Annotated in this window: 76 protein-coding genes (2 of these 76 cut by a window edge); 18 read left to right on the top strand and 58 right to left on the bottom strand. The window is 36.9% G+C overall.

Annotated features, from left to right (window positions below; genetic code table 11):
- From IEV85_RS10325 to IEV85_RS10360, 8 genes are all read right to left on the bottom strand, one after another.
- On the bottom strand, positions 1–118 hold the beginning of the coding sequence (locus IEV85_RS10325) for a DUF6603 domain-containing protein (RefSeq protein ID WP_188462977.1). The gene continues 4,973 nt to the left of window position 1, outside the view; only the first 118 of its 5,091 coding nucleotides appear in the window; the start codon lies at positions 116–118; its stop codon lies beyond the left edge, outside the window.
- Positions 119–128: 10 nt separating this feature from the next.
- Positions 129–3,098, bottom strand: coding sequence for a hypothetical protein (locus tag IEV85_RS10330; RefSeq protein ID WP_188462979.1), 2,970 nt, complete (start codon positions 3,096–3,098; stop codon positions 129–131).
- Positions 3,099–3,102: 4 nt separating this feature from the next.
- Positions 3,103–4,953: a phage tail protein gene (locus IEV85_RS10335; protein WP_188462981.1), complete on the bottom strand. Its 1,851-nt coding sequence runs from the start codon at positions 4,951–4,953 to the stop codon at positions 3,103–3,105.
- A 28-nt stretch (positions 4,954–4,981) separates the two neighbouring features.
- On the bottom strand, positions 4,982–8,839 hold the full coding sequence (locus IEV85_RS10340) for a hypothetical protein (RefSeq protein WP_188462983.1): 3,858 nt from the start codon (positions 8,837–8,839) through the stop codon (positions 4,982–4,984).
- A gap of 76 nt (positions 8,840–8,915) precedes the next feature.
- Positions 8,916–10,424: a PorP/SprF family type IX secretion system membrane protein gene (locus IEV85_RS10345; protein WP_347295352.1), complete on the bottom strand. Its 1,509-nt coding sequence runs from the start codon at positions 10,422–10,424 to the stop codon at positions 8,916–8,918.
- Positions 10,425–10,454: 30 nt separating this feature from the next.
- Complete coding sequence (locus IEV85_RS10350; protein WP_188462987.1) at positions 10,455–14,621, bottom strand: Ig-like domain-containing protein; 4,167 nt, start codon at positions 14,619–14,621, stop codon at positions 10,455–10,457.
- Between the two features lie 224 nt (positions 14,622–14,845).
- Complete coding sequence (locus IEV85_RS10355) at positions 14,846–15,598, bottom strand: LytR/AlgR family response regulator transcription factor (RefSeq protein WP_188462989.1); 753 nt, start codon at positions 15,596–15,598, stop codon at positions 14,846–14,848.
- Positions 15,599–15,613: 15 nt separating this feature from the next.
- Positions 15,614–17,632 carry a tetratricopeptide repeat-containing sensor histidine kinase gene (locus IEV85_RS10360; RefSeq protein ID WP_188462991.1) on the bottom strand — a complete coding sequence of 673 codons (2,019 nt, stop codon included), beginning with the start codon at positions 17,630–17,632 and terminating at the stop codon, positions 15,614–15,616.
- 367 nt (positions 17,633–17,999) lie between these two features.
- Between IEV85_RS10360 and IEV85_RS10365 the strand changes: the two genes are divergently transcribed.
- The gene (locus IEV85_RS10365; RefSeq protein WP_188462994.1) at positions 18,000–18,698 is read left to right on the top strand and encodes an energy transducer TonB; all 699 of its coding nucleotides are present in this window, start codon (positions 18,000–18,002) and stop codon (positions 18,696–18,698) included.
- 138 nt (positions 18,699–18,836) lie between these two features.
- On the opposite strand, the gene IEV85_RS10370 is transcribed toward IEV85_RS10365, so the two are convergent.
- Complete coding sequence (locus IEV85_RS10370) at positions 18,837–19,145, bottom strand: LuxR C-terminal-related transcriptional regulator (RefSeq protein ID WP_188462996.1); 309 nt, start codon at positions 19,143–19,145, stop codon at positions 18,837–18,839.
- Positions 19,146–19,404: 259 nt separating this feature from the next.
- Between IEV85_RS10370 and IEV85_RS10375 the strand changes: the two genes are divergently transcribed.
- Entirely contained in the window at positions 19,405–21,375 is a 1,971-nt protein-coding gene (locus IEV85_RS10375) for a DUF3352 domain-containing protein (RefSeq protein ID WP_188462998.1), read from the top strand.
- A 36-nt stretch (positions 21,376–21,411) separates the two neighbouring features.
- Entirely contained in the window at positions 21,412–21,906 is a 495-nt protein-coding gene (locus tag IEV85_RS10380) for a peptide-methionine (S)-S-oxide reductase (RefSeq protein WP_188463000.1), read from the top strand.
- A 1,126-nt stretch (positions 21,907–23,032) separates the two neighbouring features.
- Here IEV85_RS10380 and IEV85_RS10385 read toward each other — a convergent pair.
- Complete coding sequence (locus tag IEV85_RS10385) at positions 23,033–24,040, bottom strand: transglutaminase domain-containing protein (protein WP_188463002.1); 1,008 nt, start codon at positions 24,038–24,040, stop codon at positions 23,033–23,035.
- Between the two features lie 17 nt (positions 24,041–24,057).
- Positions 24,058–24,789 (bottom strand): carboxypeptidase-like regulatory domain-containing protein, encoded by a 732-nt coding sequence (locus IEV85_RS10390; RefSeq protein WP_188463004.1) that lies wholly within the window; start codon positions 24,787–24,789, stop codon positions 24,058–24,060.
- A 201-nt stretch (positions 24,790–24,990) separates the two neighbouring features.
- On the opposite strand from IEV85_RS10390, the gene IEV85_RS10395 reads away from it, so the two are divergent.
- The gene (locus IEV85_RS10395) at positions 24,991–25,776 is read left to right on the top strand and encodes a glucosaminidase domain-containing protein (RefSeq protein WP_188463006.1); all 786 of its coding nucleotides are present in this window, start codon (positions 24,991–24,993) and stop codon (positions 25,774–25,776) included.
- Positions 25,733–26,854, top strand: a complete 1,122-nt coding sequence (locus tag IEV85_RS10400; protein WP_188463008.1) for a polysaccharide deacetylase family protein — start codon at positions 25,733–25,735, stop codon at positions 26,852–26,854. Before IEV85_RS10395 ends, IEV85_RS10400 begins: the two co-directional genes overlap by 44 nt.
- Before the next feature lie 19 nt (positions 26,855–26,873).
- Here the strand turns inward: IEV85_RS10400 and IEV85_RS10405 are convergent, their stop codons facing one another.
- The gene (locus IEV85_RS10405) at positions 26,874–27,629 is read right to left on the bottom strand and encodes a LytR/AlgR family response regulator transcription factor (RefSeq protein ID WP_188463011.1); all 756 of its coding nucleotides are present in this window, start codon (positions 27,627–27,629) and stop codon (positions 26,874–26,876) included.
- Complete coding sequence (locus IEV85_RS10410) at positions 27,629–28,654, bottom strand: histidine kinase (protein ID WP_188463013.1); 1,026 nt, start codon at positions 28,652–28,654, stop codon at positions 27,629–27,631. Before IEV85_RS10410 ends, IEV85_RS10405 begins: the two co-directional genes overlap by 1 nt.
- 202 nt (positions 28,655–28,856) lie before the next feature.
- On the opposite strand from IEV85_RS10410, the gene IEV85_RS10415 reads away from it, so the two are divergent.
- Entirely contained in the window at positions 28,857–29,756 is a 900-nt protein-coding gene (locus IEV85_RS10415; protein WP_188463014.1) for a DUF6268 family outer membrane beta-barrel protein, read from the top strand.
- Between the two features lie 729 nt (positions 29,757–30,485).
- Here IEV85_RS10415 and IEV85_RS10420 read toward each other — a convergent pair.
- Complete coding sequence (locus tag IEV85_RS10420; protein WP_188463015.1) at positions 30,486–31,136, bottom strand: hypothetical protein; 651 nt, start codon at positions 31,134–31,136, stop codon at positions 30,486–30,488.
- Between the two features lie 122 nt (positions 31,137–31,258).
- On the opposite strand from IEV85_RS10420, the gene IEV85_RS10425 reads away from it, so the two are divergent.
- Entirely contained in the window at positions 31,259–32,995 is a 1,737-nt protein-coding gene (locus IEV85_RS10425) for an alkaline phosphatase D family protein (RefSeq protein WP_188463017.1), read from the top strand.
- A gap of 54 nt (positions 32,996–33,049) precedes the next feature.
- On the opposite strand, the gene IEV85_RS10430 is transcribed toward IEV85_RS10425, so the two are convergent.
- The 7 genes from IEV85_RS10430 to IEV85_RS10460 all read right to left on the bottom strand — a co-directional run bounded on the left by IEV85_RS10430 (position 33,050) and on the right by IEV85_RS10460 (position 43,369).
- On the bottom strand, positions 33,050–35,080 hold the full coding sequence (locus IEV85_RS10430; protein WP_188463019.1) for an HYR domain-containing protein: 2,031 nt from the start codon (positions 35,078–35,080) through the stop codon (positions 33,050–33,052).
- Positions 35,081–35,407: 327 nt separating this feature from the next.
- A complete protein-coding gene (locus IEV85_RS10435; protein WP_229712559.1) occupies positions 35,408–37,507 on the bottom strand; it encodes a sensor histidine kinase in 2,100 nt (699 codons plus the stop codon).
- A complete protein-coding gene (locus tag IEV85_RS10440) occupies positions 37,504–39,147 on the bottom strand; it encodes a tetratricopeptide repeat protein (RefSeq protein ID WP_188463023.1) in 1,644 nt (547 codons plus the stop codon). Before IEV85_RS10440 ends, IEV85_RS10435 begins: the two co-directional genes overlap by 4 nt.
- Positions 39,144–40,079, bottom strand: a complete 936-nt coding sequence (locus IEV85_RS10445; RefSeq protein WP_188463025.1) for a PorP/SprF family type IX secretion system membrane protein — start codon at positions 40,077–40,079, stop codon at positions 39,144–39,146. Before IEV85_RS10445 ends, IEV85_RS10440 begins: the two co-directional genes overlap by 4 nt.
- 1 nt (position 40,080) lies before the next feature.
- Positions 40,081–42,300: an HYR domain-containing protein gene (locus IEV85_RS10450; protein WP_188463027.1), complete on the bottom strand. Its 2,220-nt coding sequence runs from the start codon at positions 42,298–42,300 to the stop codon at positions 40,081–40,083.
- A 266-nt stretch (positions 42,301–42,566) separates the two neighbouring features.
- Positions 42,567–43,016: a KTSC domain-containing protein gene (locus tag IEV85_RS10455; RefSeq protein WP_188463029.1), complete on the bottom strand. Its 450-nt coding sequence runs from the start codon at positions 43,014–43,016 to the stop codon at positions 42,567–42,569.
- A gap of 158 nt (positions 43,017–43,174) precedes the next feature.
- Positions 43,175–43,369 carry a hypothetical protein gene (locus IEV85_RS10460; protein ID WP_188463032.1) on the bottom strand — a complete coding sequence of 65 codons (195 nt, stop codon included), beginning with the start codon at positions 43,367–43,369 and terminating at the stop codon, positions 43,175–43,177.
- Positions 43,370–43,762: 393 nt separating this feature from the next.
- Between IEV85_RS10460 and IEV85_RS10465 the strand changes: the two genes are divergently transcribed.
- Complete coding sequence (locus tag IEV85_RS10465) at positions 43,763–45,406, top strand: ABC-F family ATP-binding cassette domain-containing protein (protein WP_188463034.1); 1,644 nt, start codon at positions 43,763–43,765, stop codon at positions 45,404–45,406.
- A 53-nt stretch (positions 45,407–45,459) separates the two neighbouring features.
- On the opposite strand, the gene IEV85_RS10470 is transcribed toward IEV85_RS10465, so the two are convergent.
- From IEV85_RS10470 to IEV85_RS10485, 4 genes are all read right to left on the bottom strand, one after another.
- Entirely contained in the window at positions 45,460–46,086 is a 627-nt protein-coding gene (locus IEV85_RS10470; RefSeq protein WP_188463036.1) for a response regulator transcription factor, read from the bottom strand.
- A 366-nt stretch (positions 46,087–46,452) separates the two neighbouring features.
- On the bottom strand, positions 46,453–48,873 hold the full coding sequence (locus IEV85_RS10475; protein ID WP_188463038.1) for a TonB-dependent receptor: 2,421 nt from the start codon (positions 48,871–48,873) through the stop codon (positions 46,453–46,455).
- A gap of 92 nt (positions 48,874–48,965) precedes the next feature.
- Positions 48,966–50,222, bottom strand: coding sequence for a sensor histidine kinase (locus IEV85_RS10480; RefSeq protein ID WP_188463040.1), 1,257 nt, complete (start codon positions 50,220–50,222; stop codon positions 48,966–48,968).
- A complete protein-coding gene (locus tag IEV85_RS10485) occupies positions 50,222–50,902 on the bottom strand; it encodes a response regulator transcription factor (RefSeq protein WP_188463042.1) in 681 nt (226 codons plus the stop codon). Before IEV85_RS10485 ends, IEV85_RS10480 begins: the two co-directional genes overlap by 1 nt.
- 229 nt (positions 50,903–51,131) lie before the next feature.
- Between IEV85_RS10485 and IEV85_RS10490 the strand changes: the two genes are divergently transcribed.
- On the top strand, positions 51,132–55,523 hold the full coding sequence (locus tag IEV85_RS10490; RefSeq protein WP_188463044.1) for a PAS domain-containing protein: 4,392 nt from the start codon (positions 51,132–51,134) through the stop codon (positions 55,521–55,523).
- Positions 55,524–55,532: 9 nt separating this feature from the next.
- Here the strand turns inward: IEV85_RS10490 and IEV85_RS10495 are convergent, their stop codons facing one another.
- Complete coding sequence (locus IEV85_RS10495; RefSeq protein ID WP_188463047.1) at positions 55,533–56,822, bottom strand: sensor histidine kinase; 1,290 nt, start codon at positions 56,820–56,822, stop codon at positions 55,533–55,535.
- 251 nt (positions 56,823–57,073) lie between these two features.
- On the opposite strand from IEV85_RS10495, the gene IEV85_RS10500 reads away from it, so the two are divergent.
- Positions 57,074–59,542, top strand: coding sequence for a zinc-dependent metalloprotease (locus IEV85_RS10500; protein ID WP_188463049.1), 2,469 nt, complete (start codon positions 57,074–57,076; stop codon positions 59,540–59,542).
- A gap of 176 nt (positions 59,543–59,718) precedes the next feature.
- On the top strand, positions 59,719–60,351 hold the full coding sequence (gene trpF, locus IEV85_RS10505) for a phosphoribosylanthranilate isomerase (RefSeq protein ID WP_188463051.1): 633 nt from the start codon (positions 59,719–59,721) through the stop codon (positions 60,349–60,351).
- A 22-nt stretch (positions 60,352–60,373) separates the two neighbouring features.
- Here the strand turns inward: trpF and IEV85_RS10510 are convergent, their stop codons facing one another.
- From IEV85_RS10510 to IEV85_RS10535, 6 genes are all read right to left on the bottom strand, one after another.
- A complete protein-coding gene (locus IEV85_RS10510; RefSeq protein WP_188463053.1) occupies positions 60,374–62,860 on the bottom strand; it encodes a DUF5686 family protein in 2,487 nt (828 codons plus the stop codon).
- Between the two features lie 12 nt (positions 62,861–62,872).
- Entirely contained in the window at positions 62,873–63,496 is a 624-nt protein-coding gene (locus IEV85_RS10515) for a SanA/YdcF family protein (protein ID WP_188463055.1), read from the bottom strand.
- A complete protein-coding gene (locus IEV85_RS10520; RefSeq protein ID WP_188463056.1) occupies positions 63,489–64,196 on the bottom strand; it encodes a TrmH family RNA methyltransferase in 708 nt (235 codons plus the stop codon). The genes IEV85_RS10515 and IEV85_RS10520 overlap by 8 nt, the downstream gene beginning before the upstream one ends.
- On the bottom strand, positions 64,196–66,802 hold the full coding sequence (locus IEV85_RS10525) for a DNA gyrase/topoisomerase IV subunit A (RefSeq protein WP_188463061.1): 2,607 nt from the start codon (positions 66,800–66,802) through the stop codon (positions 64,196–64,198). The genes IEV85_RS10520 and IEV85_RS10525 overlap by 1 nt, the downstream gene beginning before the upstream one ends.
- Before the next feature lie 66 nt (positions 66,803–66,868).
- On the bottom strand, positions 66,869–68,725 hold the full coding sequence (locus IEV85_RS10530; RefSeq protein WP_188463064.1) for a DNA topoisomerase IV subunit B: 1,857 nt from the start codon (positions 68,723–68,725) through the stop codon (positions 66,869–66,871).
- Between the two features lie 237 nt (positions 68,726–68,962).
- The gene (locus IEV85_RS10535) at positions 68,963–69,424 is read right to left on the bottom strand and encodes a hypothetical protein (RefSeq protein ID WP_188463065.1); all 462 of its coding nucleotides are present in this window, start codon (positions 69,422–69,424) and stop codon (positions 68,963–68,965) included.
- A 128-nt stretch (positions 69,425–69,552) separates the two neighbouring features.
- Between IEV85_RS10535 and IEV85_RS10540 the strand changes: the two genes are divergently transcribed.
- Genes IEV85_RS10540 through IEV85_RS10550 form a run of 3 tightly spaced genes read left to right on the top strand, consistent with a single transcriptional unit; the run spans position 69,553 to position 73,513 of the window.
- Positions 69,553–70,803: a sterol desaturase family protein gene (locus IEV85_RS10540; protein ID WP_188463066.1), complete on the top strand. Its 1,251-nt coding sequence runs from the start codon at positions 69,553–69,555 to the stop codon at positions 70,801–70,803.
- Positions 70,800–71,171 carry a hypothetical protein gene (locus tag IEV85_RS10545; RefSeq protein ID WP_188463067.1) on the top strand — a complete coding sequence of 124 codons (372 nt, stop codon included), beginning with the start codon at positions 70,800–70,802 and terminating at the stop codon, positions 71,169–71,171. Before IEV85_RS10540 ends, IEV85_RS10545 begins: the two co-directional genes overlap by 4 nt.
- 26 nt (positions 71,172–71,197) lie before the next feature.
- Positions 71,198–73,513 (top strand): PAS domain-containing protein, encoded by a 2,316-nt coding sequence (locus tag IEV85_RS10550; protein WP_188463068.1) that lies wholly within the window; start codon positions 71,198–71,200, stop codon positions 73,511–73,513.
- A 68-nt stretch (positions 73,514–73,581) separates the two neighbouring features.
- Here IEV85_RS10550 and alr read toward each other — a convergent pair whose 3' ends face one another.
- The 4 genes from alr to IEV85_RS10570 all read right to left on the bottom strand — a co-directional run bounded on the left by alr (position 73,582) and on the right by IEV85_RS10570 (position 80,643).
- Positions 73,582–74,739: an alanine racemase gene (alr, locus tag IEV85_RS10555; protein ID WP_188463069.1), complete on the bottom strand. Its 1,158-nt coding sequence runs from the start codon at positions 74,737–74,739 to the stop codon at positions 73,582–73,584.
- Positions 74,733–76,727, bottom strand: coding sequence for a hypothetical protein (locus IEV85_RS10560; RefSeq protein WP_188463071.1), 1,995 nt, complete (start codon positions 76,725–76,727; stop codon positions 74,733–74,735). Before IEV85_RS10560 ends, alr begins: the two co-directional genes overlap by 7 nt.
- Before the next feature lie 136 nt (positions 76,728–76,863).
- Complete coding sequence (locus IEV85_RS10565) at positions 76,864–78,084, bottom strand: ATP-grasp domain-containing protein (protein ID WP_188463074.1); 1,221 nt, start codon at positions 78,082–78,084, stop codon at positions 76,864–76,866.
- 249 nt (positions 78,085–78,333) lie between these two features.
- A complete protein-coding gene (locus IEV85_RS10570; protein ID WP_188463076.1) occupies positions 78,334–80,643 on the bottom strand; it encodes a transglycosylase domain-containing protein in 2,310 nt (769 codons plus the stop codon).
- Positions 80,644–80,841: 198 nt separating this feature from the next.
- Here IEV85_RS10570 and IEV85_RS10575 point away from each other — a divergent pair, with 198 nt between their 5' ends.
- The 3 genes from IEV85_RS10575 (at position 80,842) to msrB (ending at position 83,028) form a co-directional block, all read left to right on the top strand.
- Complete coding sequence (locus IEV85_RS10575) at positions 80,842–81,747, top strand: substrate-binding domain-containing protein (RefSeq protein ID WP_188463078.1); 906 nt, start codon at positions 80,842–80,844, stop codon at positions 81,745–81,747.
- Between the two features lie 64 nt (positions 81,748–81,811).
- Positions 81,812–82,420, top strand: a complete 609-nt coding sequence (locus IEV85_RS10580; protein ID WP_188463080.1) for a flavin reductase family protein — start codon at positions 81,812–81,814, stop codon at positions 82,418–82,420.
- A gap of 98 nt (positions 82,421–82,518) precedes the next feature.
- Entirely contained in the window at positions 82,519–83,028 is a 510-nt protein-coding gene (msrB, locus tag IEV85_RS10585) for a peptide-methionine (R)-S-oxide reductase MsrB (RefSeq protein WP_188463082.1), read from the top strand.
- 5 nt (positions 83,029–83,033) lie between these two features.
- Here msrB and IEV85_RS10590 read toward each other — a convergent pair whose 3' ends face one another.
- Positions 83,034–83,597, bottom strand: a complete 564-nt coding sequence (locus tag IEV85_RS10590; RefSeq protein WP_188463084.1) for a 1-acyl-sn-glycerol-3-phosphate acyltransferase — start codon at positions 83,595–83,597, stop codon at positions 83,034–83,036.
- 436 nt (positions 83,598–84,033) lie between these two features.
- Here IEV85_RS10590 and IEV85_RS10595 point away from each other — a divergent pair, with 436 nt between their 5' ends.
- A complete protein-coding gene (locus tag IEV85_RS10595) occupies positions 84,034–85,431 on the top strand; it encodes an alpha-amylase (protein WP_188463086.1) in 1,398 nt (465 codons plus the stop codon).
- A gap of 631 nt (positions 85,432–86,062) precedes the next feature.
- On the opposite strand, the gene IEV85_RS10600 is transcribed toward IEV85_RS10595, so the two are convergent.
- From IEV85_RS10600 to IEV85_RS10700, 21 genes are all read right to left on the bottom strand, one after another.
- The gene (locus tag IEV85_RS10600; RefSeq protein ID WP_229712560.1) at positions 86,063–86,359 is read right to left on the bottom strand and encodes a type II toxin-antitoxin system RelE/ParE family toxin; all 297 of its coding nucleotides are present in this window, start codon (positions 86,357–86,359) and stop codon (positions 86,063–86,065) included.
- Positions 86,359–86,592: a hypothetical protein gene (locus tag IEV85_RS10605; RefSeq protein WP_188463091.1), complete on the bottom strand. Its 234-nt coding sequence runs from the start codon at positions 86,590–86,592 to the stop codon at positions 86,359–86,361. The genes IEV85_RS10600 and IEV85_RS10605 overlap by 1 nt, the downstream gene beginning before the upstream one ends.
- A 67-nt stretch (positions 86,593–86,659) precedes the next feature.
- Positions 86,660–86,839: an integrase gene (locus IEV85_RS10610; protein ID WP_188463093.1), complete on the bottom strand. Its 180-nt coding sequence runs from the start codon at positions 86,837–86,839 to the stop codon at positions 86,660–86,662.
- Between the two features lie 722 nt (positions 86,840–87,561).
- Entirely contained in the window at positions 87,562–88,089 is a 528-nt protein-coding gene (locus tag IEV85_RS10615) for a DUF6843 domain-containing protein (protein ID WP_188463095.1), read from the bottom strand.
- A 5-nt stretch (positions 88,090–88,094) separates the two neighbouring features.
- Entirely contained in the window at positions 88,095–89,651 is a 1,557-nt protein-coding gene (locus IEV85_RS10620; protein ID WP_188463096.1) for an RHS repeat-associated core domain-containing protein, read from the bottom strand.
- Entirely contained in the window at positions 89,648–90,010 is a 363-nt protein-coding gene (locus IEV85_RS10625) for a hypothetical protein (protein ID WP_188463098.1), read from the bottom strand. Before IEV85_RS10625 ends, IEV85_RS10620 begins: the two co-directional genes overlap by 4 nt.
- Before the next feature lie 105 nt (positions 90,011–90,115).
- Positions 90,116–90,511, bottom strand: a complete 396-nt coding sequence (locus IEV85_RS10630) for a hypothetical protein (protein ID WP_188463100.1) — start codon at positions 90,509–90,511, stop codon at positions 90,116–90,118.
- Positions 90,511–92,253, bottom strand: coding sequence for an RHS repeat-associated core domain-containing protein (locus IEV85_RS10635; protein ID WP_188463102.1), 1,743 nt, complete (start codon positions 92,251–92,253; stop codon positions 90,511–90,513). The genes IEV85_RS10630 and IEV85_RS10635 overlap by 1 nt, the downstream gene beginning before the upstream one ends.
- A gap of 456 nt (positions 92,254–92,709) precedes the next feature.
- Positions 92,710–93,042 carry a hypothetical protein gene (locus tag IEV85_RS10640; RefSeq protein ID WP_188463104.1) on the bottom strand — a complete coding sequence of 111 codons (333 nt, stop codon included), beginning with the start codon at positions 93,040–93,042 and terminating at the stop codon, positions 92,710–92,712.
- A 788-nt stretch (positions 93,043–93,830) separates the two neighbouring features.
- Positions 93,831–94,133 carry a type II toxin-antitoxin system RelE/ParE family toxin gene (locus IEV85_RS10645; protein WP_188463106.1) on the bottom strand — a complete coding sequence of 101 codons (303 nt, stop codon included), beginning with the start codon at positions 94,131–94,133 and terminating at the stop codon, positions 93,831–93,833.
- Positions 94,123–94,386, bottom strand: a complete 264-nt coding sequence (locus tag IEV85_RS10650) for an addiction module protein (RefSeq protein ID WP_229712561.1) — start codon at positions 94,384–94,386, stop codon at positions 94,123–94,125. Before IEV85_RS10650 ends, IEV85_RS10645 begins: the two co-directional genes overlap by 11 nt.
- Before the next feature lie 982 nt (positions 94,387–95,368).
- The gene (locus IEV85_RS10655; protein ID WP_188463107.1) at positions 95,369–95,941 is read right to left on the bottom strand and encodes a toxin-antitoxin system YwqK family antitoxin; all 573 of its coding nucleotides are present in this window, start codon (positions 95,939–95,941) and stop codon (positions 95,369–95,371) included.
- A gap of 10 nt (positions 95,942–95,951) precedes the next feature.
- Complete coding sequence (locus IEV85_RS24870; protein ID WP_229712562.1) at positions 95,952–101,831, bottom strand: DUF6443 domain-containing protein; 5,880 nt, start codon at positions 101,829–101,831, stop codon at positions 95,952–95,954.
- A complete protein-coding gene (locus IEV85_RS10665) occupies positions 101,828–105,337 on the bottom strand; it encodes a hypothetical protein (protein ID WP_188463109.1) in 3,510 nt (1,169 codons plus the stop codon). Before IEV85_RS10665 ends, IEV85_RS24870 begins: the two co-directional genes overlap by 4 nt.
- A 6-nt stretch (positions 105,338–105,343) precedes the next feature.
- Positions 105,344–106,591: a hypothetical protein gene (locus IEV85_RS10670; RefSeq protein ID WP_188463111.1), complete on the bottom strand. Its 1,248-nt coding sequence runs from the start codon at positions 106,589–106,591 to the stop codon at positions 105,344–105,346.
- Between the two features lie 371 nt (positions 106,592–106,962).
- Entirely contained in the window at positions 106,963–108,426 is a 1,464-nt protein-coding gene (locus IEV85_RS10675; RefSeq protein ID WP_188463113.1) for a sugar porter family MFS transporter, read from the bottom strand.
- Positions 108,427–108,494: 68 nt separating this feature from the next.
- A complete protein-coding gene (locus IEV85_RS10680; protein WP_188463115.1) occupies positions 108,495–109,319 on the bottom strand; it encodes a glycoside hydrolase family 16 protein in 825 nt (274 codons plus the stop codon).
- A complete protein-coding gene (gene bglX, locus IEV85_RS10685; protein WP_229712563.1) occupies positions 109,316–111,595 on the bottom strand; it encodes a beta-glucosidase BglX in 2,280 nt (759 codons plus the stop codon). The genes IEV85_RS10680 and bglX overlap by 4 nt, the downstream gene beginning before the upstream one ends.
- A gap of 22 nt (positions 111,596–111,617) precedes the next feature.
- Positions 111,618–112,724: a family 16 glycosylhydrolase gene (locus IEV85_RS10690; protein WP_188463117.1), complete on the bottom strand. Its 1,107-nt coding sequence runs from the start codon at positions 112,722–112,724 to the stop codon at positions 111,618–111,620.
- 1 nt (position 112,725) lies between these two features.
- Positions 112,726–114,834 (bottom strand): PKD domain-containing protein, encoded by a 2,109-nt coding sequence (locus tag IEV85_RS25155; RefSeq protein WP_345259585.1) that lies wholly within the window; start codon positions 114,832–114,834, stop codon positions 112,726–112,728.
- 12 nt (positions 114,835–114,846) lie between these two features.
- Positions 114,847–115,343, bottom strand: the final stretch of a protein-coding gene (locus tag IEV85_RS10700) for a RagB/SusD family nutrient uptake outer membrane protein (protein ID WP_188463119.1). 994 nt of this gene lie beyond the right edge of the window; 497 of the gene's 1,491 nt are visible here — the last part of the coding sequence; its start codon lies off the right edge, out of view; its stop codon occupies positions 114,847–114,849.

The raw sequence follows: 115,343 nt of genomic DNA on the forward strand, positions 1-115,343 counted from the left end.
GAGAGGTTTGGAGGGCATGTCCTAATTCAAGGGCATGTAAAGTACCTAATACAGCTCCAGAAAGTGCTTTTACGTTATTAATTTCAGAGAGCGAATCCCAGAGTTTTTTAGTTCCCATATCCATTTGTTTAGTCAATGTCCATCCCATCAGTCTCGCGGGCCCTCAACTTTTCTGTAAACCAGAGGTCAAAAGCTTCCTGGCCAAGCAGCACAAAGCGAACAGTATTTTGAATGATCAAAAATTGATTGCGGTCAAAAAATTCACTTTGTCCCTCGAAAGTGTAATCAAAGATTTTAACTGTTTTTTTATCAGAGCCTTTATGAATTTTGTAGCGGATGAAGGCTGAGATTGGTATAGGGGTTTCTAATAAAGGAACTTTCGAATCTCCCTGAGAACTATCAGTATTTATTGAAGTGTCTGAAGAATCATCGCTCTCTTCATCCATTGTAACATCATCAGCTGTTGTTGAATTACCTTCAATTTTTCTTTTTTTAGCAATTCTCGCTGCATCTCCGGGAGCCAAAGATGTTGCTTTTCGCTTTCGAGTCTCTGTTTCTATATTTTTTTCGAACAAATAAGCCGTTGATCGCAGTTCATATCTATTAGCTTGCGAGTGAGGATCGTTTTTTTTGATTACATAAGATTGTGCAGACTCTATAGCCAGTTGCTCGGTATTGCAATGCTTACTACCGCTTACAAAATTTTCATGTTCAGATGGACCATTAAAAGCATTGGCTTGTAAATGACACCATTCCTGACGACTTGGTAATTTTAATCCTTCTTCGTTTTCCTCAACTTGATTATATTTTATGCTATCCCATATTTCTCTGGCCTGAGTTTCTTCAAGAAAGAAATTATTTGTAAAGTCTGTGGCGCTACCTGTAAAATCTGCTGGTATAAGATTTTTAAATGCTCCTTTCAAGTACCTTTTCATGACCGAGTTGGCCGAGTCTCGGAGATCTTGATTTGGTTTTATAAGATCACGTTCATTTTTATATCGTTGAGATCGAAAAATTTTATTAGATCTCTTGTCGTGCTTGAAAAGTTTTTGATGCAGCCATTTAAAATTTTCTTCAATTTGAAATGATGCAGGATAGGCTGGCGTTAGGGGAGCATTTTTTTCACAAGCTTTTACAATCGTATTTGTCGTTTTATCAATCAGCCGATAATAACGGAAATTAAAAATATCCATAATTGGCTTAACTTCAGCAATCATTGATTTCTGCACACCCAATGTACTCGAATCAATAAAACCTGGAAGATTGATTTGTACGTATTCCTTTTCTTTATGAGTTATAAAATGATATTTTATGAAGGATAGTGCCGTATCATTTGAAGGCACTATATCTTTAGGGGGAATATAGTTATCAGGGTTTAAACCAATAAACCGACCCAAGTATTGGCCCAAAAGATCATTATCATACCGATCCGTTAAATACTCAGAGAAATTACCACCACAAGACCAAAGGTAATCTTCATCAGTTACGCTATCGGCACGCCCTATCCCAGAGAATCCACCACCAGCTGGAATGGTAAACACACCTAATTTAAACCTATCTGTTAATGAATTTGATTCGTATTTTTCATTTATAGTGTATATAAATTTCCACTTTCTGTTAAAAGAAAAAAATCCCATGAATGAAAAAGACCAGTCATTTTCTTGTGATATGAAATTAAATATCGCTTTTCGATCTATTCTTTTACTAACTGGCTTCCATTTTCCTCTATTTGATGACCATATAAAAGTTGTTATTTCGTCTGCTTTTGAAAAGATATTGGATTTATAAAATATATTTTCTCCCTCATATTTTTTCCAGAAGATTGATGAGTTATCGACACTTTCCAAGTAAATTTTCCCACTTATTTCTACTTTTCCATTTCTAATATTGGGCTTTTTTGTTCCTGATTTAATTAGATATTCTTTACCATTGTCTAAAAATGGGTAAAACTCTCTAAATATAAATTCATTTCCTTTTATAGTTAAAACAGGCCTATTACCTGTGCTAATCATATTATTTGCATATTCATCTTTTAATCCAACTTCCACAGGGTAATGAAATTTTAAGGTAAGACGAGGTCCTGGAAATTCATCTTTAGTTAATAAAAGTATATTGTCGAATAACTCCACCGTTTTTTCTTGTAATTGAATCATTATTGTGTTGAAGACTTCTTCTCTTATAATAGAAGTTTTCATCTTTAAACTGAGGCTTAGATAATGGTGTCCCTTACTGTTTAGTATTTTTCTATACCAACCTCTAAATACCAAGCGAAGTGAATCTCCTAGATCTTCTATATTAGATGAGAAATCCAGATAAGTGGCTAGTAGGAGTCGACTTTTTTCAAGGTTAAGTTGATCAATATTATTCAGAAAATAATTTTCGATTATTAACCCTGTCTCAGCTTTTTCCTTAAGTACTATGTTTTCAAAATACTCTATTAAACCTGCTACTTTTATTCTATCCAATAGTGTTTCTCCTGGACGCATTACACTTAATCTTTCTGCTTTTTCAAACAATATTTTAAGTAACGCCTTTCGAGAATGTTCTTCTGCTTTTCCTAAAGTAGGTACCCAACTAATTTCACCTGAACCTCCAATATACATCAGTAGTTCTTCTAACCAATTTTCATTATTAGATTGAGCTTCAGGCAGTTTTGGAGCTTCATTTAATTCTATTCCCAGAGTTTTACAAAACTCATTTTCTATTTCCGTTTTTTTTAATTTAACTTGCTCAGTAAAATATTTTAATTCTTTGTCCCTAACAGGTATATCAATCTGATTATCAGTATTTTTTAAATTAAATTTTTCTAATAGTCTTATTATCCTATTAATAAGTTCATTTTTTAATGCATCATCAAAAAGAACTGGTTTTACTCTAATTTCTGTAACAGATTGTCTCGTAAGGATATTTTCAAAACTAATTTCTCTTACTAATCGAGCATACTCTATAAGTTGCTCTTCTTTTAAAAACCGGAAACAATTGGCAAACACCTCTACATGGTTTGTGCTTTCACCAATATTCTCCCACAAAGCCTGAGCATGCTCCGTATAAGGTGATTTATCAATTAAACTGAAATCAAATACTTCTTTTAGTTTCATCTCCTTACAATTTCATGATAAAAGCCAGTGTGTAATAGGCTGGGCGGTTGTCAAAAGAACTCACCTCTATTTTTTTATTGTTAGCATCCAGGCGTCCAGCTATGTTTTCTGTGTGATAGGTACGAGTATGATATAGTTCTTTTCTTTCTGGTTTTATGGGTTGTAGCACCCACTCCGTTACCTTCGCAAATGTATCTTGTGGTGAAGGTCCTGCTTTCATCTTAAAGGTGTGTTTATGATCTGGTAAATGCTTCTCATTTAAAACCATTTTATTTTTACCATTTACTCTTGTACTATCTTCATTATCAAATAGTTTGGCTATACCTCCCATTATAAACCGATCGATCAGATTGGGTGTCTTGGTTTTACCATCGGCAAGGGTATTTTTCCCATCGCATAGCACCCAACCAACAGGCACCTTGCTACCACTCCACATAATGATGGCTCCTGCCGGCAATAAATCATAGCCGTTTTCTTTGAGTTTTCCTGAGGCATTGATGTCTCCTTCTACATCGAGAGCGTGCTTTGGTTCAAAATTTTCATCATGACCAATGTGCACTTTGCCGGACTCCTTATGGATATTGAAAACATACCTACCCAGGCTGGTAAGCCAGATCCCAACATTTTTGACGGTATTCCCGATAAATGCACTTTCTTTATCATCTAACCACAATCCTCCATCCTTGCTGTCAGAATGCATTCGGCCTTTTACTTTTAATGCTGTAGCAAACTCTCCTTTTGTAGCTACTGTTAATGTTGCATCACCAGGCTCAATTCCAATACCCACATTGCCTTTTTTAAAAGCGAGTGGAGATACTTGTATGGGCAATGCCACAGCGCTATCCCAATAGCCAGGTAAGTTTACGTAGTGAATGTTAAGAAAATAAGTATCAGATTCTGTAGTGGGTGTTACTGTAAGATCGAACTCCAGGTATTTATCCTTATCCAATTCAATAAGATTATCTTCATTATTAAAGATCCAATGCCCATCATTTTCATCGTACTTCAATGAATTGCTTGTATCTATTTTTGCTTTAACCTGTTCTGCTATGTCCTCTTTTTTGAATTGAATTGCATTAATTTTCAATCCATTGGCAGTAAAAAATAGTTTGGTTGGTTTTTGCACATCTGTTGAAAATAATAAAGGACGGTCACGCTGTGTATTGAGCATTCTCAGACGAATGGTTTGTTGTTCTCCATTATTTAGTAACCTATGATTCCCCATCCAGCTAAACAATAGGGGCGCAATCCGGTGCCCTGTGTGATTGACTACGTTTAATAATTGCTGGCGAGTGCCGTACATTAAAAAAGCCAAATCATTTTCATAAGCAATGTTTTTAAACAGCAATTCTACCTGAGTAGTACGTGCGCCATTGCTTGGGGTAGCTTGTAAGTTACCAAGGGTCAAAATGAGAGCGCTTGAGAGAGATGATTCTTCCCCACTTAATTCTTCTTCCGTTAAAGCAAGTCTCTCAGGAATGATGACAAGTGGTACATCACCCGTGTATAGAAAGTAAATAGTAACCCCTTCCTTTACTGCATTACCCACTATAGCCGGGCTGACTTTCCAATCTGTTCCTAAATCGGGTGTTACTATAGAAACCTCCCCCTTGGCATTGGATTGCAATAAACCTCTTCTAAACCGCAGGGCAAAATGATAATTATCAGGGCCAGCCTCATTTTCTTCTGTGCTTTTTTGGATGCAAATAGTGCGATCAGAGATGTTGGTGATTTGACAATGAAGCGTATGCTTGTGAGGGTCATGATCAATATAGAGTACTGCCTGATCTTCAGGGTTGAACAGACTCATACCAATGAGATGGCCTGGTAAAATATCAGCATTATTTGTTTCCATTTCTTCCAATTGTTTTTATTCTTGGTCATTATTTACTTACCTCTTTTGCAGCTTGCAATTGCACCCTTCCTTCTCGAATACAAAGCTGCTCAGGAAGTTTTGTTAGATTCGGGTCTTTAAAGCTCAGCTGTCCGGCTTCTGGCCCTACCCACTTCCACTGGTGGTGGATCAATTTGGGCAGTTGCATAGCTATTTCATTTTCCGGAGTTATGATAGGACCAGCAAAAAGACTTCCATTCAATTTACCCAATGCTTGTTGATAATGTATTGCCGGAAGATCAATCGATTTTACCGGTAAAACGCCACAACTTATGTGTACTACTCCAAAAGGATTAATCAACATTCCCAAATGTTTAGATTCATCGTTCAGAAAGGTCTTTAAATAGTCGGGAGTTTCCTCTTCCTTCCTATTGCCATTTAGTGCTTGCGGTAAGTGCCATTCACTTATTTTAAGAAGGTTTTGTTTTTCCTCATCTTTCTCCCATTCCCACCAGCTCATTACGCCATCATTTAATTGGTGGTGTTCCCCTATCCGAACAGGTACTTCTACTTCTGTAAAGCCATTGGATGCATCTGAGCGTTGCTGTGCAGTAATTTTTCTCCAGGTTTCATCCCAGCTGCCATTGGTTTTTGGGCTACCCTGCAGTTCTATGCTCAGCTGGGCGTGCACTATGGCTAAAGGATTTCCAAATAGAAGAGCTACGAAATCATCATCTTGCGCAGTTTCTGGTTCTGTATGCTCTGTGGCTTCATGAAACTGAAGCAATAAGTCATTTATTCGCTCATCAGAGACAGCCAGGTATTCTTTTAAAAATTTAGCAAACCCACGTAATGACTGATCCTCAATACTTGTTATTTCTAATTCCTGCTCACTAGCCAGGGAAACTAATTTACCCTTTTCTCTAAATGCTCCTATCGCCTCGCCTTCATGATTAAATAGTAAGAGTTGTCTTTCTAAAAATTCTGGTAGCAACCAGCCGGCAATAGGCGAACTGCTTTCAATGCCATGAGATTCAAGGTGATTCATTTCCCGCTGTATCCAACGGAAGTTCAGGCGTGCAGCCTGTAAAATACGCACTGGCAGTCGCAAATGGCCTTGCTTTGCATTTCGCATCTTTTTTGTGCCATGTACCTTACCAATGGCTAAATCTTTGTGTTGACCAAAACTATCAACTAAGCGTAAATCCTCAAATTTGATTTCACCTGAACTAATGGGATGAAAGTCGTTAAAAGGCAAAGGCGCAGCGAGTGTTTCACGATCTACTGCTAAACGTACTCTGTCAGCAAACTCCTGGTATTCCTGAAATCCTAAAGGATCGGCAATCGGTAATTGCCAGCCCCAACGGTGCCCTGTTAGTGCATTGTTAAAACCAGTTAATGACTGGGTAAGCATGGGCACTTCATCCAGCATTTTTATGGCATTTAAAACTTGCAATATTAAACTCCTTTTAACTTCATTATCAAGTGTATTTTCAAGGTTACCTGCAAACTTTTCCAGCTCCATTAAATCTTTCTTTTTTGATTCAACGCTTAATTTATTTTGGCACCAACTCCAAAGTTTTTCTCTCACCATTAGTGAAGAAAATGGATCGAGAGCACTTCGTCCTCGTATACTCTCTGAGTTAGTTGCTACGACTCCTTTGCCTTTTTTCAGGCTTAAGTCCGCTTGATTTTCCTCTAATTGAAAGTTGGAGGTAATGTAATCTGTTGTATAATGGTCTCCCCTCCAATTAGGTTTTTTCTCGCCTGCTACCGGATAAAAGTCAAGCTGCCAGTCTAAAAAAAGAGGATTCCAGCTGCCAGTCGTATCCGCCTTTATAGTAAGAATCTCAACCTTATCAATTTGGGCAGGTGCTTTAATTAATTCTTCTATTGAATTTTCGCTGGTACAAAAATGGTTGATATCACTGTTTCTTGTTTGCTTATGCAACAAACCCAATAAAGCACTACCACTTAAACAAACAGTAGGCTCATTAGCAATTTTAAAACTAGTACCAGGAACTCGAAACAGTCCTAAATCCAAAGATGCGCTTTGAAGATCCCGAACTAAATCATTAATGATCCCTGACAGTTCAATGGCCTTTGACTCCTGGGTTCCACCAGGATGTGCAGTAGCTGCCTGAACATTTCCCCGCTCCCCGTGATTGAGTAAAAGCGAGCCACTTACCCTCTTTAAGCGTTTTATTTCCGGTAGGTTCACCTGCTCCATGTAGTCTTTTAGCTGATCAGCTTGTGGGAAATGATTTAAAATACCTTCTTCAGGGTACAGACACTTCATGTAGAGATGCCAATCGTCAAAAGTTTCTTTCTGTACGCTTACTAATTCTTCAAGCAACTGACTATATTCTCTTTGTGCGGAGTTGAGTAAAGACAATTTTTTAAACAGCCGTGTCCTATCTTCTGCTTCCTTCTTCTTTCTCTTTTCTGCTTCTTCCTCTGTTTCTGTATTTGCAACTGACGCTTCTCTCCCATTCTCTAAGGATTGTAATACCCATCTAAAATCACTATTGACAGATTGAAACTCTTGCTCGTGCCTGAATTCATGAAACTTAGCGCTCAAGTCCACTTTCTTCCCTGCCAATCGGTCATCCATTAAAATGGATTCAATGGTATTCTCCAGGCTGTCAGTCGCCTTTTCCCTACCTTCTACTTTGCCTTTAGTTACAAGAGAGGCCAGGCTCGCAGCAATTGCTTCTGTGCCTGAATTGGCTACTGTAACCTCAATAGGATAATTGGCAGATAAGGAAGCCATCCCCATTTCTATACGAACATGACAGATCATATCAACAGTCACTTCATCACCTATTTCAAGCCCAAAATGGTCTTTAAATGATTTAGAAAAGTGATTTTTTCGTTTTTCGGCAACTTCTGGAGAGACGTGTTGTTCGTTATCTGCCGGAAAGAAATATTGTGCCTCACTAATAAAATAGCTTATTAAAGCCTCCCAGTAGTTCAGGTGAAAGTCACCCACCGAAGAAGAGCCTCCATAATAGCCTGTAATTTGATATTCTAGCTCATGTAACTCTTCCCCAGTAGTGATTTCCTCGTCACAAAATCCAAAAACACTTCTGCAATTGGGATAGAATGCTGAAAATGAAGGCTCACCATAACCAAGGGCTGTTAAGGGTCCTGTTGGGGACTTGGGATCGGCAAAGAGGTAAGGCTTAGTTTCCTCTTCCTCCTTTTCAACACCTTCCTCTTTCTTCGCTACCCTTCCAATGTAACGGAAAGGAACTTCCCCTTCCGACTCATAGGCATGCAACCATGGGAAACAGGAATATTTATTTTTTAACTCTGGTGGAACAGGATGAATATAATCACTCTCAATTGTCCATCTTTTTTCTTCTTTATTATCTCTAAGTCGCACTACCTGATAGCGGTTGGGAACAGGAGGGAAATTTTTTCCATCGGAGCCATGGCCTAGTAAGCGTTCTTCTAATAAAGCATTATCATTTAATTCAGGAATTTTTTCCTTCAAATAATCTTTCCACACTGAAAAGTGTTGACGAACCATTAAGGTGTTTTTATTAAGCCGACACATCAAACTTTGATCCATTGAATAAAGATTATCCCATACTTTATTCTGATTTATATCGCGAGGCAGTATAGAGGAAATAAAATCCCTGGTAATTACAGGTAAAACAATACTTTTTCGAAATATGGCTGGCAAAATCCAATGCAAGTGTACGCCTGCTTCCAGCTGATTACCTAGTCGCTCAAAAGGCATAGAAGCAATAGACTCACTTAAAAAAGGGGTATTTGGAGAAATATCGTGCTCCTTATCTGTATAAGGTAAATGTGAAAAATTATAAGAAGGAGAAATAATATTCCTGTCTGATGAAACGAGCAATAAGTTTGATTGTAGGGGGAGAATTGTGGTTGACATTGACATAAGATTGTTTAATCTAATTTTTTTCTTTTCTTTATTCTGATTCTTCTATTTGCAACTTCACAGCTTTTTACTAATTCCCTACCCTAAAAATTAACTGCACTCTCCTGTTTTCTGACGCACCATATTCTGTTGAATTATCTTCAATCGGTTCTGATTCTCCACGGCCTACAATAGTAATGCGCGAAGATGATATACCGTTACTTATCAATATATTGGCAATATTCTCTGCTCGTTCTTCTGAAATTTTCTGATTTATCGAGGTGCTTCCCGGACTGCTGGCATGACCTACTATAAGCACATTCAGATCAGGGTTTTCCTGTAGTACTTTGGTAACTTCATTGATCACTTTCTCCTGATTGTCAGAAATCACATCACTATCAGAATCATGTTCAAAGCGAATCAAATAATCTCTATGTGAAAACTCGCTGTTGAGTGCCTCTATATCCAACTCTTCCTCTTCAATAATAGGTGTAGCGATCACTTTTTGCTCTTCTTCAATAACTACAGGTGCTTCTTCCAGAATGACTTCTTCCTCTTCCTGGTAAGTATCTTCTTTTGGAATAGAATTATCCGGAACAACTTGTTCTGACATATATTCTTTGCCTTTCTTTTTAATTCTAAGTGAAATAGCTAATTCAAAAATTCCATTTTGAGTATTACCTAAATCATTAGCAAGTGCCATGTCATAACTTGCACCAATGCTTAAGTTGGCTTGTTCATAAGACATGGAAAAAACTCCCAGGTCATTACTATTATACCATAGACCTAATTCAATTTTCTTACCTGCTTTTTCCGTATTGTTCAGCTCATAACCAAAACGAGAGCCTATGTTGAAAAAGTTATTGCCTGTCTGACTTATCCATCTTGTAGTAGGCATAACAGACAATTTTAAACCCTGGTAAACCTTATATCCTGCAGTTGCTTTAAAACTAATTGGTAAATTATCATTCTTAGAATCGGTAAGAGATATATTGGGTTGTGTAGCGTTAAAAATGGCTCCTCCTAAAGAAGCCTTTTCACGACCTTGGTTATCCGTTAACCTGTAATATAATCCAGTGCTTAAAGTTGGATAACTTTTGCTTTGGTTAATCAGCACATCACCTGAAACTGCATTTGGGTCAAATCCACCATTAACAAATTGATCATCTGTAGTGAAATTACCTGCTGTATTGCGTTGGAAATAACCACCCTGCACACCGAAACTCAACTCCGAACTAGCTGTTAGACGGATACTGTAGGCCACACCCAACAATCCTCCGTTCGTATTCACAAAATCAGAAACCTGATCGTTCAGGAAATCGCCTGCTACCACCAAACGATGGTTGCCTATGTAAATAGGATAATAGCCTGATAAGGAAGATGTGACAAAACTCTCTCCAGCAGCAATACTCTGGTTACGATAATTCAACATCAAACGAACATCCTGCACCAATCCTATACTTCCGGGGTTAGTAAAAAAAGGTGTGCTCTGGTACATTGAAAAATTTGGTTCCTGAGCAAAGACCTTCATTGCAGAAAAAAGGAAGATTATAGCGCTCAGTACAAAAGATTTTTTTACAGATATCATATTTAAAGCCATTATTTAATTCATTGTAAAATGCTTATATGATTAGCGTACCAGCTTAATAATACCAGTATTCTTACCATTAATTAGCAGCGGACTACCATCCTGAAAGCTGCCTTTAATCACCCATATATAAGCCCCTTGTGGCTGCTCTTTACCCTCACTTGTTCCATCCCATCCTGATTGGAAAAGTTCGGTTACGCTTTGCGAGATAAATACGGAATTACCATCTCTATCAAATATTTGAAATAGAATTGTTGCTACATTTCCTCCGCCACGTAAAATAAAGCGATCGTTAGTTTGGTCATTATTTGGTGTAAATAAGGTAGGCAGGAATATATTATTGGATATTATCTGAAAAGTCTGGGATATTTCTTCAGCGGGAAGGAATATATCATTTCCGGCCTGACTGGCAGTAACTGTAACAGAACCAGGACCTTCTATAATAATAGTGCCATCAACCAATGAAGCTACTCCTGATGAAGGTTCTGTAGCCATCGAAAAAATAACAGGCAAACCTGATTCACCTCCAGTAGCCCGGAGTATTACAGGATCCTCTCCTACTTTTTTATCTGGTATGGGCTCAAATATAATGTTCTGAGCTACCTTTCCAAAAGTTACTATGGCTGTGCCAGAATTGCTATTTCCACTATTATCAGTAACAGTTAGAGTTACTGTAATTGATTCAGCCTTAGGGGTATCAAAATTTGATACATCCAAAGTTCGGCTTGCTATTGCGCAATTATCAGTGCTGCCATTATCTATGTCAGCCGGAGTGATAGTGGCCTTCCCGTTAACATCCAGAGGCACGGTAATATCTTGAGTACTAACTGTAGGTGAAATATTGTCTTCTACAGTAACTATTGCTATACAAGAGCCCACATTGCCATTATTATCAGTAATTGTAAGTGTAACATTGTTATCACCCAAATGGCTGCAATTAAGAGAAGTAATGTTTATTGAGCGCGAAGCAATCCCAAAGTTATCTGAAGAACCATTATCAAGCTGATTTGCCTGAATTGTAGCGGCACCATTAGCATCTAATTGTACAGTAATGTTCTGGCAGATGACTTGATCAACCTTGCTGTCATAAGCTATACTAAATGTGGCAGCCTGTTGATTGTCATTGCCTGCAGCATCCCGGGCGACTGCTGCCGGAATATCAACTGTTATCATTCCATCAGTGGTAGGAATAATATTAATGGTGAAAACAATATTGTCAGAGGTGGAAAAATTTGTAGCATTTCCATTTCCAACATTTATATCGCTTAATATGAAATCCACTACTTCTTCGCTAAAAGTGATGGTGACAGGAATAGGATTCTGGTTTGTTGAAATATTTAAGCTACTGGTTATTGCTACTGCAGGGTCTGCACTATCGTACAGTATGCTAAACTGTATTGCTGCAGTATTCCCGTTGGTAGCATCATCCTGTGCTACATTAGCAGGTACATTAATTGTCACAGTGCCATCTGCTACTGGCTCAATGCCGGCTGTATAAACCAAATCACTTACCGAAACAAAATTAGAGACTGTAGCATTACTTAAAGTAATATCTCCTGCAGCAAAACCCGTTACTGCTTCCGAAAAAGTAAAAGTGGCCATAAATGGGGCATTAGTTAGACTACCAGTGCTGCTGGTAATAGTAACAGTTGGTGGAGTAAAATCTGCTTCTACCTTGAATTGCGTAGCTGCAAGATTTCCATTTCCAGCGGCATCTTCAGCTACATCACCTTTCACATCAATCGTAATTGTACCATCCGTGGTGGGCATAATATCAGCTGTGTAAACTAAAGCGCTGGTTGCTTTAAAGTTGGATGCAGATGCATTACTCAAAGTAATATCTCCTGCGCTAAAGCCAGTTACTGCTTCTGAGAAGGTAAAAGTAGTAGTAAACGCTCCATTAGTAGTATTAACAACGGAGCTTGTAATAAGCACTCCTGGCGGGGAGACATCAGCATTTATACTCAACTGAGTTGCCTCAGTATTATCTGTTCCACCCGCATCCTGAGCCACGGTCTCAGCTATGTCAATCGTCACTGCTCCATCAGTAGCCGGAGTAATCAAAGCGGTATAAATACTGGCACTAGTAGAAGCAAAAGCACTGGCTGTACCATTTCCTACAGTAATATCCCCTAATTCAAAACCAGTTACTGCTTCTGAAAAAGTGATAGTAATGGTAAATGCACCATTAACGGGCTCAGTGGCTCCACTTGAAATAACTACAGAAGGAGCCACTGCGTTGGAAACTACAGTGGTAATGTTATCAGTATCGCTGTAGATATTATCATTTATCGCAAGGGTAAATATGGTAGTTTCAGATATAGCTCCCCTGTTTTCTGTAGGGCTGAAAACCAATGCCCTAAGGCTGCTTTGCAAACTGGCGGCATCCGTGCTGGCCAGTGTGTAAGGTCCTGTACCAGTTAATCCTGCACCAGTCAATATGCCTTTGGCATTATCATCTAAGGTAATGGTGGCAGAAACATTATCGCCATTGGGGTCCTGAACGGTGATAGTTGAAAATGGGCTAATGGTGGTCGTATCGTTCACTGTTTGGTTAGCTACTGCATTGGTGATTACGGGGGCAGCCAGAGAATATTCACTGATTTCCCTGTTTCCACTTTGTCCAAGTACAAACATTTTAGTACCGTCATTATTGAAGGCAAGTGTCGTTGGAATATTTTCTTCAGAAGCCACTGAAAAACGCTCTGCATCTCCAGCGTAATTTGCAGTGGATACATCGAATGGGGTCAAGAGCATGTATTCATTAATCTCTTTATTTTGCATACCTAATACAAACATTTTTGTACCATCAGTATTGAAGGCCAAAGATGTAGGATCGTTCACCTGTGCTGATACAGAAAAGCGCTCTGTATCTCCAGCAAATACGGCAGTGGACACATCAAATCCGGTAGACAGATGGTATTCATTAATATCATCTCCATCAGCCCCCATTACAAACATTTTTGTACCATCAGGATTAAAAGCCAGTGACCTGGTGTTCGTTTCCTGTGCTGATACTAAAAAAGCCTCTCCGTCACCAGCATATATAGCTGTAGAGACATCAAAAGCATTGGATAAGTTATATTCATTGACTTTGCTCCCTAATACAAACATCCTGGTTCCATCTTTATTAAAAGCAAGTGATCTCGGTGTGGTTTCTTCTGCAACTAAAAAACTTTCTCCGATTCCGTCATAAACTGCAGTGGAAATGTCAAATGCTACAGAAAGCGTGTATTGCTTAATAGACCTTTGATCAGCTCCCAATACAAACATTATTGTACCATTAGTATTAAATGCCAGTGAAGAAGGCGAAGCCTCATTATTTATCATCAACCTATCTTCATCGCCAGCAAAAATGGCATTAGATACATCGAAAGCTCCTGATATGGTATTGACAAAATTAGTTTTGGTATGTGTTCTGGAACAGCCATCCAGGTCTCTTACTGTCAAACTCACATCAAAAACGCCCTGCGTGGCATAGGTATGAGTAGGGTTTACTGAACTAGAAGTACTGCCATCTCCAAAATCCCACGACCAAGTGAGAGGTGGTGATTCAAATCTTGTATCATGAGTAAACGAATAAGTAGCCCCTGTATGACTCGCTGTAAAATTAACATCTGGTCCAACCACCTGAACAAAGTTTGTCTTAGTTATACTATTTGTGCAACCAAGGGAACTGGTCACTGTTAAAGTGACAGTATAACGTCTTGGTTTTTCATAAATATGTAAAGGATTTTGAACTGTAGATGTACTTCCATCTCCAAAATCCCACAGCCAATCAGTAATAGTACCTGGGCCGGTAATTGTTGACTCATCGATAAAGTTCACCGATAAGGGACCGCACCCATAGGGAAAGACTTCACTTGCTTTAAAGTCAACTGTAGTAACGCCAATATTCACCGATCTGAAAATTTCATCGGAGTCACCATTAATTGTGTCCTGAACAAAGAGATGCACATTAAAACTACCTGTGGAGTTATAAGTATGAATTGGATTTTTACTAGTCGATGTAGATCCATCTCCAAAATTCCATAACCAGATATCGGGATTTTCTGATAAATCAGTAAAAAATACTGTATGAGGCAATTCACATCCAATTGATGGATTTTCCGTAAAGCCAGCTTTTACCGGTGGTCGTTGACCATATACCGTATTAGGAATAAAGTAAAACGATATTAAAATAAATAAAATCAAAAATATTCTTTTCACATGCATTATTAAACATAATTATTTATCAATTGACTTTTAAATTCAAGTCACAATCAGACATTGAATTAACTTCTCAAAAAAATTAACTTAGATATTTTTAAATCATATTTTGTTAAAAGACTAAATGAACCACTAAGAAAGTTTATAAGGGAATAAATTATTTCATTTTTGGCGTGGATAACCAATATATGGCGCAGAAAGTAATTTTAATGAGGTTTTATCTTTTAAACAACATGAATGCTGTTGAGGAATGATTGTTTATATGATCTACCTACTGGCACATTGAAATTGCCCACAAGCACCTCATTTTTTGAAAGATTTACTTGAGAGATCTCTTCTTTATTAATAATGAACGATCGATGAACCCTTAAGAAGACCTGATTATCTTTTAGTTCATCTTCCAGTTTTTGTAAAGACATTCTGACTTCAATAATTTCTTTGGATAAGTAAATCAGGCACAACTTATCTTTTGCTTCAATATATAAAATATCGCTTAATATAATTTTAATTAGCCTTCCTTTACTTTTCAAAAACAGCATACCTTTTTCAAGGCTATCTTTAGCCTCTTCAGGGTACTCATTTTGGGAATTAGCGGTTTTTATTTTAGAAAATTTATAGACTGCCAGCTCAATAGCTGCTTGTAAAGTTTCCTTATCATATGGTTTAATGATATAGGCATAAGGATCTGTCAATTTAGCTGTTTCAAAGGTTTCTTTATCTCTGTAGGAAGTGATAAAGATGACAGGAATTGCTTTTTTATTGTTAAGATGCTCTACTATTTGAATGCCACTAAGGTCTCCTGCCAAGTGAATATCCACCAGCAACAAATCAGGCTTTGTTGCAGCAATTAAATTAAGTGCCTGTGTTGAGCTTGCCGCTGTTCCTGCCAGTTCATATCCCATTTCATCCAAATACATTTCTAATCTATTAGTATGGATAAAATCATCTTCAATAATAAAAACTTTTACTTTAGACATTTATAAGTGATGAGTTTAGCCAGCTTGAGCATATCTGGTAGGTATTTTAATAGAAAACACACTACCCTGGTTTATATTACTTTCAATTTCAATAGTTCCATGATTCATCAGAACAAAGTCTTTCACCAGAATAAGACCAAGACCTGTTCCCTTTTCTTCATTTGTACCTGAGGTAATCTTAGAGTCATCCAAAACAAACAGCTTATTGAGCTTTTCTTCTTCTATTCCTGTACCATTGTCTACAACATTTATTTCAACCATTTCCTTACTGCTTGTTGCTGACAAGTTTACAGAACCACCACTATAGGTAAACTTAATGCTATTGCTAATCAGGTTCCTAAAAATAGTACTTAATGTTTCTTTATCAGCATGAACATGGAGTTCTCTTGGTATATCTACTTTTAGTTGAATATCTTTTGCCGCTGCCATATCTTTAAAATACTGCAAGCTTTCATCTACTAAAGATTTCAATGCTAATCGCTGAGGGTTATAAGGCATTGCTCCTTCCTGGCTTAAAGCCCACTTTAATAAGTTATCAAGTAATACATTTACTTTCATTGCAGAATCTTCAATCTGCAAAGCTATTTTATTCAGATTCTCTATATTTCCTTTTTTAATATTGTAGTTCAGTAATCCTGAGATTCCCTGAAGTGCAGTAAGTGGCCCGCGAAGGTCATGTGCTATGATGCCAAAAAATCTATTTTTAGTGGCATTTAGCTGGGTTAATTGTTCCTTCTGCCTGACCAAAGCTTTATTATTTTTATTTTTCTGTTGGTAAGCCCGAAGAAGTAAGCCTGCTAATATCAACAATACTAAAGAACCTATTATAAATAAAGTTACAATTTGATTTTTCTGTGCAATAATGGCTAATTGTTGTTCTTTTTCAGATTTTAACAATGTATTCTCAGCTTCTTTTTTAACAGTTTGATATTTTGTTTCCATGTCGGAAATCAATGTTTCTTTTGTTTTATTAAAAAGGGAGTCTTTTAAAGCAGTATAATCAATATGGTAAACCAAAGCCTGCTTATATTTACCGAAGGACTGATAGATTTGCGAAAGCGTAAGGTAAAGGTCCAATTGTTTTTTGCGGTTACCTATTGCTTTCGCCATCTTCATACTTTCCTCCGCAAAAGTAATAGCCTTTTCAAAATCACCTGCTTTAGTGTATACAAGTGCAAGTTCTTCAGAAGTATGAGCTATTCCTGCACGATTATTCAAACGTTTTTTTATCTCCAGAGATTGATATAAATATTTAAGAGCTTCTTCTAATTTATTTTGTGCACTATAAAGTTCTCCCAGGTTATTATAGCTGATTGCTAAACCATAATCATCCTCTGTCTCTTTTTCAAGTGCAATTACTTGCATTCTATACTCCAATGCTTTTTCAAAATCTCCTCTCTTTCGATAGATAATTTCAATGCTATTCAGCGCCATAGAGATATTGGTTAAGTCATTTGCTAATTGCGCCTCTTCTAATGCCTGATAATAATACTCTAAAGCTTTATCATAATCTTTCTTATATCTGTAAACTTCACCAATGGAACTGAGGGTGTTTGATGTTACTTCTCCTTCCAATGAATTCTTTATTTCGAGAGTTTTTAATAAGTAATCCAGTGAAGCAGGATAGTCACCTTTTCTCATATAAATATTACCAATATTGTGGAGAATAGAAGCCTCTCCATTTAGGTTTTTAGTTTCTAAAAATATAGCTCTTGCTTTTTCATATAAACTGAGTGCCAAATCATATTTACCTGTACTGGCATAAACAGAGCCCAAATCTTCATAGCTTCCTGCTAATGGGTTTTGATATCCTTTTTCAGTAGCATAGGAGATAGCTTTTTCTCCGTATAATATGGCATCTTCAACATTTATGGAGCGACTGTAATAACATAGATCCCTGAGCACTTTCACCTTTTCTTCTGCTGAAACTGCTGGCAAAATTGATTTAAGGCTATCAACCAGCGCACGGTTTTGAGTTAGTCCGGGAACAGAGAAACAAAGAAAATAAGCTATAATAATGAAGTGTTTTTTCATAAAGGCTTAAAAATTAGGAACTGCCTTCAAAGATATGGATTAATTTTTAAGGAAGCCGCGAAGATCAATCTGTCCGATTACTTGAATTTCCCTAATTAGTAAAAATCAGATAAAAGATGAAATAGTAAGATTACGATATTCTAAATTAGAAATTACTGATAGCAGAACCATTACGTTGAAGGTATTTGCAAATATTGAAGTACAGCACGCTTTTAATGACAAATGTCAGCAAATAACATGATTCACCCACCAAATAGCCTTAAACACACATATTCCTATTAAAATGGTAAAATTTTTTCTTCGGTTTTCGTAAACATTAATAAGTTTCGAATGATCGAGGCTTCATGAAATTTAAATATAAATAATCATGGAACTTAAGAAAAACCCACATGTAGATGTATACCGATTGAAGAGTATATTTTTCAATATCGGGTTAGTGATATCAATCTCATCTGTATTCGCTATTTTTCAGTTCAAAGTATATGATAATACGAATGTGGTTGATCTCGGTGTAATGGATGACAGACTTGAAGAAGTAATGGATATACCCCTTACTACCCAGCCACCTCCCCCTCCCCCAAAGATACAATTACCGGAAATTGTGGAAGTGGCTAATGAAGAACTGATTATTGAAGATATTGATCTGGAGCTGGATTTAGAAATGACTGAAAATACAACCATTGAACCCAGCGTTTATCAGGAACCTTTACTGGATGAACCTGAAGAGGAGAAAGCAGATGAAATATTTAGTGTAGTTGAAGTACAAGCAGAGCCTGTAGGTGGTGTAGGAGCTTTTTATGAATACGTAGCTTCACAACTAAAAGATAATTACCCTCATCAGGCAGAGGAAATGAATATACAAGGTATTGTTTACGTCCAGTTTGTTGTAGAAAAAGACGGCTCCATTACCGATGTGCAGGCAGTTAAAGGTATTGGAGGTGGTTGTGATGAATTAGCCATCAAGGTAGTCAGGAACTCCCCAAAATGGAATCCTGGCAGACAAAGAGGCAAAGCTGTCCGTAGCAGAAAAGTAGTTCCAATCAGGTTTAAATTAGTAATGAGGTAGAAATAAATACAACTTTCTTAAAATCTAAACCTATGATTTTTATTATAATGTATCATTCTGGTTAAACCTGGAATTCTTTCTTTAACAACATTAAAAACTCCCTACAATGTAGAGTTTTTAATGTTGTTATTGTCATTTTCAGATTACATCAAATGCTAATGCATAATTATATATATCTGGAAAGGTATGTGCATTGAGCTTTCTGTTAATGTTTTTCCTATGCTGTTCAACTGTCTTTCTACTGATACAAAGTTTCTGTGCTATTTCCGCATTGGTATGGTTATGCACTACCAAATTAAATATTTGCCGTTCTCGTTCAGTCAATGATTCAAATTCTACATTATGGGCGCTTTTGAAAGCTTCCTGTGATATTATCCTTTTCAACTTGTGAGGAGAATAATGTTCAAAGCTTAAGCTTTGAGCAGAAGTAGGTTTCTTGGATTGCATTGTGGTCAGGTTATAAGGTTAATAATTCGTTCTCCTTCAATTTCAATTGAAAATTTGAAATGTCAAATACCTACTTATAGGTATATTTAATACATATGTATGAAATATTGTAAGTAAACTTTACATTCTTTTTTAACTCAATCCTTTCTCATACTTTTAGATTTACTTCTTGCGTTATCTAGCTAAAATCAATGAGCAATCTTTTAAAGCCCGCAAATCTTTCTTAATTTTTGGCTCCTAAATTTTAGCAATACCATTTATGAAAAAAATCATCATTGTAGTTTCTATCCTATTAGTTTTGGCCATTGCCGCCTATGTGTATTTTTTTCATCTACAACCTGTCAAAAAGAATAACCCTATGATGGCCGTTCCGGCCGATGCAAGCCTGATTATTCAGATGGAAGATCCTTTTGAGCAATGGTCGGTTATCACTAATAATCAAATCTGGAACTACTTAAAAACGGATCCGTATTTTGCGGAGCTGGGACATGAAATGGACAGCATGAACCAAGAGATGAAGGGAAATGAGATGCTTTGGGAAATGATTATTGGCCGGCCAATGGTTATTTCCATCCATCAAACCAGAAAAGAAGAATATGATTACTTATACACTATTGATTTACAACGTGCCACTCAATTTAATTTCATTAAAAATTATATTGATGATTTGAGCGATGACATCAGCAAAATCTATACACGGGATTATCATGAAAAGGAAATTATTGAATTCTCTTTTGAAGGAGATCCTACCACTTATTATTTGAGTATTCATGAAAACCTGCTGATGGTTTCGTCTACTCATACTATCATTGAAAATGCCATTGATCAGCTAGCGGAACCGATTCTTATCCGTGACCTGGACTTTATTGACGTAAGCAGGGAAATAGAGGGTAGCGGAATCAAAATGTATCTCAATTATGCTCCTATGGCAAAATTAATGCAACAATGGATGGATGCAGGGGAAGAAGACAGTTTTACCATGTTGAAACCACTGAAATACAGTGGCATGTCATTAGAAGCTACGGATAAAATCTTTTCAAGCATAGGATACTCCAGCGTAAGTAAAGAAAAACCGAATATTCTTACTGCTTTAATGAACTCCGGTGAGGGAGATGTAGCCGTGGGAACAATAGTACCTGACAATGCCTCCTATTTTATGAGTCTCGGTTTCAATGATGCCAATACTTTTTACAAAGAGATGGAGAAAGTACTGGTCGTGGATGAAGATGGTGAGGATTATATAGATAGTAAAAGTAAAATTGAAAAATTCCTGAAAATTTCCATTGAAGATGATTTTTTAAGTTGGATGGATAATGAAATAGCGCTAATTCAGCTAAATTCAAACAGCGATAAAAATAAGGTGGAAATGGCAGTAGCTATAAAACATTCTGGAAGGGATGATGCTACTGAGCGACTGGCCTATATTGAACAGCAGATTAAAAAAAGAACACCCGTAAAATTTAAAGGTATTAGTTATAAAGGTTATAATATACATTATCTCTCTATTAAAGGTTTCTTTAAGTTGTTATTCGGTAAAGCTTTTGCAGATATTGATAAGCCCTATTATACCATTATGGAAGATTACGTGGTATTTAGTAACTCCCCCAGAACCTTAGGGAAAATTATTACGGCAGTTGAAGAAAAAACTGTGCTTGATGCCACAGAAGAATATGCCCTTTTTATGGAGGATTTCGGATATGAATCAAATCTATTTATTTATCTGCGTGCAGAAGAAATGTTAAGTGATGCAAAAAGGTTACTGGATGAGGCCTCCTGGAAAGACCTTTTAACGCATGAGGAATATATAAGGAGTTTCCCTATGGTGGGTCTGCAATTTACAACTGATGGAAAGCTCTTAAGACATCAGCTTCAAATGAATTACCTTAATCACCAGCAAATGAAAGACTGGGAAAACCTTGTGGCCCAACATAGCTTTAAGGTGAATGAAGTGGTGATTAATGATCCGGAAGAAGAAACTGAAGACGATGTTATCTCCATTGATAATATTTTACCGGAAGACTTAAATAGCAAAACTTTTTCCGAAACCTACGGAAACGGGCAGTTGAAATTTGAAGTTTCGTTAAAGGATGGACTGAAGCATGGAAGGTATTACCAATATGATAGTTTGGGAAATATGGTAGTTAAGGGAAGATATAAAAACGATGAAAAGTCTGGCACATGGAGATTTTATGATGAAGAAGGAGAGCTGTTAAAGAAAGAGAAGTTCTAATATAAAGGTGATTCGTGAGACAGGAACTGCATTTGCATGGACAAAATAATTAAAATAGGCTTTGGTGGCGGTTGTCATTGGTGCACAGAAGCTATATTTCAGTCCTTAAAAGGTGTATTAGAAGTGAAGCAGGGATGGATTAACTCAGATGCACCAAACAATAATTTTTCTGAAGCAGTAATTGTTCGTTTTAATAAGAAAGTAATCACTCAAAGGATGCTGGTCAGTATTCATCTGCATACGCACAGTTGCACTTCCGCTCACGCTATGAGGAATAAATACCGGTCAGCAGTGTATACTTTTTCTGAGGAACAGAGAAAGAAAGTAACTACTGACCTGACACAGCTACAGAATGATTTTGTGAATCCCATTATCACCGAAGCTATTCCTTTCCGGAATTTCAAATTAAACAAGCAAACCTTTCTCAACTATTACTATAAAAATCCTGAAAAGCCTTTTTGTCAAACATACATCACTCCTAAACTTAGGATACTAATGAATAAGTATAGGAATGTGGTTAAGGAAGTATGAAAAATTTTCATGTTCTAAATGCATCCTTATGGGAATCAGTTCATTTCAACAGCATATTGAAATAACGTCTTTTTAATAGAATTGCCTTTGGTATAAACCGACAATTAAACAGTTATTGCCGGGCACAAAGCAATCTTTTCTATTATTCTAGAAAATTCAGGTAATGAAATTTCATTGAAAAGATTCCTGATAATTTTTTCTGTTGCTCTCCAAAATTTCGGGGATGACGATAATTGCCTGTTTTTGTGGTGGTGACAAGCATTTAGTACTTGCTTATTTAGGTCTTTTTTTCCACTGGTCTGCGGATTACAGTCCAGCAAAAAGGGGAAGGTCTGTGAGCCACAGACCTTGGTTTTTCTGTTCATTTGTGTAATAAGATAGTTTTTTTTTTACTCAAATTACAATTAGCACGTCATTCCCTTACAGAAGGGAATCTGTCCATTTCAACAGCATGTTGAAATAACGTCTTTATTTATAGAATTGGCTTTGCTATAAACCGACAATTAAACAGTTATTGCCAGGCACGAAGCAATCTTTTCTATTATTCTAGAAAATTCAGGTAATGAAATTTCATTGAAAAGATCCCTGATAATTTTTTCCGTTGCTCTCCAAAAATTTCGGGGATGACGATAATTGCCTGCTTTTGTGGTGGTAACAAGCATTTAGTGCTTGCTTATTTAGGTCTTTTTTTCCACTGGTCTGCGGATTATAGTCCAGCAAAAAGGGGAAGATCTGTGAGCCACAGACCTTTGTTTTGAATCTTGATGGAAAGAAAAATGCCAATCAGCTGGTTATTGCGAGGTACGAAGCAATCTTAGTAATTAAGTATCACCTAAAATTAAATGGTTATTGCGAGCGCAGCGCGGCAATCTTTTTGTCCCAGGTACTCTGTGTAATAAGATAGTTTTTTTACTCAAATTACAATTAGAACGTCATTCCCTTGCAGAAGGGAATCTGTCCATTTCAACAGCATGTTGAAATAACGTCCTTTTTGTAGAATCGGCTTATGCTATAAACCTGAGTTAAATTCTTAATTTATTTCAAAGTCTGTCAGAGCGTTTCCGATTTGGAGAGGAAGGGACGCCATTTTATTAACCGAACTCGGGTTAAGAATAAGTATTATAAATCATTTAACAGCAATTTTATAGGTAAACAAATAGTCTGCTCCATTCATTATGTGCACCAGGTAACTCCCTTTACTTTTAAATATGTACTCAACTGAAAGTAGACCATCTGCATTTACAGAAACCTCAGGTGAAATATTTGTATACTTACCAGCAAAGTAGATTTGTAGCTTCAAATCTTTAATTTCTTCATTAGCTACACTCTTAAAAACAAAATGCTTTGGCTGATTTTTTTCAGCGAAAGCCAGAAATGTCTCAGGCATAATTGGTTTTACCTTTTGCTGAATTGCGCCTTTATATACAAGGGGGGCTTTCATAAACGAAGCTAAGGATGGCTTAATTTTAAGATACAGCTTTGAGGTATCTAAGGGATAATGGTTTAAGACAAACATTGATGGATCTGTTAGAAAATAAGCTTCACTAAAAGTAGAAATAAATGCTTTTTGCTGAGGATCAACCGATCCGCTGGACCAGGTAGCATCGCATAAATACCATTTTTTATTTATTTTAACTGTATTCCATGAATGATTAGCTACGGGCTCTCCTCCAATATTTGCTTGGGCAGTGCGCCCATACCCATCGACTATTTCACATTCAATACCTGCATAATAAGCTAATTCCCGGATAAGATATGCATAGCCGGAACATACAGTTGTGTAGTCATTACGAAGCCTATCAAATACCTTAACTCTAAACTCTCGGTTCCACCTAGCTAATTTTTCTGGCTGATGAAGTAACTTCTCTCTCTTACTTTTATTTTTCTCGTAATAACTATAATCGTTACTGATATTGTTACACACCCAACTGAATATGGCTCTGAATTGCTCTTTTTCTGTAGATAAAGATGCTGTCAATTTATGAGAAAGTAATCTTAAATCATCTAATGAATGTCCCTTATATAAAGAAGCTATACTATCAGGACGTCTAAAATCGGAGGAGTCAATATATTGAGCAATGCAGACTGTTGCTGAAAACCAATTAATCATTAGTAAGGTGAATATTATTTTCACTATTCAAACGCTATAATTTAAAACCAATTTTTCACTTTTTGCCATATGCCTTTCATACCAACAGTTTCTTCACTGTATATTTCATTAAAAGCAACTTCTCCCATAATTTCTATATCCATCACTAGTACAAGTTCAATTACTTCTTCCTCTGATCTTTGAGGTACTTTATATTCTAACCGCTTAAAACCGATAAAGTAAATAAGTAATACATCACCGGCTTGAAGTGGCTTTGGAAACTCAAAGTATCCATTTATGTCCGCAATAACTCCTATATTAGTACCTTTCAATAATATATTAGCACCTGGTAATGTCTCACCATATTCATCTTTTATAATTCCTCTAACAAGATGAGATTGCTTAGCTATAACAGTATCTTTATCAACTTCCTCAGTTTTCAATGAATTAACATTTTCTATAACTGTTTTAGTTGTTATTTTTTTAGCTAAAACTGGTTTTGTTATTAACATTAGTATCAGAGCAATAGTCGTAGCTCTAAAAAGTTTAGCACCTGTTATAATGGTGGGGGCATTCAATTGATTATAGTTTTTCAATTGATCAGGAAGAAATTTACCACATGTTTTTGCCGTATTATCTTTAAAAAAATTGATAATCTCCAGTTCATTCATTCTTGTAAAATCTATTACATTTTTATTGCAAGAACTACAAAAATGCCCCTCTTCAGATGGCTTGAAATTCTCCCATTTTTCTGTACAGGGTTGTGCTACTGATATAGAAAATTGCTTTTTCATAAGTATTTTCTTTTAATGATGCAGTATGTAGTCGGATTCCACAAATGAAACATCTATTTTTCTATAATTAATATATAGGAAAAAAAGCAGAACACGAAATTTAATGTCTTTTGTGCATTAATTTGTTATAAGGGTATAGCTATCACAACCTCACGCCATGTAATTTGAAACTTTTCCCCATTTTTACGTTATATGTCCTGCATGATTAAAAAGATTTCATTTTACTGGATACTTGCTACTTCAATTAGTGCTTGCTCCGATCCTGTTAAAGTACTGCAACCTGAAACTATTACCATTTATCATATCGATGAAATAGTTTCGGTTCAAGACACTTTAGTAAAGCCAATTTTATATAAGAACATCCCTCCTTTTGAAGGATTGCCCGTTGAAAAATCAAAAGAGAGATTTATTTCATCTATTCTGCCTGCAGTTTTAATCGCTAAACATCACCTGAAAATTGACAGACAAAAGGTTGAAGCTTTAATAGATAAAAATGAATGGTCTCCTGAGGATTCTTCCTTTTTTAATCAACAAATGGAGAAATTTAAGGCAAAAGATCATGAAAACCTGCTCCTCAAAATGGAAACCCACCCTAATAGCATAACGCTGGCACAAGCAGCGGTAGAAAGTGGATGGGGCTCTTCAAGATTCTTTAGAGAAGCTAATAATTTGTTTGGCATTTGGGCTTATAAAGCTGATGAACCAAGGATTCCGGCTAACCATAATAATGTATATTTGAGAAAGTATGATGACATATCACAATCTATTGAGGACTATTTTGTTACTTTAGGGAGAGCCCGCCCCTACCGGCAGTTCAGGCAAACAAAATATTATACAGATGATATTCATGAGCTTCTACCCCATTTAAAGTATTACTCTGAAAGAGGAATGGCCTATGTTGCTCAACTCAAAACAATTATAAGGCAAAATGACTTGACTAAATATGACAATTATCAACTGGACCCAACTTATTTTATTGAAGAATAAACGCTTGTTATTTAAACTTGTATTTCTAAGCTCTTTCTTAGCTTTATTTATCGCCTGTAGTTCCAAAGCAGAGAAGCAACAGGCAGATAAAGAGCCAATAGCTACTAATAAAGAAGTAGTGAGTTTTGTATATCATCGTTTTGGTGATAGCCGCTACCCTTCCACCAATATCTCCCTCGCAGATTTTGAAGCTCATTTGAACTACCTTAAAGAGAACGGATACCAGGTGTTAACTTTTTCTGATGCTATTGATTACCTTCACTCTTCCAAAGAAGCAAAAAAAACCGCAGTTATTACTATTGATGATGGCTATCAAAGCTTTTACGAAAATGGCCTTCCTCTACTTCTAAAATATGATTTCCCGGCTACATTATTTATCAATACTGAAAGTATAGGAGGCGCTGATTATATGGATTGGAAGTCTATAAAATCGAGCGAGAATAATGGGATAGAAATTGGAAACCACACCCACTCCCATGCCTATTTCCTTAATATGTCATCAGAAGAAAGGTATAAAGAGTTTGAAAATGAAATTTCAAAAACTCAACAATTAATTGAGAAGAATACCGGGAAGGCTCCTGAAACTTTTGCCTATCCATACGGGGAATTAGATGAAAAAATGGTACAAATTGTATCTGACGCTGGCTTTAAAGCTGCCGCTGCACAAAATTCAGGAGTTATTTATTCCGGAACTGATTTAATGCAGTGTCCACGCTTTCCTATGTCTGAATCTTATGCTGCTTTAGATAAATTTGTTTCTAAGGCCAAAATGAAAGCATTACCAGTTATCAATAGAAACCCTTCCTCGTTTTTACTAACTGATGAAGTATTACAACCAAAGCTTACCCTAAAAGTTGATAGCTTTCCTATATCACTCCAACAAATGCAATGCTTTATACAAGGGACGGAATGCCATTTGGAAACTAAAAACTTGCCCGATGGTACAGTTGAAATAACCATGAGTCCTCAATCAGCTATTAATCAAAGAAGAAGAACTTTGTACACGCTTACAGTGCCAGATAAAGATGGTAAGTGGTACTGGTTTAGCCAGTTATGGATTAATCCTTCCATTCATTAACCCCCTATTTGCAATAAAATCATTTACTCATAAGGTTTTTGTATACCACATTTGTTAAAAGCTCTTCTCTCCTATGTCTGGAAATAGGCAACTCTTTATCCTGAATAAAAATACGCCCACCAGAAATAATATCAATTTTTGACAGGTTAATTAAGTAAGATCGGTGAATTCGAAAAAACATCTCTTTTGGAAGTAAATCCTCCAATGAAACCATTGTTTGGTGAATGGTCAGCACCTTGCCACTCAAAAAGAGTTTCGCATAATTTTGCATACTTTCTATATAGAGAACATCATTTAATAGTACTCTATGAAAAGCATCTCCCTGCCTTATATACATATGTGCGGGCACATCTGCTGTGGCTTTTTCTACTTCTACTAAGGAAGATCGGAATAAGCCCTGAGCCTTAGAAACTGCCTGAAAGAACCTCTGGAAACTAATAGGTTTCATTAAATAATCTACCACATGCAAACGAAACCCCTCAAGTGCATATTCAGAATAAGCAGTTGTTATAATGGTTAAAGGTGGCTTTTCTAATGATTCAAGAAATTCCATACCAGAGAGATGAGGCATATTTATATCTAAAAACATCAAATCAATCTCCTGAGTCTTTAAAATTTTAGCAGCCTCAATGGCTGAAGAACAAGTTGCTACCACTTTAAGGGTATCCATTTTATTGATGTAATTAACAATTCCCCGTATTGCTATTGCTTCATCATCAACTACCAGGCATTTAAGTTGTATAGAATCGGCTTTCTTTACTAAGATATCTTCCATCAGGCAGTAATTTGTAAATTGATATGATAACGGTTCTCTGTCTCCACTATGTCAAGACTGTATTTTGAATGATAAAGAATTTCAAGTCTTTCTCTAATATTTTTAAGTCCTAACCCTGCAGAATCGCTAGACTGAAGCGGAGCCTCATGCTTAGAGTTTTCCACTTCTAGTTTCAACATGTTCCCTTGCTGCTTAAAATGTATAGTGATAAATCCAGGCTCAGATTCACTTTTTGTTGCATATTTAAAAGCGTTTTCAATGAAAACAATAAATAACAGCGCAGGAATTTCCATTTTTCCATTTTCAACTTCCCATGAACAACGGGTAGTCAATTTGCCGCTCCAGCGAAACTCCTCAATAGAGATAAAATCTTTTATAAATTGAATATCCTGCTCCAGTCTAACAATCTTTTTGCTTCCTTCATATAGTTGATACCGCAATATTTCTGAATACTTAAGCAACAGAGAAGAAGATTTTTCCACATCCTCCTGCATTAAGATATGAATATGGTTTAATACATTAAACATAAAGTGAGGGGTTACCTGATGCTGAAGTGTGCGTAGCTGATATTCTAAAATTACTTTTTGAGATCGAATATATTCTAATAGAAAGCGTAATCCACAAATGCATAGATTAATAAAAACTCCGGATGAAAAAAATATGGAAGCAATAGTAAAAGGCTCCAATGCAATTGAAAAATATTCTGATTTTGGAAAAAAACCTTCCTGTTCCAATAAATGAAAAAGAAAAAGATAAGTCAGTAAAATAATTCCGTTAAGCAATGAGAATAAGAAAAACTGAAGGACAAATCGACTTATCTTTTTTAGCCTCATTGCTCTTAATAACAAATCACGGCTTAAATAGGTGGCTATAGGATAAATACTTACTACCAAAAGCAATGAGAACAACCCGGCTTCAGTCACGCTATTGGTTTGAGCTATCACCTGCACAAAAAAAACAAAGAACATTATTATCCAATACATCAATATGATGTAGGATTCTCTTTTTAATAAGTCATTTTTCACATTTTTTTATTTAGAATTTGTCTGGCAGATATGTTTTTACAAAATCTGATTCCCATTTCCAGCTCAAAATTAAAGCTTCTACATCAATAAGCTATGTCATTAGTCAAAGGCAAATGTTCATTGGTCAAAAACATTTACATAATAGAAATCAAAAGGTCAATTTTGACTGAAGAAGCAAAAACAAACCCTAAATCAGAACAAAATGAAAAAGCTACTCATTATAATTTTAGTAATCTCTTATTCAGATGTGATGGCACAGATTACTTTGAAAACAGAATATTTTGGCAAATCAAGCTACAGAGTGGGAAAAAATGATGACAGTAATAAAGTGGGAAACAGCGAAGGTTCAGCATTAGTGTATCAGGCAGGTATAAATTTACCTATATCAGTTAAACAAGAGCTTGATAAAAAACCTACCGTGTGGGGAGTAGCTGCACAGGCTGCACATGTATCTTTAGACAACAGAAACTTTACTGAAGACCTCGTTCTTGATGAGATCACGAATGTAAGCCTAAACATTTACCACCTGAGACCTTTGAATGAAAAATGGTCTATGATGGCCAGCTTAGGAGCAGGAATTTTTTCTTCAGAAAGTAATTTCTCACAAATCTCATCAAGTACAGTATTAGGGAACGTGGCTGCTCTGTTTATTCATCACCTAAAACCAAATCTTGACCTTGGAATCGGTTTGGCTTTTAACAATTCATTCGGATATCCTATGGCTTTCCCTGCCCTGTACTTGAAATGGGCTAAAGAAGGAAAATACAGCTTGAATGTTTCATTACTTCAGGGGTTGGATGTCTCAGTAAAGTATGAACTAAATAAGCTGATCAATATCAATTATATCATCGGAGTTGATGGTCAGGCAGCATTTTTTGAAGAGGATAACCAGGATAAAATGTTTACCCATCAATATATTGTAACAGGAATTCAGCCTGAAATTAAGCTTGGTAAAAATGTTACAATACCTTTCACAGCAGGTATAAATACGATGAGGACAGCACAAAAAGATGATCGCAAACTTGAGAGCATGTTTAGAGAGACCTACTATTATTTTCAAGTTTCTCCATATTTTTCTGCAGGGATTAATTATAACTTTTAAAACAAAAAAGGTGCATCCGCTAATGCACCTTTTTTGTTCTACAATGCCCTGAAATAACCCGGCAAGGGCTGGAAGACAGGGAGCTCGTGGGATGGCAGCGGGTTCACCAGAGTATGGCTAGAGATGGAATATGGAAGGTTCAAAACCTCGTAGAGGTGGTATGATGGCAATATATGAACTCATCATACTTTAAAGTCCTGTAAGGACGACATTATACTGACGCTTCTACCTTCCAACTTTAAATGTCATCCCGATGGGATTAAGAAATGTTATCACATTAATTGCTACCATAGTTTCGTCCTGCTGGGACTGATGCCTTTGAAGCACTTTGATGCACTATGATCAGGTTTTGTGATATCATATTCAAGTAAACTAGGAATATGAAATGCATCGTGAGACACGAAGCATGGCTAGAGGTGGAATGTGGAGGGTTCAAAACCTCGTAGAGGTGGTATTATGGTAATAATGAACTTACCATAATTTAAAGTCTTGTAAGGACGACATTATACTGATACTTCTACCTTCCAACTTTAAATGTCATCCCGATGGGATTGAGAAATGCTATCACATTAATTGCTAACATGATTTCGTCCCGATGGGACTGCTACTGCTGATAGCTCTTATAAGGATATACTAAATTGAGATTCTGTGACATGATATGTAAGCAAGCTAATAGCAACTGAAATGAGGCTATCATGAAATTTTACCTCTGATTTGAGACAGCCTCTTTTAATTTACTGAAAGTGCATTTTTCCTTGCCTCTGCCCTTTCCAAAACAGTCTTTCTCTTCTCTCCTTTCAAAAAGTGATTCAGCTTTTGTAAATCATCAAATTCTGTAATCTTATAGATAGCAGTCCTCGCATTCATATCGATACTTTTTTCTGATTTCAGATCATTATCATTTGCAGTAGTGGTTTTTACGGGTTTATTAACCTTCTGGGAATTGTTTCTCCCTTCTTTTGATTTCGCTATAGAAGATCTGTTCTTCACTAACTTCTCCTCTATTTGGTTGTTAGATGGGGCTTCCTTTTCAGCAAAAGTCTTTTTCGAAGGCTTCACTGTGCTTTTAGCTTTGTCAACTGTTTCTGCATTGTCAATTTTAGATACTTTCTTAAGCTTTTTCTTTTCCTTATTTAACACTTGCACTTTTTCGACTTGCTTAAGTATCTTTTTATTTGATGCTTTTTTGTTGACCAACTTCAGTAATTTACTTACAGACTTACTTATCGCCTCACCTACTTTTTTTATTTTCTTATCGATAGACATATTCTTAAAATCAGATGTGTATTGCTTTATAACTTTTCGTTTAATATAGTTATAAATAATTGTATATAAATACTTTATACTCAAAAGAACTCGTAGGGTTTGTACTTTTAACATCCTATCCTACCCTTTATAATAATTTAACAGTAATTAACTTAAGCATAAATAAGGCTTAACACCTCATGAATAGCAGGGATTTATCTTTAGGCATCAATCCAACTCTATTAATTTATTTACTGATGACTGAAAATAAAGTACTAAAAAAGATCAGCAGAAGAAGCTTTCTAAGAAATTCGGTTGTGGCAGCCGCTGGCGTAACCATCCTACCTTCTTTACTAACAGGTTGCAAAGAAGATGATACGGCCAATTTTGTTGCAGAGGGAGAATTTGGCTTTCTCCATGGCGTAGCTAGTTTCGATCCTTCTCAGGACAAAGTGATTCTTTGGTCACGATATACTAAAGCCTCAAATGAAAGCGGACAACCTTCTATTATTCTTGATGTTGCTATTGATGCTTCGTTCAAAAGCGTGGTAGCCAGCGAAACTGTTATTATTGATGTTCAAAGTGATAATACCATTAATGTAGATGTAAGTAACCTTCAGTCTAATACAAAATATTATTATCGTTTTAGAAATGAAGTCACTCAAGCTGTCTCAATAACAGGCGAAACAAAAACGCTTCCTGCCGCTGGCGAAAAAAATGAGGTGAAAATGGCTATTGTCTCTTGTGCCAATTTCCAGTCAGGGCTATTCAATGTGTATGGTGCAGTTGCTGAGTCTGAAGCGGATGTAGTAGTACATTTGGGAGACTATATCTATGAATATGGTGAAGGAGGATATGGAACAAACCCTTTAACAGCATCTTTAAACAGAGCTCACCAACCAGCCGGAGAAATAATAACCGTAGATGAATACCGGGAAAGATACAGACAGTACAGAAGTGATACCCAGTTACAAAAGGCGCATCAGTTAAAGCCTTTCATATGCGTTTGGGATGACCATGAAATCACTAATGATGCTTATACAGATGGTGCTGAAAACCATGATGCTGGTGAAGGCAGTTTTGAAGAACGTAAAATGAGTGCTATTCAGGTGTGGCATGAGTACTTACCTGCCAGAGTGAATGATAATGCTAAAATTTACAGAAGTTTTGAGATAGCCGGGATGGTTAATCTGATGATGCTTGATACCAGGCTTATAGGAAGAAATAAGCAATTAAATTACACAGACTACTTTACAGCCTCCGGACTTGATACTGAGAAATTCGTAAGTGATTGGCAAAACCCTGCAAGAACACTCCTGGGAACAGAGCAACGTAACTGGTTAATTAGCCAGTTAAGCAGTAGCTCAGCTCAATGGAATGTTTTAGGTAGTCAGGTATTGATGGGAAAAATTTTCATTCCAACTGAATTACTATTGCTTACTGCACAAATAACCAGCGAAGGTGCAACACCAGCCTTACTTCAACAATACAATACTATAGTTACTGAGCTTTCAACTATTAAAGTTAGAATTTTACAAGGTGATTCTACTGTAACAACCGAAGAAAGGGCACGCGTTGAAACTGTTTTGCCTTATAATTTAGATGCCTGGGATGGCTACCCTGTTGAAAGAGAAACAATCTATGCTGCGGCAAAAGGTAAGAAATTAATATCTGTGGCCGGTGACACTCATAATGCCTGGCATAATCAGCTAGCCGATAGTCAGGGTGAAAAAGTAGGTACAGAGTTTGCCACTGCATCAGTTTCTTCTCCGGGTTTTGAAGCTATCTTTGGCTCAGATGATGCTGTAATTAAAGGTTTTGAACAAGCTAACACTTTATTAGTAGATGATTTGCTTTATACTGATGCTAAAAGCCGTGGTTTTGTCTTAGTCACATTTAACCAATCAAAAGCTGAAGCAGATTACAGATATATTTCAACACTTTCAGTGGAAAATACTACAACAGTAAGTGGAAAAGTAGCTATTGAAAGTTAACACTAATAGAAACAGCCTTACTTAAACCTGCTTTTCATTTTGGAAAGCAGGTTTTTATTTTATTAACTCCAGGAAGCCCTTTTGTTCAAAGGTTGAAGACTCTGAATCTAATTTGATTAAATAATAATAAGTGCCTGATGGAACAATATCACCTCTGTAAGTTCCATCCCAAATTACCTGACCGTTATTTGAGGCAGTTGCTTTAAAAACCTCACTTCCCCATCTGTCAATTATACGAATATGTACGCTTTTAAACCTGGATATCCCTTCTATAATCCATTCATCGTTATAATTATCATTGTTAGGTGTTACAATTTTTTGAACTTCCAATTTAAACTCTTCTTCTACTACAATTACCTGAAATGAGCAGCTTACAGTTTCATCAAAATCATTGTTTAGTGTATAAACAACTTCTGTTGTACCTATCTCAAAAATGTCACCTGGTTCATGTGAACTTGTCAGCTCTGCTGAACCACAGCTAATTATAGCCTGGGGGACTTCCCATTCTACTTTAGCAACTCCTTCCGAATTGGCCTTCACTTTAATAGTAGTCGGACATTTTGATATTGAAGGTTTTATAGCATTCTCCACAATCACGTTAAAACTGCAGGTGGATAAGTTCCCCACATCATCCTTTGCAGTATAAGTAACTTCTGTGGTACCTATTGCGAAAACATCTCCCGGTTGATAATTACTTGTTAAAGTAAAATCAGTACAGGTATTTACTAAAACAGGAGCTTCCCATGAAACAGATTTTTCACACTCGTTATTTGCTGAAACGGTGATGTTCTTAGGGCAATTATTAGTGTTTAATACCGGAACTTCTGAAACCACTACCTTAAACTTACAGGTAGCAGTAAGTCCGGAATTGTCCTCAGCAGAATAAGTCACTTCTGTTACTCCCAAGGGAAAAACGTCACCTGGATCATGCGATGCTTCTACCATTATATCCTCATCGCAATTATCAGTTAAATCAGGGATTTGCCAACTAGCAGTTACTTCACACCCTTCATTTCTCTCAATATATATATCATCAGGACAATTGGAGAAAACAGGTGCTGTTTCATCAATAACGGTAATAGTAAAAGAACAAGTAGCTATATTTTCATCTTCATCAAAAGCAGTATATACAACTTCAGTGGTTCCAATAGGAAAAATTTCCCCTGGCTCATAGTTAGAAGTTAAACTTAATGAACAGGCTGCTTGTGGAACTTGCCATGTAACCTGCCTGCCACAGGCAGCTCCGGCAGAAACCCTGATATCATTTAAACAACCACTAATAGCCTCGCTTTCCCTTACTTTTACTTGTACATCAAATGAGCATGTTGCCGTATTGCCTGAATTATCTGTAGAAGTATAGGTAACCGTTGTTTTACCTATTGGAAAAATATCTCCGGGAGAAAAATTGCTGGTGAGTGATGCCATTCCACAGTTATCCCTGGCCATGGGTGGTGTCCAGCTGACAGAAGCATTACAAGCTCCGTCTGTATCCACTTTAATTTTTGATTTGTTACAAGTTGTGAATACGGGTTTGCTATTATCAGAAACTGTTACATTAAATGCGCAGATACTTTCATTACCTGCATTATCTCTGGCAGTATAAGTAACCCTTGTCGTTCCAAGCGGGAATTCATCGCCAGGTTGATACGAACTGGTAAATGAAGCTACTCCACATTCATCTGTTGCATAAGGTTCATCCCAATCAACAGATCTTGTACAATTATTACCCACTTGTATATTTATATCAGCAGGACAATCAGTAATCTGTGGTGGAAGATTATCTTCAGTTGATTGAGCGCAGCATATTGATCCGCCTCTTAAGCTTCGCCCTGCCAACACCATAAAACTCCCTATCCGATCACCTTGATATACAGGGTCTTCACAAGAAGTATTAATGGTTTCTGTTGCGATAATTTGATTACCAATTAGCACGATTACACTAACGGTAATTTCCCCTCCTCTAAAAGGTTGATTATTCCTACTATTAACAGTGAATGTGTTGTTGATTAAAAAACCATTGCCAACATTTCCACTGTCATCCGTAACTGAATAGCGTAACCCTATTCCCCATCCTAAATATCTCAATGTTAAACTTGTTAATCCTCCCTCACAGGGGGCACAAGTTTCTGGTTGATCGCACTGGCAAGATTGGCCGTACCCGGAAAACTGCAGGCAAAAACATAGTGTAAAAAGTATAAAAACTTTACAGGTGAAGGTAAAGGCCTTGTGAGATAAAAAAATCATATTAAAAAATATATCAGCAATAAAAGCATGGCCCCTATTCCATACTGACAGTTTAAATTAATTTAAGCACCTTTCCTGACATGAACAAAAAATATCAGAATAAGCGTCACTTAAACGATAAAAAAATCTGCAAATCCATAAAAATTCGTGGAATTGCAATAAAATGCATTAACGATAGAAATATTCACTATGATTATTCCCTAAAAAGTTAAATGCATACTCCTGACTAGCTTCCAGAGGAAGCTGTACTATAAACCTGCTGAATTTTCCGGGTTCTGATTCTACTATCACTTTACCATTTAAAGAACGTACAGCTTTGTTTACGATATAAAGACCTAAGCCATTACCTTTTGAAAATTCAGTGCCTCTGAAAAACATTTCAAAAAGCTGATTTCGGATGGATTCATCTACACCAATACCGTTATCAAATACAGTAATTACCAACTTTTCTTCAGAAATATACGCTTTTAATTTGATACTATAATCTGTATTGGGTTTTATCAGGCAATAATAAACCGCATTTTCTAACAAATTATATAAAATAATTTCAAGCAGGTTAGGAATAGTATTAACGATTAAATCTTGAGGGCAATCAATTTCTAAATTGATCTTATTCTCTTTAATGACAGGTTGAAAAGTATTTACCACCTTATTTATAATTGAAGACAAATCTACCTTTGAGAAATTACCGGGTTGGTGAATTTCACTAATTATACTTAGTTTCTTCAATAGTTTATCCATATCGTTATTGGTTAATACCATTCTATCAATTACTTCGTTAGGCTCAAATGAAGTAATAGTAGCAATGTTGCATAAACCTGCTATGGAGCAAACAGGAGCTCTTAAATCATGAGAAGCTCTGTACAGTACAGTATCTAACTCCGCAAAAGTCTGTTCAAGTAACCTTGTTCTATCATGCACAATTGTTTCCAGATTGTCATTCATGTTTTGAACCTCAATGTTAGCTAAGGCCAAATCTTTTTTCTGCTTTTTTAAGCGTAAGCTAAAATAAATCAGAAGAATAATAAGGATGGTAAAAAGTAGTACCACTGCCAAGATGGCTAAAATACGCTTACGAAATAGTTCTTTTTCTCTTAACCTCTCTGCCTCACTACCGGAAAGTTTCCCTTCCAACTCCTCAAAATCAAAAAATTGTTCTCTAAGGCTGTTAATTATTTGCTGATAGCTACTTTGATTTTTATAGAATTGGCTTTCATTTGCAATTAAAAGCTGCTCTAGCTGGTTTATATCGTTTAGTAACTCTGCTCGTTGTTCTTTATTTAAATTATCAAATCCCTGTTCCAATTTTGCATTAACTATGGCTATCTTATCTTCAAATTCCTTCCTTTGCTGAACTAGCAGGTCACTTTCTAATCTGGCTTGCTTTTGTAGGTTTTGAATGTCATCTTGAAGATAAGTGGTATCTGATATGTTATTCATTACAGTAACAGCACTTCTTTTACTGACCGCGTCTTCTAACTCTCCTACGAGGGACTCAAACTTTGCATCTATCCGCTTTATATCTTCTTTGCTCAGTTCCTCCATCTCGAAATTCTTAAAAATGCTATAGAAAACAGTGAGAGATTGGATAGAGTCAAGGTTTTTTAAATCAAAATTTCTAAAGTAATCCTGGTCCAGGCTTTGAGGTTTACTATTTTTTTGCTGTTCACTATTAGTTAGCGTTATGGCTATTTTATCAGCTGTAATGATATACTTTCTGTCGGATGGTGTTATATTATTTGCTTGATAGCCATTGATTGCAAATTGATTAATACCTTCAATTTTTTCATCCAGCGCAAGTGGGAGGTTCACTATTCCGTCTTTGTCAGTAGTGGAGGTGAATACTTTCTGGCCATTAAAGGTTACTTCAACATCGTTTAGAGGGCTGCCGCGCGTGTTTTTGATAAGAACAGGTACTACTCTATAATTTTTTTTACGCACCACTATTTCAAGTATGCCTTTGCTCAGTTTCCAGGAAGCAGCCTCAAGGCTTTGATTCTCTATAATGATTGACCTCACCGGAATTTGATTAGGTGAAAGGTCAATGAAAGCTGTTCCTTTATCATCCAGCAATACATTCTCCCCTCCATTAATAGAAATCTTAATATTTCCATATGGTTGCAACTCCATATTAAAAGCCTTCACCTGCACCATTTGTTGTGCAATAGCGGAAGAACTAAAAATAAAGAACATCAGGCTCAGTGTACAAAAAATCAAAACTACCGATTTGCCCTGAAAAAAATCATCTAGGTTAAAAATCCTACTCATTCCCTATTCTCATTACTTGTGGTATCAAAATCGTCATTCACCACTACAATATCGTACTTGTCGTTGGATTTTTGATGCTTAGGCACCTCAAAACTTACTATTCCTTCAATATTTTCGCCTACTACCTGAATTTTATATTTACTGTAGTACGGTACGGTCATCATAAAATTACCACTTTTATCTGAAGTACTTTCAGCTACCACCTCATCCTTAAAATCATCTATAAGGAAAAGCTTTACATTACCCATCGTTTTTAATTCGCTGGAATCCATCCAGTTATGCTCAATATATTTAATTATTCCGTTAACCGTAAGAGGGTAAGGCTGCAAGTCCATTTCAAACATATAAATGTCATCATTATAGCCTCCAAATGTTCTGTTAGAACTCAAATAGCCCCTGGTACCAGTGGAATCAATGAAAATCCCAAAATCATCGTAGCCGGAATTAAGTGGGTAACCTATGTTTGCAGGATTTTCTATATTGCTATTTATAATCTCAGCCTTAAAAATATCAAGCCCACCCAGGCCCGGGTGACCATCAGTAGAGAAATATAAAGTTCTCTCCTCATGAAGATAAGGAAATACCTCATCACCTGCTGTATTGATATTCTCTCCTAAATTTACGGGGTCAGTCCAGCTACCATCAATAAATTCAGATTTATATAAATCCTTTCCTCCGAATCCTCCGGGTCTGTCAGATGAAAATATAAGTAATGTTCCGGCTTCGTTAATGGTAGGATCCGTATTAGAAAAATTTTGGCTGTTAAATGGAAAGGGCATAATTTTCCTCCAACCAATACCGCTATTAGAAGCAAAGTAAAGCTGTAAGGTACTAATACCATTATTACCTGATTCGTGAGAAGAGCGAGTAAAAACCATTTTGTTCTGGTTGAGAAAAAATGCAACCGGTCCAAGATGGTAATTGGAATGAAAAGCTTTATCAAATAAAACGGGCTCTGTAAAAGTACTATCTGAAATGTGATCATATCCTCCTTTTACCTGGGTAAAATAAAGCCTGTAGAAAGGAGCATTAACTTTTGCATCCACTTTTTTAACTACAGAAACTGACTCCCTGTTTGATACAAATACTAAACCTTTTTTGTACGGCACAGGTGCTAAATCACCATTGGGGGAGTTGATCGGCAATTTTTTCAATGTATAATACAAAGAATCTTCGTATAGAAAATTTATATTTTGAAGCCTCCAAATTTTCTTAAGTATAGATTCATCATTCTTATTGACTGAAAGGTAATCCCGGTATGTTAAAATGGCCTCCTGATAAGCACCTGTGCTTACCAGGACTTCAGCATATCTTAATAAATCATCAGGGACTAACTTATTATTATTTTCTATTGCCTTGCTGTAATACATTGCTGCATTTCCATATTCATGAAGGAAAAAATAACAACGTGCAATTTTTGTATTAACTTCATGAGAACCAGATTTACCTCCAATTACACTCAAATACTTTTCAAGCGCACTGTGATAATTTTTTTGTTCAAAATAAGTATCAGCTATTTGCTGCTCATTTTTAAGAAGCTTTAGAACCGACTCCTGGGCATAAGTTGGATTTGTGACAGCCAGGAGAAAGACTAGCAGAAAAACATTTAGGAACAATATGTTTCTATGAAATAATGTCATCTGGGCGAAACGACATTCGATTGTTTAAATTTAAAGATATATCTTCCCATTATCTCATGTGAGCCATTTGAAGCACCTGCTATATTTCCGATGGGAAAATCATAAGCATAACCTAGCTGCAATTGAGAAGTAAGGTGTAAGCGCATCAAAAAGTCCAGAGACTCACTTTTACGGTAGGAAACCCCTAGTCCTAAAACCTTCCGAAAAGTAGTAATGAAATTAAGATCATAAGAGAGTGGTAAACCTTTAATGCGTTTCAAAAGAAATCCGGGTTGTACTTCTAGATTCTCTCCCACATTGATGCTATACCGCACAAATAAAAATTGATTAACTTCATTAATATCCATATTGGTATCATCACTTAATGTAAACTGTTTAGGAATTATTTCAGGAACAGATAAGCCTATGTGGAGCTTGGGCCCACGGAAGTAAAAGCCAAACCCCATATCAAAGTAAGTATCTGATACAGAAGCTTGTGTTACCAGAGGATCAGGGTTTGACCCTGCAATTGATCCATAATCAGATCTTCTGGTGTGGATTCCTGCCTGTAATCCTAAAGAAAGATAGTGTTGCATACCTACCTTTAGATGGTAAGCATAATTGCTAGACAAATTAAAATTTTGATGCACGCCTATTTTTTCATGATGTATTAATATGCCTACACCTAATTGTTTTTTAGCGAACAAGGTATGAGCTGATAAAGTTTGAGTAGTGGGCGCCCCATCAATTCCAGTCCATTGGTTCCTGTTAATAAATGTAAGGCTAAGTGCTTCATCAGCACCTACATAAGCAGGGTTAATAAGTGAGCCATCATACATATACTGCGTAAATTGGACTTTCTGCTGAGCATAGGTAATTCTAAAAACGGTCAACATCTGTATGAAAACGAGTAAGATAATTATACTTAAAAATTGACCTCTGCTACTGTCCATATCAACGTATTAATTCTATAAAGCCTCTTTTTTCCACTATTTCAGATTCGAAATTAACAGAAATCACATAGAAATAGGTGCCTGTAGGTACCAAATCTCCATTTTTATTACTACCATCCCAAACTATTTCTTCATTATTGTAACTATTCGCACTGTAAACTTCTCCTCCCCACCGGTCTACAACAGTAACAGAGTTCTGAGGAAATTTTTCAATGTTTTCAATTACCCAGGTGTCATTGTTATTGTCTCCATTGGGGCTAACTATTTGATTGATTGTAAAAGCAACTTCAGCTAATTTTACATTCACAATAAAAGAGCAAAACTCTACCTCTTCATTGTTCAAAGTATAAAAATACCTGACCTGATTTTCCCCCAGAGGAAAAAGATCCCCAGGTTCATAATTACTCTTTAATTCAATTGATGCGCACTGTAAGGTGGCTTCCGGGGCTTCCCAGTCATAGCTAACACCTACAGGATCAAATAACTCAAGTGTTACATTTGAAGGACAACTTTGGTTGACTTCCATAGTGAAATTATTGTTTACTATGATGTTAAAGCTACAGATAGAAGTATTTCCTTTGGCATCTACAGCTGTGTAGATTACCTCTGTAGTTCCTATTGAAAATTCCTGATTAGGCCCAAAATTACCACTTACCTGAGCTAACTCACAATTGTCGGCAGCTGTGGGCTCAATCCAGTTGGCCACAGCTATGCAGTTATTGCCGGCTGATAAAATTATATCTTCAGGACAACCAGAGAAAACTGGTGGGGAATCATCCTTAACTATTACATTAAAAGACTGAACTAGCTCATTTCCTCTTTCATCTTCAGCCATATAAGTAATTGTGGTAGAACCAATGGGAAATATACTTCCCGATGGTGGTGAACCATCCTGCAAAATTGGATTAACCGGACCACTACAATTATCTACTGCTTGCGGGTCGTCCCAATTAGCTACTGCCTCACATGAATTATCAGCTGAGATATTAATATCTGTCGGGAAAGAAGTAAAGACCGGGGCGGAATCATCTACCACTACAACCATAAAGCTTTTATTTGCTTCATTACCACTTTCATCAGTAGCAGTATAGCTTACTATTGTGGTATCCAGAGGAAAAGTAGCACCAGGTGCCACAGTACCTATAGCTTCAATTGCATTACTACAATTATCTACCACTTGGGGAATATTCCAGGTAACCTGGGTTTCACAATCACCATTGGCCGAAATTTTTATATTTTCAGGGAATGAGGTAAACTGAGGGGCTGTGTTGTCGGAAACAGTCACAGTAAACGACCGCTGCGCGTTATTACCGCTGGCATCGTTGGCGGTATAGGTAACTGTTGTAGTGCCTAAGCCAAATGTTGCGCCAGGGTTGTGGGTACTATTTAAATTAACCTGCTCACAATTGTCAGATGCTGTGGGAGCATTCCAATTCACAACTGCCTGACAGGAATTATTAGCAAAGCGCTCAATGTTATTAAGGGTTCCGGTTATTACGGGAGGAATCTCATCGATTACGGTTACTGTGAATGACTGCGTAAAAGTGTTTCCACTTAAATCAATTGCTGAGTAGCTTATAGTTTCAGTACCTAAGGTAAAATTACGGTTATTGGCCGGCACGGGAGGTTGTAAAGTAGCAAATCCGCAATCATCTACAGCAGTAGGGACCGTCCAGCTATAGGGAATTGAGCAATTAGATTGTAGTGAAAGTATCGTATCAGGAGGAAAATTTTCGAAAGAAGGAGGAACCTGATCTGTATCTTCGGGAGCGCAACAGATTGGGCCGCTAGTAGGACTGGTTGCACTAATAACTTCTAAAGTACCATTTAAAAATGTCTTACCTAATTTGATTTCATTACATGAAATCAAAATAATTTGCTCGTCTCCTACAGGCACAAAAGCTAAACCTAAACTGATTGCAACAAACCCTCCTTGAAATGGCTGATTAAAAACTCTCGAGTTAATAGTAATGTCTCCTCTTATAAATGCTGATTGAAGAAAGCCTCCCCCATCTCTTACACTGTAAGTATTAATTAAAGAACTATTTCCACTGAATCTTAATACTAAATTGGATAAGCTTCCTTCGCATGGACTGCAATTAGGAGGATCAATGCAATCGCAAGACTGTGCTGCCAAATAAGTAGAACTTAAAACCAACAGTAAAAATAAACTGAAAGCTTTAAGGGCGATTGATACGGTGGAAGCTTGATATTTAAGCATAACTTAAAAAGCATTAAGTATAATTTTTCAAAGCTTAATGCATGTTTGAACTCACAATTATAGTAAAAATACCCGAAAATATAGTTAAGTATTTGTTAAGTTCAAAATAACTTATCTCATGTTATCATATTATATTTCAGATAAATAGCTACATATGTTAAAGTTTTACTTAAAAGATATTAAAGAATAAAAGATGAGAGACATTTTTGCATGTCCGTATACCTTATTTTGGACAAAATTGATTAAAGCAAATAAACAACCAGCACTTATGCTGCCACCATTGCCTTTTTAGATTTTCTATAAAGAAATGAATTGAAGATGTTCCTCTTAGCAAATCTGTAAGGTTTATCAGAGTTTAAAAGCTTGGCATAAACATTCTTATTTACTCCAAAATATTCATAGGTGGTGCCATCCAGAAAAGAAACTTCTAATAGTAGCCCTTTGTGTCTGAAATCTAGAATACCTGATTCGGTGGTTGTTTTTGTATACTCCTCAATGTTCGCTTGTCTTGTTTCGGAAGCAATACTTACTAAAAAATGATACCCATCAACTATTTTTCGGCTCATGATTTCCGCTTCTTCAGCAAGTTCATCTCCAGCCTGAAACTTATCAGGATGCCATTCTTTTACTAAATTCCGGTAGGTAGTTTTAAGTTCTTTTAAATTGATTTCGGACTCAATGTTAAATAACTTTTTGTACTCGTTAATGCGCTTCATGCTAGAGGTCTTTAAATTGCGAGCGCAAAGGTAGGGTTTAAATTTGGTATGTAGATTGAAGAATTAATAAATAAAAATTAATAATTGGCTTAATTAGAAATTATTGGCTAAGCGTGATTAGTGCGAGTATTACTTAGTTGATTATCATTGTTTAATAATCAATCAGAATTATCAAGCTTTTCAAGTACTTCTTCAATAACAACTGCCCTTTCCAACACAGGAGCAAACAAATCTCCTACCTTAGCAATTCGGTCTGCCATTGTGAAAATAGTGAAGTCATGTTTATCAAGTCCTGTCTTCACTTCATTCCAGATAAGGTAAGATCGTTTCTGAAATATTGAAGTAATAATCAATCAGGTCATATTTTCTGATACCCTCATCCGGCCAATATATCTTATCCGGATTAGTTAGATTTACCTGCAAACCATCTATGTCAAGAGCACCTTCAACTCCTGTAATAACCCGTTATGATATAATTAATGCATTAATTGTTTCGTTCAGCAACATGACTACATTAATTTAGATCTTATTCCTTTTAATTAAATAGAGGCTATTAGGTAATTAGATGACAATCTATAATATGTACCTGAAAGTCAGCGACAAATAATTACCCATTGTGTAATCTAATTGTAGATTACACATAACATATTTTTAACTCCTCTGAAATCGGATGGATACAAAACATATTCAGGCTTTTATCTTTCTGAATCAAATTATTAATACATTTGCGACAAATTTGAAAATGTATGATTTCAGTAGATGCAGTAGGTGTAGAATTTAGTGGTAATACCTTATTTAACAATATTACCTTTAATATAAATGAGAATGATCGTATTGCCCTAATGGGTAAAAATGGTGCGGGAAAATCCACTTTACTAAAGATAATTGCCGGTGCTAATAAACCAACTTATGGTAAAATTTCAGCACCGGGAGATGCCATTATAGCTTATTTACCACAGCACCTACTTACTGAAGATGATTGTACAGTTTTTGAAGAAGCTTCAAAAGCCTTTTCAGCCATTCTGGAAATGAAGAAGCAGATTGACTGGTGTAATGAGCAACTGGAAACCAGAACTGATTATGAATCAGAGGCATATAGCAAGATAATTGAACAAGTATCTGAACTGAGCGAGAAGTATTACAGTACTGATGAGGTGAATGTGGATGCGGAAGTGGAAAAGACGTTGTTGGGTTTAGGGTTTACAAGAGCTGATTTTAACAGGCCAACATCAGAATTCAGTGGTGGATGGAGAATGCGTATAGAATTAGCCAAAATTCTGCTAAAAAAGCCTGATTTAATTCTGTTAGATGAGCCTACCAACCACCTTGATATTGAATCTGTGCAATGGCTTGAAGATTTCCTGGTAAACAATGCCAAAGCAGTAATGGTAATTAGTCACGATAAGGCTTTTGTAGACAACCTGACCAACAGAACCATTGAAATCACTCAGGGTAGAATCTATGACTATAAAACTAACTATTCTCATTACCTTGAATTGCGCAAAGAAAGACGCGAACAACAGCAAAAGCAATTTGATGATCAGGCAAAGCAAATAGCTGAAATTCAAACATTTATTGATCGGTTTAAAGGTACTTATTCCAAAACGCTTCAGGTTCAATCCAGGGTGAAGATGTTAGAAAAAATGGAGATTGTGGAAGTTGATGAAGTGGATACAGCTGCGTTGAATTTAAAGTTCCCTCCTGCCCCTCGCTCAGGAAATTACCCCGTCATAGCGACAGATCTAAGCAAAAGCTACGATCAACACACCGTGTTTAAAGATGTTTCTTTAACAATTGCCCGTGGAGAAAAAATTGCTTTTGTCGGCAAGAATGGTGAGGGTAAATCTACCCTGGTGAAAGCCATTATGGGAGAAATTGACTATGAAGGTGAATTGCAAGTAGGACACAACAGTATGATCGGCTATTTTGCTCAGAATCAGGCCGCCTTGCTTGATGGTGAAATGACTGTCTTCCAAACAATTGATTCTATTGCGAAAGGAGAAATCCGTACCAATATTAAAGATTTGTTAGGTGCATTTATGTTCAGTGGTGATGCAATAGACAAAAAAGTGAAAGTGCTTTCCGGAGGTGAACGCACACGCTTGGCCATGATTAAACTCTTGCTTCAACCTGTTAATCTGCTGATTCTGGATGAACCTACAAACCATCTCGACATCAAAACAAAAGAGATTCTGAAAGATGCATTAAAAGCTTTTGAAGGTACTTTGATTTTGGTATCGCATGACAGAGATTTTCTCGATGGATTAGCTACTAAAGTTTTTGAGTTTGGTAATCAGCGAGTGAAAGAACATTTTGAGGATATCAGTGGCTTCCTTCGCAATAAAAAAATGGAAAACCTAAGAGAAATTGAACGGAAAGCAAAAGCGTAGTGCTTATGTCCATTCAAAGGGTATTTTCTGATCTAAAATAAATAAGATAAGTATTATTTGAAATTAGTAGCTGCCAGTTGTACTAATTCGGTGGATTTAGTAAGACTTAGCTTTTGCATGATCCGTTTCCGATGTGAGTTGACTGTATGCTTACTAATAAATAATTCTTCCGCAATCTGCTGAGAAGAAAAGCCCTTGCCTATGAGCTTTAATACATCCACTTCTCTTTCACTTAGCAGATGGATGGAATTTTCACTTATTCCGGATGAAAAACTATCTCTTGAAAGGATAAAGTCAAGCAACTCACTGCAAAAGTATTTGTCATGCTCCTTTGCAGCCCAAAAGGCATGATTTAATTCATATTCTTTACAGTCTTTACAGATGATAATGTCCGCTACAGACATATCTAGTGCAATATTTTCAGCTTTAAGCATATAAATATCTGCCACAAGTATAGATCTGATATAACCAGATGAGCTTATTAAGGTATGCCACTTTTCCTCAAGAAGAAAATTTTCTAATGACATGATTAATACGGATAGTTCCTCGCGTAAGAGATGGGCTGATACTTCCGACTCCTCAGAAGTAACATACTTATCTTTGATAAAACTGAGTTTATCAGCTATTCTTGATATGCCTTGTGCAATAATTGGTGCTACACCATAAACTACGAGGTTCATGATGTAAAATTAATATTTATTTAGACTTATTATAAATAATAAGTCACTTTTTTAATGGCCTTTGAATGTGAGTACAGGTGCGTAGAGTGCTTTTGAATTTTAGAAAAATTGAAAGATTATGCTTACTCTTCCCTTTAGATTGAATAAGAAAAGAGAGAAAGCAGCCTTGGGCTTCAGTGAGCGATTTAATCGATTATAACCAAAAACCTACAAATTACTTCCTTTACCTTCAGGCTGCGATCTAATATTAATAACGATAATGAATTCTATCATATTATAATGCAATAATACTAACAATCAATCAATAACGCAAATATATTGCATTAATAATCTGCTTCTTGTCAAGAGAACAATGTTATAATTTAATTAGAAGTCATCTCCATCATAATCACGTTCCCTTCCTTCTTCTCTGCCTTGCTTCGATTTTCTGCTGTTTAAGCGGTAATCAAAAGTCAAATTAAAGGTTCTTGCACGCCATTGAAATTCAGACTCCGCGGTATAACCTTCAATTGAAGTAGTGGTTCTCCACTTTCTGGAGTTCAGCAAATCCCTTACGTTAAAAGCGATTGTGCCTCTCTTGTTCAGAATTTCCCTACTCAAACCAAGATCAATCATATAGAACGCTTTTTGTGTACCTTGGGTTGTTTGCTGTGGTGCTCGGTAAAATGCACTTACCTGAAAGTTCAAGTCTTTCCAGAAGGTCATCTGAGAAGTAGCCCTTGAAGACATTGTAAAAGTCTTGGCCTGGTAAACCTTTTCTCCGTACACCCCATAAGTTTCAGAATAGTAGATATTTAAGTTTGCATTCATTCTCCACCAGTCATTTAAATCGTGTGAATAAGTATTTTCTATACCTATTGAATTCCTCTCAGACAGGTTTTGGGGTTGAGTGATAGTGATGAAATCCGTCACTCCGTTTTCAGTTACCTGTGTAACTGAATCCAGACGCTCTATCACACCTGTAGTTCTTCTATAGTATAAACCAGAATAAAGTGTTGCATTTTTAAAGTTGTTAACCAATCCTACTTCATAAGAATCAGTAAATTCAGGGTTCAAGTTAGGATTTCCAATTCGAATATTTCTATTGTCGTTAAAGTTAGAAAACGGATTTAGTTCTCTAAAACCAGGTCTGTCAAACCTTCTACTATAACTAGCCTGTAAAGTATTATACTTATTGAATTCATAAGTAAGGAAAAGGCTCGGGAACAGGTTAAGATAATCCCTGGCATTAACAGTATCTAAATTCACAAATTCCGTTGAAATGTCAGTTAATTCAGCCCTTAAGCCTACCTGATAAGTAAATTTATCAAACTCGCTACTATATATCCCATATATGGCATGGATATCTTCCTTATAAATGAATTCATTCGTAAAATCATCCAGTATAATATCATCCTGCCCTTCAACTTCCTGAGTTACTTCATAATCATTAGTGATGGTTCTTAGAGTACTTCTCCAGCCTGCTTCAATGGATCCTTTTTCTCCCAGAGGCTTTATGTAATTTGCCTGCATCAAAATGTTTTCGGAAAATTCATCTATAAGGGACCGCTGAACAACGCTATCTTCATACTGTTCCAGTGCCTGGTTAAATTTTTTGGTTCTTAAATCAGAATCCTCTGTTTCAGAATTATTTCTATATTGAAAGTCTGCAGTTAGTTTGTGCTCATCACTTTCTCCGAACTTTCTGGTGAAATTGATGTCATATTCCATAACAGTTTCATCTTCCTGTTCATCCTGCACTCTCAAAGTCTTATTTACAAGTTCTCTGTTACTGTTATAAAATGAATTGGTATTATTTGCAATATTATTTTCATCTGAAACACGGTATAAAAAGGAGCCAGTCAACGTAGTATTGTCGTTAAAACTATAATCCAATCCAAATCTGGCATTCTGTGAGATTCCGCTCCTATCTCTATCCCTATCAACATATGTGTAACTGATAGAATCATCATCAAAATAAGTCTGATCTATGTACCCCCCTCCAAAGTTCTCTCTATAAGTTATTCCATAGCTTCCGAAGAGATTCATTTTATTTTTCCTGTAATTCAAATTGCCGTTAATACCATATTGAGCTGGATAACCTAAATTGGTACTGAAACTTCCATTCAAGCCACCTTTTTTATCTTTCTTAAGGATAATGTTGATGATTCCGGCATTTCCTTCAGCCTCATATCTTGCCGATGGGTTGGTAATTACCTCTACCCTTTCAATCATATCAGCCTGAATCTGCCTCAAAGCGGAACCTCCGCTAATCCCTACCAGTCCGGAAGGCCTGCCATTTATTAATATTCTTACATTACCGCTCCCCCGCAAAGAAACATTTCCATCCACATCCACAGTAACACTAGGAAGGTTATCCAAAATACTTTCTGCACTTCCTCCAATATTGCTTAAATCTTCACTGACATTGAATACCCTTTTATCAAGCTTCATCTCCATTTGAGGTCTTCTGGCTGTAACTTCAACCTCGGCCAACTGATTTACATCTTCTTCCAGATTAATAGAACCTAGAGCTATACTTGCTTTATTTGCATTTACCGGGATGTTTACCGTTTTGTAGGAAACAAATTGAATTCTTACGGTATATTTTCCGTAAGGCACCTGTAGTTGAAAAGAGCCATCGGCAGGAGTCACCATTCCTGTTTCCAGGTTATCCTGTTCATCAAAAATACTCACATTAGCATAAGCCAATGGTTCATTATTAGCCTTATCCACTAAATTACCTGTAATTGTAGCTTTTTGAGCCAGTGTAAAATTTAAACTTAGGAGACTTGTTATCAGTAACAAGCAAAAATTTCTGGTAGAAAAATTTATCATCTGTTATTTATAATTTCTTAATATATAGTAAAAGTAACGTGCAATTCTGAAGGAATTTTGAACTAATGGAAGTACACAGTTAAAATATGCTCTTGTTCCTTACATGAATAATCAATACTCATATTGTTTACCTCACAAATTTTCTTGATAATTGAAAGGCCTAACCCGAGGGAATTTGTTTTAAAATTTTCTTTTTTAAATCTGCCAAACAGCAAATTGGGGTCTGACTTTAAGAGTATTCCGGAATTTTTAAACTGTAGATAAGCCCTGTTCATTTCCACTGAAATATACCCATTGGTATTGACATTATGCTTAATAGCATTTTTCAATAAATTGTTAACTAGTATTTCAAATAAGGTAGAATTAATACTTACCTGTACATCTTCCTCAATATCCAGATCCATTTTTAATCCTTTTAAATAGATGAGCTCTTTATAGTCCTCAATAATTTCCTCCAGAATTTCACTCCCATTTATTTGGTTTCGGGTATCAAATTCGTGGTTATCAATTTTAGCCAAAAGCGTAAGCATATTGCCAAGCTTGGAAATATTTGTAATGCTTTTTTGCGCTTCCTTCACTAACTGCTGCTGGTTTTCATCTAATGGTGTATCTTGTAAAAGCTCAAGCTTTCCCTTGGCCACGCTCAACGGTGTTTGAATTTCATGGGAAGCATTTTCTGAAAATTCTTTAAGGGACTGGTAATCTCTCCGAATTTTGGAAGACATATTTTCAATAAATTGATTCAACCTTTTGAACTCCTTGGTGCCGGTTTTATGAAATTCTACAGGTTCTGTTTCTTTAATATCAAAGTGGCGAATAGATTGTAATGTTTTCTCAAAGGGAATTAATAAGCGCTTAGATAAAATCCATCCCATAATCAGAACCAATGCAAGCAGAATAAGGTATGTTTTAAACAGAGATTCTACTATCCCATCGATAATATCATCTTGTTCAATGATAATATCATAAAGAGTGATCTTATAAAATCTGCCTTCAATTTTCTTCCCAACTTCCAGCTTATTATGCAATTCTGGTCTCTCCAAAGTTCTGTGGTATACTATAGTATCAGAAAAAATGTAATTATCTGTAAGAATTGAGTCCTTCTGAGGCAGGATGATCACTTTATCTCTAATAATAGGGTTTTGAGGTTGTTTCCTTCCAATATATTTTTCAGTAGAGGTAAGTCTTTCCAGTAGAAACCATTTTTCTTCTTTTTTGATTTCATCGCCAATTACTTTATAGGTAACTAAGCCTCCGATAAGAAAAACGATAAATGATACACCCAAAAAAATGAGTGTTATTTTATTAATTAGCCTCATTAATTAATACTTTTTAATTTATAACCGACCCCGTAAACTGTTTCAATGATATCCATTTGGCTGGCTTTTTCTATTTTTCTGCGAAGATTTTTAATATGTTGGTATACAAAATCATAGGAGTCTGCCTGATCTATATAGTCGCCCCATAAGTGCTCTGCAATATTTTGTTTGGTAAGTACTCTCTTTGGGTTGGTAGCAAAAAAAAGAAGCATTTCATATTCCTTTTTGGTGAGGTCAATTTTCTGCTCCTCAAATTTTACTTCATAAACATCAGTATATAATTTAATGTTACCAATGGAAATACTGTTTTCTCCTTGTAATTTTCTGGTTCTATAAATAGCTTTCAACCTGGAGCTCAGCTCAATCAAATGAAAAGGTTTAGCAAGGTAATCATCTGCACCGGCATCGAGCCCACGCACTTTGTCGTCCAATGAGTTTTTGGCAGAAAGTATAATTGTACCTACGTTTTTTTGGTTAGCCCGTAAAGAATAAAGCAAATCCATTCCATAACCATCAGGCAGCATTAAATCAATGATTACCAAATCATACTCAAAGGCGGCTATCTTATCTGAAGCTGTAAAATAATCATACGCACAACTTACGTGAAAACCATCATTTTTCAAGTAAGCTTCAATATTTTTAGATAATTCCAGCTGGTCTTCTACTACTAATACTTTCATTTTATTTATTAAGTAATCGGAAACAAATCCTAATTACTGCGTTAATAAGTATTTAACACAATTTATTTTTGCTAAATTATGTCTTAAAATTGAAGAAATTCTGAAGATAGATTTTTATTGTATTTATGAGTACACACTTTGCATAACATCCAAAGCAACTATTTACCATTTTTACTTGTATTGTCCTTATTTTTTTACTTTAATATCCTTTTGAACTCTTTATAAATAGATGGATTCAGATTTGATCAACAAATCCGACTTTGGTATGGTGCAAAATTTTTTACAAGCCGACAACCCTTCTAATAATAAGCATTCGTTTTTAAACCTATGCCAGGTAATTTCTACCCTATGCCATAATTCATCGCTCCTGTTTGTTCGCAAAAATGAATTGCATGAATGGCTAGCTGAAGAGACTATTAATTTGGATTTAAAATTTGAAACTTCTTCCAACAATTTTGAGAATATTATACTCAACTTAAATCCTGACAAAGTTAAATACCTTCAAGAGGTTGAAATCTTAAAAGTTATTCAATCTGAATTATTAATTCCTGAAGATTTAACATATTGCCTAACAATACCAGTACTTGTAAAAGATCAATTAAGAGGATTCATTTTTGCTTTTAGTAGTAAACAAACACTTATTTTCAATGAAACGCTGGAGCAACAGATTAGCCTTTTGGTCAAAGAGATAGAAGAAAAATTAATTCATTTATCATCGCCCAAAACTTTAAATGAAACTCGTGATAATGCTATTAACCCATTGAAAGAGTTAGCCAAAGTGGGAGCATGGACAGCTGACATAGAAAGTCAGGAAGTATATTGGGATCCTGTTATATATGATATTTACGAGTTCGACCCGCAAAAATACCGTCCTACTCTTTTATCTTTTTTGCAAAAAATACATCCTGCAGATGAAACTTATATAAAAAAGGAAGAAAGTAAAGCGCACCACACTGGTTATTTTAACCTTGTTTTTAGAATTATGGGTGCTAAGGGGAAAATAAAGTACTTACATAAAATAGCTCGTTCCATTAAAAACAAGGAAGGTGAAGTTATAAAATGGAAAGGTACTCTCCAGGACATCACACATATTCGGGAGTCTAAAAAATTACTGTCAGTTCAGAAAAATAACATAGAAAGTATTATTCAAAGTACAAATTTCCGGGTATGGGAAAGAAATATGATTACTGATGAATTCTATGTAAATAGCAGGTGGGCTGAAATTATTGGTTATTCCCAGGAAGAAATAATGCCCATTACATTAGATACTTTTCTTAGCCACATCCACCCTGATGACATGTTATTGTACGAGAAGGCTCTCAATACCCACTTTGAAGGGAAAACCGATTTTTATGAATGTGAAATCCGTTTGAAACACAAAAATGGAAACTGGGTGTACATTTTAGATACCGGTAAAATAGCAAGCCGCACTGAAGAGGGAGAACCGGAATGGATTTATGGCGCTCATCTTGACATCACAAAGAGGAAAAATACTGAGCAAAATCTGGAGAAAACGAAGGAAATGCTTAGTGAAACCAACCGGATAGCCAAAACCGGTGGTTGGAGCATGAATCTAAATACTTATCAGGTATATTGGACTAAAAATACCTATCACATTTATGATGCACCCTATCATATCAATCCTACTTTTAAAGCTATTCTTCGGTCTTACCCGGAGGGCGCTGAGCGTCAAAAAGTGTTTAATTGCATACAACGTGCAGTTAAGTCCGGTGAGCCATTCGATATTGAGTTGAGAACGGTTTCTTACAAAGGCAGGAATTTTTGGATACGACTAATTGGAAATACCGAAAGTAAGAACGGCAAAACAACCCGGCTATTTGGAACAATTCAGGATATTGATGTAAGCAAGCAAAACGAAGTTGCATTACAGCAGAAGACTCAGGAATTCAATGAACTGGTAGATAATATTCCTGTTGGTGTGTTTAGAGTAAGGGAAGATGGAAAAATAACCTACGTTAATAGTATTTGGCTAAAATTAATGGGCTTACCTTCATTTAGTGAGCCTATTGAAGTTGATATGCTCCGGGATTTTATTCATCCGGATGATTTTTCCGAATTCTACAAAAGATACGAATATGCGCTCAATAATAGAAAACCTTACTTTTTTGAATGTAGATTTTTAATTAATAATAATTTAAAATGGTTTAGACTAAGCTCTGAACCCAAGCAAGATGAATCTGGAATTTGGTTTTGGTTTGGTACACTATCGGATATAACAGATCAAAAAGATGCTGAGATTGCCCTACGCGAAAGTGAAAATCAGCTTCAATCTATCATTGCCGCAATGCAGGAAGGGTTAATGATTTATGATGCGCATGGAAACGTGGTTACAGCTAACAAAAGTGCCGAGAGAATTATAGGCAAGGAAGGTATCTCTTTTAATAGCTATAACGAAGAATGGCATGTATTTGATGAAAACATGACACCTCTAAAACCAGGATACTACCCTGTAAATTATACCATTAGAACAGGCAAGTCTTTAGCGGATAATACCATCGCTATAAAGTATGGTGAAAGTAGAAAATTAAAATGGATATCGATTAGCAGCCAGCCATTAAGCTATAATAAAAAGGAAGAAAAGTATTCCATAGTGGTAACATTCAAAGATGTAACGAAGAAAAAAAGTGCTGAAAAATCGTTACTTCAGGCTAAAAAACAAGCAGAAGATGCAAGCAAAGCTAAATCATCTTTCCTTGCCAATATGAGTCATGAAATCCGAACACCTTTGAATGGAGTAATAGGATTTTCGGACTTATTATTAAAATCCAATTTAAATCCAACTCAAAAACAATACTCAAAAAGTATTTTTCAATCTGCTAAATCATTACTTGAAATAATAAATGACATATTAGATTTTTCTAAAATAGAGGCTGGTAAGATAGACTTGTCCGTTGAAGAAATAAATTTACACTCTCTCTCAGAGCAGGTGCTCGATTTAATTACCTATCAGGCCCATCAAAAAGGTTTAGAACTACTATTGGATTATGATACGAAGTTGCCACATCTTGTAAAAGCTGATCCACTAAGGCTAAGGCAAATATTAGTTAACCTTTTGGGTAATGCGGTAAAATTCACTGAGAAAGGTGAAGTTTTGTTAAAGGTTGAGGAAATCATTCAAGATGATGCCCAACTAATTAGATTTTCAGTTTGTGACACAGGAATTGGAATTGAGAAGAAAAATCAGAAGAAAATACTTGAGGCATTTACTCAGGCGGATATTTCTACCACCCGGAAATACGGGGGTACTGGTCTTGGCTTAAGCATCTCTAATAAACTACTCAAGCTGATGGCCAGCAAAATGCATATAAGCAGCAATGAAAACAAAGGAAGCACCTTCTATTTTGATTTGGAGCTGGACAGAGTAAAGGAAACGGACACAAAAGAGCTGATAAAGTTTACTGATAATTTTTCAAGAGTCTTAATTATTGATTCAAACAAGAAGCAAAGTGCAATTATTAAAAAATTATTAAAAAAAGGGGGCGTACTTCCTGATCTGGCTTACAGCAAAACAAGTGCAGTAAGTCAATTTAAAGAAAATAAGTATGACCTTATTATAGCTAACCAACAGATGTACAAGAATAGTGGCCTGGATATAATTAATATGCTTAATCAGGAAACTAAAGTAAAATTACCTCCAGTTCTCTTAATGCATAGAACTACAGAGCCGGAAGGATTTAAGCAACAGTGCAAAGACCTAAAGGTTTCCTGTAAATTAATAAAACCAGTAAATGTACATTCGTTGTTTGATGCTATTGCAACAACTCTACATTCAAAAAATCAGGTAAGCGTAAGCAACCTGAAGCCTAAAAAAGAAAAAAGTAAATCATTATCAGATGAGGCTTATCAAATTTTAATAGCTGAAGATAATGAAATTAACATGTTTCTTCTGAAGTCATATTTAAGTAATTTGCTACCGCACGCTAATATTTTAGAAACTGTTAATGGAAAAGAAGCGGTCGAGACATTTAAAGATAACTCCGTTGACTTAATATTAATGGATATTCAAATGCCGGAAATAAACGGATTTGAAGCAAGTAAGCTTATTCGTGAGCATGAAAAGCAAGGTGAGCATGTTCAAATAGTGGCTTTAACAGCTGACGCACTTAACAAAGAGAGAAAGCAGGCATTTTCTTCAGGGATGGATGATTTCATTATGAAGCCTATTATGGAAGACTCACTTGCGGACTTATTGGTTCAAGCCCTTGAACTAAGAAAAACAAAAAACACTTCAGAAGAAAATGATTTCTTTAAAGAAGCAAAAACTCTTCAACATTTCAACCAACAGGCATTACTAAAAAAGCTGGGGGGTGATATAGAAAGTGTAAAATATGTAGTACAGCTCTCAAGAAAAGACTTAGTTATTTTTAAAAAGTCGCTTTTAAAAGCAATAGAGGAAGAGGATAGTAAAACAATTGCTCAAATATTGCATAAGTTAAAGGGAACTTCTTCTTCCGCCAGATTCGATCAAATGTTCAGCCATTTGAAAGAAATGAAACATTCTGAAAGTTATAACAGCGAATTGAAAGAAGATATAACAGAAAAGATACTTCCTGAAATTGACAGGTTATTAGTGGCGTTTGATGAATTTGAGAAGCAATAACCGGAGGGGTTATGTCATAGGAATTAGCAAAGTGATAGTAGTGCCCTCTCCCACCTTAGAAGCAAGTTTTAATTCACCCTCCAACTTTTCCACCATATTTTTCACAATGTATAACCCAAGTCCGGAACCTTCTTTACTCTGCTCCCCTCTGTAAAACATCTCAAATATCTTATCATGGTGTTCATGAGAAATTCCAATTCCATTATCACTTACAATAATTTGAAGGATTTCATCTTTTAACTTTGCTTCTATTTCAATTTTAGGGTTTGGATGATCCTGCACCTGATACTTAATGGCATTAGACACCAAATTATTCAGTATTACCTCAAGCCGTGGCCTATCAATTAGTACTTTTTCATTTAATTCAATATTCTTCTCAATTTTGACATCTGCAGAAATATCCTTGAAGCTGTTATTTTCGATAATGTCACAAATAAGCAAATCTAAATCAACTTCCACCTTTTCCACCTGAGTTCTGGTATTACGAGAAATTTCGATGACTTCTTTAATAAATTTGGAAAGTCTTTGAACTCTGTCTTCAATACGCACAAAATACTCTAGTGTATTTTCATCTTTAATATCATATTTGGCAATGTTAATCAAGCCTAAGATAGATAATAAAGGAGCTTTTAAATCATGCGAGGCACTATAAACAAAATGATCTAATTCTTCATTTGCTTGTTTTAAATCCAGATTTTTCTCTAGTAATTCCCTCTCTGCGGCAAGTCTTACCTTTTCAATCTGTATATTAATTAAATCTATATTATACATTGAAAATATGAGAACAAAAAGAGCTATTGCTAAATTTACGTAATACGAAGTCTCCAATGAAATACCCTCAGTAACATTAAGGTCACCTAAAGGCTGGTAGTCGGTTAGTTCCAGTATTAACAATAACAAAATTACATAGGTTAGAACACCGTATTTATAAATCCGCTGTTCATTACTAAAAATAAGGAAAATGATGGTTGCGATAGGAAAAAACAGCAAGTAAACCGCTGTTTCCTTAGGCACAATTGCAGCATAAATGAAGATAAGCCCCGTACCTATTCCGCAAAAGACCAGTTTAGCTGCCATATGGCATCTTCGTTCATTTAATAAATAAGCCAGGGAAAATACTAGCAGCACACTCACATCTAAAATAACCGCAATAATGTTTGTGTAAATAGCATCATTAATAATCTGAATTACACATGCTAACACGGCAATTACTGAGAATTGAGATAAGAAAATATTCGGCTTTTGTTCTAAAGTCTTATCAATTGCAGACCAATTATATATTTTTAAATACTTTAACAATGATATCTTATTTGAAAATTAAAAATAGTTTCCATTATGGGGAAAGTCTTATTATTTAACGTTTTATAATGTATTCTGGTCTAAAAGTGATAATATCAACTTTAAAAATTTAACGATAAATATAATAAAATACATTTACTATTAAATTTTTCTTAGAATATTATTTGTAAAAAAAATAACAGTATCCGTCTGTATAAAATAGCTTCTTGTCATTCTCTATCTTTCATTATATTGAAACAAAAAAATTAAAAATGGTATTAAAAAGATTTGTCTTAATAGGAATTTTGCTCTCAGGATTTATATGTCATTCTGCAAATGCGCAACTTTTTGGAAAGAAAAACAAGAACAGTAAAACTGAAGAAGCACCCAAAAAAAACAAAAAGAGCGAATATAAATCTTATAAAGAATTAGTGGGTAACAGCAGTGCTACTGATGAAGGATTATTTACTACTCACCGGGTGGATGAAAAGCTGTACTACGAAATACCATTTAAGCTACTGGAAAAAGATATGCTTTTAGTAAGCCGTATTGCCAAACTTCCGGACGATTTTGGCGGAGGTTATATCAATGCGGGTTCCAAAGTGAACGAGCAGGTTGTAAGATGGTATAAAAGAGATAAGAATATTGATTTAAAAGTGATCAGCTTTCAAAATGAAAGTGAGGAGCAGTCACCTATATATAAGTCAGTTGAGGCAAACAATTTCTTTCCTATTCTTTACAGCACCAAAATAGAAGGTTTTAATAATGACTCATCCGCATTATTAATAGAAGTTAGCAGCCTGTTTACAAATGAGGTAGATGCTATTAATGGTATGCCTGACAGATTACGCAAAAGCTACAAAGTGAAAAGGCTTGATAAAAACAGAAGCTATATTGATGAAGTAAAATCCTTCCCTCAGAATATTGAAGTAAAGCACGTAATGACCTACGATGCAGACGAACCTCCTGGTCGGGACCGTTCAAGTACTATTACCATGCTGATGAACCAGTCTATGATTTTACTGCCGGAGGATATGATGCAACCTCGCCTGGCTGATTACAGGGTGGGTTGGTTCACTGTAGATAAATTTAATTATAACTCAGAGGCTTTAAAATCAGATGATTATGAATTAATCAGAAGATGGAGATTGGTTCCTAAAGATATTGAAGCTTATAAAAGAGGTGAATTAGTTGAGCCAATAAAACCTATAGTTTATTACCTGGATCCAGCAACACCAGAAAAGTGGAGACCCTTCTTCAAACAGGGAATTGAAGATTGGAACCAGGCTTTTGAAAAAGCTGGCTTTAAAAATGCTATCATAGCAAAAGATCCTCCCTCAAAAGAAGAAGACCCGGAATTTAGTCCGGAAGATGTCAGGTATTCTGTGGTAAGATATGTAGCCAGTACTACCAGAAACGCAGTAGGCCCATCAGTTACTGACCCTCGCACAGGAGAAATCATTGAAAGTGATATTATATGGTATCATAATCATTTACGTTCTTACAGAAACAGGTTCATGATTGAAGCTGGTGCACAAAACCCAGCCGCAAGAACATTACAAACACCTGAACCGGAAATTGGTGAAATGATGCGCATGGTAATAGCACACGAAGTAGGTCATGCTTTAGGCCTTCCTCACAATATGAAAGCCAGTGCTGCCTACCCTACTGACTCATTAAGAAGCGCCTCATTTACTCAAAAATACGGACTCACTCCTTCAATTATGGATTATGCCAGGGTAAATTACGTGGCTCAGCCGGAAGATAAAGGAGTACGTTATATCAGAATGATGGGACCTTATGATGAATATGCCATCAACTGGGGATATCGGTTTATTCCTGAAGCTAAAAGCAAAGAAGACGAAAAGCCTGTTTTAGACGAGTGGATTTTAGAAAAAGCCGGAAACCCTTGGTATGAATTCGGAGGAGGTTATGATGGTGTAGATCCACAATCTCAGAGAGAAAGCCTTGGAAGAGATCAGGTAAAAGCCAGCAGATATGGCCTTATGAATCTTAAAAAAGTAGTGCCAAACCTGGTTGAATGGACATCGGAAGAAGGAAAAGGTTATTCGGAACTGGAAGAAGTATACCGTGAGCTAACTTATATGTGGAGAGGCTATGTAAACCATGTAATTACAAATATTGGCGGTGTGTATGAAACAAGGAAAACCGCTGATCAGGAAGGTGTAATTTATGATCCGGTTCCCAAATCAGTTCAAAAAGGCGCAATGGAATTTGTGATGGAAAATGCATTTACTACTCCTGTATGGCTTCTGAACCAGGGAATTTTAAGAAGAATAGAATCGGCAGGTGCCATAGAAAGGGTACAAAGCATCCAAAGCTACCACTTAAGAAATCTATTAGATGAAGAAAGGTTGTTAAGGCTGGTTGAGAATGAACAAATGGATTCAAAGGAAGCTTATACACTTCTTGAAATGATGAATGACTTAAGAAATGGACTTTTTTCTGAATTGTACAGTGCCGGAAAAGTAGATGCCTACCGAAAAAATCTGCAAAGGGCATTTATAGACTTAGCAAGCGGATATATAGAAAATTTAGATAAAGAAGGGAGAAACGCTGGTAAAATAAGAATTTCTGAGATCATTCCGGTAATGCGTGGAGAATTGAAAAAACTTAGAAATGACTTAAACGCGAGAAAGAACCGTAGTGGTGATACATTGACGCAGTACCATTGGGATGATCTGATTGCAAGGATTGATAAAGCACTCAAAACAGATTAATAAACAAATATAGATTGCTTTTCTTTCGTAAGAAATACTTCTCTAAGTAACCCTCACAAGCGTCATGATATTTTTCATGGCGCTTTTTCTTTGTCTCCATAAAAAGTGTTTGAAGATATTACTATATAGCTGCTCAAAAATTATTTACTTTGTATTCTAGATAGAAACATCTCAACATGGCTTTAAAAACATTTGTAAAAATTTCCGAGGTAAATAATTTAAGTGATGCGCGATATGGCGCTGGTATGACTGTAAACCTAATGGGGTTTTCCCTGGTGGAAGGAACCAGGTCATTTGTTACTCCTGAGAACTTTATGGAGCTTACCGGCTGGCTTTCAGGGGTTGATTTTGTAGGTGAGTTCGGAAATGCGAGTGAAGAAACTATCAAAAAAACTTTACCCGAGTACGAAATCACTTATATACAAACAGACAACCCAGCTATCCCTCCTTTATTTGCAGACCTTGATCAAAAGCTGATTTTACGTTTTAATGTAGATGTATTACTAAAAACCGAAGATGTTGCTGATATAATGAAGCAAACTTCTGAATATGTAGATTTCTTTCTCTTCGAATCTGATAACGGAATCCAATATAAAGAGCATATTTTGGAGGAAGTACTTAAACTGGCAAAGAGCTATTCAGTAGTTTTAGGGTTTAATATTTCAGACCAGAATGTGGAAGAGTTAGTGGAAAACAGTAATATAAAGGGAATAGCTTTAAAAGGGGGTGAAGAAATAAGACCAGGCTTCAAAGATTTTGATGAATTGGCTGATATATTAGAAACATTAGAAATAGATGATACGCTTTAATAATAAAGCTCAGACTTCATTATTACAATATGAGCTGAAAATTCAGTTTCACACCAAATTTCGAAATATCCGGATTATTTAGGTAGGTAAGTCTATGGTAAAAATCTACTCTGATCACTTTCAGAATATTTTCTACACCATACCCCACTTCAATATAAGGTTTGTCTCCTAAGGTGAAGAAGCCTTCTTCTGTACCAAACTCTTCTCCTGCCAAAGCTTTATTTTCAGCTGACATGTTTCCATATACCACATTAGCAATACCAACAAGCCTCCAGTTAAGCTTCTTAAGCAAAGGCACATGGTTAAGTATTATTCCCTCGAAATAATGAGTATACTTTAATGAAACATAGGAGTCGCTCAAGAATTCATAGAAATTCATGAGGTTAAATGCTGCACTGGAGAAGAAAAAGCCTTCGTTACCTGTATGTACTTTCAGTAAAGGATAAGGCACTGTGGAAAACATTTTCCCGGCTTCAAAATTCACCCTCCCCAAACCTATTCCATCATAAGGAATATAATGATTAATTCCTGCAGTTACCTGGTGATAATTGAAATCCCCGTTTAAAAGTCCTTTAATACCTGCTGTATAATCCAAAGTGAATATAGGCCAGGGGTTTCTTCCGACCACCAATTTTCTATTCCCGTCTATTAAGAATTTCTCACCCTTAGCATACCGAATACCAAACTTCAGTTCACCTGTTTTGAAAGAATTTTTAAAGCCTGTGGAATCAACAGTGTTTTCGTAAAAGCCAAAATCAAAATCCGGATGAATGCTGGCGGATTTAATTCCTGCTTCAAAGGAAAGGCCATTGCGGATATCATTTTTAAATAATAACTGATTTGTTCTACTGTAATAAGGCTTTATTAATGTGCCAAATCTTGAAGAGGCATAAAAGAAAGGGTTATCGTCAGGATCAACATCCTTAAGCCCTAATTGAACCAGATCATAGCTATGGGTATAACTCACGGTTCTCCACGGGGCCCTTGATATAATATGCGTAAGAGCAGCTTTATATTTAAATTCGTTATCTCTTTCGCCATATGCTAAATAAGCATCTAATTCCCATTTGCTGCTCAGCAACTCATTGGTTCTTCCACCAATTTGAAAGCGACTTCCTTCAATATCGTTAAAGGTATAAAAATATGGGTAAGGCCCCACATCAAATTTGCCCCACTCAAAATAACCTGTTAATGCAAATTGCAATAGGTTTTCATATGTCTTCACCATTTTGATATCCCTGATATCATCTATCATGGTGGTAATTTGTTGGTTTCCCTGGCTTAAAGGAACATGTCTCTTTTGCTGCCAGAATTCAGCATTGTCAGTAACAGCAGGCTTAGGCAAAATCTTTACAGGTACATCAAAAAAATCTCTCGGCTTTGGGTTGTCAAAGGTAAAATCCTGATAGGAAATATTAAATTGAACATACATACCGGGATAAACTCCTAAAATAGGATCCACATCCAGCTTAACATCTACTTTTTCAGGAAGTAGAATGGATTGATCTTTAAAAAGTTTCATTTCCTGATCAATTTGCATACCTGACAAATAGTTAATATTGGTATTTTCAGTGAGGTTAGCATTAATGCTTTTTAGCGTATAACTATCCTTTTCAATAAGCATTTTACCAATAAAAGCCAGGTTCTGTTTGTTTTTAGGCTCAAACTCCAGCTGGTAATGCATTTTACCATCAATAACCAGTGAGTCTATTAATTCATAGTTATAATATAATTTCCATGCATTGGCTAAAGGAGAAACGAATTGTTTCTCAAAAAGTACCATCCAGTCTTCATAAAAATTATACTCCTGAAAAGTAGCTCCTACAAATTGCTGCGCGATGGAGTTCTCTCCCACCAAAATACCTTTGATATTGCTGTTAATGACTTCTTCTTTACTCAAATCCGGATTATTCCTCCGATAAAGACGTGAGATGCTCTCAGAGAAGAACACTGGAATCATTTTTTGTCCTTTCTTATTTCTAAGGGGTGCAATGCTGTCCACTGTAGCTACAATTTTCTGAATTACCTTTCTATTTTCAAGGGTCGAAGTCATTTTGTCAATGTAAGCCTCAATTTTGGTGTAGCTTTCCATCTCATAATAATCAATCTTCTTTTTGTTGTATCGGCTTTTGTTCTCTACAACTTTTCGCATCACCTTAAAAGCAGGATTTTCACCGGGGCGGACAATCACTTCATTTAAAGCAATTATATCCTGCTCTAATTCAATTTCAACTTCAGTTATTTTATTTGCAACAACTGGTACCTTCTTTGTTTTATAGCCAATGTAAGACACCACTAAGGTGTCAGCTTTCTTGTTTACCACTAAATCAAAAAAGCCTTTTATATCCGTTGTCATTCCAGTTTGTGTACCCTGAAAATAAACATTTACAAAAGGTAAAGCTTCTTTTGTTTGCGCATCCTTCACATAGCCATACACCTCCGTTTGAGCGTTTAGGGTGAAATGAGAAAAAACAAGAAATAAAGTTATTAAGCAGATAAAGTGTTTCATGCAAAAGTAAGGCTATTGGTTGATAAATTGATTATGCTTTCCCGGAAGGTAAAGGTCAAAAATAGCTTTAGGTCTTGCAAAAAATTCACGAATATTCACCCGGGTAGCTGAGTAAACGGGAACATCTTCTGCCGAAAAGGCAATAGCATTCATATCATAAAACTCACTGATATATAAAGCTCTGAAAGCATGAAATTCCTGGGTAATTATTACTACATCTTTCTGATTAAAAACATTGGCACAACGGGAAACACTTTCTATAGTTCTAAATCCTGCCGTATCCATTTCTATAGCAGCTTCCGGAATACCATTTTTCACCAACGCCTTCTTCATGTCGCTCGGCTCATCATAATATTTTGTTCGATTATCCCCGCTCAAAAGTAATTTACTGACTAATCCTCTTTTATAAAGCTCTGTAGCTGCCTTTATCCTATTATCAAAAAATGTATTAGCCTCTCCTTTTACAGTTCGCTTACTTGTACCTAAAACCAATGCTACTTCTTTTTTAGGTACTTTTGATAAATCATGGTAGATTTTAGATCTGGTTTTACTAATTATAAGCACATTAGAAAATACAGCGAATATAATCCCTGCCAGAATAATAATTAAGAATAACCTCACAAGGAATTTAAGCATCTCTCTTATTTGAATGAAAAGCCTTAACGAAATAATCCTGATAATAGTCAGGTTTTGCCATACATTTTTTCAACCATAATAATTTATACTCCAGAAATTGCTCAGGAGTAAATTGCCAGCCTGTAACTTCCTTACGCATCCTTTCCACCAGGTGATGCAAAATTATGGCTGCTGAAACCGAAATATTATAACTCTCTGTAAACCCATACATAGGAATCTTAACTATTTCATCCGCCATTTCCATAGCCTTTTGACTCACTCCGGCTTTTTCATTTCCTAATATTACAGCTAAAGGCTTGCTTAAATCAATATCTTCCAGCGATTTGGCCTCCGCTTTAGGACTTGTTACCAAAACTCTATAGCCTTCTTGTCTTAAACCTGATAAAGCACGCTGTGTTCTGTTTTCACCTTCTCTATAATGATGAATGTCAATCCATTTCGTAGCTCCTTTGCTAACGCCCCGTCCTATCTTAAACGGATTTTGCTGATCAATTATATGGTACTGCTGAATGCCTAAGCACTCCCCTGTTCTTAATACCGCACTCACGTTATGAGGGTCAATTATATCTTCCAAAACCACCTGGATATAATTAGTTCTCATTTGAAGCACTTCTTCAACAAAACTCTTTCTCTTTTCAGATAAGAATTCTCCAAATTTTTGTATCAGAAAATGCTTAAGCTCTTCATTATCAGGTACCACTAAAATAAATTTAACTGATCTTCATCATCCTTCAAATTCAAATCAACAGAATCTCCTACTTCAAAATCCTTCTTGGATTCTTCATTTTTTGAACCTGCAACGAGTTTAACTTTAGTCACTTCATATTGAGATAGCTTATTTCCTATAGCTTTCCATCCTTTAACATCAATCAGCATGTCGAAGTCGTACATTGTTGTCTCTTTCTCCCGACCTTTACCTTTTCTGTACTCAATTTCAATTTGCGGGTCTTTATCTGTTGTAACTACACTCAACTGGGAGTTTTTGTGTTCACTGATAAATACAAATGGTTTATTGAGTGTTCTTGTTTCAATCAGGAAACGTTTAACAAAATAGGTTTTGGAGGCACCGTCAAAATATACCACAGAAACCACCTTTTTTGGGTCAAACTTCTGGATGAGTTCTACCTTTTCGGCATCAAACCTGTTGGTTAACTCATAGTTGCTTAGCTCGTATGAACCATCTTTATTAACAACTAAAATAGTATCATCCCCATGAAAAGAACCAATTAAATCGCCTCGCTCATCAGTATTCAAGCGACCAATTGATTTGTCATAATATATTTTTAAACCACCGAAGCTACTTTCTCCCAATAGTTTGAATTCTATTTTCTTAACAGGATACTTAGTAAGGATATTACCACCCGCACCTCGGCCTTTAATTTCAAGTTCTGCAAAATCAAAATCAAACACTTTAACCCGTGCCCTGCTGGAAGGAGAAAGCTTAACATTTACTACTTCAGACTCACCATTAGCTCTTGCTGCCAGATAAAGTATTTTTGACCCTTTGGCTCCTTTAGTAACATCGTATTCTCTGTCTCTTGTAACAGAAGTCACCTGGAAACGCTTCACCATGGTTCTTCCGGTTTTTCCATCCAGATAGGCAGCATTATACACCTTGCGCTCATCATTTTTATGGAAAATATCTACATGAATAACATCTTTACCAACAAAAACCTTCTCATCAATCTTCACTACTTTATAAATGCCATCCCTCCTGAAAATGATCACATCATCCAAGTCTGAGCAATCACATACAAACTCATCTTTCTTCATTCCATAGCCAATGAAGCCTTCTGCCCTATTGATGTAAAGCTTTTGGTTATTAGCAGCCACGGTGTTGGCTGAAATTACATCAAAACTCCTGATTTCTGTTTGTCTTTCACGGCCCTTGCCATATTTCTCCAGTAATTTCTTGAAGTACGCTATTGCATAATCAGTGATATGCAAGAGGTTATGCTCTACCTCTTTCAACTCGTCCTCCATTTTACGCATGATTTCATCTGCTTTAAAGCTGTCGAATTTAGAGATTCTCTTAATTTTAATCTCTGTAAGCTTTAAAATATCATCTTGCGTAATTTCACGGTAAAACTGAGGCTTAAAAGGATCTAAACCTTTATCAATAGTAGATAAAACTGCCTCCCAGGTTTCGCATTCTTCAATATCCCTATAAATTCTATTTTCAATGAAAATCTTTTCTAAAGATGAAAACAGAATCTTCTCCATCAATTCACCTTTTCTGATTTCCAATTCAGCCTGAAGAAGCTGTACAGTATCGTCTACATTTTTCTTAAGTATCTCATTAACAGGTAGAAAAATAGGCTTGTCTTCAATAATTACGCAGGCATTAGGAGCAATAGATACTTCACAGTCAGTGAAAGCATACAATGCATCAATGGTAATATCAGGAGACTGTCCGGGTGCCAGCTGCACTTCAATTTCCACATCTTTGGCGGTGTTGTCCACCACCTTCTTCACCTTAATTTTACCTTTATCGTTAGCTTTAATAATAGATTCAATTAAGCCGGTAGTGGTGGTGCCAAAAGGAATATCTTTAATAAGTAACACACGCTTATCACCTTCTTCAATTCTGGCTCTTACACGAATCCGGCTTCCTCTTAAACCCTGGTTGTATTCAGAGAAATCTGCCATACCCCCCGTAGGAAAATCAGGATAAATTTCAACCTCTTTACCCTTCAGGATACTTATACACCCATTGATCAGCTCTATAAAGTTGTGAGGTAAAATTTTGGTGGATAGGCCTACAGCAATACCTTCTACCCCTTGTGCCAGTAACAAAGGAAACTTTACAGGTAAAGTTACAGGCTCCTTTTTTCTTCCATCGTATGATAACTGCCATTCGGTTGTTTGCGGATTAAAAACTACATCCAACGCAAATTTTGAGAGCCTTGCTTCAATATATCGAGGTGCAGCAGAGCTATCTCCGGTTCTGATATCTCCCCAGTTACCCTGCGTTTCAATAAGTAAGTCTTTCTGTCCTAAATTAACGATGGCATCACCAATAGAAGCATCACCATGTGGATGGTATTGCATGGTTTGCCCAATAATGTTAGCTACTTTATTGAACCTTCCATCATCCATTTCCTTCATGGCATGCATAATTCTCCGCTGAACAGGCTTTAACCCATCTTCATTGGCAGGTACTGCACGCTCCAGAATTACGTAAGAGGCGTAATCTAAAAACCAGTTTTCGTACATTCCTGAAACAGGAATAACATTGGTGATTTTAGCTTTTTCTTCTCCGTTTGGCTGATCTTCGTGTTCGTTATTTTCGTTATTTTCCTCCATTTGTTTTTTAAAGGATATTAGATGTAATCAATTTATGCGTATAATATTTTATCAGAAATACTTTTATTAAACAGTGCCAATCACTTCTTCCAGGTCTTTTTCTATTCTTAATTTATCAATAATAAAAAGCTGTCTTTCCATGGTATTGGTTCCCATGTAAAAGCTCAACAAATCTTTTATTTTGGTCTGGTTATTTAAAATAATAGGATCCAGTTTAATATTCTCATTGATAAATTCTCCAAATTCTTCAGGAGATATTTCGCCCAAACCTTTAAAACGAGTGATCTCTGGCTTATTTCCTAGTTTCGCAATGGCATTTCTTCGCTCCTCGTCTGTATAGCAGTAGATAGTTTCTTTCTTATTCCTCACCCTGAAAAGCGGAGTATCAAGAATATATAAATGTCCGTCACGCACTAAATCAGGAAAGAACTGTAGAAAGAAAGTCATCAACAGCAGGCGAATATGCATACCATCAACATCCGCATCAGTAGCTATAATTACTTTCCTGTAGCGTAACCCTTCCAATCCTTCTTCAATATTTAATGCATGTTGTAAAAGATTAAACTCCTCGTTTTCATATACAAGCTTCTTTGTTTTGCCATAGCAATTCAAAGGCTTACCTCTTAAGCTAAACACCGCCTGGGTCTGAACATCTCTTGACTTTGTAATTGAACCAGACGCGGAGTCTCCCTCGGTAATAAAAATCATGGTATTATCTTTATTATCGTGGTTGGTATCATAATGCACCCTGCAATCTCTCAGCTTCTTGTTGTGCAAGTTGGCTTTCTTTGCTCTGTCATTGGCTAGCTTTTTAATACCTGCCATGTCTTTGCGCTCTCGCTCAGATTGCATAATTCTTTTATGCAAAGCATCTGCCGTTTCAGGATTCTTATGTAAAAAATCATCAAGGGCCTTTTTCACAAAGTCATTGATGAAAGTTCTCATTGTTGGTCCGTCCGGTGCCACATTCTGAGAGCCCAGTTTAGTTTTAGTTTGAGACTCAAACACTGGCTCTTGTACCCGCACAGCTACAGCGGCCACAATACTTTGTCTGATATCTGAAGGATCATAATTCTTGCCGTAAAAGTCACGTATAGTCCTTACAACAGCTTCTTTAAATGCAATTAAATGTGTACCTCCCTGGGTGGTGTTCTGCCCATTCACAAAAGAATAATACTCTTCTCCGTACTGGTTAGCATGGGTCATTGCTATTTCAATGTCATCCCCCTTCAACTGAATGATTGGATAGCGGTTATTTTCTTCGTCCGTCTTTCTCTCAAGCAAGTCATACAAACCTCTGGCCGAATGAAATTTTTCACCATTAAAATTTATTGTTAAGCCTGCATTAAGAAAGGCATAATTCCAGATTTGCTCTTCCAAAAATCCCGGAATAAAATGATAGTTTTTAAAAATGGTTGTATCAGGCTCAAATGCTATAAAAGTACCATTTCTTCCACTTGAAGAAGTAATCTCAGAGTCAGTTTTAATGATTCCCCTCTCAAACTCTGCTATTTTGGTCTTCCCCTCCCTGAATGCCTGTACCTTAAAATAACCTGAGAGGGCATTCACTGCTTTAGTACCCACTCCATTTAATCCTACCGACTTTTGAAATGCTGAAGAATCGTATTTACCTCCTGTGTTAATTTTACTTACACAGTCCACTACCTTGCCTAAAGGAATGCCTCTTCCGTAATCACGGATTTCCACACGTTGATCACTGATTTTAACTTCGATGGTTTTACCGAAGCCCATCATGTGCTCATCAATGGAGTTATCTATTACCTCCTTTACCAAAACATAAATTCCATCATCCGGAGAAGAACCGTCTCCCAGCTTTCCAATGTACATACCAGGTCTGAGCCTGATATGCTCTCTCCAGTCTAATGATTTAATACTATCTTCGGTATATTGAACGTCTGCCATCTGCGTATTTATCTTGAATGAAAATTCTGACTCAAATTTTAAAATTACAAAGCTTTTTGAAATTTTAAAGCTTTTAAAATAATACCCTTTGCCAGAAATGGACTAGTTAAATAAAAAATCAATACTAATATTATGTAAGTATTACATGAACTCATTACACAAATAGAATTGATAATGAGTTCTTTAGAAAAACATTTCTGAAGTAGAATTTTAACAGGACAATTGATTAAAAAAAAATTATTTATTTTTTCTTAAAATCAGAGGAAGCCAAATTATCCAGAACAAAATTATTACCAAGCTCCCCACTAAAAGAGGAATATAACCATTCTGCTGAAAGCCTTCCTGATTGTTAGTGAAAATAATAGCTGTTAATAAAGCAGAAAAGAAAAGGTTGAAAGCACCTGCTAAACTCACACTCCAGCTGTAAAGACTTCTTTGAGCTTTTTCATTTTTAAAGTAGGAGTTAGAAGAAACAGACTGCTTTTTAATGAGGTTGCCCAGAGAGTAACATACTATAATAATGACCGCAGGAATAACTAATCCTGTGTAAAACAACGTGTTATTGCTAAATTTGTAAACCTCACTATCCAGATTTAATCTTACTACTGTCTCATCTGCAAAATATGCATACGCATAAAAAAGTAAAACAACATATCCGAACCCGGTAAAAGCTAAAAATGCACGTGCTATTCTTTCCATAAAATCTATTTGGCGCAAAATTAAAGTGTTTATCGAGTATTTCACCATTTTTCAAGGATGTTTTTATTCAAAATGTTATATTTCGAAAAAGATGGTTAAACTCTTTTTTATTTTAAACATTTTATATTATGGACTTCAATCCTATTATATTATCTATTCCTGTATATTTTGCTTTAATAGGTATTGAATTAGCTATACAAGCTATTAGAAAATACAGAATTTACAGGTTGAATGATGCTATAACTAACATCAGCTGTGGTATTACGCAGCAAGTTACCGGTATCTTCTTTAAAGTATTAAGTATTTCGGCTTACCAGTTAGTGTACGAAAATTTTGCCCTCTTTGAAATTCTCCCTACCTGGTACAACCTGCTGATTTTATTTGTACTGGCTGATTTTTGTTACTACTGGGCACATCGTAAAAGTCATGAAATCAATCTCTTCTGGGGTGGCCATGTGGTGCATCACCAAAGTGAGGATTACAATTTTTCTGTTGCTCTCCGTCAAGGATCTTTTCAAATTTTCTGGACTTTTTTCTTCTATCTCCCTTTAGCTGTTTTAGGGTTCGATACGTTAAGCTTTGTATTAATGTCAGGGCTTGTCACTGTTTACCAGTTCTGGATTCATACTGAAACCATTGGGAAGCTAGGACCTGTGGAATGGGTAATGAATACCCCCTCCCACCACCGTGTGCACCATGGAAGAAATCCTAAATACATAGATAAAAACCATGCAGGAGTATTTATTATATGGGATAGAATGTTTGGTACTTTTCAGGAAGAGGAAGAAAAACCTACCTATGGAATAACAAAACAAACTGCCAGCTGGAATCCTGTATGGGTTAATCTGCAGCATTATGTAGAAATGGCCGATGGACTTAAGCAAATGAAAGGATTCAGAAATAAATTCAATTATGTATTTAACAAACCAGGTTGGAGGCCCGTTGACATGGGGGGACAAATGGCCATTCCAGAAATAAATGCAGAAACTGATTTAAAATATGATAAAAAAGCAGATGCTCAGACCAGTTTATATGTATTTATTCAATACCTGTTAGTTTTAGGTGGTACAGCATTTTTCTTATTTCAGGCAGAGAAATTAAACATTTTACAGCAACTAATAGCTGTATCACTTATTATTTTCAGCGTTGTTACCTGCGGTTTATTATTGGAGGAAAATAAATACTCATTATTTTTGGAACTTTTTCGACTAATTATAACTCCTATTTCAATTTGGTTTCTAATTTTGAGTAATGAAAATGATGCTGTATTGTATGGATTACTCCTCTATACGTGTCTTTCAACAGGACTTCTTCTCTATTTTAGAATGTTTAAAGGAATAACACTCAAAGCTACTACTAATACCAACACCACTCAATGAGAAACCCGCTGCTCTTTACTTACATGCTGTTTTTAATGGCCTGTTCTGATATTCCTGATCTTGAAAATATTAATCCTGAACAATGGAAAGCTGATAAGGGAGGCTGCGAAAGCTATCGGATTACGGTGGTAGATACTCTTTTATCTCAGAAAGATAAATTGAAGGGACTATCTCAGAACGAGGTGATTAGCCTGTTAGGCCAAGCAGATCAACACGAATTATATGAAAGAAGCCAAAAGTTTTTTATCTATCACCTGGAACCTGGAATGAATTGCGAAAATTATGAAAATCAGTATTTCAAAGCATTTTATATTCGGTTCAACGCCCTGGACCAGGCAATTGATTTTAATATTCAAAAGATAAAATAATAATCACTGTAGTCATTTTAAATTAAATGGGAAAAATCACAAGAAATATTAAGGATTGGAAAATAAGAAAGCTAGCCTACATACTTGGAGCAGGGTTGACAATTCTGGCCGTAGCAGTTTTCTATGTCTATTCTACATTCGGTTATTCGGATGAAACTTTATTTAGAACAGAAAAATTAGGGAATTTAAGTACGATTGCTCTACCTCTTCATCCTGATATGCTCTCTCAAAATGAAGAAGTTGTTGAGAATAAAATCAGAGAAATTGAAAATATTATTTATACTTTTCAAAAAGGCGACAGCTTCCTTAAAGGAAAGGATAAAATAACTGTGAGAGCCCAAAAAGGAGAAGTTAAAGATGAGTTAAAAAAAGTGCAGATAAGTTGGGATGCCTACAAAAACTTGATCTTTTCATGGAAAGATGGGCAAACCTCGCTGAATTCCATTGCTAATGAACTAGAAAATAAATTTCAGCTCTTTCTAAAAAATGCGGTGAAACTTGAAACAGCTGTGTATGATTTGGCAAAAAAGGAGTCCCGTGAAGAAACAACTGCTTATATCATTCTTGTGCTTTATATTCTGTTATTAATCGGTTTTATTTATTTGCTAGTGAGATATTTAATTATGACCCCTATATATAAGATCTCCCTTACGACAAGAGAATTGGCTGTAGGTAATCTTTCTCAAAAGATTGAGATTAATAATAGAAATGAACTTGGATACATTGCAAAAAATATTAATGAGCTTGCAGATATTCTCAAAAATGCCACTGACTTCACCACAAAAATAGGGCAAGGCAAATTAGATGCCGAATACAAAGGTATTGCAGAAAATGAAAGTAACTCTTTAGCTAATTCATTGCTAAAAATGCGCGACCAAATGCAGAGCTCTGCTATTGCTGACAGAGAAAGGAATTGGGTATCTGAAGGACTGGCAAAATTTGCTGACATTTTAAGGAACAATAACGATAATATAGAAGAACTTTCATATCAGATTATATCCAACCTGGTTAAATACATGGAAGCGAATCAGGGAGCTCTTTTTGTACTTACCGAACCTGATAGCGATGATGAAGAGCCCAAAATTGTGCTGGAATCGGCTTATGCTTATGAAAGAAAGAAAAGACTTAAAAAAGAAATATCAATTGGTGAAGGCCTTGTTGGACAATCGGTACAGGAAGGAGATAGAATTTATCTGACAGAGGTACCAGACAACTATATTGAGATAAAATCAGGACTGGGCGATACACTTCCAAAATGTATTTTAATTGTACCACTAAAAATTAACGGTGAAACAAAGGGAGTAGTAGAGATTGCTTCTATACAGCCCATTCCTCAATATAGAATAGAGTTTATTGAGAAGTTAGGAGAAAATATAGCATCCACTATAGCTAATGCGAAAATTAACGAACGTACAAAAGTATTGTTGGAAGAATCTCAATCCATGACTGAGCAGATGAGAGCGCAGGAAGAGGAAATGCGCCAGAATATGGAAGAAATGGAAGCCACACAGGAAGAAATGGCAAGAGCACAGGCGGAAATGGGTAATAAGGAGTCCTCACTTCATGCCCTCATCAACAATACTACTGATTCAATTATACTAATTGATACGGATTATACTATTTTAGTTATGAACAACGTAATTAAAAACAGATATAAGGGTACGCAGTATGAGAAGATGACTGAAGGCAGCAATGCTTTAGATATGTTAGGAGACGTGCGGGAGGAATGGAAAAATTATTATGACCGGGTTTTTGCAGGTGAAAAGTTATCATTTACCATTAAAAGTAGTGTAAAAGGTGAAGATACCTACAGGCATTATGACATTCATCCTATTGAAGAAACTAATGGAAGAATTTCAGGAGCAACAATATTCTCCAGGGACATTACTGAGCAGAAAAATCTGGAAATTCAAAAAGATGAAGTAGTGGAAAAGATGCAGCAAAGAGGCTATGTTATTGACGGGATGATCAACACAACTACCGATTCTTTCTTTGCTATAGATTCAGATTATAATATTCTAATTGCTAACGATATTCTCAAAAAGGAATATGAATTGTCAGGAATCAAACTTGAGCAGGGTCAAAATATATTGTCTATTTTACCGGAAATCTGGAAGGAAAGGTTTGATAAGGCATTAGCTGGTGAAAAACTTGAGTTTGAAGAGACTAGAGAAAATAAAGGTGTTAAGAACATCTATAAATCGCGTTGTGAACCTATAATGGGGGCTAAGGGGAAAATAATTGGAGTGATTACTATCTCAAAGGATATAACGAGCGAACGAAATATGAAGGAAGAACTTGTAAAGCTAAAAGGTGAGCTTGAAAAGCTGAAAGGAAAATAAAATACCTGCTACAAATTAAAAAGAAAAGCGCTCACTCGGGCGCTTTTCTTATTTAAAAAGTAATGATATCATCTAACTACCGTTCTGGGAATTACTGAAGGCAACCTACTAAGCATCTCGTTATTAAGTAATTGCGTACTATTTGTAAAGCTGGAAACATTAATAACATTGTTGTTTTGTCTTCCTATAAGAACTACTTCATCCCCTATTTTTGCTACAGGAATGTGAGAAATGTCCACCATAAAAAGGTTCATATTAATCAGGCCTACAATTGGGGCTTTCTTACCATCTATAAGTACGTGCCCTCTGTTTGACAGAGCCCTCGGATAACCATTGGAATAACCTAAAGGCATTACAGCGATCTTCATTTGATGCGTGGCCTGAAAAGCAGTACCGTATCCGATAAACTCACCCTGCTGTACATCTCTGATATCCATTATATCTGTTTTCCAACTAAATATGCGTTTTAAAGCGGCATCAGCTTTTTTATTCACCTCGTTCAGGTGTGCATAATAAATTTCAGGACTAGGCCAAAAGCCATACTGAGCCACTCCTATTCTTACCATGTCATAAACAGTATCAGGCATAGCTAAAGCTGCAGCAGAACACGCTATGTGTTTTAGATTTGGTGTTATTTTTTTATCTCTACATTGTTTAAGAAAATCTTTGTACCGCTTATGCTGCATTTCTATTTTAAAATCATTAGATCTGCTTTCAGCACCACCAAAATGCGTACACAATCCTTCAAAAATAACATGCTCTTTATTCTTAAGCAGGAAATTGAGAGTTTTGGGGAATTCAGATTTCTGCATTCCAGTTCTATTAGCACCTGTTTCTACCTCAATATGCACTTTAGCAGGTTTACCAATCTTTTTAGCAGCAGCTAAGGTCTTGGGTAATCTGTCATAATTATATACAAAGAAAGAAACATCATTTTCAATAGCCCATGGAATATCTTCCTCATACATGATTCCCATAATCATAATTTCGGTTTCCGGACTGCACACATTATGAACCTCTTCTGCCTCAAAAGCCGAGGCTACAGAAAAATGCTTAATTCCACATTTTTCCGCCATAGGAACAAAAGTTTCTATACCATGGCCATAAGCATTAGCTTTAACAACAGAAGAAAGAATGGCATGGTCACCAATCTTCTTTCTGATAAAATTGACATTATTTTTATATGCTGATTGTTTTAATTCTATTCTCGATGAATGTTTTACCATTTTTTCTTTGTTTCCAGCCAGGTATATGATTTTCCCCAACTCTCCTTAGCTAATTTTTTTACTTTTTCCACTTCAGCAGCCGGTATATTATCTACCATGTTTTCTGCTTCCAGGTCATTAAAATGAAATGCATAAGTTCTTGCTGCGAATTCATGCAACGGCAGAGAAGACTCCCCATGTACTTCTCCATTCCCAAACACGGAAGGTTTAATACCTTGTCCCCAATCCTGTCTGCCTTCATTATTAGGATTTAAAAAGTAAGCTCGGAATTTTCCTCCCGGGTCTTTGTCCACCCTTAGAAGGGAAACTGCATGAAAACCCAGCATATCCCCCTTTGAACTTGTGATAAATATCCCTACCGGATTAGGATAAATTAACCTGTGTCCCCCATTGAAATCAGGGTGACACATTGCATAAAAAACTCTTACAAAACCATCAAAATCCACGATTGCGTTAGAAAAGTAATCATAAGCAGAAGCAAAGCCAATTTGAATCCATTGCCCATATAACGCAGGATTTACCCATTTATGAGGGTCCTCTGCTCTGCCTGATGCCCTTACCATCATTTCATTATAAATCCTATCAAGCATAGGAACCAGGGTTACAGACACAGCATCCAGGTTATAGTCAAGATTCTGGACTAATCCCTGCCCCGTTACTGAGGCCTTAATTTCCTGGCCCTCAAAACGAAAACTCAAATCATTGGTGACTGCAGCTGTCTGCACCATATTGATTAATTTAGCAGGAGCATGTTGGCTCCACATGCTGATTCCGCGTGCACTTTGGCAGGTAGGGTTATTTCCCTGCCCCACCCCTAAAGGCTGGCCTAATATTCTAAAAAGAGCCCCCATGAGGTACTGCCTGGCACTTACTGCCTGGTGAGGATTTTTGGTGGATTTCAAAATTCTTTCTTCCACCTGACTATTGATTTTTATCGTACTGAGATTGGAAAGTCCTGATCTTACAGCTTCTCTAGCAATAGTACCATTTTCCAACATTTTAGCCAATCCGTAAATGCATTGAGCATTGTAAATATGAATTGTTTTCAGGATTAAGTCTGAAAGATAATCCGTCAGCTCATTCCAGCGGGTTTCTCCCACAGGTGTTAAACCTAGTGCCACGGGAACTGTCTGGAAATGCTCATTTTCAATTAAGAATTTAAGCAAAACAGCATGATACTGGCTCACTAACCCATACTCCAGCATTGACTGCCCCATTTCCTGGGCCTCTACATATAATTCGGTATTATTTAGCTTTTCTAATAATGCCTGATATTCTGTTACACTCTTATTAGCTGTGTTATCGGTTGGTCTGTAAATGCACCTTTGAAAACTTAATAATTTTTTATCACCCTCCCTCTCCGGGTTTAACTCTATCTTTTCTTTTACTAAAGCAATTATTTTTCTTTGCTTTTCAGTTACTACAGGCCTTTGTTCACAAATTAGTGTCAACTCTTCAGCCAGTGTTCCTTTCACATCATCCAAATGTATGTGACCGGAAAGAAAATTGAAGAGGTTATGCACCTTCTTCAATTCATGCTCGCTCATAATAAGGCGGGTCTCTTCAACAGGCTCATTAAATACAAATTCTAAATTGGAAACTATTACTTCCTGGATAAAATTTTCTGCCTCCTTGGCATTAATAAGGTTGGTCTTATAATCGCCTTTAGCAATGGAAAGTAAACGAAGCTCACTTAATAACTCAATAGTTGAATTAGGATGACCACTTTTCAAAGTTCCATTCACCAAGCCTCCTACAAGTTTAGAAGGATCAGCCCATGGAGACTCCTCAAAAATTCCCGCTTCGGATAATTCTCCAATAGATTTATAAACTATCGCAATACCTTCAACGGAATCAGTTAAAACATCTACCTGCCCCATTAAGCGATGGGCTTTATCTTGTCTTGTTAAAGGAGTTGACTCCAATAACTCTTGAATAAGTTCTTTAAGTTTTTGGCTACTACTTTCGGTTAATGTGGAATCCATCATTATACTTTAAAAAAATTTAAATGTATTACTCGTGGTTTACCTTTAAAGTAAACCCAAGTAATACATTGATTGATTTCAATAATTATTTAATTATCAACTCTTTTCATCCTTAGATAGATGAAGAATAGTTAAATTTTTAATGATAAAAGTCGACATCCTCATAGTGTAATAATAATTCGGTCATTCTATCAGGATCTTCACCTTTAAAATTTACCGTACCAAAGTGATTACCAAATCCGTCTCTGTCACTAATTTTTTGAGTAGTCAAAGGAGGCACCAGGTTGTGATCCAGAAAATAAGGCTCTTCTTTTAACTCATCCGGAATCTCAAGTTTAGAAATCTGATTTTTATGAGGATAAATCATCACATTACCATAAAATTGCTTTGGCCTGGCATCTATTGGCGGAAGTATTTCATTCAATTCTTCCTCAGTTAAACTAGGATCATGGCATAATACAAATGCTCCTAAAGCATCAAAATCATATGCTTTTCCTGCCAGCTCTAAAATGTGTCCTCCCGGAATTCTGCATGCTACTTCTCCAAAACTTAAAGTATCATCCTCAGTAAGGAACCACTCAGGATGTATCATACCATATTGAATACCGAAAATATCAACCAATTTTTGCATTTCCTTCATTATTCTATCTCTCTTGGTATGCAAAAGATTTCCTTCGGGGATAAAGTTAGAATAGCCTAATTTTACATATTCTGTAATATTTAAAAACCTAATTTTACCACCATGAACGTAGGCCTCGCAAGAAAATTCCTGACCAGGTAAATGGCTTTCGGCTAAGCAAGGGAAATCTTCATCTTCACATTTGTTATCAACATCGGCCATAGATCTCAGCAACCTATGTCCTACTGTACCTGCTGACGCAAAAGGTTTAATGTGTACCCAACTATCTTCTTCTCCATCTACCTGAAGATTAGCCTGGTTCAATCTTTTCATGAAAGCTTTAACACCTTCTTTATTGTATACTTCTTCAAACAAACCTACTCTGAGGCCGCCAATCAATGCTTTCCTTTTCATCATTGCTTTATTTCGGAAGAGAAAGGCACGATTCAACACCCTTGGGTCATCTCGATAGATAGAATTTAAAGCACCAGCCCATTCCACTGTCTCCTCAAAAAGAGGAACCGCAACATCTACATCAAAAGGTTTAAGTTTTTCTAATAAATCAAGAGAGTTTGAGGTATCACTCCACTCATCAAACTGGTAAGAAACAAAAGGAATGTTATTTTCTTTTGCATAATTTTCGAAATCTGGAAAAGATACCACTACAAAAGGCTTGTTAAGCTTTTGCATACTTTCAATTACAGGTAAACTCCATCCCATTAGTGCGAAACATTTTGCCATAGTTCTATATTTTAAGGTGAAAATTATTACTAATACCTTATTAACTAGGAAATTAGCACAAGCGATATATTACTATGCAATCGTCAAATATGAACATGGTGTTTTTGAGTTGCCATGTAGGCAGATATACAGGTTAGCAAACTTATAAAGTCTTAGCTGCAAAGAAGGGTAATTTTACCAATAAGATGTTTCATCTTTTTAGTAAACAAGAGAGAGAAACCTTAGCAGTTAAGCTATAGAAACCTGTTTTTAATCCTTTTGGAAAATGCCCTTTATTTTTTTGAAAAGACCATCATTCTGCTTCCCATCTTCATCAAATTTCTTGGTTTTGGCTTTCTCTTCGTTAGTGAAAAGTTTCTTGAAAAAGCCATCTTCTTTGGTAGGTGGACAGTCCATTAACTTTACCACCCTACTGCTGGGAGCTGCAAATTGCTGGTTATATTTTCTTCTTAACTCTGAAACAGTATTTAATTTCTGCATGAATAAGCCGAAAATAGGTAAAGCAGAATTTGCCCCCTGCCCAATTGAAGTACTTCTAAAGCCTATGGCACCATTGTCTGCTCCTACCCAGGAAACTGTTACTAAGTTGGGCAATAATCCTACAAACCATCCATCTTTATTATTTTGCGTGGTGCCCGTTTTTCCTGCAATGTCCTGGGTCAGTTTATACTTCCAACCCAACCTTGAAGCGGTTCCACTTTGAACAACAGACTGCATCATTTCTAAAATAATTTGTCGTGTTTGATCAGAAAATGCAGCATCAGAGTGAACATTGGGTTTAAATTCTGCCAGCACCTTGCCTGTAGGTGTAGTGATTTTCGTTATAAAAAAGGGCTCAGAAGGCTTACCTCCATTTAAAAATGTAGTGTAAGCTTTAGCTAGTTCCAGCATACTTAATTCGGCAGTTCCCAATGCTAAGGAAGGCACTTTAGGAAGCTCAGATTCTATTCCTGCATCCTTAGCCAACTGAAGTACTTCTGCTATACCTGACTCTTCCATTAACCGAACAGAAACTGTATTCATTGATTTTCTCATAGCTTCCTGCATGGTTACATTAATGTGGGTATAATCCTCCGAATCACTGTTTGTGGGTGTCCATCCTTCAAGGTTTGAATAAGTTACATCACTTGCCGGAAAATAATCACATGGTTTTACGCCACTTTCTAAGGCTGCAGCATAAACAAAAGGTTTAAATGTTGAACCTACTTGTCTTTTACTTTGCAATACATGATCATACTTAAAATGCTCAAAATCAACCCCTCCCACATAGGCTTTTATAGCACCATTGGAGGGTTCCATTGCTAAAAATCCTGCTTGTAATGTTTTTAGGCTGTTTTTGATGCTATCCAGTACACTTAACTGCTTTGCTTTATCACCAGACCAACTGAAGGCTATTCTCTCACTTTTCTGATTAATGGCTTTTTGAATTTCAGCTGCTGATTTACCCTCAGCTACCAATTGCTTATAAATACCTGTTTTCTCAAGTTCTCTTTGATAAACAGACTGCTTATTCCAGGGAGCACTTTGGCCCCAGTTATCTTCAAATGCCTTTTGAAGTACAGCCATGTGTTCTTTCATTGCTGCTTCCGCTAACAATTGTAGTTCTTTGTTGATTGTTGTATGAACAACCAGTCCATCTCCATAAATATCTAAGGGTTCATCAGCATCCTGATTATACTCTTCCACCCAGTTTGCAAGTTGTTTCCTTACCTGCTCTCTTAAATAGGAGGCAATTCCTTCTGATGGTTTAACCGAATTATAATTCAGTTTTATATCTTCCTTAATTTTCTGCTCATAAACTTCCTGAGAAATCTTTCCATACTTATTCATCTGGTAAAGCACCACATTTCTTCTCTCTTTACTTTGTTCAGGAAACAATCTGGGATTGTAGGTATGGTTTGCCTTCAATGAGCCTACCAGAACTGCAGATTCATTAACAGATAATTTATTAACCGGTTTATTAAAGAAGGTCTGTGAAGCCGCTTTTATTCCGAAGGTATTATCAGGAAAGCTTACGGTATTTAAATACAGAGTAATAATCTCTTCTTTAGAATAGATTTCCTCCAGCCTTTGTGCAATGAGCACTTCTTTCACTTTAGTAACCAATAGCCCTAATTTATTATCATAATCTCTAGGAAATAAATTTTTAACCAACTGTTGGGTAATAGTGCTGCCTCCCCCGCCAGACCGGTCCTGCATAAGAACTGTTTTAAATAATACCCTACCGAGACTTCGATAATCAACACCATTATGGTTGTAAAAACGTGCATCTTCAGTGGTTACGAGGGCATCAATCAGGTTTTCAGGTAAATCTTTATAAGCAACATCTGAACGATACACCCTATAAAGATAACCGAGGTTTTTTCCATTTTCATCAAGAATAGCAGAGGCCTGAGGATTCTCTACTTTAGAGAGAAGCTCCTTATCTGGCAGAGCTCCAAATAATCCTATACGAATGCTACCTATAAAGGCAAATATGAGTAAAATGCCTGAGACAATGGTAAGTAATAAATATTTTAAAAGTTTATGTTTTAATTGCTTAGTTTTCTTTCTCGCCATAACCTGATCTAATATCCTGCGAAGAACGTAATTTTGATCTTAATAGTGCAGATTTATTTAAAAAAATGCCTTCCTCGCCAATTCTACATAGAGATTTCTCTTTCCTTAAACCAATTTTGAAATAGTTTCAGGAGCCGGATTTTGAATTTATTCTTAGCACCAACTAAAATTCTCTGCATTCATTTTACTGATCATCAAATGAAAATACTATGTTTGTACATCAAAAAAAGATTACAATCTGTGGATATAATAAGAATTGGAGGAGTACCCGAGCATTTTAATTTGCCTATTCACCTGGCATTAGAATCAGGTGCATTTGATGAGACGGGCATAAAAGTAGTATGGAATACGTATGAAGGTGGAACAGGCGAAATGACTGATGCACTGGAAAATGACGATTGCGATATCTGTGCGGTACTTACTGAAGGAATTGTAAGTAATATTTTAAAAGGAAGTGCTTCCAAAATTGTAAGTGGCTATGTTAAAAGTCCTTTAACCTGGGGAGTTCATACAGGAATAGACAACCCATTAGATAACTATGATGCTATTTATGATAAAAGAATAGCGATAAGCCGCTTTGGCTCAGGTTCTCATCTAATGCCTATAGTGGATTCATTAATGAAAGACAAAAAGATTGATGAATCACAATTTAAAGTAGTGAAGAGCCTTCAGGGCGCTATAGAATCATTAAATAGCCTGGAAACGGATGTTTTTTACTGGGAAAAGTACACCACAAAACCGCTTGTACAACAAAATATCCTGAGAAAAATAGGAGAATATGTTACGCCCTGGCCATGTTTTGTTTTAGCAGCCTCTAATAAAATTACGAAAGAAAAACCTAAACAAATTTCTAAGGTGCTAAGGATAATCCATAAATCCTGTGCGCAATTTATGGAGAATGAAGCAGCAGTTGATTTAGTGAGCGAGCGCTACAATATCAAAAAAGAAGATGCCAGCAAATGGTACCATGCCACAGAGTGGGCTACCGATGGATGGGTGAGCAATAAGGTATTAAAAAACGTAGTGTATATATTGGCGGAAGCCGGGATTATCAGCTACGTTCAGGATACTCAGCAGTTAATCTGGCAAAGAAACAGTATTTAAAAATCTATCAGTTAAAACAAGAACATAAAAGCTAACTGTTGGTTATGATGAAAATCAAAAATCAATGGAATTTAATCAGGAAGAAATAAAACAATTAGACAGCCGGTATAGAGCTAATCTATTTAATACTTTAAGTGGTTATAAAAGTGCAAATCTGATAAGCACAATCTCAGAAAGAGGGATTAGTAATCTTGCAATCTTTAATTCTGTTATTCATATTGGAGCCAATCCACAGTTAATGGGATTTATTCTGAGACCTACCACTGTAGAAAGACATACTTACAACAACATTCTACACTCAAGTTATTACACGATTAATCAAATTCATAAGGGAATCTTTGAAGAAGCTCATCAAACTTCTGCTAAGTATGAAAGAAATGTTTCTGAATTTGAAAAATGCAGCTTAAATGAAGAATATCTAGCAGATTTTCCTGTTCCGTTTGTTCAGCAGAGCAAAATAAAAATCGGGCTAAAGTTTGTTGAAGAACATTTCATTCATGCCAACGACACGCGATTAATTGTTGGTGAGGTTTTGAAGGTGAGTATTGCTGAGCAATTTATTTCCGAAGATGGAAGCGTTGACCATCCGGCAGCAGAAACTGTCGCCATTTCAGGCTTAGACACTTATTTAGAAGCTATAGTATTAAATAAACTTTCCTACTCCCGAACATAGTCTCCAGGATTTAAAAGTTTAAAAACCATTCTTGATGAAAAAGAGTATATAGTAAATATTATTACAAAGTGAAATCCAGAAACCAGAAATAAGTTTTTATGAATATAGGGAAATTTGCATTAGCAGGAATATTATTATGTGTATTAGGGTTTCAATCTTGCGCTCAGAAAAATAATAAAAGCTCTGAGAAGAAAACTACACCAGCTGCACATGAATTTAAAATACAAAAGACAGATGCAGAATGGAAGAATCAACTTTCTAATTTGGAATATGAAGTATTGAGAGAGAAGGGTACAGAAAGGGCGTTTACAGGGAAATACAATGATTTTAAGAAAGAAGGGATTTTTACCTGTGTAGCTTGCGGAACAAAAGTGTTTAGTTCAGAAACCAAATTTGAAAGTGGAACAGGTTGGCCTAGCTTTTATAAACCGCTAAACTCTGAAAACGTGCTGGAAGTTTCTGACAATTCTTATGGAATGAAAAGAACTGAAGTGGTTTGCGCAACCTGCGGTGGTCATTTAGGACATGTTTTTCCTGACGGACCAGAGCCTACAGGTTTACGTTATTGTTTAAATTCCGTTTCTCTTAATTTTATACCTGCTGACTAGAAATTTTATTTAACACCATTTTCAGGGTATTTACCTTGAATAGGCCGATAAAACTGTTTTATTTCTTCTAATTGCTTTTCAAATTGACCATCTACAACAAACATAGGGCCTACTCCTGCCCTTTTGTTTTTATAATCAAGGTAACCACATAATATAGGAACCTTCGCACCTTCAGCTACTCTGTAAAAACCTGTCTTCCACTCAGGAGCATAACTTCTTGTACCTTCAGGCGTAACCAGCACAATTAACTTATCCTTCTCGTCAAAAAGACGGATCATGGCTTCAGTCATAGAAAGCTTTGATTTTCCGGGTGTTCTTTTCGTCCGATCAATTCCAATGGCTCCCAGCGGATTAAGAATTAAATTTAATGGAAACTTTAACAACTCTTTCTTTACTGTATAGCGAACGGGGGCGCGCATTATAAAAAAGGCGCATCGTGCCCAAAGAAAATCCCAATTGGAGGTGTGAGGAGCTGCAATCATCACAGCCTTTTCAATACCTTTAGGGATAACTCCGTCCACCTTCCAACCAAATATCCAGAACAAAAACTTAGAGAAATAGTAGCCCATAAAATTGAATCGTTTTTACTTTTAATCGAGATCCAAAGATCAAATTTTAATCACTGATTTTCTAAATATTTTTAAAAAACCTTACCAAATGGATGTCCAATAGAAAAAACACCAATTTCAATAGTGTAAGCTACGTACTTATAAAAGTTAATGAAATCTTATTTTGTGAGCAGACTTCCTGCCCCAAAAGATAATATTATACGATTATAAGATAGATCAAATCACAGAGCATGTTTAGATAGAAAATGAATTGAACAAACCCCATTCAAACTATTTTTTTTGAGAAATTTCCATTTCTCCTGGTATTTTCAAAATATGATTTATTCAAGTTTAATTCGAAAACGATTGCGGTAACGTTTGCATAATTTAATATTACGAATACCTATTTTTTCCATTTATTATTTCGTTCATTTGATCCTCACCAAACTTTACAATAATGAAAAAACAAGTTTTAAATGGCGTAAAATTACTTGTATTCTGCATCTTATTAAGCTGCAACGACAGGGAAGCAATTCAAGCACCTGTCTCTGACAGAATTGCTACTGATCCTTACTATAATGACTCTATCAGTAATACTAATTCGCAACAAAGAAACCCGGGACCAGGAGGTGGAGTAATGATGCAGGCCTTCTACTGGGATGTACCCGCTGGTGGAAATTGGTATAATACTGTAAAAAGTAAGCTTGCCTCCTGGGATGCAGCAGGAATATCGGCCATTTGGCTTCCACCTGTTTCGAAGGCTATGAATGGCCCCTACTCAATGGGATACGACCCTTCTGATTACTTCGACTTAGGAGAATACAATCAAAACGGTTCTGTTGAGACTCGTTTCGGTTCAAAAGCAGAGCTTATAAGCTTAATAAATACTGCTCACAATTATGATATTCAGGTGTATGCAGATATCGTGTTAAATCATAATAGCGGAGGACAATCTGAAAGTAATCCATTTACAGGAACAAGTACTTATACAGATTTCAATCCGGCCTCAGGAAAGTTCTACCGGTCAGCAAGTGATTTTCACCCTAATAACATTGTAGGTTATGATGAAGGTGTTTTCGGGGGCTTTCCGGATCTAAGCCATTCAGTCCCTTACGTACAGGATTGGCTTTGGAATAGAAGTGATGGTGTTGGTAAGTATTACAAAAATGTAATTGGGTTTGATGGATGGCGCTTCGACTATGTGAAAGGTTTTGGAGGATGGGTAGTCCGTGAATGGAATAATAATGTTGGGGGCTTTTCAGTAGGTGAATACTGGGATGGGAATGCGCAGAAATTGCAGGACTGGGTAAACAGCACAAACCGCACATCTTCAGCATTTGACTTCGCTTGCTATTATAAAATGGAAGAAGCTTTTGACGGTAATGACCTCACTAAATTAAATGGTGATATGCTATGGAAGAGGGATGCACAAAAGGCAGTTACTTTCGTTGCGAATCATGACACGGATGAGATTTACGATAAAATGCACGCTTATGCCTATATATTCACTCATGAAGGCTATCCTACACTTTTCTATAAAGATTACGAAGAATGGCTGGACAAAAATAAACTAAATAACCTCATCTGGATTCATAGAAATCTGGCTACAGGCAATACAAGTATTTTGTATGCAGACAATGATGAATACATTGCCAGAAGAAATGGCAGCCCTGGCGTTGTAGTGTATTTAAATGATTCCAATCAATGGACGGAAAGATGGATTCAAACCAACTGGAGCAATACTATAATAAAGGACTACACAGGTAATTCTAATTGGGAACCCACTACGCAGGGAGATCAATGGGTGAAGATTCAATGCCCTCCCAACAGTTATTCAATTTGGTCGGTTAAGTAATATCATAGTTAAAACTTATGCTATCCTATATTGAGTTATTTGGTTTAGGATAGCATTTATTCTAAAATAAATACTAATAAGCTAAAAGGCTTGACAACCACCCTTTAGTTATCTTGCTTGTATTATTGTTTTTATAATTAGTTTCACTAAAAACAATAGTTGAGGCCACAAATAGCAGTAATAAAAGCAACGCAAAAAATTTCTTCATGATAGTAAAATTAAGTTGACTATTATCAGACCCAGTTTTGTTTAAAAGGGTTGGAAGAGAAAATAAAATAAATTAAAAAGAGGCTGTCTCAAAAGTTAAATATTGTGACAGCCTCTGATTTCTTACTGCTTAAAAATCGGCTAGTTTTGCTTTATATCCATACCCTATCCAAACCATAATGTAAGCCAGATTTAGTTTGCTGGCTTTCGCCTGTCAAAACCATTGTTCAGGGAGTTGAAGTCCTTGTCCCGCATGATGTATGGCAGTCAGGTTATGGACACACTCGAAACGCGTGCGCCAGCGGTGCAGAGAGCGAGTGGACCTTGGTATGGAGAGGACACGGACGAACACCGTTTTTCCACTACCAGCCATAAGCTGGGAGCGTACCCCGACCAGCTGGCGGGGTAAATCTTTGGAACGGGGTTATGATTTAAATTTCTTAGGACTCTTTCGATTGGCTCTAAAACTCACTACTTCTATGTAATCGTCCTGTATTCGATAGTAAAGACTGGTTTGCTTACTAAACACACATTTCCTTAGCCCTTTTTGTTTTCTGGAAGCAGGATAAATTTCAGGCATTCCACTAATAATATCCAGTACTTCCTCTATCTTTTGATATACTTCTTTAGCTGATTTTTGACCGAACTTCTCCAAAATGTACTCCAATAATTTTATTTCTTCCTGCCTTGCACGAAGTGAATAACGCACAGTAAGTGCCACTAGAAGTTAAAACGGTTTCTGATGTCTTCCCTTACAGATTCATGGGATACATGCTTTCCGTTATCTAACTGCTCCAACCCGTCATTTATCGCTGCCTTATCTTCAAGACTCAGTTCATCCCAAAAATCAACCTCTTCTTGTTCAAAAACTTCCTTTATACGCTCTAGCACTTTTTCTTTCTTAGTGTTTAACAGCAGTTGCATCAACTCAAGTTTTGTAGCTTGTATGTCCATGTTTTTTAAGTTTGCTTTTCGTAAAGATAACATTTTCATTTTGTATTTTAGTTTCATTTATTGATTTTCACCCCAACGGATGGAACTGTTGTACTTCTTCTTTCAAGCCTTCCATATCATTCTGTAAATAGCTTTCTGTACTGAAGATATGCATGTGTCCTGCCATACATTGCACTTCCCTGATGTTGTATTGTTTCAACCATAAAGTGTTCACACTTGCCCTGAACTGGTGTGCACTCTGCAACAAAGGTTGCTGTTTCTATAACCGCTTAACGATCCTTTAATGCATCCCTGTGTCTTTTTATTACTTATTTTCTTTTCCTTTTATGATAGCATTAATTCCAAGTTTGCACAAAAAGATATTGTAAAGGCTGGAAGGTAGATTGACTATCGTTCTATTTAACTTATTACAGCATTAAGGGATAAATCTAATATTGAGTTGTTTGGTAAGTTCTATAAAGTTCCCCTTCTCGTTTTAATCCTACATTTTACCCTCACTATCATCACGGCCATGATCGGGCAAAACCCGCTCTATTTTGCTTATGGGTTTGTAGCTCTTATCCAGCTTACTTTCTATTTAACACATAAAAAAAGAATGATTGGAGATATTAAACTCCTTTTCAAAAGCGTGTTTAAATTTGCTCTCTTGGTTGGTGCGTGTTTACTCCTATTATAGTTCTTTAGCCTCTTCACTTCTGAACCTATTATTTAAACTTTACCGATTCTGTTTGTGTCCCATTCCCAATCGATCCTCAATTAAAAATGCTGGGGATCAAAAACAATTTTTTAGGGATCATAGTTGCTACTATAATTCTCAGCATGGTGGTCATATTACTTATTGAATGGATATTGCTTCACGCAACTATGCAAATAACAATTTCTTTCTCTAAATTCTATGCTCTTTTATGCCTTAGGCTCAACAGTGCGCAGCCATTAAAACCTGCTTTTATACTATTCATTTACTTCCTATCAATTTCTTATGATTTTTTGTACTTCTGATGAATGGAGTTTATTTAAAAACCAACCTTTCTTTCTTAACGCTTCTTCGACATCAACTAAATTATTAATAACAAATATTTTTGCAGGCGGTGTTTCATATAGCAGCTCTTCATTAGAACCATACTTTTTTGTATTTCCAATTGCTCCTTCTCCAAAAGCATACACCTTTGTTCTATCATTAACTTTAGATAATGAATCTTGTTCTTGAACAATAATAAACGGGATTTCTTCTCTATTACCTAATGAATCTACATAAAAGAACTGATGTTTTTGAAGACCATAATTTGATTCAAATTGCGTTTTTAAAACACCACTTTCAGGAACCCTATAAATTCGTTTTCCATTCTCATATTCTTTGGGTTCTCCTTCAGATTGGTTAAAAATTATTAAAACAGGCCCTTCATAGCCTTTAGGAATTAATCGTATGGAATCTTCCCCATCTTCAACACAACTAAAAAATAAACACCCTAATATTAAAGTTAAAATTAAGTTTTTCATATCATCTAATTTTGACCTCCAAATAATTGATTATAATAATCTCCATACTTTTCTCTAAATTCATCAACACTTAAACTTTCAAAATTCTTGTTCCATTCATCAATAGAAATAGTTTTATCTCCAGCTTGTATTCCTTGAAAAATACCATCACTATTTGTTAGAATGGAAAGGTTAATATTCATCATCATAGGACTATCACCATTTCCTGGCAAATGAGTAAACATTCCTGTCTGTACACTAGTTGCCGTAGCGAATGCTCCAAGGAAAATAGTATTTCCATTAGCATCCTCCACATAAGCCTCTGCATTTGGAAAAGCATCTCCAGTTATATTGCCGCTAATATTAAGTAGTTGGTTTCCTCCATCTAATTGAGAGACTTCCACATTTAACCCTGAATGAATATCAATATCAGGTGTAATAGAGCTCGAATCAATTGAATGTAGTGGCATACCTGGAGCTATAGGAGCTACTAATAAAGCTGCATTACTGCCATATAAATGTGTATTTATTCCACCAGAAGAAGCAGCTAAATCATCAACATATCCTCTTGAATAACCCATTGCACCATAAGAACTATGACTAAATGTTCCTTCAGCTGTTGAGTTAAACTGGTTAGGATTATCTGTATCGTAGAATGTTCTTTGATGTAACCTAGATTTTGCACTATTATTTGCGCTAAATCCTCTATTATCTCCAGCAAATTGATTGTATAAAACAAAACGCTTTGTTGGAACAAAACTTCTAACGTGTATAATAATTGGGAACATTCCATCTGGGTCAACAAAAAGCATTGGATTATTAAATGCGTAGTTATATGTTGATTGAGAATACATCTTTTCAGCCATTGGGTCGATATTAAACCACCTGCCTAGTGCTGCGTCATACATCCTTGCACCAAAGTCAAGCCAGCCTAAGCCTAAATCAGTGATGGACTCTTTACCATTGTAGGTATAACGCTGCTCTTTAGTAAGTTCCCTTTGATAGCTGTAGTGTTGCGACATCCCAAAGGGGTAATAGCTCTCTTCCTGTATAACGGCAGAGTGCTTGTGTGTAACATTCACATCATCAAAATAAGCAATATTGGCTTGCTCTTCTTCATTACTTACATAAATAAGCATATAGCCTTCCTTCGGTACTACAACCTCCAGGTTTAATTCCTCAAATCCTGTTGTGGCTGCAGAGGAAGACCTTGCAAAGCTGGCTGTAATGAAGTTCATGTCTTTATCAAAATACAGCATGTTCAGGTAGAGCTTAGGCGTGGCATCGCTATCGTCTTTATCCATCAGTCCGCCTGTACCTACCTCTGGGTAAAGTGATTCTGAAAAGCTATTCAGGTTGCCTTCCAAACCTATAGGCGTATTGGCAAAGGCTCCTGCAAAGCCCTGTGCCAGCATGGTAAACAAGTTGTTGATATTTCCTCCGGTGCCTGCCAGTTCGCGCACGTAAGCCTTGGCATTTACGGTATCTCCCGGGTAAACTTTTAAGCTTTTAGCCAATCCTATTAATTGGTTATCAGTTGAGCTTAGCCTGCTGCTATAAGTTCCTGTTCTGGAATAGCTCATATCCCTGTTCTGCTCATCATAATTATCAAAATAAGCTTCCGGCACAGAAGCTGTCCCAAAGCTTGTTGTATAAACCTCTTCTTTAGGTTGGGTGGTAAAGGTGGTGCGATGCCCAGATGGTCTTTCACTTTCTGCAGCTGGTTGGAATTGTCATAGGCATATTGAAGGTTATCCATATCACCACAAATGGCATCTTTTCGGGTAAGTCCTAGTATATTCCCATTAAAATCATATCCTGAAACACTCATTCTAAAGTTAGGGCTTTGGTTAAAGGCAGTCACTTTCTCGTACGGCTGTGCTCCTAAAATACGGTTTAATTTGTCATAATCAAAGCCATAGCCGGGTTGGTTGGTAGGCAATGGACACACGCGAAACGCGTGCGCCAGCGGGGATCATTTTCCATGATCATGGCTCCGATATAATCTGTAGTTTTTATCAAGTTACTAAAATAGTCAAATCATGAATTAATTAGAGTAAGATTTGACTTTGACTAAATGACATTCTTTAGTAAACCCAGATTCATCAGCTTTTAATAGTTTATTATTTTTCACTAAATAAACATCTACATTATATGCTGATGTATATTTTATTTTTGGCAAATAATCAGAATTTAAAGAATCACTGAATTCAGGAGAGTCAAGAATAAGCTTTCTATTCACTACTTTCCAATTTCCAGTTATAAGATTTTCAACATATGGCCTAGCATAACTAAATGTACTATCAGAATTAACTTTTAAAACAATAGAGGCTTGATTACCATATAAGGCACATGAGCTATTATATTGCCCTATTATATTCTTCTTTTGGATTGAACATGAAAAAAGAACAACAATTGTTAATATTAAGATTAATTTCTTCATTATCTCTGTTTATAATATGTTTTTCCATTAATTCTAAATGCATGCCCTGTCCCGTTTGCAATTGATTGAAATGTAGTTCTCTGTTTACTATCTGGTAAGCTCATTTTCAACAACATTCCCACATTTGGGTGAGTTGTTGCATCAACAGGTCCTGTTGCAACTCCAGAATACCTAGCTGGTAAAGAAGATACACTATTATACGACTTTCCATTGAACAAAGCTCCCCATTGATTATATGCATTAAGTTCATCATGTTGATCATATAAAAAATTCTGAAATGGATTTTGATTTCCTAGTTCTGGACCTACGCTGTATTTCCCAGTTTCGAATTGATATGCGTGCTGCAACTCATGAGCAATAAAAGATGAGCCAGCAGAACTTGGTAGAGTAATAGAAAATACACCAGTAGAAAAATCAAATCCAGCTCCCCCAACTTCAGTTCCTGTACCAGCTACTGCACCAGGCTCATTTAGTGAATTACTAGTTTGAATATCATAAACTTGATCAGAAGCCCCTAACTCTCCGATACCAGATGCAACTGATAAATAACCCTCTACTTTACCTCTTAAATCACCAATTTGATTTTGTAGACGTTCTTTCTTTCTATCGCTTAAGCTTTTACCTCTACTATTTACACCAGACAGAAGCTGTTGTAATTTCCCATCAATTTTGTTAGTCAAATCGTCAACTCTAGAATCTAAGTCGTCTAATAACTGCTTAACATATACCCATGCAGAATTTGTAAATTCATTACCATCTATATCTATATTTCTGACAGGATTATTGCCAGCATAGTGATATGGAGAATAAGAATAGTATTTTTCAGCCATATTGTCGATTGCCGACCAACGTGCAATTGTAGGATCAAAAAACCTCCATCCATAATCAATCATTCCTAGTCCAAAATCGCTTATCTCTTCCTTTCCATTGTATTTAAATGCTTGCCTCTTGGTATAATTCCTCTGATAACTCACAGAATGCTCTAACCCGAAAAGGTAGTACGAATTTTCCTGCACCACTTTAGAGTGCTTGTGGGTAACATTCACATCATCAAAATAAGCAATATTGGCTTGCTCTTCTTCATTACTTACATAAATAAGCATATAGCCTTCCTTCGGTACTACAACCTCCAGGTTTAACTCCTCAAATCCTGTTGTGGCTGCAGAGGAAGACCTTGCAAAGCTGGCTGTAATGAAGTTCATATCTTTATCAAAATAAAGCATATTCAGGTACAGCTTAGGCGTGGCATCGCTATCGTCTTTGTTCATCAGTCCGCCTGTACCTACCTCTGGGTAAAGTGATTCTGAAAAGCTATTCAGGTTACCTTCCAAACCTATAGGCGTATTGGCAAAGGCTCCTGCAAAGCCCTGTGCCAGCATGGTAAACAGGTTGTTGATATTTCCTCCGGTGCCTGCCAGTTCGCGCACATAAGCTGTGGCATTTACGGTATCTCCCGGATATACTTTTAAGCTTTTTGCCAATCCTATTAACTGGTTATCAGTTGAGCTTAGCCTGCTGCTGTAAGTTCCTGTTCTGGCATAGCTCACATCTCTGTTTTGCTTTGCATAATTATCAAACAAAGGCTGCTCTACCGTTTCAAAGCTAGTTTCAAATACTTCTGTTTCAGGCTTGGTGGTAAAAGTAGTCCGCACATTGCCTAAATGGTCTTTTAGGTGGTACTCATAGTCCTTTAAGCACATTTTTAGCGCTTTTCCGCTTTTTTCCAGGGCTTCCCCTGCCAAAATCAGCTTTTTTTCTATGCCTGTCCCTCCCGGTCGATATGGTATTTTTAAACAGCCCAATGCGCTTTCAAGATACTAATTTTACTTGATATTCATAATGGGGATGGTCGCAGTTATAAGGTGTTCAGCACATGCATTCAGTCAGGCAGGGCAATAAAACCCGCCAAGCTGCTTGCCCTCTTTCATCCCTTAAGCTTGTCATGTTTTTTGCTTCCTGTCCCCTGCGGCACTTCCTTAAAATGCATAAGCTTCACCATGTGCCTGGCTCGCTGCGTTTTGCTCGGCAGCCGCCCCGATAAAAGATCGGGGCCGCTTTCTCACGGCTCGCGTGCTTCGCGATTGGATAACTGCGGTTGTGTTTGCCTAACGCCCTTCGGTTGTTTCATTTTTATGAGCGATGCAAAAAACTGGTGTTGATTTTTTGGCTATTTTTTACATCGTTCATAAAAACGTTTCTTATTTCATCTTTCTAACTTGTTCATATAGATACCAGATATCATTGGAACTTGTCATTTGATGTAATTGTGATTTTAGGTTTTCACCTCTGCTCTTCATTTCTGGGTTTCTTTTAATTAGTAAATCAATCGCTTTACCAAAGTACTTTAAAAGCTTTTCTACTTCCTTACGCTGCTGAGCAGGCTTTAAAAACCCACTCCCTTCTTCATTCAGTTTAATACTTTGATAAGCCCCTTTCAGATCTTTATAGGTTTTTGATCCTAACTTTGGGTTAAGTAGCCCTATTAAAAAAGCCTCTATTTCCCCACTTTCTTTGTAATAATCATTTTTCATTTTATTATAATTTTGATGAGCTGTAAAGGAATAAAATATACTTCAGTAAAAAGAGGACAATTTTTTTACAAGCTTCAGTAAGTAAAACATACCGGAAAAAATTAAACGGCTCATCATTTCTCTTTTTTGTTAAGCAGGCTCTTTCCAGCCGTTTGGTTTTTTCCGGGATGCTCCAAGCGAACTGCCACACTCCATTAAATGTAAATCAGCCAACAGAGCGCGGAAGGATTCTACCCACTAAAGATTTGATGATGATTGCTTAAAACTACTTAGATTACAATTACCTACACTGTTTGCTATGCGGGCCCTTGCGGGTACCACCAGCCAGCCTGCCAAGGGGAGTGTGAGGAACGAGCACGTTTGGCAGTGTCTGGCGGTGGTCGCAGGCCCGCCTAACTCTGGCTGTGGTTTTGTTTTTTTGCCTTGCTGCCGCAGGCCCATCAATCAACAAAAAAATAAAAGGGAACAGACGTGCCGAGGAGCGGATGGCAAGCAAAGGGAGGAAAATGCAAATGGGCTTTTTGAGGGTCGGCTAAATATGCGCTGTACTCTGATGCCGATTTACCTGCTTATGCTTTTTTGCTAAGTGGGTGGTCTATCAACTAAAATCAGAGTACAGCGCATGTTTTAAGGCGTGAAAATTTGCATTTTTCCGGACTGCAGCCTTGGCAGGCGCACCACAGGCACACCGCTTTTCCGCTACCAGCCATAAGCTGGGAGCGTACCGCCTTCAAGCGGTAAACAGGCTGATACGCAAAAAATAATTGGGATGTGTTTTATACCAGGAACTACTTTACTCGTTTCTTCCATCTTTTGGGATGTTGATTGGTATTAAATACTGATATAACATCAATATCATTGCCATTCACTATATACAAAATCAAGTATGGAAAGCGGTCTAACACAAAAGCCCTGACTTTCTTTTTGTAACGAACACGATATGTTTTTGGGTTGTTGAGTATCGCTTTTTCAGCTGCATCAAGCACCCTTAAAAATTCTTCTCCTAAGCCTGTCTTTTGTTTTTCATACCAAACATATGACTCATAAATATCCGACTCAGCTTCTTCGGATAATTGGTAATTATAGGTCATCTTTTGCGCGGTTTCTTATCCTGTCTTTTACTGTTTCCCAAGAGGAAAACTTCATCTCTCCATTTTCATACTTTTCAAGCCTGCTGTCTAACTCCTTCTTTTGTTCTGCACTCAGTTCAAAAGTAATTTCTTGCTGCTCTTTTAGTCCTTGCAGCTTTTTAAGGGTAGACTTGTCCTGAAGCTCAGTAAGCCAGTGTATAAGATCGATTTTAACAGATTGTATGTCCATTCGCGTACTTAATATTTCTCTCATAAAGGTAACGATTATTTTAATTATTTAGGTTCCTCACCCCAAAGGATGGAACTTGTCTACTTCTTCTTTCAAGCATTCCATATCATTCTGTAAACAGCTTTCTGTACTGAAGATATGCCTGTGTCCTGCCATACATTGCACTTCCCTGATGTTGTATTGTTTCAACCATAAAGTGTTCACACTTGCCCTGAACTGGTGTGCACTCTGCAACAAAGGTTGCTGTTTCTATAACCGCTTAACGATCCTTTTATGCATATCCCTGTGTCTTTTTATTACTTATTTTCTTTTCCTTTTATGATAGTATTAATTCCAAGTTTGCCCAAAAAGATATTGTAAAGGCTGGAAGGTAGATTGACTATCGTTCTATTAAACTTATTACAGCATTTAAGGGATAAATCTAATATTGAGTTGTTTGGTAAGTTCTATAAAGTTCCCCTTCTCGTTTTAATCCTACATTTTATCCTCACTATCATCACTGCCATGATCGGGCGGGCTCCACTCTATTTTGCTTATCAATTTGTAGCTCTTATCCCGCTTACTTTCTATTTCACGCATAAAAAAAGAATGATGGGAGATATTAAACTCCTTTTCAAAAGCGTGTTTAAATTTGCTCTCTTGATTGGTGCTGATTTATTCCTATTATGGTTCTTTAGCCTCTTCACTTCGGAACCTATTATTCAAACTTTCTCGACTCAGTTTGTGTCCCATTCCCAATCGATCCTCAATTAAAAATGCTGGGGATCGAAAACAATTTTTTAGGGATCATAGTTGCTACTGTAATTCTCAGCATGGTGGTCTTACTACTTATTGAATGGATATTGCTTCACGCAACTATGCAAATAACAGTTTCTTTCTCTAAATTCTATGCTCTTTTATGCCTTAGGCTCAACAGCGCTCAACCATTAAAACCTGCTTATATAATAGCCAAAAGCATTATCCTTATAATGGCGCATTATCTTACTTAGCTTTATAAGTAAAAAAACTAATAAACCTTTACTGTATCTACTATCAAATTATCCTCATATAAAATATCATAAGTTTTATTACCTAAAGAGTCATAAAAAGTGCTAATGCCATTACCAAAATCATCTGCTTCTACAAACAATTTCCCGTTTTGATAATATTGTTTAAAATCAATAACATCATCCCCTTTGTTTATGTATGATATTCTAGTTTTTCCATTTGGGTAATAATCTTCAGACAATCCTTGCTCTTTCCCATATTCATAATTTGTCAATGCTTTCAAACTTCCATCTTCATAATACATTTTTAAAACTCCATGTTTTATGGAATCAGATAGCTCTTCTTCAATAGCAAGGTTCCCGTTGATATAAGTTTGCCTAAAATTTAATGAGTCATTGCTATAAAAAAGTTTGTAAGTAAGCTCTCCACTTTTATTATAAAATAACCATTCCCCTTGCCTTTTACCCTCAATTTTATTTCCTGTGTATTTGAGCTCACCCGAATCAAAATATTCTTTTATTTCTTCTTTTTCGGAACAAGCAGCAAGAACAAGGAGTAAAAAAACAATCCAACTTAATTTAATAATCTTCATTTTACAGCTTTTAATTTATACTTCCTCCCGCATTTCTATAAATATATTCTATTTCGACAGTATCTACTTCATCATTTCCAAAGTCTCTCCTTATTTGTAAATCAAAGCCAGCTCTACCGCTAGGTTGAATAAACCTTATTTTTCTCAAAGTATCAAGTTTAATCTCTTTTCCACTACCTGACGTACCTGATTTGCTTCTATTTTCCCCGTTCTCATTTGAAGAAGGATTTCCCTCTACTACTTTTTCAACTACAGCTTTAGCTTTCCCCAATACATTTGCCATCCATACAGACGGATCATCGGGAGCTGGCTTAAGCTTGCCTGCGCCAGAACGCCCCATTGCCATTAGCAAAACTTTCCCATCCATTTCCCTTGCAGGGCTTTCAGAAGTAGTTTTAGTCGAACTTACTCCACTACCTAAGGTAATGGATATACCACCTGGTTGTGACTCCCCGTTTCCTTCAAGTGATGCATCACTTGGTAAAGAGACTTCTGGTGCAGAAACGTTAAACAAACTATTCAACCTTTCGCCTGCCCTACCAACAGCCCCACTTATAGCATCCGCAACTGCTCCCACGGTAGCCTGGATTTCATTATATACTTCTGAAACTGCATCCTCACAATTTCCAGTAGGACAATCCGGAATCATTCCATCAGGATCCGTAAACCTAATCGGATTATCAAATGCATAATTATAAGGACTATGTCTTCGCATCAAATCAGCTGCCGGGTCAATATTTAAAAAGCGTCCTAAAGCAGGATCGTAAAACCTGGCCTGGTAGTCATACACTCCCCACTCTACCTGCTTTTCAAAGCTATTGTACAAATACCTGTTCTCAATGCTAAATTCGTTTTTATACTCGTTGAACGCAAGGCCAAAGGGAAAATAATCTGAGGCTTGTATCACCGCATTATGGTGATGATCCACCCTAAAGTCATCCCAGAACACCTCAACTGTTTGCTGGCTTTCATTGCTCAGGAACACGATCAAATAGCCATCCTGGTCAATGAGTATTTCCTCAAAAGAGAGCTTCTGGTGCGTACCGCTTCCATCTCCCGGATCTTCTGCGCTGGTGCTTAGCCTGTCAAAACCACTGTTCAGGTAGTTGAAGTCTTTGTCCAGCATAATGTAGTTCAGGTAAGCCCTCGGGCTTTGCTCATTGGAGTTGTCTGCTATAGCTGCCGAGGTATAGCTGGAAGTCAAGTTATCAGACACTAAATTGCCTTCACCCGTTACCGCACCGCCCGAAAGCATGTTCACCAAAGCAGTAATTAAAGCACTTGTATTAATGGCATCGTCCTGGCCCGTGGCTGCTATGTATTTGCCGTACACCTCTGCTTTTACTTTATCGCCTTTGCTTACATACAATGACTTCATCAGGCCCACTGATTCATTACTACCACCTGCAAGTCTATGAGTGGAGTTTCCGCTTCTTTTTAAGGCGCTTGTAAGCTTGGTTATTTGATCATAATTATCAAAATAAGGGTTGCCATCTGTCTCAAAATCAGTAGGATAGTCATCCTCCCTTACCGCAAAGGTGGTACGCACATTGCCTAAATGGTCTTTTAGGTGGTACTGGTATTCATTTTTCTCTTCTCCATCTACTTCTTGAGGTACTATGCGCCCTTCCGCAGTCTGGATAAACTGTAAAACATCATTTTCCAGTATTAAAGAGCCAATATAGTCTGTAGCTTTTATCAAAGTGTTGTTTTCATATACCTCCTGGCGGTGTTTTGTGCCCGAAGCATCATAAATATACTTGATTTGCTTGTCTCCAGCAAATATTACTTCTTTCGGTAAGTTTAGGTAATTATAGACTATTTCACTAATACCCTTGTTCAAATCCTGAATCATATTGCCGTTGTCATCATAATCGTAATCGTCCATACCAGAATTACCATCTTTAAATCCTGCTTCATTATTGGAGGCATCTTCAACATAGCTGAGCTGGTTTCCGGTATAGTGGTAAGTAAGTTGATCCATGGCAGCAGCACTTTCATCATTTCTGTTGAGGAACATGATGTTACCATTCATATCATAACCATTATTAGGAATTTCCAATTGATACTTCGCATTGCCACTATAACTGGCACCTTCAAAGAAATTTGCCTGTAGAATGCGGTTCAAAGGATCATACGCATAGCCATAGGCATTTTGATGTATAGTTTCTGACTCAGCCATATCGTTCCGTTTACTTCCCCACTTAACAGCCGCAATATTACCATTGTATTGAGCTTCTATAGTTTGTGATGGGGTACTTAAACCCAAATCATCTGTATAACCCAGCTCCATCCCGAAAAGGTCAGGAGCTTCATTGGCATTATCTGCACTCAGGTCGGCATGGTTAATGCGTTCCAGCCAGCCCCTGATGTTGTATCGGTAGTCCACCGACTGAGCAAAGTTGTGGCCCCCTTCATCATGCAGGTTCTTAGTGATAAGTTCCCCAAGCTCGTTGTATTCATTGGAGACCATTAAAACAGGATCCTCCTGGTTTACCTGGTGAGTAACCGTCATCAGTCGGTCGGCATGGTCGTGGGTAAAGGTCTCGGTAATGGTTTGGGTCTCGGCTCCTATACTATAAATGGTTTTGGTTTTTTTCAGGTTGCCTGCAAAATCATAGCCATTATTGGTGCTGATGAGTTTTCCTCCGGGCTGCTGGCTGATATTTTGTACCAGGCGGTAGCGCTCATCATAGTAATTGATGCTGCCCAGCATTTCTTCAGTACCTAACACTCGGGTAAGGCTGCCTGTCACCTGCCCTTTTACCAAATTATTCTGAGCAAACTCATTGGTTACTCCATTGGCGGAATAGTCGTAAGTGCTGCCATCCATTTCAGCAGCAGGTCGGAAATCATAGTTGTCATAATAGGTAACGGTGTAGATGTCTGCTTCACTTACGGACGGATAACTGTTATTGGTATAGCCATAGTGGTGAGGGCTATTGGAAAATACCTCATAAAGTTCATCTATAAATTGTTGTCCTCCGACTACCTTCTCTTTCCCTCTGGCTAACCTATTTCTGATGGAATCCAATGAATAAACGATTTCTGTTTCACCCGTCATAACAGGTCTGTTTTGCACATCGTATTTAGTAAAACTAAAAAGACTATCCTTTCTTTGCTCTCCATCCTGGGTAAGCACCAATCTATTACGGTCGTCATAGACCATGATCACTGGTTCAGCCCCCGGTACTTTCTTCCATATCATTCTTTGGCGGCCATCATACTGGTATTGGAAGACAAATTGAGCCAAAAGATTACTATCCACAGTTCCGGAAGTGCCCGTAATTTGCCTGGAAGCTTCCGGTGCGATGACAAACCTGAGATTATCAAAAATATCATACACATAGTAGGTATCAAACTCATCAGTACCCTCTCCGTAATTACGCTTCAGCAATGTTTTGCCAAAGGCATCGGTAAAGGTGGCGGATTGGTTTCCGTTTTCATCTGTGACCAGTAGTTTTTCTAACGCGCCATTGCCATAAGGCGTGCTTTTAGTTAACTGACCATTGACTATGGTAAAGCGCTTTACATTATCTGCAGTAGTGCTGATTAAATAGTCGGTGGTAACGGGTACATTTCCCTGTTCCTTTGCCCAGTCTTCTCCCGGGGCATACTGTGCAACAGGTCGGTTGAGGGGGGAAGGCTCGTAATCTATTTCTGCATAGGGATAAGCTGTTGAAGCTACATTACTTTCAGTGCCCTCATAGAAGCCGAATTGGTTGGAGCTCTGGTAATTTCCACCTGTAGTTCTTAATGCAGAATGATCCAGCACCCCGTCATTTTTATTGGCTGCATAAGGCTGGTATTCTTTGCTTATCCTGCCCAACTCATCATAGTCTATGGGCTTAATCATATCCCTTCTATTGGGAGAAGCTTGCGTTTGTAAGGTTTGCATTGGTCTGCCGAGTCCGTCATAATAGGTAAATTGTTCCATTACTTCTCCTATGGTGGAGACGGCCTCCCCTTCTTTTCGCGGGGCCTTATAGCTGATGGTCTGCACAAAGTTTTCATTCTGCTGAGAGGCTTTGTTGATAATATTGGCAGGTGAAACGTTTAATGAAGCTCCCGAAGCAGCTGTAATCCGCACATAATAAGTGCCCGGGTGGGTGACTGTGTAGGAGCGGCTGGTGGCTCCTGATATGGCTGCTCCATTTTTATACCACTGGTAACTGCTAAAGCCTGCAGGCACTGTAAGTACTTTGTTCTCGCCCCATACAATTTCATTGCCCCCCTGAACGCTCATGGTTGGGTTGGCCAGCACAGTAATATTTTTGGTAGCAAATGCGGAACATCCATTCCCGTTGGTATAGGTGTAAGTGACTGTTTTACTGCCAGGATCACTTTGTGCCGCATTAAAAGTATTGTTGCTCACATAGGCTCCGGAAAAAGCACCTCCAGAAGGGGATTCTCCTGTATTAACTAAACTTCTATTACCTTCAAACTGGTAGATAGAAAAAGTATTGCCAGCTGAAACCTGGATTTGATTATCAACTGTTACTGTCACCACATTGCTGTACTTTGTTTCTCCGCAAGAACTCACCCTTCTTCGGTAATAACGGGTAGCAGTTAAACTGCCGGGGCTATAGGTGGTAGAAGTAGCTCCACTGATATCATTATAGCTTCCCCCACTGCTGTTGCTTACCTGCCATTGATAAGTATAATTGTTATCTCCGCCTGTCGCAGAAGAAGCATGGCCTAAAGTACCTGCTGAGGTATTGTAACAGATAAATTTTGTTCCATTGATGCTGCCAGGGCTCAGAGTGGGCCGCACAGTAACTGAAACAATATTGCTGTACCTGGTTTCCCCGCAAGAGCTTACCCTTCTTCTGTAATAGCGGGTAGCGGTTAGGTTGCCGGGGTTATAGCTGGCAGCATTGGCCCCGCTGATATTGTTGTAGCTTCCTCCGCTGCTGGTACTTACCTGCCATTGATAGCTATAGCTATTGTCTCCACCTGTTGGGGTGGATGCATTGCCTAAAGTACCTGCCGGGCTATTGTAGCAAATGGTTTTGGTACCATTGATGCTTCCCGGGTTCAAAGCAGGACGTACTGTAACGGCCACTACATTGGTATATTTGGTTTCTCCACAGGAAACTACCCTTCTGCGGTAATACCGCGTGGCGCTTAGGTTGCCGGGACTATAGCTGGCAGCATTGGCCCCGCTGATATTACTGTAACTTCCTCCGCTGCTGGTACTTACCTGCCATTGATAGCTATAGCTATTGTCTCCGCCTGTTGGGGTGGATGCATTGCCTAAAGTACCTGCTGAACTATTATAACATATGGTTTTTGTGCCATTGATGCTGCCGGGGTTTAGGGCTGGATTAACGTTCACTGTAACTATATTGGAATACAGAGTACCACATGAATTACTTACTTTATAGCGAAAATCAGTATCAGAAGTAAGATTATTAACATAAATAGGGATTCCTATATTGCTTAAATCTATCCAGGCGGTACCTGTTCTTTTCTGAAAATTACCTGTTCCTCCATAGCCCAGATTTTGTAAATTGACTGCTATTTGTGCACCTCCATTATAACAGACTGTGGGAGAAGATTCAATTGAAGCATTCCCGGCAAAAGGAGTGGTAAGTGTAAGGTTATAAGTTTGGCTTGGTTCTCCTGTAATATTAACTGTAACTGATAAAGTATGGGATGTCCCTGTTGCAGGCATTGTAACATCTGCAATATGAGGGGTAGCTCTATTTACCCTTACTCTTAATCCGTTTAAAGTCCATACATAAAATCCTGATCCAATTCCTCCGCCAGGAGATGTCACTGTATAAGTATAGGTCTGACCCGGGCATACGGAAGTTTGTCCCGATATCTGGGCACTTGCTTTTATTACGGTCATGTAAAGAATACTTACTAATAATACCTTCTTCATTCTGCCTGGTTTTTGTATTTATAATATACTTTAGATAGTACATTTTTATCGTCATCCTTTTTGGTAATCAGCCTTCCCAATGCATCATATTCAAAATATTGAGTGGCCCCATTTGTATCAGTTATGCTTGATACTCCCTTACCTACATCGTAAGTAAAAGTAGTCAGTTCAGCTTCTGAAGGATAAATGCTTACATCATCTAGTATAGCTCCTGATGGAATAGAAATTGTAATGGTACTTTCTACACTTCCGGTGCCAACCAATCTTTTAAAATATTGCCATTTTGTACTGGTTACTTCCTGGTTAATAGTGCCACCGACACCACCGCTTAGGCTTACCTCTACATCCTGGCTTTCCTTTTTTGCCTTAAAAGACACATAGTAACTGCCTTCTGCGGGCACATTGCTTATACTAATGCTATACTGGCCGGTCATACCTTTCAAGCCTGTGGCACTTGTTTGGGTATTGCCATCTGCTTCAAAATTATAGTGCTTAAAAAACTCGTTTTCCCCTGAAGTAAGGAGTTGGGCTATAGGATAACTTCCACTGTAACCCCATTGGTATAACTTTTTGGTATCGCCCTGCTGTGGGTAATGTTGCTTCTCTATATTTCCTGCTCCAAATGAGGCGATATAGGTGCTTTCTAATTTACTAAACATATTGTTAATGCTATCTGCCACCTTCCCATTTGCAGTAAAATTCACTTCATCATTAGCTTCAGCTTTCCACTCCATTATACTTGAAACCTGAGTTCCCTGGTACGAAAATTTCTTATAATACTTACGGTACGATGCTTTGTCTGCCATATTAGCGGATATAATATCTGCCGATGGGTATTCGAATTCTGCTATGGAGGCCAATAAGCCTATATGAGCAAAATTCCCCCATTCATAAAAACGCTCTTTCACCACACCGGAAGATGCTATTGTGTAGGATTTTACCGGTTTAATAATCATACTATCAAATACAAATTCAGTTGATGTTTCCACTTCATTCCCATGTATATCCCGACTAACTGAAATTGATTTCTGCAAATATTTAAAAGTAGGTTTAAACCTTATCGAAGAATACCCCACTGGCAATACCTTATAGCAGAATGACCTCGTTTTGCGAAAGGTGTTTATCAATATTACCTCATTAGCGTAATTGAAATCTGAATACACTTGCTCTCTAGAGGATAGCAGAGAGCCATTCTCACTAAAATTTTTCTCAAATTGAAGCCTTCCATTCAAATTACTATAGTAATCCACATCTACAAAAGGATGATTATATACGTCTGTAAGTTTCTCTGCAAAAAAAGCTAATTGTGTTTTACCGTTCTTCAAATAATTTCTACCGCTTATCGTTCGGTTCTCAATAACTTCTTCTTTGGTGACATTTCTATATCCTACATGGCTTCCCTGGTAAGCAAGTATTACATTAGCATAGGAACTCACATTAAGATACACCTCCGGTTCTATGTCCTTTATTTGAATACAGGTAGGTAAGCTAGTCATTTCATCCCCTCTCATAAAACCTGGTAAATATTCGGTTATATATCCACCAAAATAAGGCTCCATGAAGAGCAGTCCGCTACTTAAATGAGGATTAGCAAAGGAGTGGTAGCTATAGTTGGTCTTTTTTTTAGGATTATCTATTATCCCATCAAATTTAGTAATACTTTTTATTCTTAAACCACCGACTTTCCTCATCATGCTTTCTTCAAGCTCATATTCAATTGATATTGAAATATTTTCTCTGTTACCCTCCCCATCATTGATAGCATGCAACCTGTAATCCCCAGCCTCCACTATTACCCTGTTAGAATAGAACACCCCATTGTCTGTAATAGGATAATATTTCTGATATAAGCCATTTTCATTTTTTTTATAAATATCTGCTAAAGCTTTTGCCCCAATCCCATCAGGTGAAATATCTAGTTCTATGGTTGCTGCAACATTTTCAGGAATATGAAAGAATTCCTCATCTTCGTTCGGGTTCAAAGAAGTACCTTGAGAAGCTACTACTTTATGAAAATATGTTTTAGGAAATTCTTCATCATATACCTCATTCAGCTCGTAGCTAAATTCACTATAACCTCCTGTGGGATATGTTAGCTTCTTTAGAGCACCAACTCTTGTGTGATACAGATTGGGTGAACGGTCAGCAGTAAAATTCTTGAGATGGTAATAATCATCCTTGTATTCCGGAATTAAAGTAGCAGCACCATTGCCATTATAGTAACCCCAGAAATCCTGCTCTTTTGAATTCCTGGAAGGAAATGTATGATGATCATCGAAATATTCAAACTTATAGGGAGGAATTGAAAGGTTTGAATTAAAGCTGTTCAGGGAATCCAACTTTAATTTCTTATTGGTACCAAAGTAGCTTAAATGAAATTTCACTCTATTAATCAGTTCATTATTTTTGTAAATTTTGATTTCCGATATTTCTTTTCCATCATAATCTAACCTGTCTGGTCCGGAAACAAACTCCACTTTATCACCTTTGCTACTCTCTATTGAGCTAAGTCTTAAGCCTGCTGTTTCTGTTCTTTGAATGGAGAGATTATTTTGCTCACTTGCACTACCAAACCCAAATTTTCTGTTTTCTATATAGGGTTTCATTAAAACATGATTATCAGCCGCATAATTAAAAGTTAAGGTGCCACTGGAAGAATAAACTTTCGTTAAATACCATGCGCTCTGATAATCCATGATCTCAGGCTCTCCCAAGGGAACATCAATCTGCGACTTAATCTTTTCCGTTTTAGCGAATTCATATACCAGACCTTTGTCATCTTTTATACTCCAGTAATAATCCTCTCCAGGTAATTCCACGGGATAAGAAGCATGCCGAAAAGGGTAATTGACAAACTCGTTATTTGACTTCACCAATTCAATTAATTCACGATGATGATTAAAGTAGAATTTACCACTATGCTTTCCAAAAGAATAAAAATACAAATCTGGTTGGGTATCGATAAAACCATCTGCAAGTGAATCAGCAAAACTGACAGTTCCGTATTTCTTAGAGGGTTCAGGATTAGGGCCATCATGGTTATCGTACTTGGTAATCTGACCATGCTGAATAACACCGGCATCATTGATTAATAAAGCTGCTGCTTCAGAAAAGTAGCCGTGCTTTTGATTGTATGTCACAGGCTGGTTAGCCCCCAGCTCATCGGGATACTGCTTTACTACTCTTCCTATCAAACCTGTAGCATTTAATGTCCATCCAGCTCCTACCCAACTGGCTACTTCCTCAACTTTTAATCCTCCTGCATCATAACTCAAACTGATAGGCCAGCTAAAATCATTCATTTGGATACTGTGGATAGGAATAGTAATATCTGGTTTACCTACAAATTCGTTTACTTCAATATTGACTCGTTTTAAAAACTCTGCCGCCTCAGGCGTAGGTGGGAGGACATTAACCATTTCAGGCTCTTTAACTCCCTCCTGTGCATGAAGTGAGGAGATGGAAAATAGGAAAAAGACAACGAATATTAGTTCTTTCGTATACATAAATATTTAATATATTATCAAATTAATCCTTACCCCCCACCTGGTTTTTGAGGGTTTTGTATAATCCGGGGGAACTATATTATACAATACCTGTGTCTGGCCTTTCAGCTTTTTGTATATTTTGTATTCTATTCCCAAACCCAGCCAGCCTTTGGGCTGTAGCGGGTTGAAGTCATACCAGTTTTCTCTCATCTCCTCGCTTTTGGTAGCATAAGGCTGCTCAAATTCCACATGGGCAAAAATGTTTTTGTAAAACTTGTACTGGCTGAACACTCTGTAAGAAATTTCTCTGTTGAATTTTGCGGCTAGTGAATCTTTGTGGTACACTAAAATATCTGCTGTGCCGCTTAATCCAGCCGACCATTTATTCGTGAATTTATAAGCCACTAGTGGAGCGGATTTGAGAAGCAGCCCGTTCATCCATTTGGCTTCCAGCCCCAAGCCAAATTGCCAGCGATCTACAGGCCTTTTATCCAACTCTGTCAGCACAGGCCCGTTCGGGTTCATCAGGTTTACTTTGCTGTACTTTTGTTTCATACCCTCCATGCTCTTCAATGCCGATTGGATCTTATCAGCATGCCCGCCTAACTTTTCTGCTATTTGCTGCGAGGCTGCCACTTTGGAAGGATCCCATTCCACGGGCTTACTGGCTCCTAAACCTGAAGCTAAACCTCCTTCAGCTTGTAAAGCATTGAGTTCTTTAAATTCATCCACATGCTCCACCAGCAAAGCTTCGGATTTTTTTTCCAATGCTTCATAGTTGCCGCTATCCAATTGCGCTTTTACCTGCTTAGCTTCTTTTAAGGGAGTAGCTATCAATGGTTTTTCAGGGAGCTGGCCTTTTAAGGTACCTGCTGCAGAAGGCAAATGAATATTTTCAGCAGGTAGTTGCAGCTTCTCAACACTTTCTGTGGGGAGAGAGACGCCTTTTAATTTCGGAAGATTCTGGGCTTCAATTGGAATTAACTTTTGGATTTTACCGAAAGAGCTATCATCCGGGAAAGAAAGTGAATCAGTGACTACAGAAATATTTTTGTTGATCGAGTCACTTACTGAATGAAGGGAAGTATCTATGGGCTGACCGGGCTTCTCAATTTTTCCGGAAAGGCTATCTACAGAATGAAAGAGGGGATCGGACTTTTCAGCAGAAACCTGCGCATGCAGAGGCTGAATCAGCCAAAACATTACAAGACTTATAAGAAGATGCTTTAAAGCGAAGGATGGAAGATAAAGAAACCTATTAGGTTGAAACATTCTCTCCTATTTATCGTAATCTCTAAATTTTTATTTAAACATAGCAATATTTTCTTAGATGTTCCAAATAATTCACCTTAAATATTATAGGAAATTGAAAAATATTACATGCGCCCGGAAAAATTAGTGTGATTGATAAATTGTATTTTCAGCAGACTTCTCCACCCAACTTGTAGAAATAATACCGTCCATAAGGAGTCATAATAGCCTCTAGTCTACTAGTCTATGAATACGAGTGGCGTATTTTTGTTTGAATAATTACTAAAGAAAAAGGCCGCCTAACAGCAGCCTTTTTCATTACAAGGTATGTCTAGTCCTGAAATAGCGTTACATTATCAACAGGAATTAACAAAGCGATAGTACATTCTTACCTATACTACACTTGCACTTTTATCTTGAGCATCTTGTTCTCTGGACATATCTTCCAAAGATCTGCCTTTAGTTTCTTTAATGAAGTACTTAACAAAGAAGTAGGCAACTACTCCAAAGAATGCATACACCCCGTAAGAAACACCTAAGCCAATATTGATCAACATGATTGGGAACGTCATAGTGATTGCAAAATTAGCCACCCATTGTGCCAAGCCACAAAGTGCTAAAGCCGCGCCTCGGAACTGGTTAGGGAACATCTCCCCTAGCATTACCCACATAACAGGTCCCCATGATAATGCAAAAAACGCAATATAAGCATTTGCTACTATTAAAGCATAAGTACCTACAGAATCAGAAAGAACCAGGTTTCCACTTGCATCTAATGAAGCAGTGCTGAAAATGTAAGCCAAAATTGCTAGCATCACTGCCTGACCTAATGAGCCTATTAATAATAATGGCTTTCTACCTAATCTGTCTACTAAAATAATAGAAACAACTGTAAAAAAGATATTAACTGTACCTCCAATTACATTGGTTAATAAAGCATCAGCTTCAGTAAAACCAGCTGCTTTCCAAAGAGTGGCTCCATAATAGAAAATTACGTTAATCCCAGTAAGTTGCTGTAAAACTGCTAAACCTAAACCAGCCCAAACCAAAGGGTGAATTTTCCCTGTATACTTACTGATTACATCTTTCAATTTAGGTTTACTGCCTTCTCTTACAGTAGACTTGATATCCAGTACTTTTTCTGCAGCCGCCTTAGCGTTAGATATTGTAGCAAGCACCTTTTCAGCCAGATTAGCTTTACCAGCAACTACAAGGTAACGAGGTGATTCAGGAATAAAAAAGAGCACTATTAAAAATATAGATGCCGGCACTACTTCTATCCAAAACATCCATTGCCAGGTCTGAAAACCACCCCATAAAATATCAGAAGCACTTCCGGACAGCCCCACTAACCAATAGTTACTCAAAAAGGCTGCAAAAAGGCCAATCACAATCATCAATTGTTGTAATGTGGCGAGGCGGCCTCTTATTTTAGAAGGAGCTATTTCACTAATATAAGCAGGAGCCAAAATACTGGCTGCTCCTACAGCAAAGCCTCCTAACAATCTATAAATAACAAACTCAACTGAACCAGTTGCTAAACCAGAACCTACTGCACTAACAATAAACAACAATGCAGTTACCACCATCATTGGCTTTCTGCCATATTTATCAGCTAAAGTACCAGCGAAAAATGCACCAACAGCACACCCTAACAGAACAGAGGCCACATTAAAACCTGTAGTTGCTGCATCGGAATTAAAAGATAATTGAAGGGCATCTACTGTACCGTTAATAACCCCACTATCAAATCCAAATAAAAATCCTCCTATAGCAGCTACAAAAGCTAAAAATATAACCTTCGGCAAATTATACTCTTCCTTATTAATTTCTGTTGTATTCTCTTTCGTGTTCATATAAGTTTAATTCATTTTATTGGGCAATTTAAGGGATTTTAATTGATAAACTAAAGCCTATTATAGATTTAAAGCTTTTTTTCCTTGAGTGGTTTAGTTTTATATACTCTTACGTAATCCACTTTTAATTTCTGAGGCCAAATGTTAGGGTCAATTCCATATTTTCCTCCCCAATTTCCTCCTACTGCTAAATTAATAATTAAATGAAATGGAGTGATGAAAGGCCAACCGGATTTACCTTCTCCGTTTTTCTCTACTGTATGATATAATTCATCATCTATAAACCAATCAATTTTATCCTCAGTCCAGTTAATGGCATATACATGAAAATTCTTGCTGGCATCCTCCACAAACAGGCTGTCACTCTTTTGTGTACCTTTAATATGGTTGTAATCTTCTGTATGTATAGTTCCGTAGATCTGCCCCTGATTGTAGCCAACATGCTCCATAATGTCAATTTCACCATCAGCCGGCCATTTAAAGTCCTTATCCTTGGTCGGGAGCATCCAAATAGCTGGCCATGTACCCCTTCCTTCCGGAAGCATAGCACTTACTTCAATATAGCCTGACTTCCAGTCGCCTTTGTTCTTAGTGGTGATTTTTGCAGAAGTATACCTACCTGAATCAGTAGGTTGATGTGCTTCAATAATTAGAATCCCATCTTCCACCCGGATATTCTTGGTACTATCAGTATAAAATTGCTTTTCATTGTTTCCAAAGCCACAGTTTCCAGGACATCCATCCCCTATTTGAAAATTCCACTTTTCAGTATCAATTGAGCCTGCTGAATTGAATTCATCTGACCACAGTAAATTTTCGTCACTTTCTGATGGTGAGTTACATGAAAAAAGTATAAGTAAAGCGAGGCTGAATATTAGGTTTGATCTTATCATTGCAAAGTTATTTTTTTGTACTCTTCTGTAGCAGAATTAGGTGCTATATAAATTTTAAATGTTCCTGGCTCGGTGCCGAATGTATTGTCTTTCCGATAGAAGGAAAGCATTTCAGGGGTAATAGTAAATGTAAAAGTTTTTGATTCATTCGGGGCAAGCTTTTCTTTTGCAAAACCTTTCAATTCCTTTACAGGCCTTGTTACACTCCCTACTTCATCTTGAATGTAAAGCTGCACAATCTCTTCCCCGGAAACTTTACCGGAATTTGTTATCTCAACAGATGCTGTTATACTACCATCTGCCTCTAATGTATTGCTACTCAATTGTATTTCACCATATTCAAAATTAGAGTAGCTTAACCCGAAGCCGAATGGAAATAATGGTGTGCTATCCACATCATTATGATGCGTGTAAAATACCATGCCCGGACCTGAGTCTGGCCTGCCTGTAACCTTATGATTATAGTAAATTGGCAACTGACCTACCCTTCTCGGAAAGGACATCGTTAATTTACCTGAGGGATTATAATCGCCCTTCAATACATCAGCTATCGCATTGCCAGCTTCTGCACCTAAATGCCATGTTTCCAGAATAGCCGGAATATTCTCTGCTTCCCAGCTTAGGGTAAGCGGCCTTCCATTCATCAGTACTAAAACAATGTTGGAATTCACTTCCTTAATTTCTTCTAAAAGTTCCAGTTGAAGCCCCGGGAGACCGATTTCCGACCTGCTTCTTCCTTCACCTGACATATAAGCCGTTTCCCCCAAAGCCATGATTACCACATCAGCTTTTTGTGCTATTTTTTTAGCCTCTTCAAAACCGGATTTATCTTTTTCCTCAATTTCAGTTTTCTGATGGAAAGTGTTAGGCCCTATTGATAGCTTTACTCCTTCCGCATATATCAAATTTTCTGTACCAAAGGCTTCTTCCAACCCTTCATATAATGAAATTGCTGAACCTGCTTTGGCCTGAGCCCTCCAATTACCCAGGGGGCTGTCTTTGTCCTTAGCCAATGGCCCGATAACAGCAATTTTTTGATTTGATTTCAAGGGAAGTAAGTCCTTCTCATTTTTTAATAAAACAATTGATTCTCTGGCTATTTCTCTTGCTACTTCAGTAAACTCCGGCTTTTGAATAGTTTCTTTTTCTCTCGTTAAGTCGCTATACTTGTAGGGATTATCAAACAGTCCTAATTCAAACTTCAGTTTCAAAACTCTTCTTACTGCATCATTGATTGTTTCTTCTTCCACTTTACCTTCTTCCACCAGTGTAGCTAAATGAGTAATATAAGCTTCAGCCTCCATATCAATATCCGAACCTGCATTAATGGCCTGTGCTGATGCTTCTTTAAGATTAGCAGCAGTGCCATGATTGACAATTTCACCGATAGAATTCCAATCTGAAACTACTACCCCATCAAACTCCCATTGTCCTTTCAGGATATCCCTTAAAAGGTACTCACTTGCAGAGGCCGGAATGCCATCCACATCGTTAAATGAGTTCATGAATGATGCAACCCCAACTTCTTCGGCTGCTTTAAATGGTGGTATAATTTGATTAAGAAGCACTTCCCTGTTCAAATTCATGCTATTGTAATCCTTCCCGCTTTCCACAAAGCCATAACCGGCAAAGTGCTTGGCTGTCGCAGCAATAGTGAAAGGATCAGACAAGTCATTGCCTTGAAAACCTAAAATTCTGGCTTTAGCAATTTCAGCTCCCAGATAAGGATCTTCTCCGGCACCTTCCATTACACGTCCCCATCTTGCATCGCGGGATACATCTATCATGGGTGCGAAAGTCCAGTGCAGCCCTGAAGCAGCTGCTTCCTGTGCTGCAACAGATGCTGTTTTCTTCATTAAATCCAGATTCCAGGAAGCACTTTCTGCTAATGGAACAGGAAAAATAGTTTTATAACCATGTATAACATCATAAGAAAAAATCAAAGGTATTTTTAGTCGGGAATTCTCCATTACCAGCTTTTGGAGCTTCATGGTATTTTCTGCACCTAATAAATTAAGTACGGAACCTACTTTACCACTTAAAATCTGTTGATACCTCTTTTCGGCTTGCTCTCCTTTTTCACTCGGACCGGTCATTTCTTCACCAATGGCATATTGGTTGATCTGGCCTATTTTTTCTTCAAGCGTCATTAAAGAAAGAACTGAGTCTACTTTTTGAGTCACTCTGTCTTTAGAGTTAATATTATTTTTACTCTCCTCTTGCTGACTACAAGAAAATGCAGTCAGCAGGGAAAGAAATAAGATTTTAATTTTCACTAGATTGATTTATTGATGAGAATTAATTTTCCTGAAATACTCGTACGTAGTCTACTATCATTTTTTGAGGGAATTGAGTTGTTGCATCAGGGCTACCTGGCAGGTTACCACCCACAGCAACATTAAATATGAAGAAGAATGGTTTTCGAAATTCATCTAAACCTTGTGGTGAAATATCAATTGTATGATACACATTATCATCCACCAACCATTGAATTTTCTCTTCATCCCACAGTAAGCTAAAAACATGAAATTCATCTGCAAAAGTACCTGAAGATAATTGGTAAGGAGATCCCTCTCCACAAGTACAGGCATATTGACCATTATTGTCCCAATGCAAAGTACCAAAAACCTGGCTTTCTTTTATTCCGCCTCCTATTTTCTCCATTATATCTATCTCACCTGACCTTGGCCATCCTACCTCGTCAAAATTAGCTCCCAGCATCCATAATGCTGGCCAAACACCTTGTCCGAATGGCAAAATAGCCCTAATATCGATCCTTCCATATTGAAAATCTTGTTTATCCTTAGTGATTAGACGAGAAGAGGTATAATTGCTACCACTAAAAGATTCTTCTTTGGCTTCTATGGTTAAATAACCACCACCTACCGTGGTATTTTCTGCTCTATAATACTGAAGTTCATTATTGCCCCAACCATTACCACCTGTGCCAATTTCCGGGGTCCAATCAGAAGATAATTGGCTTCCTTCAAATTCATCCTGCCATACTAAGTCATAACCTTCATATTGCAGTGGGGTAGTATAGCCATCATCAGGTTCATTATCCACTAAATTGATCTGTACTTGTTCAGTTGTACTTATGAAGTCATTCTGAGTAGTATGTGCCCTCGCTGTTATTTGATAGTCGCCAGCATCTGAATAAACATATTTGATTTGACCAGAATTCTGTTGAATAAACTCTTCACTATCTCCAAAATTAAAAGTGTAGAAGTTTACTCTTTCAGCGCTGGCCGTTAGTGTTATTTCAGCAGGATTACTTTCAGATTTCACTACTGAAACAACTAGATTTGAGGGTAAAATAACCTCAGCAGAAGGAGTATCCTCCCCACAAGATGTGAGGAAGATACCCATTAAACTAAATAAAGGTATTAAAAATCTAATTTTCATATTATTGATTTGGGATCAAGACAAAATTCCAGAATGCACCACCAACATCAATTGTTAAGGTTAGTTCCTCACCAGAAGCATTTTTAAAATAGTCTAACACTTCATAAGTAACTGCTGCATCCATATCTGGTGGCGCTGTATCATATTCATCTCCATTATAGGCTTTAGGAAGAGCTATGAATGCACCTGTACCTCTTACTGTAATATAAGCTGGTGTAGTTTCAGTAGCAGGTGTTAAAGAGAAAGAATGAACCCCTGAACCCCACGCTTCAGCATCAGTACCATTTAGTATATCATCTGATTCACAACTTGGAGTATTTTCTGGGACAACACCTGCCATATAAGACTCTGCAAATATATCACCATTGGTTTTATACTCGTATTGCCCTCCTGTTTTAAAGATAAACTCATCATTAAACAAACAAGGACGGTCACCAGAAATATCTGCACCCTGAGGGAAGTAGTTGTCGCTTCCTTTAGAATCCCCCACACCAAATGAACCAGCCGCTGGCCTCAAAACCCAAGATTTAGTATTACCTCCTGTTAATAATTCCTGTGTCAATACAGTTGTCTCTTCTGTCGCAAAACCTATGTCATCAACATAGAAGGTACCTCCAGCATTATTATCAAAATCCATAAACAGAGCTATCTTATTATAAGTACCCGATGGAGTTCCTGTAAAGTCGAAGTTTAATTGAGTCCATCCATTTACAGTAGTTATATCCGAAAATACTTCCACCGGAGTAGCTGTTCCATCAGCAGATTCTAATTTAAATAATGCTCTACCTGTTACTGGTGACCATGCTTTAAAACCTAAAACAGTATTGGAAGAAAACTCTATAAATTCGTCAAGAGTAATTTCTATACCAGCCCAGTTTCCTTCAAACCCTTTAACATATTCTCCAACTCTTGAGGATTGATTTACTCCACTCACATCTGGGTTATCAATAACATTAAATACAGTTCCTCCAAAAGCACCAAATTGTGTATCATTCTCTTCAAATGTAAATGGGAATAATTTTGGTATTGAACTTACTGTTATATCCTGAGAAACTGAAGCTGATTCACCAGGAGCAGTCACATTAAGAGTTACATTATATGTTCCTTCTGCCATATAAGTATGTGTAGGGTTTTCCTCAGAACTGGTAGCTCCATCCCCAAAATCCCAACTATAAGATTTAGCATTTAATGAAGTGCTTTTAAATTGCACTGACAAGCCATTAATAGTAGTAGTATAGCTAGCTGCAACTGGAGCATATCCTTTTCTAATCAATCTATGATACCATTTCAAATCTGGGGAAGCTGCATCATTAAACCTGATGAACATTTCATTTTCAGAAATAGATAAAACCTGATATTTGTTAACCCCGGTGTTATAGCCAATAAACCCATTATTATTAAAGCTAAGTACAATATAACCTTCATCGTCCTCTTGAAAAGAGAAATTGATATTTTCTGCTGCTTCATAAGGTGCTGTCCTGTCTCCTGCCTCTGGTTCATAAGCGCCAGGAAATTTCCCTTCTTGTGCCGGATTTAAATATACATCTCCATTAGTATTTTGCTTATATTGATATTGGTTCAAAACGAAAGTATATTCATCATTATATAATCCTGCACCTGCTTTTTCGTTAGCCTGTGCTGCATAATAATCAGGTCCAAAGGATGATGCAGGTCCAACACCTAGATGTCCTGACCTTTCTGCATCTATTACCCATGTTTTGCCCTCTGGCTGGTCACAACCACCAGTAAGAAGTTCCAGGAATTCAACCTCACAAATAGTAGGGTCTGTTTCTTCAATGGTAATTGTCTCAGATGATGAAACCGAACCGCCACTGGAGAAAACTGTAAGAGTTACCTCATAATCACCAGCGAAAGGAAAATAACCCTCTACCTGATCTCCTTCGGCTGTAGCTCCATTTCCAAAATCCCATTTCTTAATAAATCCAGTTGAATTGTTTGAGAAATTAAGATAATTTTCACCTTTAGATGACTCCGTAATTGAATACTCAGCTTCCTGAGGCTGTGGAGCCTCTTTTATCTCAAATTCCTCAGAGCAACTCCAAACAGATACTGCTACTATTGCAAATAAGTATAATATATATTTTTTCATGACTACAGATTTTTAATTATAATTTGGATTTTGCTCCCAGGTACCACCTACTAGATCGATTTCAATTTGTGGAATAGGAAACAATTCATTTTTCCCTACTTGAAAACCCTCAATACTTTCTGAAGCCTGTCCTGTTCTAACAAGATCAAAAAACCGATGACCTTCACCAGAAAGTTCAAACCTTCTCTCTTCCCAAATTGCTTCAGTAAGTGCCTGTCCAGTTACATTTATAGCTGATAAGCCTACTCGATTTCTCACTTGATTTAGATAATCTTGAGCCAATCCATCATTTGCTGAAGGTTTTCTATTATGGGCTTCAGCAGCCATCAGTAATACATCTGGATAACGTATTACTCTATAATTGACAGGGCTTGTCAAATCGTTATCTCCAGCACCTAATTCATCTAATCTTTTAATGTATTTATTATTATAATATCCGGTATGGCCACCCCCTCCAATTACATACTTAATGTCCGCTGGATTCTCTTGTTCAGCAATAAAAGCCTCTA

Origin of the sequence: Marivirga lumbricoides (genome assembly GCF_014636295.1) — a bacterium.
GTDB classification, from domain to species: domain Bacteria; phylum Bacteroidota; class Bacteroidia; order Cytophagales; family Cyclobacteriaceae; genus Marivirga; species Marivirga lumbricoides.

Bases quoted from the DNA above. Each gene is read 5' to 3' on its own strand.
- IEV85_RS10435 (WP_229712559.1), bottom strand. From the start codon at position 37,507: ATGAGTAGGATTTTTAACCTAGATGATTTTTTTCAGGGCAAATCGGTA.
- IEV85_RS10440 (WP_188463023.1), bottom strand. From the start codon at position 39,147: ATGACATTATTTCATAGAAACATATTGTTCCTAAATGTTTTTCTGCTA.
- IEV85_RS10355 (WP_188462989.1), bottom strand. From the start codon at position 15,598: ATGTCTAAAGTAAAAGTTTTTATTATTGAAGATGATTTTATCCATACT.
- IEV85_RS24870 (WP_229712562.1), bottom strand. From the start codon at position 101,831: ATGAAGAAGGTATTATTAGTAAGTATTCTTTACATGACCGTAATAAAA.
- IEV85_RS10345 (WP_347295352.1), bottom strand. From the start codon at position 10,424: ATGGCTTTAAATATGATATCTGTAAAAAAATCTTTTGTACTGAGCGCT.
- IEV85_RS10650 (WP_229712561.1), bottom strand. From the start codon at position 94,386: ATGAGAGAAATATTAAGTACGCGAATGGACATACAATCTGTTAAAATC.
- IEV85_RS10595 (WP_188463086.1), top strand. From the start codon at position 84,034: ATGAAAAAACAAGTTTTAAATGGCGTAAAATTACTTGTATTCTGCATC.
- IEV85_RS10575 (WP_188463078.1), top strand. From the start codon at position 80,842: ATGAAAATACTATGTTTGTACATCAAAAAAAGATTACAATCTGTGGAT.
- IEV85_RS10590 (WP_188463084.1), bottom strand. From the start codon at position 83,597: ATGGGCTACTATTTCTCTAAGTTTTTGTTCTGGATATTTGGTTGGAAG.
- IEV85_RS10390 (WP_188463004.1), bottom strand. From the start codon at position 24,789: ATGAAAAAGCAATTTTCTATATCAGTAGCACAACCCTGTACAGAAAAA.
- IEV85_RS10400 (WP_188463008.1), top strand. From the start codon at position 25,733: ATGACAATTATCAACTGGACCCAACTTATTTTATTGAAGAATAAACGC.
- IEV85_RS10525 (WP_188463061.1), bottom strand. From the start codon at position 66,802: ATGGAGGAAAATAACGAAAATAACGAACACGAAGATCAGCCAAACGGA.
- IEV85_RS10445 (WP_188463025.1), bottom strand. From the start codon at position 40,079: ATGGACAGTAGCAGAGGTCAATTTTTAAGTATAATTATCTTACTCGTT.
- alr (WP_188463069.1), bottom strand. From the start codon at position 74,739: ATGGTAAAACATTCATCGAGAATAGAATTAAAACAATCAGCATATAAA.
- IEV85_RS10670 (WP_188463111.1), bottom strand. From the start codon at position 106,591: ATGTTTCAACCTAATAGGTTTCTTTATCTTCCATCCTTCGCTTTAAAG.
- IEV85_RS10335 (WP_188462981.1), bottom strand. From the start codon at position 4,953: ATGGAAACAAATAATGCTGATATTTTACCAGGCCATCTCATTGGTATG.
- msrB (WP_188463082.1), top strand. From the start codon at position 82,519: ATGAATATAGGGAAATTTGCATTAGCAGGAATATTATTATGTGTATTA.
- IEV85_RS10680 (WP_188463115.1), bottom strand. From the start codon at position 109,319: ATGATAAGATCAAACCTAATATTCAGCCTCGCTTTACTTATACTTTTT.
- IEV85_RS10470 (WP_188463036.1), bottom strand. From the start codon at position 46,086: ATGAACCTCGTAGTTTATGGTGTAGCACCAATTATTGCACAAGGCATA.
- IEV85_RS10530 (WP_188463064.1), bottom strand. From the start codon at position 68,725: ATGGCAGACGTTCAATATACCGAAGATAGTATTAAATCATTAGACTGG.
- trpF (WP_188463051.1), top strand. From the start codon at position 59,719: ATGGCTTTAAAAACATTTGTAAAAATTTCCGAGGTAAATAATTTAAGT.
- IEV85_RS10545 (WP_188463067.1), top strand. From the start codon at position 70,800: ATGAGAAACCCGCTGCTCTTTACTTACATGCTGTTTTTAATGGCCTGT.
- IEV85_RS10485 (WP_188463042.1), bottom strand. From the start codon at position 50,902: ATGAAAGTATTAGTAGTAGAAGACCAGCTGGAATTATCTAAAAATATT.
- IEV85_RS10490 (WP_188463044.1), top strand. From the start codon at position 51,132: ATGGATTCAGATTTGATCAACAAATCCGACTTTGGTATGGTGCAAAAT.
- IEV85_RS10550 (WP_188463068.1), top strand. From the start codon at position 71,198: ATGGGAAAAATCACAAGAAATATTAAGGATTGGAAAATAAGAAAGCTA.
- IEV85_RS10620 (WP_188463096.1), bottom strand. From the start codon at position 89,651: ATGAGCTATTCCAGAACAGGAACTTATAGCAGCAGGCTAAGCTCAACT.
- IEV85_RS10455 (WP_188463029.1), bottom strand. From the start codon at position 43,016: ATGAAGCGCATTAACGAGTACAAAAAGTTATTTAACATTGAGTCCGAA.
- IEV85_RS10480 (WP_188463040.1), bottom strand. From the start codon at position 50,222: ATGAGGCTAATTAATAAAATAACACTCATTTTTTTGGGTGTATCATTT.
- IEV85_RS10405 (WP_188463011.1), bottom strand. From the start codon at position 27,629: ATGGAAGATATCTTAGTAAAGAAAGCCGATTCTATACAACTTAAATGC.
- IEV85_RS10465 (WP_188463034.1), top strand. From the start codon at position 43,763: ATGATTTCAGTAGATGCAGTAGGTGTAGAATTTAGTGGTAATACCTTA.
- IEV85_RS10675 (WP_188463113.1), bottom strand. From the start codon at position 108,426: ATGAACACGAAAGAGAATACAACAGAAATTAATAAGGAAGAGTATAAT.
- IEV85_RS10690 (WP_188463117.1), bottom strand. From the start codon at position 112,724: ATGAAAATTAGATTTTTAATACCTTTATTTAGTTTAATGGGTATCTTC.
- IEV85_RS10420 (WP_188463015.1), bottom strand. From the start codon at position 31,136: ATGTTAAAAGTACAAACCCTACGAGTTCTTTTGAGTATAAAGTATTTA.
- IEV85_RS10540 (WP_188463066.1), top strand. From the start codon at position 69,553: ATGGACTTCAATCCTATTATATTATCTATTCCTGTATATTTTGCTTTA.
- IEV85_RS10340 (WP_188462983.1), bottom strand. From the start codon at position 8,839: ATGTCAACCACAATTCTCCCCCTACAATCAAACTTATTGCTCGTTTCA.
- IEV85_RS10560 (WP_188463071.1), bottom strand. From the start codon at position 76,727: ATGATGGATTCCACATTAACCGAAAGTAGTAGCCAAAAACTTAAAGAA.
- IEV85_RS10580 (WP_188463080.1), top strand. From the start codon at position 81,812: ATGGAATTTAATCAGGAAGAAATAAAACAATTAGACAGCCGGTATAGA.
- IEV85_RS10640 (WP_188463104.1), bottom strand. From the start codon at position 93,042: ATGAAAAATGATTATTACAAAGAAAGTGGGGAAATAGAGGCTTTTTTA.
- IEV85_RS10535 (WP_188463065.1), bottom strand. From the start codon at position 69,424: ATGGAAAGAATAGCACGTGCATTTTTAGCTTTTACCGGGTTCGGATAT.
- IEV85_RS25155 (WP_345259585.1), bottom strand. From the start codon at position 114,834: ATGAAAAAATATATATTATACTTATTTGCAATAGTAGCAGTATCTGTT.
- IEV85_RS10630 (WP_188463100.1), bottom strand. From the start codon at position 90,511: ATGAAGAAATTAATCTTAATATTAACAATTGTTGTTCTTTTTTCATGT.
- IEV85_RS10615 (WP_188463095.1), bottom strand. From the start codon at position 88,089: ATGAAAAACTTAATTTTAACTTTAATATTAGGGTGTTTATTTTTTAGT.
- IEV85_RS10365 (WP_188462994.1), top strand. From the start codon at position 18,000: ATGGAACTTAAGAAAAACCCACATGTAGATGTATACCGATTGAAGAGT.
- IEV85_RS10655 (WP_188463107.1), bottom strand. From the start codon at position 95,941: ATGAAGATTATTAAATTAAGTTGGATTGTTTTTTTACTCCTTGTTCTT.
- IEV85_RS10360 (WP_188462991.1), bottom strand. From the start codon at position 17,632: ATGAAAAAACACTTCATTATTATAGCTTATTTTCTTTGTTTCTCTGTT.
- IEV85_RS10425 (WP_188463017.1), top strand. From the start codon at position 31,259: ATGACTGAAAATAAAGTACTAAAAAAGATCAGCAGAAGAAGCTTTCTA.
- IEV85_RS10565 (WP_188463074.1), bottom strand. From the start codon at position 78,084: ATGGCAAAATGTTTCGCACTAATGGGATGGAGTTTACCTGTAATTGAA.
- IEV85_RS10570 (WP_188463076.1), bottom strand. From the start codon at position 80,643: ATGGCGAGAAAGAAAACTAAGCAATTAAAACATAAACTTTTAAAATAT.
- IEV85_RS10515 (WP_188463055.1), bottom strand. From the start codon at position 63,496: ATGCTTAAATTCCTTGTGAGGTTATTCTTAATTATTATTCTGGCAGGG.
- IEV85_RS10500 (WP_188463049.1), top strand. From the start codon at position 57,074: ATGGTATTAAAAAGATTTGTCTTAATAGGAATTTTGCTCTCAGGATTT.
- IEV85_RS10450 (WP_188463027.1), bottom strand. From the start codon at position 42,300: ATGCTTAAATATCAAGCTTCCACCGTATCAATCGCCCTTAAAGCTTTC.
- IEV85_RS10665 (WP_188463109.1), bottom strand. From the start codon at position 105,337: ATGTATACGAAAGAACTAATATTCGTTGTCTTTTTCCTATTTTCCATC.
- IEV85_RS10415 (WP_188463014.1), top strand. From the start codon at position 28,857: ATGAAAAAGCTACTCATTATAATTTTAGTAATCTCTTATTCAGATGTG.
- IEV85_RS10330 (WP_188462979.1), bottom strand. From the start codon at position 3,098: ATGAAACTAAAAGAAGTATTTGATTTCAGTTTAATTGATAAATCACCT.
- IEV85_RS10510 (WP_188463053.1), bottom strand. From the start codon at position 62,860: ATGAAACACTTTATCTGCTTAATAACTTTATTTCTTGTTTTTTCTCAT.
- IEV85_RS10370 (WP_188462996.1), bottom strand. From the start codon at position 19,145: ATGCAATCCAAGAAACCTACTTCTGCTCAAAGCTTAAGCTTTGAACAT.
- IEV85_RS10395 (WP_188463006.1), top strand. From the start codon at position 24,991: ATGATTAAAAAGATTTCATTTTACTGGATACTTGCTACTTCAATTAGT.
- IEV85_RS10645 (WP_188463106.1), bottom strand. From the start codon at position 94,133: ATGACCTATAATTACCAATTATCCGAAGAAGCTGAGTCGGATATTTAT.
- IEV85_RS10380 (WP_188463000.1), top strand. From the start codon at position 21,412: ATGGACAAAATAATTAAAATAGGCTTTGGTGGCGGTTGTCATTGGTGC.
- IEV85_RS10375 (WP_188462998.1), top strand. From the start codon at position 19,405: ATGAAAAAAATCATCATTGTAGTTTCTATCCTATTAGTTTTGGCCATT.
- IEV85_RS10605 (WP_188463091.1), bottom strand. From the start codon at position 86,592: ATGGACATACAAGCTACAAAACTTGAGTTGATGCAACTGCTGTTAAAC.